General features: G+C 51.7%; 91 protein-coding genes, 1 tRNA gene and 1 riboswitch. Of the genes, 60 read left to right on the top strand and 32 right to left on the bottom strand.

Features of this window, described 5'->3' with window-relative positions; all coding sequences use genetic code 11:
* The first annotated feature begins 113 nt into the window (after positions 1 to 113).
* The 3 genes from EKM96_RS06230 (at position 114) to EKM96_RS06220 (ending at position 3,156) form a co-directional block, all read left to right on the top strand.
* Positions 114 to 1,574: a DUF5776 domain-containing protein gene (locus EKM96_RS06230; protein WP_125641289.1), complete on the top strand. Its 1,461-nt coding sequence runs from the start codon at positions 114 to 116 to the stop codon at positions 1,572 to 1,574.
* 112 nt (positions 1,575 to 1,686) lie between these two features.
* Positions 1,687 to 2,754, top strand: coding sequence for a YdcF family protein (locus EKM96_RS06225; RefSeq protein ID WP_125641286.1), 1,068 nt, complete (start codon positions 1,687 to 1,689; stop codon positions 2,752 to 2,754).
* Positions 2,755 to 2,925: 171 nt separating this feature from the next.
* Entirely contained in the window at positions 2,926 to 3,156 is a 231-nt protein-coding gene (locus EKM96_RS06220; RefSeq protein ID WP_125641283.1) for a hypothetical protein, read from the top strand.
* 229 nt (positions 3,157 to 3,385) lie between these two features.
* Here EKM96_RS06220 and EKM96_RS06215 read toward each other — a convergent pair whose 3' ends face one another.
* The 3 genes from EKM96_RS06215 to EKM96_RS06205 all read right to left on the bottom strand — a co-directional run bounded on the left by EKM96_RS06215 (position 3,386) and on the right by EKM96_RS06205 (position 6,624).
* Entirely contained in the window at positions 3,386 to 4,237 is an 852-nt protein-coding gene (locus tag EKM96_RS06215) for an exosome complex component (RefSeq protein ID WP_125641280.1), read from the bottom strand.
* Between the two features lie 82 nt (positions 4,238 to 4,319).
* On the bottom strand, positions 4,320 to 4,739 hold the full coding sequence (locus EKM96_RS06210; protein ID WP_125641277.1) for a helix-turn-helix domain-containing protein: 420 nt from the start codon (positions 4,737 to 4,739) through the stop codon (positions 4,320 to 4,322).
* A gap of 76 nt (positions 4,740 to 4,815) precedes the next feature.
* Positions 4,816 to 6,624 (bottom strand): M3 family oligoendopeptidase, encoded by a 1,809-nt coding sequence (locus EKM96_RS06205; protein ID WP_125641274.1) that lies wholly within the window; start codon positions 6,622 to 6,624, stop codon positions 4,816 to 4,818.
* Between the two features lie 120 nt (positions 6,625 to 6,744).
* Between EKM96_RS06205 and EKM96_RS06200 the strand changes: the two genes are divergently transcribed.
* Together EKM96_RS06200 and rny are read left to right on the top strand one after the other, a co-directional pair.
* A complete protein-coding gene (locus EKM96_RS06200) occupies positions 6,745 to 7,698 on the top strand; it encodes an alpha/beta hydrolase (RefSeq protein ID WP_125641271.1) in 954 nt (317 codons plus the stop codon).
* Positions 7,699 to 7,824: 126 nt separating this feature from the next.
* Positions 7,825 to 9,429 carry a ribonuclease Y gene (gene rny / locus EKM96_RS06195; RefSeq protein ID WP_125641268.1) on the top strand — a complete coding sequence of 535 codons (1,605 nt, stop codon included), beginning with the start codon at positions 7,825 to 7,827 and terminating at the stop codon, positions 9,427 to 9,429.
* 246 nt (positions 9,430 to 9,675) lie between these two features.
* Here the strand turns inward: rny and EKM96_RS06190 are convergent, their stop codons facing one another.
* Positions 9,676 to 11,250, bottom strand: coding sequence for a bifunctional metallophosphatase/5'-nucleotidase (locus EKM96_RS06190; protein WP_125641266.1), 1,575 nt, complete (start codon positions 11,248 to 11,250; stop codon positions 9,676 to 9,678).
* Between the two features lie 371 nt (positions 11,251 to 11,621).
* Complete coding sequence (locus tag EKM96_RS06185; protein WP_125641263.1) at positions 11,622 to 13,700, bottom strand: cation:proton antiporter; 2,079 nt, start codon at positions 13,698 to 13,700, stop codon at positions 11,622 to 11,624.
* A 541-nt stretch (positions 13,701 to 14,241) separates the two neighbouring features.
* Here EKM96_RS06185 and spx point away from each other — a divergent pair.
* A complete protein-coding gene (spx, locus tag EKM96_RS06180; protein WP_125641260.1) occupies positions 14,242 to 14,640 on the top strand; it encodes a transcriptional regulator Spx in 399 nt (132 codons plus the stop codon).
* A 323-nt stretch (positions 14,641 to 14,963) separates the two neighbouring features.
* Here the strand turns inward: spx and EKM96_RS06175 are convergent, their stop codons facing one another.
* A complete protein-coding gene (locus EKM96_RS06175) occupies positions 14,964 to 15,248 on the bottom strand; it encodes an ATP cone domain-containing protein (protein WP_125641257.1) in 285 nt (94 codons plus the stop codon).
* 843 nt (positions 15,249 to 16,091) lie between these two features.
* A complete protein-coding gene (locus tag EKM96_RS06170; RefSeq protein WP_125641255.1) occupies positions 16,092 to 17,027 on the bottom strand; it encodes a ketopantoate reductase family protein in 936 nt (311 codons plus the stop codon).
* Between the two features lie 174 nt (positions 17,028 to 17,201).
* On the opposite strand from EKM96_RS06170, the gene EKM96_RS06165 reads away from it, so the two are divergent.
* Positions 17,202 to 19,169, top strand: a complete 1,968-nt coding sequence (locus EKM96_RS06165) for a S9 family peptidase (RefSeq protein ID WP_125641252.1) — start codon at positions 17,202 to 17,204, stop codon at positions 19,167 to 19,169.
* A 466-nt stretch (positions 19,170 to 19,635) separates the two neighbouring features.
* Here EKM96_RS06165 and EKM96_RS06160 read toward each other — a convergent pair whose 3' ends face one another.
* Positions 19,636 to 20,112: a C40 family peptidase gene (locus EKM96_RS06160; protein WP_125641249.1), complete on the bottom strand. Its 477-nt coding sequence runs from the start codon at positions 20,110 to 20,112 to the stop codon at positions 19,636 to 19,638.
* Positions 20,113 to 20,271: 159 nt separating this feature from the next.
* The gene (locus EKM96_RS06155) at positions 20,272 to 21,228 is read right to left on the bottom strand and encodes a linear amide C-N hydrolase (protein WP_125641246.1); all 957 of its coding nucleotides are present in this window, start codon (positions 21,226 to 21,228) and stop codon (positions 20,272 to 20,274) included.
* Positions 21,229 to 21,384: 156 nt separating this feature from the next.
* On the opposite strand from EKM96_RS06155, the gene EKM96_RS06150 reads away from it, so the two are divergent.
* Positions 21,385 to 22,011 (top strand): LVIS_2131 family protein, encoded by a 627-nt coding sequence (locus tag EKM96_RS06150; RefSeq protein ID WP_125641243.1) that lies wholly within the window; start codon positions 21,385 to 21,387, stop codon positions 22,009 to 22,011.
* A gap of 315 nt (positions 22,012 to 22,326) precedes the next feature.
* On the opposite strand, the gene EKM96_RS06145 is transcribed toward EKM96_RS06150, so the two are convergent.
* The 3 genes from EKM96_RS06145 to EKM96_RS06135 all read right to left on the bottom strand — a co-directional run bounded on the left by EKM96_RS06145 (position 22,327) and on the right by EKM96_RS06135 (position 24,224).
* Complete coding sequence (locus EKM96_RS06145; protein ID WP_125641240.1) at positions 22,327 to 22,881, bottom strand: M15 family metallopeptidase; 555 nt, start codon at positions 22,879 to 22,881, stop codon at positions 22,327 to 22,329.
* 209 nt (positions 22,882 to 23,090) lie between these two features.
* A complete protein-coding gene (locus EKM96_RS06140) occupies positions 23,091 to 23,738 on the bottom strand; it encodes an NAD(P)H-hydrate epimerase (RefSeq protein WP_125641237.1) in 648 nt (215 codons plus the stop codon).
* Positions 23,739 to 23,768: 30 nt separating this feature from the next.
* Positions 23,769 to 24,224 carry a MarR family winged helix-turn-helix transcriptional regulator gene (locus EKM96_RS06135; RefSeq protein WP_125641235.1) on the bottom strand — a complete coding sequence of 152 codons (456 nt, stop codon included), beginning with the start codon at positions 24,222 to 24,224 and terminating at the stop codon, positions 23,769 to 23,771.
* A 136-nt stretch (positions 24,225 to 24,360) separates the two neighbouring features.
* Here EKM96_RS06135 and EKM96_RS06130 point away from each other — a divergent pair, with 136 nt between their 5' ends.
* From EKM96_RS06130 to EKM96_RS06120, 3 genes are all read left to right on the top strand, one after another.
* Positions 24,361 to 24,687 (top strand): peptidase dimerization domain-containing protein, encoded by a 327-nt coding sequence (locus EKM96_RS06130; protein ID WP_125641233.1) that lies wholly within the window; start codon positions 24,361 to 24,363, stop codon positions 24,685 to 24,687.
* 45 nt (positions 24,688 to 24,732) lie between these two features.
* Positions 24,733 to 24,804 (top strand) — tRNA-Arg (locus tag EKM96_RS06125).
* A gap of 325 nt (positions 24,805 to 25,129) precedes the next feature.
* Positions 25,130 to 25,816 (top strand): class I SAM-dependent methyltransferase, encoded by a 687-nt coding sequence (locus EKM96_RS06120; protein ID WP_125641231.1) that lies wholly within the window; start codon positions 25,130 to 25,132, stop codon positions 25,814 to 25,816.
* A gap of 99 nt (positions 25,817 to 25,915) precedes the next feature.
* Here the strand turns inward: EKM96_RS06120 and EKM96_RS06115 are convergent, their stop codons facing one another.
* Together EKM96_RS06115 and EKM96_RS06110 are read right to left on the bottom strand one after the other, a co-directional pair.
* Positions 25,916 to 27,094 (bottom strand): GGDEF domain-containing protein, encoded by a 1,179-nt coding sequence (locus EKM96_RS06115; protein ID WP_125641228.1) that lies wholly within the window; start codon positions 27,092 to 27,094, stop codon positions 25,916 to 25,918.
* 250 nt (positions 27,095 to 27,344) lie between these two features.
* A complete protein-coding gene (locus EKM96_RS06110) occupies positions 27,345 to 28,379 on the bottom strand; it encodes a DUF5776 domain-containing protein (protein WP_125641225.1) in 1,035 nt (344 codons plus the stop codon).
* Between the two features lie 190 nt (positions 28,380 to 28,569).
* Between EKM96_RS06110 and EKM96_RS06105 the strand changes: the two genes are divergently transcribed.
* Both EKM96_RS06105 and EKM96_RS06100 read left to right on the top strand, forming a co-directional pair.
* Positions 28,570 to 28,881 carry a helix-turn-helix domain-containing protein gene (locus EKM96_RS06105; RefSeq protein WP_125641222.1) on the top strand — a complete coding sequence of 104 codons (312 nt, stop codon included), beginning with the start codon at positions 28,570 to 28,572 and terminating at the stop codon, positions 28,879 to 28,881.
* A 240-nt stretch (positions 28,882 to 29,121) separates the two neighbouring features.
* Entirely contained in the window at positions 29,122 to 30,489 is a 1,368-nt protein-coding gene (locus EKM96_RS06100) for an MFS transporter (RefSeq protein ID WP_125641219.1), read from the top strand.
* A gap of 46 nt (positions 30,490 to 30,535) precedes the next feature.
* On the opposite strand, the gene EKM96_RS06095 is transcribed toward EKM96_RS06100, so the two are convergent.
* Positions 30,536 to 31,621 carry a family 20 glycosylhydrolase gene (locus EKM96_RS06095; protein ID WP_225417647.1) on the bottom strand — a complete coding sequence of 362 codons (1,086 nt, stop codon included), beginning with the start codon at positions 31,619 to 31,621 and terminating at the stop codon, positions 30,536 to 30,538.
* 336 nt (positions 31,622 to 31,957) lie between these two features.
* Between EKM96_RS06095 and EKM96_RS10680 the strand changes: the two genes are divergently transcribed.
* The 8 genes from EKM96_RS10680 (at position 31,958) to EKM96_RS06050 (ending at position 43,296) form a co-directional block, all read left to right on the top strand.
* Positions 31,958 to 34,024 (top strand): MucBP domain-containing protein, encoded by a 2,067-nt coding sequence (locus tag EKM96_RS10680; RefSeq protein WP_125641215.1) that lies wholly within the window; start codon positions 31,958 to 31,960, stop codon positions 34,022 to 34,024.
* A 225-nt stretch (positions 34,025 to 34,249) separates the two neighbouring features.
* Complete coding sequence (locus tag EKM96_RS06080; RefSeq protein ID WP_125641212.1) at positions 34,250 to 35,188, top strand: restriction endonuclease; 939 nt, start codon at positions 34,250 to 34,252, stop codon at positions 35,186 to 35,188.
* A gap of 673 nt (positions 35,189 to 35,861) precedes the next feature.
* The gene (gene brnQ, locus EKM96_RS06075) at positions 35,862 to 37,241 is read left to right on the top strand and encodes a branched-chain amino acid transport system II carrier protein (RefSeq protein ID WP_125641209.1); all 1,380 of its coding nucleotides are present in this window, start codon (positions 35,862 to 35,864) and stop codon (positions 37,239 to 37,241) included.
* A gap of 359 nt (positions 37,242 to 37,600) precedes the next feature.
* Positions 37,601 to 38,983: a branched-chain amino acid transport system II carrier protein gene (brnQ, locus tag EKM96_RS06070; RefSeq protein WP_125641307.1), complete on the top strand. Its 1,383-nt coding sequence runs from the start codon at positions 37,601 to 37,603 to the stop codon at positions 38,981 to 38,983.
* Positions 38,984 to 39,055: 72 nt separating this feature from the next.
* Positions 39,056 to 40,375, top strand: coding sequence for a replication-associated recombination protein A (locus EKM96_RS06065; RefSeq protein WP_125641206.1), 1,320 nt, complete (start codon positions 39,056 to 39,058; stop codon positions 40,373 to 40,375).
* Between the two features lie 127 nt (positions 40,376 to 40,502).
* Positions 40,503 to 40,931, top strand: coding sequence for an arsenate reductase (thioredoxin) (gene arsC / locus EKM96_RS06060; RefSeq protein WP_125641203.1), 429 nt, complete (start codon positions 40,503 to 40,505; stop codon positions 40,929 to 40,931).
* A 27-nt stretch (positions 40,932 to 40,958) separates the two neighbouring features.
* The gene (locus tag EKM96_RS06055) at positions 40,959 to 41,801 is read left to right on the top strand and encodes an aldo/keto reductase (RefSeq protein WP_125641201.1); all 843 of its coding nucleotides are present in this window, start codon (positions 40,959 to 40,961) and stop codon (positions 41,799 to 41,801) included.
* A gap of 301 nt (positions 41,802 to 42,102) precedes the next feature.
* A complete protein-coding gene (locus tag EKM96_RS06050; protein ID WP_125641198.1) occupies positions 42,103 to 43,296 on the top strand; it encodes an ROK family protein in 1,194 nt (397 codons plus the stop codon).
* Between the two features lie 59 nt (positions 43,297 to 43,355).
* On the opposite strand, the gene EKM96_RS06045 is transcribed toward EKM96_RS06050, so the two are convergent.
* Entirely contained in the window at positions 43,356 to 43,700 is a 345-nt protein-coding gene (locus EKM96_RS06045; protein ID WP_164510982.1) for a hypothetical protein, read from the bottom strand.
* Positions 43,701 to 44,127: 427 nt separating this feature from the next.
* Between EKM96_RS06045 and xylA the strand changes: the two genes are divergently transcribed.
* From xylA to EKM96_RS06025, 4 genes are all read left to right on the top strand, one after another.
* Positions 44,128 to 45,477, top strand: coding sequence for a xylose isomerase (xylA, locus tag EKM96_RS06040; RefSeq protein WP_125641192.1), 1,350 nt, complete (start codon positions 44,128 to 44,130; stop codon positions 45,475 to 45,477).
* Positions 45,478 to 45,908: 431 nt separating this feature from the next.
* Complete coding sequence (gene xylB, locus EKM96_RS06035; protein ID WP_125641188.1) at positions 45,909 to 47,417, top strand: xylulokinase; 1,509 nt, start codon at positions 45,909 to 45,911, stop codon at positions 47,415 to 47,417.
* 228 nt (positions 47,418 to 47,645) lie between these two features.
* The gene (locus tag EKM96_RS06030) at positions 47,646 to 49,019 is read left to right on the top strand and encodes a sugar porter family MFS transporter (RefSeq protein WP_125641185.1); all 1,374 of its coding nucleotides are present in this window, start codon (positions 47,646 to 47,648) and stop codon (positions 49,017 to 49,019) included.
* A gap of 185 nt (positions 49,020 to 49,204) precedes the next feature.
* On the top strand, positions 49,205 to 50,581 hold the full coding sequence (locus tag EKM96_RS06025) for a sugar porter family MFS transporter (RefSeq protein WP_125641181.1): 1,377 nt from the start codon (positions 49,205 to 49,207) through the stop codon (positions 50,579 to 50,581).
* A 10-nt stretch (positions 50,582 to 50,591) separates the two neighbouring features.
* Here the strand turns inward: EKM96_RS06025 and EKM96_RS10560 are convergent, their stop codons facing one another.
* The gene (locus EKM96_RS10560) at positions 50,592 to 50,741 is read right to left on the bottom strand and encodes a hypothetical protein (protein WP_164510981.1); all 150 of its coding nucleotides are present in this window, start codon (positions 50,739 to 50,741) and stop codon (positions 50,592 to 50,594) included.
* Between the two features lie 1,072 nt (positions 50,742 to 51,813).
* On the opposite strand from EKM96_RS10560, the gene EKM96_RS06020 reads away from it, so the two are divergent.
* Complete coding sequence (locus tag EKM96_RS06020) at positions 51,814 to 52,188, top strand: iron chaperone (RefSeq protein WP_318531040.1); 375 nt, start codon at positions 51,814 to 51,816, stop codon at positions 52,186 to 52,188.
* Between the two features lie 24 nt (positions 52,189 to 52,212).
* On the top strand, positions 52,213 to 54,777 hold the full coding sequence (locus EKM96_RS06015) for a YfhO family protein (RefSeq protein WP_125641178.1): 2,565 nt from the start codon (positions 52,213 to 52,215) through the stop codon (positions 54,775 to 54,777).
* A gap of 61 nt (positions 54,778 to 54,838) precedes the next feature.
* Here EKM96_RS06015 and EKM96_RS06010 read toward each other — a convergent pair whose 3' ends face one another.
* Positions 54,839 to 55,357, bottom strand: coding sequence for a universal stress protein (locus tag EKM96_RS06010; RefSeq protein WP_164510980.1), 519 nt, complete (start codon positions 55,355 to 55,357; stop codon positions 54,839 to 54,841).
* A 24-nt stretch (positions 55,358 to 55,381) separates the two neighbouring features.
* Positions 55,382 to 55,891, bottom strand: coding sequence for a YbhB/YbcL family Raf kinase inhibitor-like protein (locus EKM96_RS06005; protein ID WP_125641173.1), 510 nt, complete (start codon positions 55,889 to 55,891; stop codon positions 55,382 to 55,384).
* Positions 55,892 to 56,084: 193 nt separating this feature from the next.
* Here EKM96_RS06005 and EKM96_RS06000 point away from each other — a divergent pair, with 193 nt between their 5' ends.
* Together EKM96_RS06000 and EKM96_RS05995 are read left to right on the top strand one after the other, a co-directional pair.
* A complete protein-coding gene (locus EKM96_RS06000; protein WP_125641170.1) occupies positions 56,085 to 57,239 on the top strand; it encodes an ArgE/DapE family deacylase in 1,155 nt (384 codons plus the stop codon).
* A 1,046-nt stretch (positions 57,240 to 58,285) separates the two neighbouring features.
* Positions 58,286 to 59,065: a potassium channel family protein gene (locus EKM96_RS05995; RefSeq protein WP_382336246.1), complete on the top strand. Its 780-nt coding sequence runs from the start codon at positions 58,286 to 58,288 to the stop codon at positions 59,063 to 59,065.
* An 18-nt stretch (positions 59,066 to 59,083) separates the two neighbouring features.
* On the opposite strand, the gene EKM96_RS05990 is transcribed toward EKM96_RS05995, so the two are convergent.
* Positions 59,084 to 59,689 (bottom strand): BatA domain-containing protein, encoded by a 606-nt coding sequence (locus EKM96_RS05990; RefSeq protein WP_125641301.1) that lies wholly within the window; start codon positions 59,687 to 59,689, stop codon positions 59,084 to 59,086.
* Positions 59,690 to 59,896: 207 nt separating this feature from the next.
* Between EKM96_RS05990 and EKM96_RS05985 the strand changes: the two genes are divergently transcribed.
* A complete protein-coding gene (locus EKM96_RS05985; RefSeq protein WP_125641164.1) occupies positions 59,897 to 60,760 on the top strand; it encodes an aldo/keto reductase in 864 nt (287 codons plus the stop codon).
* On the opposite strand, the gene EKM96_RS05980 is transcribed toward EKM96_RS05985, so the two are convergent.
* Complete coding sequence (locus EKM96_RS05980) at positions 60,761 to 61,150, bottom strand: hypothetical protein (RefSeq protein ID WP_125641161.1); 390 nt, start codon at positions 61,148 to 61,150, stop codon at positions 60,761 to 60,763.
* A gap of 509 nt (positions 61,151 to 61,659) precedes the next feature.
* On the opposite strand from EKM96_RS05980, the gene nhaC reads away from it, so the two are divergent.
* The 9 genes from nhaC to EKM96_RS05935 all read left to right on the top strand — a co-directional run bounded on the left by nhaC (position 61,660) and on the right by EKM96_RS05935 (position 70,072).
* Positions 61,660 to 63,105, top strand: a complete 1,446-nt coding sequence (nhaC, locus tag EKM96_RS05975; RefSeq protein WP_125641158.1) for a Na+/H+ antiporter NhaC — start codon at positions 61,660 to 61,662, stop codon at positions 63,103 to 63,105.
* 318 nt (positions 63,106 to 63,423) lie between these two features.
* Complete coding sequence (locus EKM96_RS05970) at positions 63,424 to 65,001, top strand: Nramp family divalent metal transporter (protein ID WP_125641156.1); 1,578 nt, start codon at positions 63,424 to 63,426, stop codon at positions 64,999 to 65,001.
* A 12-nt stretch (positions 65,002 to 65,013) separates the two neighbouring features.
* Positions 65,014 to 65,445, top strand: coding sequence for a universal stress protein (locus EKM96_RS05965; RefSeq protein ID WP_125641153.1), 432 nt, complete (start codon positions 65,014 to 65,016; stop codon positions 65,443 to 65,445).
* A 193-nt stretch (positions 65,446 to 65,638) separates the two neighbouring features.
* On the top strand, positions 65,639 to 67,219 hold the full coding sequence (locus EKM96_RS05960; RefSeq protein ID WP_125641150.1) for an Nramp family divalent metal transporter: 1,581 nt from the start codon (positions 65,639 to 65,641) through the stop codon (positions 67,217 to 67,219).
* A 2-nt stretch (positions 67,220 to 67,221) separates the two neighbouring features.
* Positions 67,222 to 67,653, top strand: coding sequence for a universal stress protein (locus EKM96_RS05955; protein ID WP_125641148.1), 432 nt, complete (start codon positions 67,222 to 67,224; stop codon positions 67,651 to 67,653).
* Positions 67,654 to 68,060: 407 nt separating this feature from the next.
* On the top strand, positions 68,061 to 68,528 hold the full coding sequence (locus EKM96_RS05950; RefSeq protein WP_125641145.1) for a hypothetical protein: 468 nt from the start codon (positions 68,061 to 68,063) through the stop codon (positions 68,526 to 68,528).
* Between the two features lie 18 nt (positions 68,529 to 68,546).
* The gene (locus tag EKM96_RS05945) at positions 68,547 to 68,966 is read left to right on the top strand and encodes a hypothetical protein (protein WP_125641142.1); all 420 of its coding nucleotides are present in this window, start codon (positions 68,547 to 68,549) and stop codon (positions 68,964 to 68,966) included.
* Positions 68,967 to 69,138: 172 nt separating this feature from the next.
* Positions 69,139 to 69,597 carry a hypothetical protein gene (locus EKM96_RS05940; RefSeq protein ID WP_125641139.1) on the top strand — a complete coding sequence of 153 codons (459 nt, stop codon included), beginning with the start codon at positions 69,139 to 69,141 and terminating at the stop codon, positions 69,595 to 69,597.
* Positions 69,598 to 69,631: 34 nt separating this feature from the next.
* On the top strand, positions 69,632 to 70,072 hold the full coding sequence (locus tag EKM96_RS05935; RefSeq protein WP_125641136.1) for a hypothetical protein: 441 nt from the start codon (positions 69,632 to 69,634) through the stop codon (positions 70,070 to 70,072).
* A gap of 83 nt (positions 70,073 to 70,155) precedes the next feature.
* On the opposite strand, the gene EKM96_RS05930 is transcribed toward EKM96_RS05935, so the two are convergent.
* A complete protein-coding gene (locus EKM96_RS05930) occupies positions 70,156 to 71,142 on the bottom strand; it encodes a GMP reductase (RefSeq protein WP_125641133.1) in 987 nt (328 codons plus the stop codon).
* Between the two features lie 24 nt (positions 71,143 to 71,166).
* Positions 71,167 to 72,453 (bottom strand): adenylosuccinate synthase, encoded by a 1,287-nt coding sequence (locus EKM96_RS05925; RefSeq protein ID WP_125641130.1) that lies wholly within the window; start codon positions 72,451 to 72,453, stop codon positions 71,167 to 71,169.
* A 271-nt stretch (positions 72,454 to 72,724) separates the two neighbouring features.
* On the opposite strand from EKM96_RS05925, the gene purB reads away from it, so the two are divergent.
* On the top strand, positions 72,725 to 74,026 hold the full coding sequence (gene purB / locus EKM96_RS05920; protein WP_125641127.1) for an adenylosuccinate lyase: 1,302 nt from the start codon (positions 72,725 to 72,727) through the stop codon (positions 74,024 to 74,026).
* A gap of 744 nt (positions 74,027 to 74,770) precedes the next feature.
* On the opposite strand, the gene EKM96_RS05915 is transcribed toward purB, so the two are convergent.
* Both EKM96_RS05915 and EKM96_RS05910 read right to left on the bottom strand, forming a co-directional pair.
* The gene (locus EKM96_RS05915; protein WP_125641124.1) at positions 74,771 to 75,703 is read right to left on the bottom strand and encodes an alpha/beta hydrolase; all 933 of its coding nucleotides are present in this window, start codon (positions 75,701 to 75,703) and stop codon (positions 74,771 to 74,773) included.
* A 74-nt stretch (positions 75,704 to 75,777) separates the two neighbouring features.
* Complete coding sequence (locus EKM96_RS05910; RefSeq protein ID WP_125641121.1) at positions 75,778 to 76,572, bottom strand: tyrosine-protein phosphatase; 795 nt, start codon at positions 76,570 to 76,572, stop codon at positions 75,778 to 75,780.
* Between the two features lie 186 nt (positions 76,573 to 76,758).
* Between EKM96_RS05910 and EKM96_RS05905 the strand changes: the two genes are divergently transcribed.
* Positions 76,759 to 77,679 (top strand): alpha/beta hydrolase fold domain-containing protein, encoded by a 921-nt coding sequence (locus EKM96_RS05905; RefSeq protein ID WP_225417643.1) that lies wholly within the window; start codon positions 76,759 to 76,761, stop codon positions 77,677 to 77,679.
* 238 nt (positions 77,680 to 77,917) lie between these two features.
* On the opposite strand, the gene EKM96_RS05900 is transcribed toward EKM96_RS05905, so the two are convergent.
* Positions 77,918 to 78,574, bottom strand: a complete 657-nt coding sequence (locus EKM96_RS05900) for a hypothetical protein (protein WP_125641118.1) — start codon at positions 78,572 to 78,574, stop codon at positions 77,918 to 77,920.
* A 77-nt stretch (positions 78,575 to 78,651) separates the two neighbouring features.
* Complete coding sequence (locus EKM96_RS05895; RefSeq protein WP_125641116.1) at positions 78,652 to 79,377, bottom strand: gamma-glutamyl-gamma-aminobutyrate hydrolase family protein; 726 nt, start codon at positions 79,375 to 79,377, stop codon at positions 78,652 to 78,654.
* Between the two features lie 147 nt (positions 79,378 to 79,524).
* Between EKM96_RS05895 and EKM96_RS05890 the strand changes: the two genes are divergently transcribed.
* The 3 genes from EKM96_RS05890 (at position 79,525) to glpK (ending at position 82,143) form a co-directional block, all read left to right on the top strand.
* Positions 79,525 to 79,770, top strand: a complete 246-nt coding sequence (locus EKM96_RS05890; RefSeq protein WP_125641295.1) for a DUF3110 domain-containing protein — start codon at positions 79,525 to 79,527, stop codon at positions 79,768 to 79,770.
* A gap of 72 nt (positions 79,771 to 79,842) precedes the next feature.
* Positions 79,843 to 80,490, top strand: coding sequence for an endonuclease III domain-containing protein (locus EKM96_RS05885; RefSeq protein ID WP_225417641.1), 648 nt, complete (start codon positions 79,843 to 79,845; stop codon positions 80,488 to 80,490).
* Positions 80,491 to 80,625: 135 nt separating this feature from the next.
* On the top strand, positions 80,626 to 82,143 hold the full coding sequence (glpK, locus tag EKM96_RS05880) for a glycerol kinase GlpK (protein WP_125641113.1): 1,518 nt from the start codon (positions 80,626 to 80,628) through the stop codon (positions 82,141 to 82,143).
* 99 nt (positions 82,144 to 82,242) lie between these two features.
* Here the strand turns inward: glpK and EKM96_RS05875 are convergent, their stop codons facing one another.
* On the bottom strand, positions 82,243 to 83,100 hold the full coding sequence (locus tag EKM96_RS05875; protein WP_125641110.1) for a DUF368 domain-containing protein: 858 nt from the start codon (positions 83,098 to 83,100) through the stop codon (positions 82,243 to 82,245).
* Between the two features lie 205 nt (positions 83,101 to 83,305).
* Between EKM96_RS05875 and EKM96_RS05870 the strand changes: the two genes are divergently transcribed.
* On the top strand, positions 83,306 to 84,049 hold the full coding sequence (locus tag EKM96_RS05870) for an SDR family oxidoreductase (RefSeq protein ID WP_125641107.1): 744 nt from the start codon (positions 83,306 to 83,308) through the stop codon (positions 84,047 to 84,049).
* A gap of 399 nt (positions 84,050 to 84,448) precedes the next feature.
* On the opposite strand, the gene EKM96_RS05865 is transcribed toward EKM96_RS05870, so the two are convergent.
* Both EKM96_RS05865 and rlmD read right to left on the bottom strand, forming a co-directional pair.
* Positions 84,449 to 84,889, bottom strand: coding sequence for a DUF2628 domain-containing protein (locus tag EKM96_RS05865; RefSeq protein WP_125641104.1), 441 nt, complete (start codon positions 84,887 to 84,889; stop codon positions 84,449 to 84,451).
* A gap of 81 nt (positions 84,890 to 84,970) precedes the next feature.
* Entirely contained in the window at positions 84,971 to 86,446 is a 1,476-nt protein-coding gene (rlmD, locus tag EKM96_RS05860; RefSeq protein WP_125641101.1) for a 23S rRNA (uracil(1939)-C(5))-methyltransferase RlmD, read from the bottom strand.
* A gap of 199 nt (positions 86,447 to 86,645) precedes the next feature.
* Between rlmD and EKM96_RS05855 the strand changes: the two genes are divergently transcribed.
* The 11 genes from EKM96_RS05855 (at position 86,646) to EKM96_RS05805 (ending at position 98,289) form a co-directional block, all read left to right on the top strand.
* The gene (locus EKM96_RS05855; protein ID WP_125641098.1) at positions 86,646 to 87,299 is read left to right on the top strand and encodes an ABC transporter ATP-binding protein; all 654 of its coding nucleotides are present in this window, start codon (positions 86,646 to 86,648) and stop codon (positions 87,297 to 87,299) included.
* The gene (locus EKM96_RS05850) at positions 87,296 to 88,054 is read left to right on the top strand and encodes an ABC transporter permease (protein ID WP_125641095.1); all 759 of its coding nucleotides are present in this window, start codon (positions 87,296 to 87,298) and stop codon (positions 88,052 to 88,054) included. Before EKM96_RS05855 ends, EKM96_RS05850 begins: the two co-directional genes overlap by 4 nt.
* Before the next feature lie 729 nt (positions 88,055 to 88,783).
* Positions 88,784 to 89,620 (top strand): oxidoreductase, encoded by an 837-nt coding sequence (locus EKM96_RS05845; RefSeq protein ID WP_125641092.1) that lies wholly within the window; start codon positions 88,784 to 88,786, stop codon positions 89,618 to 89,620.
* Between the two features lie 48 nt (positions 89,621 to 89,668).
* Positions 89,669 to 89,775, top strand: a riboswitch (TPP riboswitch).
* 593 nt (positions 89,776 to 90,368) lie between these two features.
* On the top strand, positions 90,369 to 91,157 hold the full coding sequence (gene thiM / locus EKM96_RS05840; protein ID WP_125641089.1) for a hydroxyethylthiazole kinase: 789 nt from the start codon (positions 90,369 to 90,371) through the stop codon (positions 91,155 to 91,157).
* Positions 91,158 to 91,185: 28 nt separating this feature from the next.
* A complete protein-coding gene (gene thiD, locus EKM96_RS05835) occupies positions 91,186 to 92,001 on the top strand; it encodes a bifunctional hydroxymethylpyrimidine kinase/phosphomethylpyrimidine kinase (RefSeq protein ID WP_125641086.1) in 816 nt (271 codons plus the stop codon).
* On the top strand, positions 92,001 to 92,657 hold the full coding sequence (thiE, locus tag EKM96_RS05830; RefSeq protein WP_125641084.1) for a thiamine phosphate synthase: 657 nt from the start codon (positions 92,001 to 92,003) through the stop codon (positions 92,655 to 92,657). The genes thiD and thiE overlap by 1 nt, the downstream gene beginning before the upstream one ends.
* A 75-nt stretch (positions 92,658 to 92,732) precedes the next feature.
* On the top strand, positions 92,733 to 94,658 hold the full coding sequence (locus EKM96_RS05825) for an ABC transporter ATP-binding protein/permease (protein ID WP_125641082.1): 1,926 nt from the start codon (positions 92,733 to 92,735) through the stop codon (positions 94,656 to 94,658).
* Positions 94,659 to 95,471: 813 nt separating this feature from the next.
* Positions 95,472 to 96,776, top strand: coding sequence for a Y-family DNA polymerase (locus EKM96_RS05820; protein ID WP_191987347.1), 1,305 nt, complete (start codon positions 95,472 to 95,474; stop codon positions 96,774 to 96,776).
* Positions 96,769 to 97,077: a hypothetical protein gene (locus EKM96_RS05815; RefSeq protein WP_125641075.1), complete on the top strand. Its 309-nt coding sequence runs from the start codon at positions 96,769 to 96,771 to the stop codon at positions 97,075 to 97,077. The genes EKM96_RS05820 and EKM96_RS05815 overlap by 8 nt, the downstream gene beginning before the upstream one ends.
* 14 nt (positions 97,078 to 97,091) lie before the next feature.
* A complete protein-coding gene (locus tag EKM96_RS05810) occupies positions 97,092 to 97,472 on the top strand; it encodes a hypothetical protein (RefSeq protein ID WP_125641072.1) in 381 nt (126 codons plus the stop codon).
* A gap of 430 nt (positions 97,473 to 97,902) precedes the next feature.
* Positions 97,903 to 98,289, top strand: a complete 387-nt coding sequence (locus EKM96_RS05805) for a hypothetical protein (RefSeq protein ID WP_125641069.1) — start codon at positions 97,903 to 97,905, stop codon at positions 98,287 to 98,289.
* A 502-nt stretch (positions 98,290 to 98,791) separates the two neighbouring features.
* On the opposite strand, the gene EKM96_RS05800 is transcribed toward EKM96_RS05805, so the two are convergent.
* Positions 98,792 to 99,889 (bottom strand): hypothetical protein, encoded by a 1,098-nt coding sequence (locus tag EKM96_RS05800; RefSeq protein ID WP_125641066.1) that lies wholly within the window; start codon positions 99,887 to 99,889, stop codon positions 98,792 to 98,794.
* Positions 99,890 to 100,216: 327 nt separating this feature from the next.
* Here EKM96_RS05800 and EKM96_RS05795 point away from each other — a divergent pair, with 327 nt between their 5' ends.
* The 3 genes from EKM96_RS05795 to EKM96_RS05785 all read left to right on the top strand — a co-directional run bounded on the left by EKM96_RS05795 (position 100,217) and on the right by EKM96_RS05785 (position 101,332).
* Positions 100,217 to 100,777 carry a sigma-70 family RNA polymerase sigma factor gene (locus tag EKM96_RS05795; RefSeq protein ID WP_125641064.1) on the top strand — a complete coding sequence of 187 codons (561 nt, stop codon included), beginning with the start codon at positions 100,217 to 100,219 and terminating at the stop codon, positions 100,775 to 100,777.
* A 100-nt stretch (positions 100,778 to 100,877) separates the two neighbouring features.
* Positions 100,878 to 101,075, top strand: a complete 198-nt coding sequence (locus EKM96_RS05790) for a hypothetical protein (RefSeq protein WP_125641061.1) — start codon at positions 100,878 to 100,880, stop codon at positions 101,073 to 101,075.
* A gap of 35 nt (positions 101,076 to 101,110) precedes the next feature.
* A complete protein-coding gene (locus tag EKM96_RS05785) occupies positions 101,111 to 101,332 on the top strand; it encodes a DUF2922 domain-containing protein (protein WP_061775781.1) in 222 nt (73 codons plus the stop codon).
* Positions 101,333 to 101,873: 541 nt separating this feature from the next.
* Here EKM96_RS05785 and EKM96_RS05780 read toward each other — a convergent pair.
* The gene (locus tag EKM96_RS05780; RefSeq protein WP_125641058.1) at positions 101,874 to 102,788 is read right to left on the bottom strand and encodes a LysR family transcriptional regulator; all 915 of its coding nucleotides are present in this window, start codon (positions 102,786 to 102,788) and stop codon (positions 101,874 to 101,876) included.
* 160 nt (positions 102,789 to 102,948) lie between these two features.
* On the opposite strand from EKM96_RS05780, the gene EKM96_RS05775 reads away from it, so the two are divergent.
* On the top strand, positions 102,949 to 104,163 hold the full coding sequence (locus EKM96_RS05775) for an aminotransferase-like domain-containing protein (RefSeq protein WP_125641055.1): 1,215 nt from the start codon (positions 102,949 to 102,951) through the stop codon (positions 104,161 to 104,163).
* Positions 104,164 to 104,250: the final 87 nt, after the last annotated feature.

Below are 104,250 nucleotides of genomic sequence, written 5' to 3'. Positions count from 1 at the left end.
ACAGGATATCTGTTCTTGATGTTTTTTATTGTCCAAAAAATTTTGAGACAGTGGCTAACTTGATTCTAAAATGCGCGAAAAGATTATTACATTTATTCGTAAGCGCTTTATTTATGGCAACGCTGGGACTGGTTGTCGGGATGACGCCGATTACTGGGAAGTCCATCGCGGTGGCTCGTGCAGCGGAGACGGATGTGACGGTGCCGACAGTTCTTAGGTCAACGATAAGCACGGCTCCTACTGGTATCTCGGACCCGTTTGACGTGACTTATAACGATCAAACCACGGTTGGTGATGTCCTAGATGCCTTGAGTAAAACGAAGGGCGTTGACCGTAATACGGTATTATTGGAATTCTACGGTGAAAGTTATGTCGTGAATAAGTTATGGACGCTGTCACAATTTATGTCTTATTATGCCCAAGTAATGGGTCTGTCCGATTCTCAAGTTTCGGAATTTACAGCGACTTTTGGTTCTGATCCGTTTAAGCTCAAGGGACAGGCGATCGATGAGCAAGCTACCCAAAAGTTATTTGACCAAAAAGTGACTTATGATGGATCAACCTCACCGTTTGAAGTCGATCTTAACGTTCCCCTGACGAAGGCCGATATTAGCATGAAGATCACCTACAAGATGGCGGATGGCAGCAACTTACCAGCTTCGGTTACCGACAATGCGGATTCATCCGATGGTGCCACGGCCACCAGAGTGGTCACGGGTTACGATGGCCAGGTCTTTAACGATAAGCATCATTTCCTGATTCCTGAAATTTCGGGTTACACGGCTAACCCGACCGGTATCACCTTCGACAGTAGTAAGGTGGGCGCCGATGGCAATCAAGACGTGACTATTACGTATTCGAAACCGACAACGGCGACCTCGAGTCCTAACAAGCCTACGAAGTCAACCAAACCAACATCAAGGGTTGCGTTTAAGGTTTATGCTAAGCGGGGTCTCAACCGGTACCGCAACGCGGACTTTAAGCGGAGCGAACGCGTTCAAGGCTACGCCAAGAAGGCCAAAGCCTACGCACCAATCTTCTCCGTTGTAAAGACCGTGACATCCAAGGCCGGCAATCAACGCTATGAATTGGCGGATGGAACCTACATCACGGCGAATGCGGATTACGTGGGGAAACTTTATTGGTCCGGGCATTACAATAAGCTATTTGTGACAAATCCTAAGGGGACCAACGTTTATAGCAGCACCACGTTTACCAACAAGGTTCGTCATTTGAAGCAAGGGGCCGCGGTTGCGGTGACCAAGGTGGTTAAGCAGGGCCTGACTACACGTTATGAATTGGCGGATGGGACCTACATCACCGGCAACAAGCAGTGGGTGTCCCCAACCAAGCCAACGATGGTCACCAAGGTTAAGGCCACGACCAAGATCAATCGGTATCAAACGGTTAATCTGAAGAAACGGATTAAGAGCTACAAAAAAGGTAGCACGATCACCGTCAAGGGGTGGGATTATTCGCACGGCGATCGTCCCGATCTCAGTGGCACCAAGCGTTATCGGGTAGCCGGTGGCTACATCACCGCTAATCCTAGGCTGGTTCATTCTGTTAAATAGGGTCATCCGGGCAGTGAAAAATTCACTGCCCTTTTTCTGTCCTGGCGTCATCAAACCACGGTAGTTATGCTATTCTAAAAGTATCGAGTCTGTCTCATTAGGGGGAAGTTATTTGCAAGCGGGTGGATTTGGGATTGAGCCCATCGTCTTTTGGGGGTGGTTGCTCCCGTTAGGTTTTGGGCTCATCTTTTTTATTAGTTATCGCATCGAAAAACGGCGGTTAGGCAATGGGATTTGGTTCTCACTATTCTTCTATTCCTTTCTGACCATGGCGGCCATCACCATCTTGGCGACCAATAATCGCTGGCTGATTGTGATTAGCCTGGCGATATTTGTGTTATTTTTAATCGTGATTGGGGTCGTGTTCACGCTTCAAGCGTTTCTGCTCTTGTGGAACGCTTGGATTGTCTGGAAACGGGAGAGCCATACGATTGCCAACATGCTGACGTTGTTTCTAGGAATCGCGATCCTGGTGGCGCCATTCGTGGTGCGGCTGACATCGTTATACCTGCCAGTTCCGGTAGCGACAGCGATTAATCTCTTCCCATCGATGGTGATCTTCTACGTCCTCTTCTGGTTTTACAACTATCTGACAATGTTGTTTATTTATCAATTTAATCATCCGCGATATAAGCAAGATTATTTAATCGTGCTGGGGGCTGGGTTACTAAATGGCAATGAGGTTTCGCCGTTGTTGGGCCAGCGGATTGACCGGGCCATGCGGTTCTACGACAAGCAACTGGCCAAAACAGGTCGCGCGCCGGTCATCATCTTCTCTGGTGGCCAAGGTGGCGACGAAACGGTGCCGGAGGGCGTGGCCATGCGGCAGTATGCCCTGGATAGGGGCTTACCCGCCGACCATGCGATTGCGGAGGAGCGTTCGCGAACGACCTTCGAAAACATGGTCTTCTCGCAACAGATTATCACGGCTCGTGGTGACGAGAATCCCCGGATTACTTTCGTGACGAATGGCTATCACACCTTCCGGGCGGGGATGATTGCGAAGCGGGCTGGCGTGAAGGCCGATGGCATCGGCGCGCGAACGGCCAAGTTCTTCTTGCCTAACGCGATCCTGCGGGAATATATCGCCGTCTTTGTGGGCAACAAGCGTTGGCACCTAGTGGCCATCGTGGCGATGTTATTCTTAACATTATTGCTGGTTTGGGCAGAGTATCATTAAAATAAGATCAAAAAAACTGCGTCACCATTTTAGATTGGTGACGCAGCTTTTATGTATAATCGCATGTAAGTTAACAGATAAAGACTAATTGAGTGTCAGATCGACTACTAGCGATCGACTAGCGCGATGAAATATTGACCACGCTGGCGATGATCCATGGTGATCGGAACGATGCCAACAATTGCGATCATGGTTGCCAGTTTAGAGCCGAAGGCGGCTAGGGATGACGCGGTGTCGATGTTCTTAGCTGGTGATCTAGGCCAGCTTAGAACATGGGTCATGGTGGAAACGGGCGGTTCTGAGCGCGGTTTCACCATGCCCTTGAAGACCCGCGAATCTCAGCGGGGCTTCAAGGGTTGCCCCACAGCGTCGTCCCTGGCCGCCGTAGGCGGACCTAAGTAAGAATCCAAAGACCAACAAAAAAGAAAGCTCAGTCGTCCCGATGGGCCTGATGGCTAGCATAGGCGGCGTAAGCTAGCGCCACGATGAGGGCCAACCCAATGCCGTAAAATAAGATATTTCCCAAATCAATCATGGTGATTCCTCCCCGTGTTAATTAACCTTTCACATCATAACAAAGGGTCACCACGGGTGTAAACGATCTTAGGCGAGTTTGGTAAAAACGCTAAGTTTACTTGACCAGATAGACCTGATCGCGCACGAGATCAATTGGAGTGAAGTGCCGGTTTAACTGGTGAACGGTTGGATTGTCGAGCAGCTCGGCATGCTGCCAGAAGGCGGCTGAATCCGTGGCCCCGTCCTTTTCACCAATCACGACAAAATCCACGTCCGCGGCAGAGGCGCGGATGGCCTGAAGCAGCTCCCAATCCACGGGAACGCCATCCGGCGACCAGGACATGACCACGACGCCAACGTCGTTTTGGTATTTCTCAAATGCCTCGAGTGCGGTAAGTGGTTCGATAGGGGTCAGGGTGTGACGGCCGGTTTCATTTTCGGCCGTCCAGCTCTGACTATCCGTGGCATAGACGGTCTTGCCGGCATCCCGTAAGCCCTTGGAAATATAACCGTTACCAGCCATGACCTCTAGGACCGACCGGTCGCCGACAAATTCTGCCAGGTCGTTGACGACCGGTTCCGAGGTGTAGGCCCACATGCCGTAATGATTTTCGAGGTAGTCCCTGAAGGACCGCAGATCGTGGTCCAACTGTGGCAGGAGATCCGTCAGGTGATTCCAGAGTTGATCGCCGGTGGGATCGCCAGCCGGGTAGGTGGCGTTGATGTGCTGGAAGATGACGTCTTGGGTATCGTCTGGGAGCTGTAGTAGTGGCAACTGTTGGGGTAACTTGCCGGTACTTAGAATTCGGTCAGCCAGGATAATATTACTGAGTAGGGCCTTGATGGCAGAATATTCGCCGAAGTCGCGATAGTAGGCCTTGATCCGGCTGAGGTAGTCTTGCTGGGCCAAGGGTGTCGGCTGATGCCGGACCTGTTTCTTTAAGCGTCGTAGTTTTTTGGGATTCATCGTTGTGGGTCCTTTCGAGCAGATTGGCAAAATAAAACGGTCGGCCGATTAGCAGTTATGCTGACCAGCCGACCGTTAAGCGTTAATGGTCGTCCAAATGGAGATCCAATTCTTCTTGCTGGTTTGGTTCCTGATCGATGAAGCGGTTTTCCTTACCATGCAGATAGCCATCGATCAATTGGTAAATTTCGTAACGGTCCCGGCCACTGAGGAGTTCACGATTGAAGCTCAGTTGCTTGCCGGACAGGAATAGCCGGCCGAGATCATATTCGTCACGTTCGGCCTTCCCGGTGAGGTAGTCCATGGTGACGTCGAAGTATTCCGCGAGCTTGCGGACTTCGAGGAAGGAAGGCGTCCGAATACCGCGTTCCCAGTTACCAATTTGTGACGCTGTGTTGGGATGATCGTCCTCCCCAAGAGCCTTTTTATTCAGCGCCATGGCTAGTTGTTCCAATGTAATATGTTGGCCGCGCCGTAAGGCCCGTAGTCGTTCTGAAAACATACACTCACCCGTTTCTTCCGTTGATTTGTCTACCAATAGTATACCACTCTGCGTTGCTTTTAACTGAAACTAGTGACTATTTCACTAGTGAATCAGTCAGACGCATGAATTCTCTAATATCTTGTTTGATGAGTTTCACCCCGGCTAACCAGAAGTCAGGTTGGGTGAGATCGACGCCCAGATGCTTGGCGGCCAGGTCCTCGGTGGACATGTTGGCGGTATCTCTGAGTAAAGCGATGTAGTCGTCCTCAAAGTTCTCGGTCTGTTGCGCCTTAGCGTAAATCCCCAGGCTGAACAGGTAGCCAAAGACGTAAGGGAAGTTATAGAAGGCCGGTTCGTCGATGTAGAAATGCAGCTTGCTGGCCCATAAATGAGGGGAATAGGTCGACAGGTCGTGACCAAAGGCTTCCTTCTGGGCATTCAGCATGAGTTCGTTCAGCTCGGCTGGGGTGACCAACTTTTGTTGGCGCAGTTGGTAGAAGCGGGTTTCAAAGAGGTAGCGCGCCCGGATATTTAAGAACATCGCGAGGGGGTTGTCCATCTTGGCATTGAGTAAGGTAATCTTCTCGGCATCGGTCTTTGCGGCCTGTAGGTTGGCATCCGCCACGATCAGTTCGCCAAAGGTTGAGGCAGTTTCGGCCACGTTCATGGCATAGTCTTGCCGTAAGATTGGCAGGTCATGGATCACGCTGGAATGAAAGGCGTGGCCCAACTCGTGGGCGATGGTGGAAACGTCGTTGGGTGATCCGGTGAAGGTCATGAAGATCCGGGATTCATTGGTCTCCGGGGCACTTTCCATCCAGCCACCGGGGGCCTTGCCTGGTCGATCTTCCGCTTCAATCCAGTGATGGTCGAAGGCGTGCTTAGCCAGTGCGGCCATCTTTGGTGAGAATTCGCCGTAGTGTTGGATGATGAAGTCCGCGGCCTCGTCGAAGGTAAATTGGTGTGGTGTACTCCCGGGGAGATTTAGCGGGGCCTCGACGTCTTCCCAACCGGCGTGCTTTTTGCCCAGGAGGGACGCCTTGCGGTCAAGGTAATCGAGTAGCATGGCCTTGTTATCATCGACTACCCGCCAGATTGTCTTCAGGGTGGTGGCACTCAGGCGGTTCTCCTTGAGCGGTTCCTTCAGAAAGTCGGTGGTTCCATGGGCGGCGTATTCGGTTAAGCGGAAACCGGCCAAGTGGTTCAAGGTGTCGGCAAAGAGTTGTTCCTTATCCGTCCAGGCCTTTTCCCAGGCGGGCAGCAGGGCCGACCGATAAGTCGGGTCCGCGTTACCCAGGAGATTGTTATCGGCCTGTCCAGCCGAGAGGGTGATGGGTTGGCCTTCCGCATCGTGGAACGGGACCTGTACCGTGGCAACCAGGGAATCGTAGTGACTACTCCAGGCGGCCTTGCCATCGAGATTGAGTCGATTGATGAGGGCTTCGGTCTTGTCGTCTAGTAACGTCTTGCCCGCGTCCCGCATTTCCTCTAGATTAAAGGCAATGGGCGCCAGCTTAGGATGGGCCAACATTTCCGCAAAGTTGGCGTCCGGGACCTGAACCAGGACCTTCTTGAGCTTGCCAACCACGTTGTCGGCCTGGGTGGCCAATGTTTGATAGTGGGCCTCAACCGGGGCCACATCGGCATTGTGGATGTCGGCGGAGCCAACGCCAGTAATGAAGAGTCCCGCCTGACCCAGGCCGGCTTCGATGGCCTGTAACTGATCGATTAACTTGATAAATTGCTGATAGTTAGGGGCGTCACTGGCGGCGTCCCAGCGGTCGAGCAGATCGCCCAGGGTTGCCGTGGCGGTCTGAATCGATGCTAATTTAGTCTTCAGCTGGTCGGAATTGATCCCACCAGCGAAGAGCGAATCGAGATCCCAGTTTAATGAATATTTCATGGATGAGCCCTCCTAGCCGTTAGTTGGCTTTATTATAGCAAACTTCATATCGATTGCGCTGGCGGCAAGAACTTCGTATACTTACCCTTGTGAGTGTCACGATTAAGGGAGGATAACATCTTGAGTAAGCGATTGAAACGGTGGCTAATCGCCATTTTAGTCCTGGTGGTTCTAGTGTCCACGGGACTGTTTGGGGCCAGTCTGTACTTTTATAATATGACGGTTGCCAGCGGTAAGAAGAGTTTTGTGGGACCGGTCACGAAGTTAAAGAAGACGGACCCACTCTACCAACAAAAGAAGTGGTATCAAACGGTGCCGAAGCAGCATTGGACGGAAACGGCGGCCGGCACCAACTTGAAGTTAGTGGCCGACTACATTCCTGCTGCCAAGACGACCAAACGGACGGTGGTCTTGGTTCATGGGTTTGGTTCCGACAAGGAGGCCATGGGGGGTTACGTGGCCATGTTCCACCAAATGGGTTATAACACGTTGATCCCCGACACCCGGGGCCAAGGGGCCAGTCAGGGGAAGGTCATCAGCTATGGTTATTATGAAAGCAAGGACTATTTGAAGTGGGTTAACCAGGTGATCGCTAAACAGGGTCAGCAGTCGCAGGTTGTCTTATTTGGGGTGTCCATGGGGGGCGCCACAACCATGATGACCAGTGGTCTGCAGACGCCACCGCAGCTTAAGGCCTACATCGAAGACTGTGGTTATACCAACGCCGAAGCCGAGATTACCTACCAGGCTAAGCAAATGTATAACCTGCCATACTGGCCACTGGTCCCCTTGACCAGTTCGGTGGCGAAGGCCAAGGCCGGCTTCCACTTTAAGGATGCCAATGCCGTGGCGGCCGTGAAGAAGAATCATAAGCCGATGCTCTTCATTCACGGGGGCGCCGATACCTTCGTGCCAACGCGGATGGTTCACCAAGTCTACGCGGCCGATGCGGGTCCCAAGCAATTGTTAATTGTTCCGGGGGCCAAGCACGCGGCGGCCTTGTCACATGATCCCCAGTTGTATACCCGCACGGTTAAGGCCTTTCTGGCCAAATATATGCCGGCTGGCGATTAAAAACGGCAGTTAGTAAATCACGGCGAGTTTAGTTGGGTTGTGGGGGGAAATAGCGTATAATTAGCAAGAAGAGTGACCAACCCACCCGCTAATTTGTCGGGATTGAAGACTAAGGAGTACAGCATATTGTTAAGCATAGGACTAATTATTGGAGCCTTGCTGATTGGGCTGGTCCTCGGCTACCTGGTGCGTCGGCATCAGCACCGTCAAGAACTGTTGGCGGTACAAGAACAGGCGCGAAAGATTATTGCCCAGGCAACCGCAGAGACCAAGCAACGTGTGCAGAAAATACACGCCGATAGTCGTCAAGAGACTTTGGCCTATCAGCAATCAGTCAAGGATGAATTGACCGAACAGAAAACAGATATTTCGGCGCGCGAACAGCGTCGGTTACAACGTGAAAAATTGATGGATCAGATGGCGATTCGGCTAGATGATCAAACAGAAATGTTAGACGAACGGAGCCAGGCTAACCGAGATCAACGGCAGTCCGTGCACCTGTTGCAGGACCGAGCCGAGGAACTCAGTGACCAGCGGGAAACCACCCTGGCCGACCAGGCGGGGCTGACCGCGCAGGACGCCCAAGAACAGGTGATTCAACACGCTAACCTCTCACTGAAGCGGGACCGCGACATCGAGATCAAGGCGTTGAATGATAATGCCGAGGCCAATGCCGAACGTTGGGCCAAGGACGTGGTGCTTTCCGCCACGGAAAGTGGTCCGCAAGACTTGCCAAAGGAACATTTGGAACACAGCGTGACCGTGCCTAACGGTGAGATACGCAGTAAGATTATCGGTCGTGAAGGCCAACACATCCGCTTGCTGGAGACGTTGACCGGGACGGATCTAATCTTTGTGCCGGATGACAACTCGACGCTGTTCATCAGTACGCATGATCCGATTCGCCGGGAGATTGCCCGGGTCGCCCTGACTAATCTCGTGGCGAGCCGCCGCATTTCGGCCAATCAGATCGAAACTCAGGTGGAGAATGCGCTGCGGGATGTTAACCACAGTCTCTGGGAGACCGGTGAACAAACCGTGAGTCTCTTACATGTGGGTTGGATGCATCCCGACCTGATGAAGCTCATCGGCCGACTCAAGTACCGGACCAGTTATGGTCAAAATGTGCTTTTGCATTCCATCGAAGTGGCTCAATTAACCGGTGCCATGGCAGCACGGCTTGGGTATAACACCCGCCTGGCTCGCCGGGCCGGTTTACTCCATGACTTGGGGAAAGCCATCGACCATGAAGTCGAAGGCACCCACGTGGAAATCGGAACCGAATTTGCCCAGAAGTATGGCGAAGATCCGATTGTGATTAACGCGATCGCCGCCCATCATGGGGATGTCGAGAAGACCACGCCGCTGTCCGACTTAGTGGCCGCCGCCGATGCCATTTCTGGTGCCCGTCCAGGTGCTCGGAGTGAATCAGTGGAAGACTACATCAGTCGGCTTCGTGCCTTGGAACAAATTGCGAACGAGCAGACTGGGGTAGCCGAAAGCTACGCCATTCAGGCCGGTCGGGAACTCCGGATCGTGGTTAAGCCACGGGAGTTGGACGACCAGGCCGCAGCCAAGTTAACGCAGGAAGTGGCTCAACAGATCGAGGATAAGTTAACGTATCCTGGGAAGATCAAGGTAACCACCATTCGGCAGTCAACCGCTGTGGAATACGTTGGCGACGAGAAGAAGAAACACAAGAAGAAAAAGAAAAAGGCGGCCAATGCTTAGTTGGCCCATAAAAAATCCTCTAGGACGTTAAGTCGTCCTAGGGGATTTTTTGTTAAGTATTAGATTATTTAATTGATGGTGGCGTTGTGTGGCAGCGCGCCGTTTGTTCGCTAACCTTTATCAATTGCCGAAACGTGCTCCGCCAGGCAACCAGCTCCGCTTAACCCCGTCACCCGTAAAATCCAGGTTCGGGATTTTTCGCGTGACGACGTTAATGCTCACTGGTTAAGCGCCTGGCTGCGCACTCTATCTTTTTTCATTAACGACCCTAAAGTTATGGTTCGCCACGGCCTGAATGACCGGGTGTTCTTGCAGGTAGTCCGCGATGATTTCACTCATCGCCCCTTGACCCTCCGCAATAATCTTGTCGGCACTGAACATGGAGAAGTGGCCGCCGCCGACCGCCCGGTATTGATTCAAGACGATCTTGAGTGGTTGGTCTGGCGTGACCGGTTTGCCATGATACGTGAGCCTCTCGACGCGCTGCCCAAACGGTTGGGCAATGTTTAACTGATAGTCGATGCCCTCATACATGTCATAGTTGTATTGGCGCCGCTTCGGGTGAACGAAGGCGGGGTTAACCGCAATTTCGCCGTCGATAATCTTGAAGTACCGCGCGCTAACCTCGATGGCGGCCTTCAGGTCGGCTCCAGTAATTTCCAGGAGTGAGAGACCATTCGGATAGACGTAGTTGGTCATGATGTTCCGCATGGTAATGGGATTTTCGAAGCCCCGGGCCTCGTCGCTGAAGAGGGCGGTGGCGGAGATGTCCGCGCCCATGGTGGCCATCTGAACCTGTTGAATAAATTCTATGTACGGCGTTTCTTCCATGCGGGCCTTAAAGGGATCGCTAAAGGTCATATCGCCTTCGATTCGGCCTAACGGTTGGTCGAGCCAGTGGCTAACGGCCTGATTCAGGTCGGCGGCCGCATCCAGAACCTTGGGATCCAGTGGCGCGTGACTGGTTGGGACGAGCTCGGTCTCGTGATGCGTAACCGTCACGTGACCATCGGCATCGCGGTCGAGGTCCAAGACGATCTTGCCGATCGCTTGTCCTCGGAAACCCGGTTGCGTGGTGGGCGTGTCAAAGACGTCGGTTGCCAGTTGGCGGTGTTGATGGCCGGTGACCAAGGCATCGATCCCCGGAATGGCCTCCAACATGTGGTAGGCTTCATTTTCGCCGACATGGATGTCATTAGGCTTGCCGGTGGTTAGGTCGCGTTCAAAGCCCCCGTGGTAACAGACCACGACCACGTCGGCCTGTTCACGAAGAATCGGCACGTACTTTTGGGCTGCGACAAAGGCCGATTCAAATTGCAGGCCATCAATATTGGTGGCCTTTTCCCATTTATAGACGGCTTGCGTGGTGAGGCCGAGGACCCCAATCTTGATGCCATCTTTTTCGATAATCTTGTAAGGCTGACCGTACTCAGGTTTGCCAGTATGGTCGAGAATGTTCGCGCAGAGGATCGGCCGCTTGGCCTCCCGAATGGCCGCCTGTAGGTAAGCCTGACCATAATTAAATTCATGATTGCCTAGGATTCCACAGTCATAATCGATTTGATTATAGATGGACATGAGGGCCTGCGGGTTGCGGTCGGGTTGTACCCGGGCCACATAATAGGCCAGGGGCGATCCCTCGAGGAAGTCCCCGTTTTCAACCGTCAGGACGGTGCCATCAACTTTTGCGGCGGCTTGCTCCTGTGCGAGGACGGTGGCAGCCCGTGCAAGGCCAAAGCCTTGGTGGCTACCCTTCTTGACGTAGTTCGTCGGGAAAACGTAACCGTGAGTATCACTGGTAGATAAAATTGTTAACTTCATTTGGTGTCACCCTCCAATTACGACGTCTGGCACTTCCCGGCGTCAAGACGTTCAGATCAAAGCTGTTAAAGAAATTATAAGCTAGTTTGTCATGGCTGTAAATTTATGACGGCAAAAAATACCGCGAATCGTCGACTTTTTTGCCCAATATGGCCGAGAGCACAAAAAACGGCGACCAGACCTTGATAGTCTGCGTCGTCGCGGAAGATAAAACGTCTAGTACGTTTGGAGTTGGGGACCTTGAATAGCGGTTCCCTTATTTTTACTTTGGAGGAGTAAAATTGGTAACTTATTCGTTTATTCATTCGTAAGTTATGCCTTTAACTATATCAGGAAATTGTGAAGAAAATGTGACGGTGACCGCGAAAATTTTAGTCGGCATCGGCAATTTCTTGCATGTACAGCATCTGATCGGTCGAGACCTGTTGGTAAAGTTCCTCGGCCATGGCAGCGGAAACGCGGTTGGCACTCCGTTGCTCCCGGATGTAGGTGTACTCGTACTGGAAGGCCTGAATAAACATTTCGTTTTGGGCCTCACTGGTTGTGTCATTGGCATTCGACCGGCGATGGCGCGCGTTGTAGTAATTACGAACCGAGTTCACCTCGGCCTGATTGTCCACGCTGGCCGTCTCCGTTAGGAAGGCCATAACATTTTCGTAGACGGTGTCTTCAATCTTTAAATAGGCCTCCCGTCGTTCCTGGTCGACGGCCCGATTACGTTGCCGCTTGCGGGGCAACTGCTGTTTTTCGAGTTCCAGGCGGCGTTCTTGTGCGGCCCGTTGTTCGGGAGTGAAGTCGTGAGTGGCCAGCCACTCCTGTTGTTTACGGATGCGGGCCTTTCGCCGAAAGCGACGGTTAAAGCCATGGCTAAGTCGGTGGCTCACGAAACGAAGCCAGAGGTTGAGATTGACGAACGGATTGTGGCTACTCAATTGTGATCTGAAGACCAAGATACGGACGTAACGAGCGGCAAAGGCTTGTGTAATCACGCCATCGTCGGCCATCTGTTGAACTGTCTGCGTTTCAATCCTGGTGGCATGGTTGAGGAGGGCCTCGACCTTACGCCGGTCTGGTCGTTCGTTAGTCGCCTGGCTATTGAGAATTTCGATGACCGTTTGCGTGGCGGCAGCGGAGTCTGGATTCTCCTGAGCCAGTCGACTGGTGGCATAGTCCACGAGGGCCTTGCGCTCCTGGATCACGTCATCGGGATCGACGGGCAAAGTCTTATTGGGCAGGATAAATGGCAGAACGATGGTGGGGACCAGCAAACTTAAGATGATGACGACTGCCGCAATAAAGATCATGGTATTACGGAAGGGGAAGCTGGCACCATGGTAGGTCAAGGGCAGTGAGAAGGCCATGGCCAAGGTAATGGTTCCGTGAACTCCCGACAAGGCCCCGATGAGGGCATGCTGCCGTCGATCGGATTTGTCTGAATGGATCAGCGCCCAGTCGAAGCGAATCCAGAGGTACCGCAAAGCAAACATGACCACGTAGAGGATAACGGCCAGGGCAATAAAGGTCGTGAGTGACTTTGTGTGGTCTTGCTGAATATTTACCCATACTGTGGGTAGGGAGACCCCGAGGAGGACGAAAACGAACCCGTTGAGGATGTTGGTCAAGATCGTCCAGGTTGATCGGGAGACCAGTTGCAGTTGGGTACTTGAGAGCCGCAATTGGTTGGTTGATACACTGTAGACTAAACCGGCGGCAACCACGGCCAGAATTCCGGAGAGTCCGGCGTGTTCGGCGGCCAGGTAGATGAAGAAGGGCACCAGCACATCGTAGGGAACGATGACGCTGGCGGAATCCTTCCCCGTTTGTACCAGGTAGACGCGGGCCCAGACGGCGATGGCGCCCAGGACAAGGCCGATGAGCAGGCCACCGAAAAACACGATTAGAAAGTGCTTAATCCCGGAACCCAGGGAGAATTCGCCGGTGGTAAAGGCGGTGAGGGCCAGGCTAAAGGCCACCAAGCCGGAAGCATCGTTGAATAGGGATTCTCGCTCCAGCATGCCCATGACCCGCTCTGGTACCGCGATGTTGGTGGTGATGGACGAGACGGCCACGGCATCCGTTGGGGTGACGATAGCCGCCAGGGCAAAGGCCAGCGCCAGGGGTAAACCGGCCAGGATCGTCTGGCTGACGTAGCCCATTAGGACAACGGTGAGGATGGCCAGGGCCACCGCCATCGAGAGAATTGACCCGAAGTTCTTACGGATATCGCGGGCGTTGGCATTCTGCCCATCGTAAAACATGAGTGGGGCAATAATAATGAGCATGAAAATTTCAGGTTCTAGGACAAAGTGATGGTACAACGGAACTAAAGAGAGAATTGCTCCGGCGGCTATTTGATAGAATGCCTGCGGGATGGCGGGGAAATACGGGTAAACCGTATTGGCGACAATGGTCGCCAGCACCAAGAGCAGGACGGCATAAAAGATTTCCAACACAGACCCCTCCAAATCATAATTGCTGGCCCTAATTTTACGCTACCCATCACAAAAAAGGAAAATGATTTTTGGGATTAACGGTTTTTAGTGATTTTAACCATTTGAGTTGGTTTGAGTAGCCAAATTCGGGCGGGTGAAAGCGTTTACTGTGGATAATAATACACTTCATATGAATATACATGCAAATCGGCGAAAAAGACACGCGCGGATTGCCTAAATGATAACTTTGTTAATTTATCGGCGGATAATTTCGTGAATTTAAAAACTTTGTGACAAGGCTTTCAATTGATAATGGGGCGATCAGCATGGGTTATCACAAGTGAAAGTGGTTTTACAAAGATGGTTGAATTTCCCAACTAACCCCTTTAAAATGGTCGCGCCTTCTTTAGAAAGTTTCCAAAAAGGGTTGATTATTCATCCAATTGTGATAACATATAAGTTGGTTCTACTAGATAGTTCAGTGAAATGTTTCGGGGGGACCAAAGGTAGTCGATTGTTTTCTATCGTTACTCAATCCAACGATAAGGAAGTGCTGATTATGATTAATTTGTACATTGCTCCAAGTAGCGCATCCAGTCGGAAGGCACGTGCCTGGCTGAAGGGACATGACATTGCATTCAAGGAACGCAATATCAAGTCCAAGCCGTTAAATGCTACAGAAGTTAAACAAATTCTGCGTTTAACGGAAAATGGCAGTGAAGATATCATCTCCACACGGTCAAATATCTTTAAACAACTACACGTTGATTTAGATAGTTTATCGGTTAGCCAATTAGTGGATTTAGTTGTGAAATACCCTGACTTAATCAAGCGTCCAATCATCTTTGATGATAAGCGGTTGGAAGTCGGCTATAACGAAGAAGAAATTCGCCGGTTCTTACCCCGTGAGGTACGGACAGCCGAATTACATCATTTAGAATCTCAATTAAGTTCTTAAGTCGAATCGATCAGTTCTCGGGGGAGTGCTGGTCGGTTTTTTATTGACAAATTTATAATCACCCGCATGGTCGCCACGCTGATTAAGGTCAGTGTGACGGCCTTTTTTGTTGGTCGCTGACTGGCGGCCGCCTTCAGAGTCTGATGGCCTCTGAGAGGTCGTCAGGCAATCGATTTGCGTCCGATTGAACTCGGTTACCTGTGATTGTTAGAATGGCTGAGGGGAGCATTTTAGGCCAATTCAGTTCGGAGGACGGCTGTTTGGGAGATTAAAAATCAGGCCAACAAAAAACGCTCAGGACAGACGATCCTGGGCGTGCGGTTTTAAGCTTGTTGTTTGCGGTAACTTTGGGCCATTTGGTCGTAGCCGAGTTGCGCCAAGGTTTGGGTTATGGTGTCTTCAATGGTGGCGGTGGCCACGACATCGAAACCGGCTAGTTGGGCAACGATCAGACTTTCAACCCGGTGGACAACGGTTGGATCGTTGGTGAGGGCGGTGAGGTCCGTGTGAATCTTGTGGGGATCAAACGGTGCGTGATCTCCAGCTAAATTTTCCACGGTGAGACCGCCCGGATGCATGGTGGTCTGTGATCTTCTTAAAACGTCCATCGTCTCTAGCCCTCCTAGGTGTTTACCCGCTACCAGGTCATGCTAATCTGGCAGGGGTCAAAATTGAGTATAGGTCTATGTTACGATGAATTTCAGAAAAACACAACTAGATATAGTGGGAATATCGTATCAATTTCTACATATTGTAGCAATACCACGGAGCGTGGTGCTCTATTTTCTCTGTGGCTGTCTTCTGATCTCTCCGATCGGGTTCGGCTTTTCGTTTGATTGGGCCGCCTACGGCCGGCAGACGCCGTCCCATGAGGCAGACCTGAAGCCGGAAGGGCGGTCTTCAGGGCAACTTTGACCCTCACAAAAGTCGTGAGTCTCAAAGATTGGCCAGTCGCCTAAGCTGGGAAGTCCCCCCAGCTAACGCGACCGACACGGGACTCTGTCTGCCGGCCTTCGGCTGAATCTGCAAAAAATACCACAACCCCGTTCAATCAAAGAGATTGATCGAACAGGGTCGTGGTTTAAGGCGTTTCCAGTTTAATGTTGAAGTAGGATTTGCAGAAAAATAGTCTTAACTGGTCGTCCAATTGTGACAACGTCTGGTTAAACTAGCCAGGTATCAACTCGTGGCTTCTTGCTTAACGATTAACTATCGGGTAGTTATTGACAGGTTAATTGTCTAGCTGAATCTAAGCCAAAGGGGGTTAGGGGCGGAGTCCTGTGAAGGTGGTGTTAGTCGGTGGTTTTCCGGCTTACAGCACGGGCCGACCTGCGAGCTGCACGGGTTGAGTGTAGCTTGCAGGCGAGCCTGGAGACCGACCTTTGGCTCCGGGCGGGCCCCATAGGACGCGGCCCCTAACCGCCGTCGGCGGTTGAAAAGAAATCTAAAAATTAATCCTTGGCAGTAACCAAAGCTTCTTGACTGTGAATCAGTTGGGCCAGGATGGCATTGTGGGGAACTGGGACACCAAGCTTCTTGCCGAGACGGGCCACGTAGCCATTCAGGAAGTCGACTTCGGTGGGACGGTGATTCGCCATGTCTTGATGCATGGATGGATAGTGGCCACCGTTGGTTTCGGGTGAGAATTGAGCGGCGATGAGGGTCGTGACGTCACTGGCGCTAAAGGTGATCTTAGCGGCATCGGCCACGGCCTGGAATTCATCCAGCACCGCATCGTTGAGGTCCCGCCAATTTGGCAGGGCGCCAAACTCACCGATATTGCAGTTGAGCAGGGTACAGTAGGTATTTAGGACACTGTTCAAACCGGCCTTTTTCCAAATGGCCGCCATGACATCATCGGCAGGGCTGGCATTCATACCAGCGGCGTTCAATGTTGAAATAATGTCATCGAGGTTAGGGAAGTTAGCGGGATCAACGGCCTGCAGTGAGATGCTGCCAGTTCCCGTGACCTTGATGTGACCGGGCCCGACCAAGCCAGAAGACCAGACCGTGGTGCCGACGACGATTTGTGACCGCGGCACGTGTTTTTCGATGGTCTCGACGTTACCAATCCCGTTGGCCAGGGTGAGGACGGCCGGGTGGTTGGCGAGCACGGCGTGAAGGTCGGTTAACATTTGGTCCATTTGCATGGTCTTGGTAAAGAGGATCACTAAGTCAAAGGTGGTCGTGACGTCCTTGGGCGCCAACGCCGTCATTGGATAGGCTTGATCCTTGCCATCATCGCTGGTGACCATTAAGCCATTGGCGTTGATAGCCGCAACGTGATCCGCCCAGTTATCAATCAAGGTGACGTCGTTGCCAGCCGCCTGTAATTTCACACCGAATCGGCTACCCATGGCGCCGGCACCGGCAATTGCAATTTTCATGAAGAATCCCTCCTAATGGTGTTGTCTATCGCCAGTGTAGCAGATTTTATGATTTAGTGGGTTATTAACTGACGGGATTGTGAATTGACAGTGCCCATGGAGGGGCTTAACATTAGGCTTACTGAGATTAGAGAATAATGAGAGAACCAATTGAAGAGAAGGAGTGAGCTACGTATGTCACAGGGAGTCAGTGCCGAGGATTTATTCAAGTTAAAGGCGTTATCACAGCCGGTGGCCGCTAATGACCATATTTATTACGTTGAAAATGGGGTCGATCAGGTCAGTAATGGCTACACCGCCACGATTAAGGCGGTCGATGCCCTAGGTGCCGTGCAAACCATTGGGACCAATGGGACGTTGAATCTGCAACCGGCCACTGTGGGCGATGACGTCTATTACACCGCTACGGTCGGTCAGGCCAAGCCGCAATTGTATCGCGTTAGTAAGGGTCAGGAACCAGAATGCCTGACTAAGAATGCCAATGAGGCGGTGAACACCGTGATTGCGGCCGCTTCCGGTCAGACTGTTTACTTTAAGACCACGGAGACGGCGGAACAGCCTAAGTTGCCAAGCCCGCAAGACTTTCCCGCCACGCGTCATGTGACCCGCCTGATCAATAAGGCGGATGGCTATGGGTGGTTGCCACAGGATGTGACCTACCGGTTGCGGCGTTTCACACCGGCGACGGGAATGGTTGAGCAACTCTTTGCCCAAGGTTATGACTTCGATCTGACCTCGGTGAGCGCCGATGGTCAGGCCGTCACCTACATTAGTGACGAGCAACCCTTGAATGACCGGAATTTTAATCGCGCCGTGAATTATCTGGATGTGACCACTGGGGAGACGGTTTCTCTGACCGGTAGCCTGAAGCAGGGCCGCTTCACCGATGCCACGATTTCCCCGGATGGGCGGCACGTGGCCCTGGTTGGTGATGATGGGGCGTTCGGCCGCCATACCGTGGCCGACCTCTTCATGGCCGATACCATCAGTGGCGACCTCGAACGGTTGACCGGCGATCTGGATGCCGATCTGGTCCCAGACTTCGCGGGTGACTTCGAGCAGCATGCCAGTGGCAAATTGGTGCGGTGGTTGGATGCCAACCACTACGTCTTCACCGCCGCCTATCATGGGCGTAGTCAACTTTACTCGGGTCAAATTAATGGCCAGCCCAAGTTGCTTAACGACGATGCCCGGCAAATCATCGACTTCGCCGTGATGGATGCCCAAACGTTAGCCCTGGTGGTATCTTATCAGGACCTGCCGAGCGAATTGGTCCGCTTTAGCTTAACGGTCGGTGCTGAGGAGCCATTGGTTAATCCGAATGCCGCCTACGAAAGCACTCACGAGTACGCCCATCCCCATCGGTTCGACTTCCAGGCCACCGATGGCCAACAGTTGGAAGGATGGTATCTGCCAGCCCGGACGACGGCACCGAAACAACCCGTATTGTTGTATGTCCATGGGGGCCCACACGCCAACTACGGCGAAACGTTCTTCTACGAATTTCAGGTTCATGCTAGTCGAGGCTTCGGGGTCGTCTTCTTCAATCCGCGGGGCTCAACCAGCTACGGGCAAGCCTTCGAGAACAACGTGATTGGCCACTATGGCGCGGATGATTATCAAGATGTGATCACCGGCCTCGATGCAGCCTTGGCTAAATATCCACGGCTCGATGCGACCCGTCAGTACATTGCCGGGGGCTCGTATGGTGGGTTCATGACACTCTGGGCGATTGGTCACACCACGCGGTTTGCGGCGGCAATTGCCCAACGGCCCGTGACCAACTGGATCAGCCTCTTTGGGACCAGTGACATCGGCTTTTATTTCGAACCGGAAGAGTTGGACGCCGATCTCTTCTCCAAGGAAGGCCTGGCTTCCTACTGGCAACAGTCACCACTGGCCTATGCCGAGCAGGTGACGACGCCTGTGCGGTTGTTACACGGCGAGTGGGACATGCGTTGTCCAATTGGTCAATCCGAAGAATACTTCACGGCCATCAAACGCAACGGTGTGGAGGCGGACTTCATTCGCTATCCGCAAAGCTTCCATGGCGTGTCGCGAGATGGCCTGCCAAGTCTGCGGGTTCAGCGGATCGATGACATGACGGCATGGTTTGTGGCCCATCCATCGGCCCGTAATTAAATTGAAAAAATTAAGGTCGTTAGCCTGAGAGAAATCAGGCTAACGACCTTTTTTGAGGTGGAAACTGTCGAATGACTTATTCCGAGTAGAGACCACGTTTAAATTAAAGATGAGTTACTTAGAGAATCGGACAAAATTGGCGCTGACCAACTTTGGGCGATTCATTTTTTGTAGCCGGTCATTTAGGGGGATATCAGCCGAGAGGGCGGGCAGGGGGTGGCTCAGCCATGAAATTTCTCTTGGTCGAGAGGCTTTCTCGAGTTAGAGAAAGGCCGGCCTTTGAGACGTGGTTTGCGGCTCAAAGCGGTGCCCATGGCGTTCCAGCCACCCCAGGCCCAACCGGCAGGCGGCAATGAACGGCTAATATCACCAGTTTTGTAGATCCAAAAAACCTCCGTCGTGACGTAACGACGGAGGCCCAGTTTATTTCATTTATGAAGGTTGTGGAACTGGATTTGTAACTTAATTATTTAACGTTACCAACGCGGGCGTAACCAACAGCGTGCCACCAAGGAGCGTGAACCTTTTCAGTCACAACACCACGGTTTTGGGAGTCGATCATCTTACCACCACCAACGTATAAACCAACGTGGGAGATAGAATGCTTGGAACCACCGAAGAAGACGAGGTCACCCTTCTTGATGTTCTTGTAAGTCACGTGCTTGTACTTGTTGTATTGCGCTTGGGCAGTCCGTGGAATCTTCTTGGAAGCACCCTTCTTGTAAACGTAGCTCGTAAAGCCAGAGCAGTCGAAGCGGGAAGGACCAGTTGCGCCCCAACCGTAAGGCTTACCTAATTGCTTCTTGGCAACCTTGTGGATTTTGCTGTAAGACATCTCTGATGATGCAGAAGCATCAGTAGGCTGGGTAATTGCGAAACCGGCAATGGCAAAGGCCACCGTGGCCATAATCGTTAATGCGATGTTAACAAGCGTCTTCTTCATAAATGTAAACAAACTCCTTATTTTTTAAAATTATTTTTTGTATTTGCATGTCTGTGTTTCATATCAACGTGTTTAATACTATCAGGGAGTTGTTACAGTAATGTCTCAAACGAATATCAATCGGATTAAAGGTCACGTTAAGCTTTGCAACATTCATGGTTAATTGGCGGAATAGGCGTGCGGGAAGTGCCGGTGGGCCGCCATTTCTGGCGTCATGATAATATGTTGCAAACGGTGAGTTGTCCGGGGAATAAAGTGGTAAATTAAGCGGTCTAAATCGATAATTGATCGGTAATGGGTGTAATTATGGTTGGTTTGTCCCCGTCTTTTGGGGTCATAGGGCAGGCTGACTTCGTCTAACCAGCGGAAAATTTGGCTGATTTGGCGTTCATCATTGACGGCGATTGGTGACCCCCATTTCTGCAGGGCCATGTGAATGAATCGTCGCGTAGGCACCGGTCCGGTTGGCAATGACTGGCCACTCGCTAGATAATCTTTGGCGGCCGTCACCGTTTCCGCGGTAAAGTCCGGGCCGGAAACGGCTAGGAAGTCATTCAAATTTTGTAAATGGGTGGCCAGGACCGGGGTATTCGTCAGCACACCGGCCGGATCGGGCTGCGCCACCAGCGGACCTCCCGTGGGTTCGATGACCAGTGTTTGCCCCGTCCGGTCACTGAGAATCCAGTGGAAGGGGTAGACGTAACGATCGCTCCCCCAGCGGCGATCCACCAAGGTCACGTTGGGGAGGTCGGCCACAATTTCTGCCAGAGTGGCATGTTCACCCAACGCCCAGTTGATGAAGTCCTGGGGCGTGAGGTTGGTTTGACCGGGTAGGGGATCGGGCGCATAGTCGACGACACCGGGCAGATAAAGCTCGGCACAGCTTATGCCGGTCTCGTTAACCCCATCGGCTAGCAAATAAGCGGCGAGGTCGGTGGCCCGACGACCGCCACCCAGAATGGCGTAACGCGTGGTCCGGGGTTCTGCCAAGGCCGTTTGCCAGTGATAGTCCCGTGGTAAGAACACGGGCCGCCAGGGGGTGGTGGTTGGGAAATCCATGGTTCTGGCAAAAAAATGGTGGGCAGATCCGGAGGTATAGGTTAGACTAGTACACACAGGGAATTCCTCCTTATATAGAACGGTAAATATTAGTCTAAGTATAACGTAAATCCACTGGGGCGGTTGCTTGTATTCCCGGCGTGAATCTCGTAAGCTATTAGAGGAAGTTAACACCCGAATAGCGGCTTATTTGTGGAAGGGAATTGGGAAATCATGAAATCAACTTGGAACTTAGTGGGGATGGGCATCTGGCTACTGATCCTGGTGGGACTAGTCTTGATGGTGCACGACATGCGTGTCCGGCGGCTTCGCTTAATTGTGAAGGAGCATCGCAGTTTCTCCTGGCACAACTTCACCATCTCCACCGTTGAACTCGTCGTTTGGTTATTGGTCTTTGGCGGCATGAGTGCCACCACCTTTTTCCAAGACGTGAACCATTTAGGCACCCGAGTGACGGAGACCACGCGGTACGAACCCTTGGTCATCAACACGGGTAGTGGCAATGGCGCCGCCTACTATGTGACGGTCAACAATAGTAATGGGAAGAAACCGGTGCAGACCTATACTTACCTCACTGAAGGTGAGAAGTATCAGGTTAGCAGCACGGATGCCACGGTGTCCGCTGGCAAGAAGGCCATCAACCTGCCTGCATCGGCCTATGACTGGGATAAGAGCAAGGTTAAGAAGTATGACCAGCGCCACCAAAAGGCGTGGGTCGGCGTCATCGAGACGACGTACAAGAAGTCCTTCGTCAACGGTATTGGCCTGCACGCGGGTCGCTTAGCCAACCGGTTCACGTTGATTCGGATTCCGGACCATTCCTTTATGGTAGAAAAGTAAAAAAAATCAAATAACACTACGAAAATAGGTGATCACAGTCCTTGCAAAAGGCTGGTGATCACCTATTTTTTAGCAGTTTAAAGAAACATTGTTGTTATCAAATATAAAAATAACGAACGACTACTGTCGGCGTATGCGGAGCCGAGAGGGCGGTCCGGTGGGGGCTCAGTGGTGTCGTTTGCCTTAGCCGCGGGCTTGGCGACTTAGGCAAAGGCCGGTCTACGAGACTGACGGTTTTGGTCAGGCTTGTAGTCGAGCCCACCACGTTCCAGCCCCCACCGGGCCAACCGGCAAGGCGGCAATGAACGCCCAAAGCTAGTAGTCGTTGGGGTTGGCCAGGGCGGGTTGATAGTCGTCCATTTGGTTATCGCGGAAGTCCCACCACTCGTTGACGTAGCCGTCGAAGCCTGCCTCGGTCATGGCCTGCGTCAAAATCTGATAGGTCCGTTCCTGTTCAGCCGTTCGTGGCGCGTTGCGGTGAGCGGCCTTGGTGAAGTCGTCGAAGCCCGTTTGCATCGGAATTTCATGGCCATCGCGGTCACAGAGCGTGACGTCAAAGGTGACTCCCTTTTGGTGAGAGAAGTTTGGATTCGGTTCGGCAACAAAGGTCGGGTCCGGATAGACCTCGAAGAGTCGTTCTTGGGCCGTTACCGGTCGGTAGGCGTCCCAAACCTTGAGGCGGTAACCCTGTGGTTTGAGCAGGGCGTTGGCGGCCGCGAGTTTCTTGGCGGTTCCGGTGCGGGCAATGGCGGTCTGAAAATCGTAGACCACTTGATGGGTGAAATTATTCGTGGTGGCGTAGCGCAGGTCGACCATGATGCTGGGATCCAGCGCTTGAACGTTGGTAAAACCAGTTTCTAGTTGTGACATGAGGCACCTCCCATTAAATTAGGTTCAGTATACCGGGTTCGCTGGGAAATTGCTGGGTATTTGGCCAACAAAAAACGACCAACCCGCAACTGGTTGGTCGTGAAATGCCAGGAAACACGAAGGCTAACTCGCCTTTCGTAGTTCCTATTCTACGCGGGCTAATCCCTGGCAAGGTAATTAGCCGTTTGGTTGGTTGAGTCAGTTATCGATTAACGGGCATGTTCGACACGATCTTGGGCGTAAATTCCAATGTCCGCGACGTGAACCGTGCCGCTGTGGTGCTTTCCCGTGGTGGTCAACAGGCCAATCTTGTTGTAAGCCATGGTGACCGTGGTGTCGGCGACGACCGCTACCCCCATGACGTTCCCGGTATCGGCATTGATTCCGGAAGGCACATCGATAGAAACGGTCTTGGCATCGGCCGCGTTAATCGCGTTGATGGCGTCCGCAAATTTGCCGGTGATGTCGCGGCTCAGGCCGACCCCAAAGATGGCGTCGATGATCAGCGTCGCGTTGACCACGTCGTTCAAGTCGGTGGTTAGCGGGATGCCGTAGTAATCCGCGATCTTCAATTGTTGGGTCGTTTGTGAGGTGGCCTTCGCGGGGTCGCCTAACAGGTAGATGGCCACGTCGATGCCACGAATCTTGAGTAACCGCGCAACGGCAATCCCATCGCCACCATTGTTACCGGTGGCGGCCACCACGACAACGCGGGTGATATCGAAATCGTCATTTAAAATGTTGTTGAAGGTCGCAAGGGCGGCCCGTTCCATCAGGACCATGGCAGGGATGCCAACGATGTTGATGGTGTGTGCGTCGAAGCGTTGGGCTTCGGCGATAGTAATTGCTTTACTCATGTAAATTCCTCCTCGATACGGTTAGACTGACTAATGGCTATCGGATTGGTTGTCGCCCTTTAAGACGCTAGCTGAGAGTAATTGTAATTGATGGGTAATCCCAGAATAATCGAAGTCGCTCGTGGTTGGCGTGACCTTCTCCCACCAGTCGTGTAAGACATCGATCGCCTGGTGAACCAGTTGGTCACCGTCGGCGGTCAGATTGAGGCGTCGGTTACGTCGGTCGTCGGGATCGGTTTCCTTCTCCAATAGTGACAGTTTGACTAGGTGTTGCACCATTCGGGCCATGAGGCCCTCGTCAACGGCCATGGTCCACGCCGCCTTCCGTTGGTTCAACTGGCTGGATTCTGAGATGAGGACTAGCAAATAAAATTCGGTGATATTGACAGGCATCGCATCGGCTTCAAGAATCTGGTTCATTGCCCGCTGAAATTGCCGGTGGAGGATGGCCAGATTCGTTGTAAAGTCTAGTATTGAGTCTTCCATGAGCCACCTCCTAAGTCGTTATAAATTTACTTATCACCAGTTTACACCAGATCCCGGACAAGGATAATGCTTTAACTCTTTTCTTTGGCCGGAAGTGCTAGAATAGTAACCAAACTAATTTATAGGAGGGATTCGTGTGTTTATTCAGGTACCTGCGGACATGGATGAGGTCCAGCTGCGTCAACTCCAGCTCAAGCAACATGGCGAAGCGGTCACGGAGAGTGTGATTATTAACCAGGCGGTGCTCGATATTTTCCAAAATTTCCTCGACCAGATTGAGGACGGGCACTACGATACCGCCGCTTGGAAGGGTAACGACCTGGTGGTCACAGACATCGATGGTGTGCAAACGGCCACGGTTAGCCCAGCCGGCGCCAGCTTCGAGGCCGACTTCCGGGATAATGCCGACCAGACGGAGCAGCGCCTAGAACAGGAAGCCATTCAGGCCGCCGGAGGCCGTTAAAAGATTTGGCCATTGACGGATTTTGTACTAAACTATAGGTGTTGTGCGCCCTTAGTGTAATGGATAGCACATGAGATTTCGGTCCTCATGATCCGAGTTCGACTCTCGGGGGGCGCATTCTTTTTTGAAAAGGTGAATAGAATCGTTGAGTTGACGCCATTTAAAAGTGGCGTCTTTTCTTTTGGGGGCACTTTTACTATTAATGGGTTCTTCCTTAACAAACTTAGGGACGGTCGCTTACTGACTTAGGCACTGTGGAATACTGAAAACTGCTGACAGGCAAGACATTAGGAAATCTATTTTTAGAACACACCTGAAGAGGTGCGACCTTTCAAAGATTTAGCGGATTATGAGTTGTAATTGAATGTGTGGTTCGTTATAGTTTGTTATCTAGGCAGCGGTCGCGACGATGTTAGCGACTGAATATTCGGAGGGGTGTTTTATGAAAAAGGGGATTGACGCACCGTTGGTACCAATAATGTTTCTAGTGGTTGGTATTGTCGGATTGGTTATGGCAATTATTTCCAAGGACTGGACTAATTATGTTTTTCCAATCATCTTTTTATTATTCGGTGGATTGTACTTGCACACGTCGCTTCTTGGAAAATACAAAATCATTGAACGAGTCGTGAGAAAGATGGATCTGCCCAGGGATGCACAAGTCTTAGATTTAGGTACGGGGCATGGTGCATTCTTGTTAGAAGTTGCCCAGCGATTAACGAGTCCTGGTAAGATTATTGGTCTAGACATCTGGAATCAGGGCGATCAATCAGGAAACGCCATTGAAGCAACCCAAAGAAACATTGAACAACTGGGAGTCAGTGATGTTAGCGAGCTAGTGACAGGAAACATGGTTAAACTACCTTTTGAAAATAATGTTTTTGATAGTGTTGTCGCTAGCCTTTCAATTCATAACGTCAAGCCTAAGTCTAGCCGTGAGAAGGCCATTGATGAGGCCTATAGAGTGTTGAAGCCGGGCGGCCAATTGGTGGTTTTAGATATAGAGCATGTTCGGGAGTACCAAAGTAGATTAGTGAAGTTAGGGGCTAGCGCGATTCAGGTAAAGCATGCGGGGATAAACGGTATGTATGCAGCACTTAGCACTAGGATATTAACGGCAAAAAAGTAGTTCAACGGTTAAAGGGATGTCATGCTAAGTCATAAATTCTTCTAAAAAATACAGCACCCACTATGTATCTGGTGGGCGCTGTATTTGAGTTTGTCTAACTTATGATTGCCCATTCTGATCCTCAACTGTAATCCGGTTACGACCCCCCTGTTTGGATAGATAGAGGTAGTGGTCAACGCGTTTGAACCAACTGTCAAAGTTCAGATCGGTTGGTTGTAAGGCTGAAATGCCCACGGAGACCGTCACCGTTAGTTTCTGGTTGTCGAGGTGGACAGGGTGTTGCTTCAAGGTTTCTTGGATAGCCATGATGGCCCGTTCCGCATCGGCCGGTGAGGTGTCTTCAAAGATGATGACAAATTCCTCACCACCATAGCGGAATAGTTCGCCGTAGGGTGTTTGGCGTACCAGCTCCTGGTTAAAGTGTTGGGCCACGTGTTTGAGGACGATATCGCCAGCCAGGTGGCCGTATTCATCGTTGAAGTTTTTAAAGTGATCAATGTCAAACATGGCCATGGTAATGGGCTTAGTGGGATGATGGCGGTAAACACCAAAGACCCCAACCGTCGTGGTGTCAAAGTTGGCCCGGTTACGAACACCGGTCAGTTCATCGTAATTTGCGGCCTGGCTCAAGCGGGAAAGGTGCTTGATGACCTGATTGATCCGCTTCACGAAGAACCGAATGATCCACATGTACAGGATGAAGATGACCAGGACGTTGACCATGTAGAACAGGTGATAGGGCCGCACCGACCAGATAATCAGGCACCAAGTTAAGCCGTATAACAGTTGTAAAAGTAAGAAGCGCCATTCCGAGTCTAACGCTAGCGTTTGGTGGCGGCTGATATAGATAATGACGCCAAACAAGATGACCGTCATGATGGCAAATAGCCACCACCATTGGGGACTGGCGCCTAACCGCAAGGAAGCCCCGTAGAAGATCAGTGGCATCGCCAGGTTGACCAAGGTTACGGCGAGAGTCTGCATGGCGTACAGGCTAAATAACAGCACCATTAACTGGGCAATGGCATAGCCCCAGCTTAGAACGCTCCCACCGTTTAGGACGAGGAAGGTTTGTCTTAAGACCACGACCCCACCCACCACAATGACGGCTTCAAGCAAATCGACGATGATGGTGTAGGGACGGAAAAGCCTAACGGTGCGTTGGGCCAAAACGTAGGTCATCATCATCATGAGTGTGATGAGGCCAACGGTAATGAGGGCCATAATGACTGATTTAATGTTAAAAATATCTTGGAAAAAATTTTCAAATAGATTCATAGAATCACCCGATCGTTATGATGGTCTAAGCTCAGGTTAAGCATACCATAAATGGGGGTAACGATTTCGCTGATTAACAAATAAATTGTTAAAATAACGGTGAGGGGTGGACCCGTGATTATTCCTTGTATGACGACTATTGTAAAAAGTGGCTAAATAAAGTGACCCCCCAAGGTGGACCGTTTGGCCAACCTTGGGGGGTCACGATGATTAAGCTGACTTAAGACTTTCAAATTAAAGTCAGGAATTATTAATTGAAAGGCCGTTTGATACCGGCAACGTTTGACCGTTGACCGTTCTTGATGTTAGCGACCATGATACGAGGTGGCCAGCTTTCTATGACCTTGCCCTTACCTAAGTAAATGGCTACGTGCCAGATCGTGTGGGTGCCGGGTTGGTAATAGAAGACCAAGTCGCCACGTTGTTTGTGGGCATATGACACGCGGTGAAGCTTCTTAGCGGCCCATAGGTTGCGGGAATTCCACTCGTTACCGGGATAAGCGTGGTGAATGGAACTGGTTGGTAATGGGTTAATACCACCGGCGTACAGGGCTTGCATCACGAGGCCGGAACAGTCGGTCCCGTATTTAGGACTGGATGAGGAACCAACCAGGTAAGGATTGCCCTTGTACTTATAGGCCTGATGGATCATGGCATTAATATGTGCGGTGCGTCCTTGCCAAGCATGGGCACCAAGTGGAGCGATGTAACTGTCGATCCCGGTCCAAGCGGCTTTAGAGTAGCCCATCTTGAGCCAGGTTGTCTTGTTAACATTACCGGTTGCCTTTAGATGATGTTTACGTTGGAAGGCCTTGACGGCATTATAAGTTGCTTGATTGTACTTGTTATAACCGTTGGATGTGTGCATCCGTTTCATTATGTACCAGGTCTTGATGCCTTCGTAGTTACGCTTGACGGTGTAGCCTACGGTGCCATGAGGTTTAATTTGATGATATTGAACCTGATAATATTTGTGGGAATTTTGGTAGCCAGCCGTTTTGGCAACAAAAGCCTTATTCGCCGTGATGTATTTGTGGCTGCTGGTCTTGAGCATGGGTGCATGACCATCAGATGTCACCACGCCCGTGATCTTAGCAAAGTTATGGGCCTTAAGGGTTTTAGACTTGCTGGTTTTCTGGGCATTGTTGTACATTGTTACAGCATGCTTAGTCTTGATAATGCCGGGATTAGCGCTGTAATAACTGGCAGCATGCGCGGTGGTTGTGCCAGCCATGCCTAAGGTTAGGACTGCTGACAAGGTCAACCACAAAATAGAATGCTTCATAATTACTCCTCCTTAAATAGTTAAACGCACGTATCATTCATTCGAAAAAATAAACGATGACTAAAATTAGTATACAATAAAAAGGGTTTATTTTCCTTGTTATTTAAAATAATAGGTTTTTAAAGCTCTGTTAAGAGCAAAATAATTCTATTATGGTTGGCTTTGATTCCATGATAGGAGATAGTCAACCATGCAAATTTCAATAAGTAAACTAGTAAATCAAAAGCGACTGGCCCAGGGCTTGACCATTGAACAGCTAGCCGAACGAGCTGGCGTTTCTATCAGTCTAATATCACGGATTGAACGCGGTGAAATTGACAATATTAGTCTTAACAAATTACAGGCGATTGCGGATGCGCTAAATCTTAGAATGGGTGAATTCTTCGGGGATGAGCACTTGTCGGGCATCCATACATTGGACCTGCTTAATTACTTACGGGCGCTACCCGAGAATAAACGGGAGGCCGTTGCGGAAAGTATCCTGCGTATCTTAAAGTTATAGGCCGGGTTCGATCATAAGTTGGCGGCCAATTTCCACAGAGCACAAAAACAACCGACGCTGGTTAGCGTTGGTTGTTTTTGTGCTGGAGTATACGCTGAACGTAAGGTAGTATGACTATTTGGTAATTTTCAGAGTGTTGCCCGCGTTCTATGCTTGAATCATTCACTCAAAGGAATTGAGAAAATTCAAACGGCCGCTATTTACACGGACCGTCATCCAAGCATAGATAAGGGGTTCAGAATGACAAAAAGTACAGAAAAATTTGGATTCGTCCTACCGATAGTCTTGTTGAGTTACTTCATGATTCTATTGGATAACTCGATTGTCTTTACGAGTACGGTGAAGATCGCCGCGGATCTTCACTTGGGGTCGCAGATGCTCGCGTGGGTCAGTAGTGCCTATACCCTAACCTTCGGGGGATTCCAATTGTTCGGCGGCCGGATTGGGGATGTCTATGGTCGTAAGCGGGTCTTTCTGATCGGGTTATTAATCTTTTCTTTTGGGTCGCTGATGGTGGGGTTGTCGACAACGGCTACCATGATTATCTCCATGCGGGCCCTCCAAGGGGTGGGGTCGGCGATTCTGGCGCCCACGACTCTGGCCCTTCTGTTAGACAATTACCATGGCGCGATGCGGGCGCGGGCCATTGCGGCCTACGGCACCACAGCCGGAATTGGTGCCAGCTTTGGGATGGTCCTGGGTGGCGTCATTACCAGCGCCTTTTCCTGGCGATATGGTTTTTTCTTAAATGTTCCGGTTGGGTTGTTAATGTTTGTCATGACCATTCGGTTTGTTAAGGATGGCGGGACACCGCGGACTACCCGCCTGGACGTTGAGGGAACCTGCTTATCGGTATTGGGGTTGTCGGGCTTGGTCTATAGTGTTGATGGGATAGCTCACCAAATATCGGCGCTGATCATGGCGATCGTTGCGTTAGGATTATTCATTTATGCTGAACGGCGGGTTAAGAGCCCAATCATGCCGTTGCGGCTGTTCGCCGATCGACAACGTAACAGTGCCTATGTTGCCCGATTCTTTTTTATCGGGGCGGCCTTCGCCTACTTCTTTGTGACGACCCAGGCCCTACAAAAACTCTATGGGTTCACACCATTAATGACGGGCTTAGCCTTTTTGCCGGCGACGATTCCACAATTCTTTAGTGCCCTACAAGTTTCTAGGCTGTCCAGCAAGATCGGTAATGCACGATTGATCGTCATTGCCGACTTTCTCGTGGCACTGGGGATCCTGTTGACAGTCGTCTTGGGGCTGAACCGGGGCTACTGGGTAGCCATTGCTATCCCGATGGTGATCTTCGGCATTGGTCAGGGCCTCGTGCTCAGTCCATTAACGGCGGAGGGCGTTGCCAATACCGATCCCGAAATTGCCGGCGCGGCCTCCGGGGTGGTCAACACCGTCCATCAGTTTGGGCAATCAATTGGGATTGCCATCGTCGTTGCACTGACCAGTCGGGTCCACGATTATTCGAGAGATTATCGTGACCAGTTGCTGATCATCACGGTTATTGCTGGTCTGAGCATCATTGCCGCCTTTGTTTTAATGGGCAGCACGAGCCGTCAGGAGGCTCGTTCAGTATCGGCGAAGCAGTAGGATTAAAAACAGCGACGCCGTCTTTTTTTGACGGAGCCGCTGCTTTTTATTTTGGTATCGTTAATCGCTGAATAAAGCCGATGATCTGTTTCGTTGAAATATGTTTTGAATCGTGGCCCCAGAGGCAGACGAGCGTGCCATTGGTTTTGACGCCGCGTTCCAGGGTACGGTTCTGATTCTGACCGTGCTTGTCGATCTCGTTGAAGAGGTTGGGGCGGTACCGGTTTTTTAAGTAGTTAATGAAGTAATCGTCGTGGCGCTGGTTGCCGATGTATTTCAATTGGTAGTAAGCGGCATAACTATTGGTGTTCACAATTTTCCGTTTAGCCTTGACCAGGTTGGGGACCGAGGCCCGTTTGGCCTTGCGATCCTGTAACGACCGGGTCTCCGAATGATTACCGGACTGGGACCAGTAGTTCACGACAATATTTTTGTTGAGGCGGAGCAATTCGCGTTTCAGGATCGAGTCATTCCAAATCACCGTTGCATAGCCGCGTTGGTTTTGATAGCGGTTCAGATCGTTGATGAAAGTCGTTAGCGTGTGGTAAGCGGCCGTGTTGCCGGGCACCTCGTCCGCACCGAGAATAAAGTCGTGGGTGCGTTGATGTCTGAAGGTGCTGTCGAGTTCGCGATAGATGGCTTTGACCACAACATTGGTTTGTTTACGCGTATAGTTGAGGGTTTCCCTATCCAGCTTAACGGCCCGGTAAGTCTTGGGGCGCGCCTTCTTGAGTTGCCGCAGGATGGCGCCGGCGTGTGAAGGCACATCGACATCGGGTACCAGTTGAACGTGCCGCGCATTGGCATAGGTGACCAGGCGTCTGAGGGCCGCTGGCGAGAGCACGGTTTTACTGGCACGATTGCCTAAATATTTTGATTGGAAACTGAGATGCTCATTGTCGCTGAGGTGGAGGGCCAGGTAGTTGATGCGCCGGCCGGCCGCCGCGCGAATGACCTGTTTGAGGTCGGGTTCCGTCATGGGATGGCGGCCGAGATCGATCAGGAGGCCTTGTCGCCGATTGATCTGTGAACTGGGTGTGGCTGCGTTTGCTGTGGATGTTGGCAAGCCAACGGTTAATAGACCGATGCCGATTAGCAAAACCATCCAGAACCGGGTGTGATGTTCCAACATAAGGACGCCTCCAATTTTTGCCGTTAAGTGACCGGTCTCATCATAACGTGGTTTCCCAGTTTAGACCAGAAAAACAGGCAGCGACAATCATTTATGGAAGGCTAGTCGTGATTAATTGGATCGATGGGATAATCTATCGGACCATTGGTATCGATGATCAATCAATGCTCAAATAAATCATCGGTTAGGCACAATATAAAATGTTAATAACCTATAGAAATTAAAAACGAACTTCGATATACTGAAATCAGCTCATAACAGATGAGCAATCATAATTTTTCTGTGGTAATCAGTGGCGTCCAGCAACCATTACCACGGGTTCAGGAGGATTTTGACATGCATTGGGGAGCAGAAGTCAGTCGCTATCGAGCAACACGACACATAAAAAGCTGGATGGTTGCCGCGGTTATTTTAACGGAAATTGGCGGGCAACTCATCACACCGGTGGCCGCCCTAGCGGCGACTCCGGCAACCGTCGAGCAGACGCCGGTAGAATCGGAATCAGGCCGATCAGGAGAGGGGCGCTTGGGGAGCTCAGCTGTGTCGGATGGATCGCGTGAAGAGAATCGCCGTGAACCAAGGCCAGCAGCGGAAGTAACCGAGTCCGCGACGGCCGAGTCAGAGGCTGTCGCTACGAGTGAAGCAGCGACCGTAGAAGCCGTGGACACGCCTAGGAAACCAGACGAACCTAAGAAACCAGCCACGCCGGCCGCAACTAAGCCGCGCCAACCCCGTGAGGACGACAAGCGGTCCACTGAGTCGATTGATCAGTGGATGCCGAATAAGCGGCTCCAACGGGCCATCTTTTATCAATTGACCCATCTCATTCCAGTACCGGATGACGACAAGACTTGGCATTCAGTCGCCGATATTACGAAGGCTGATATGAAGCGGTTAAAAGAATTATTCGTCGGTTATTACGGCGGCGAGAATGGTGAGTCGACCTACAATCCGGGCGGTGAAGACTATCTTCTTGATGGACTGGAATACGCCACAAATTTGGAAACGCTCATGATGGGCGGTGGGGGTACGGATGCAGCCCCTTACCATAACTTCGGTAATATTAAGAACGTTTCGCCGCTAAGGAATCTGACGCAATTAAAAACGTTATGGCTGAGTAATAACCAAATCAGTGATGTGACGCCATTGGCGGGGCTCACCAACCTCACGGAGCTGCAACTCCATGATAACTTCATCGCGGATTTTTCAAGCCTGAAGAATATTCCGGCCGGGGTCAGTGAGAATCAGACGTATCAGTACATATTTCCAGATCCCATCAAGGTTAACTCGTGGACGCATGCGGCTCACTTGACGGTTCCGATTCATTTACAAAACGGCGATCTGGTCACGGGTGTTGAACAGCACCTAGTGGATACGTATTTGATTCACCACTATGTGGGGGGTGCCTTGAGCGACGGCGGTGAGGGTGTGACCTTCTGGTACACCCAGGGTGGTGACGTCACTGAGGACGGCAAAGGAGGACTCGACTTCACGAATATTACCGATCAGGCCCTGTTTCCCGAGGGGGGCGATCAGGCCGGCAACTATTATTTCTTAGTTGCGAAGTACGTGAAAGATGGCTATTTCTTCTGGATTATTCAAAGATACGATATCGGCGATGCCGCCGAGCCGGTCACGGTAAAGTATCAGGATGAACAGGGCCACGAACTAGCGGCCAGTCAAATCTTGCAGGGGGATATCGGCGATGCCTATCAGGCGCCGGCCGCTACTGTCCCGGGTTACGAGCTGACGAAGACTCCTGGTAACGCCCAGGGGACGTTTGGCGAAGAAGCGATCACGGTGACCTATGTTTATCGGAAACCGGTCATTGTACCGCCGGTCACTCCGCCAACGCCCAGTCCGACCCCTAATCCACAACCGACCCCGAATCCCACGCCGGCCCCGGGGCCGACGCCAACCCCAACCCCACCGGTCATTAAACAGGGCCGCGTGATAGTACATTACCAGACCGCTGCGGGAATTGCCGTTCATGGCGATACCAGTGTTACGGGTCAGGTGGGGAATGCTTATGAGACACGGCCCCTGCCGCTGACTGGCTATCATCTGGTCGGCCAGCCAACGAATGCCACCGGAATTTTTGGCGAGCAGCCGGCGGACGTGACCTATACGTATGCGCCTAATGCGGTGACTGGCGGGCAAGGTGATGGGACCGAACCGACCAAACCAGTCGTGCCAGCCGGAAACGGGACGGCGACGGGAAACGGTTCGGCCGCAACGTTGCCGATTCATACTGGGAGTGCGTTTGCCACGGCGACTAAGCCTGAGAACCGGCCTGTGGCCCTGCCAGCGACGAATGAACAGACGACCCCGATTCGTTGGTTGGGATGGCTAGTCTTGGTTGCCGGCCTTGGTGGCTGGTGGTTTAAGCGTCATCGACAATAGTCGGGCTGGCCGTGTTGATTGGGAGCTTGGGGACGTTGGTATACCGGAAACGGAACTAAATAGTTTTGAACATGAAAAGGTGACGAGAATGTATTTCGTCACCTTTTTTACTGCGATTGGCGTGGTATAATTCAAGTATTAACACTGGTTTTGCTGATTTATTTTCAGCATTAGACAGAATTATTATGGTTCTGGCTGAGTACCCTCAAGGAGGAAGCTGTTGAGATGAATTATCGGGATTTGAAAATTGGCAAGCACGGTTTACCGACCTGGGATGCCTTGGCACCAATTGTTTTGCGCTTCACAGAAAGACAAGGGGAATGGCAGGGTAAGAAACTCAAGATTGCGGTTGCCGATGATTTGGAATTGCCCGCCGACTTGCGGTTACTCATGTACTCAAGGACCAGTAGCATTAATATTATTGAAGATCGTGTAGGTTGGACAATTAGTGAATTGAGTACCGCAGGAATATTGGATCGGACTCGTCGTGGGTATTATCAGGTTACGGAGTTGGGTCGAAAGTTACTTGATGGACCAGATGAAATTAATCGAAAATTGATTCATGCACAACCGCTATATGTTCAACATCTCGCAGAACTCAAAGAACGACAGGGTCGAAAATTGAGTGTCGGGTCGGATGTTTCGGAAGAGCTCCCGGCTTCTGAAATGTTATCGCAACAGGTAGAAGCCTATAACGATGAAGTCGCGACTAGTCTCTTACAGAAGATTATGGAGTCAGAGCCGGAGTTTTTTGAAGAATTAGTGGTTAAATTGTTAGTTGCGATGGGTTACAAGGGGCCAAATGGCTCGGCATGGGTGACGCAACAATCCAATGATGGCGGTATAGACGGTGTGATTAACCAAGATGCACTAGGGACCAGTACTGTTTATGTTCAGGCTAAAAGATATAACAAAGACAGCAAAGTTTTACGACCGGCGATTGATTCCTTTTATGGGGCACTATCTCGGAATCATGCCGATCGAGGGGTCTTTATTACCACTTCGGGGTTTTCAGCCGCGGCTGTCGAAACGGCCCGAGAATTTTCAATTGTTCTGGTCGATGGGATTCAGCTGACTGACCTCATGCTTCAGTACCGAGTGGGCGTTCAAGTGAAGAAGAATCTAGAGTTGTTTGAGATTGATAAAGACTTTTTTGAAGACTAAATTTGAATGATATAAAAATTATGGCTAATTCTTTAATTTTCTCATTGCATTTTAATCATCATTGTCCTATACTACGTAACAATACTTAAAAACGTTGAGGAAAAAAGTAGCGAGCGCAGCGATGCCCAGTGAGTCACGTCTAGTGAAAAGTGACCGTCAAGCGTAAGTGAAAATCATTTCCGAGTTCGATGCTGAATCAGTAGGCTATCGTGGTTGCCACCATTACCTGGCTAGCGGATGTTGGTCCGTGATGAGTGTGGTGGCTACGGCGACCACAAAAAGGTGGTACCGTTCTACTCGTAGAGCCCTTTTCCCATAGTGGGAAGAGGGCTCTTTTTGACGTTTTAGGGTAATAAAGATGGTGAAGGAGTCGACACAAAAGTAGTTAAGCAACAGAGACCCAGTAAGTATTCAGGTGACAACTGAGTAGTTGAAATGCTGGATCTTAGCCAGAGGCGGTTAGGGTGAAGTCCTGTGACGGTGGTGTTAAGGCGGTGAATTGCCGGCTTTACACCACGGGCCGTCGGTCAGACCTGCGGTCCTGGCGGGGCTGACCAACGAGTTCGAAGACCGCTTTATGGCTTCGGACGGGCCCCATAGGACGTAACCCTAACCGCCGTCGGCGGTCAATATCGTACCCAATCGAAACAAAAAACGAGTGGAGGAATGAACAATGGAAGAAGCAGTAGTGACACCAAAGAAAAGTTTTCGGCAATTATTAGTGGTGAGCTCCCTGATTTTTGGGATGTTCTTCGGTTCAGGGAACCTAATCTTCCCCGTTCATTTAGGGCAAATGGCCGGCCATAACTGGTTCATGGCGGCATTAGGGTTCGCAGTTTCGGGGTCCCTGTTTCCACTCCTCGCCATCCTAGCAGTGGTGGTGACCAAGAGCGATGGCCTGTTCGATCTCGCCAAGCCAGTGGGTCGGCACTATGCGGCGGTCTTCCTGGTCTTAGTTCATTTGACTATCGGGCCCTTCTTCGGGACGCCCCGGACGGCCGCAACGGCGTATGAAATGGCCGTACAACCGTTCCTACCTAAGCGGTTCACGACCGTTGGCATGCTGGTCTTCACGGGTCTGTTCTTCGGAGCGGCTTACGTCCTTGCAACCCATCAGAGTAATCTCTTGAAGGTTGTCGGCAAGTATTTAAATGCCTTCTTCCTGGGCATGTTGGCCATCCTGTTCGTTGTGGCCTTCTTCAATCCCATGGGCAGTCTCCAACATACGCCAACCGTGGCCTACCAAACCAACGCCACGATCAGTGGTCTCCTGGAAGGCTACAACACGGTTGATGCCGTAGCCCTATTGGCCTTGAGTGTGACGTTTGTGCACGCGGTTCGCGGCCTGGGTTACCGTGATCGGGCCTTGACTAAGTTAACCGCTCAAGCCGGAACGTTAAGCATCGTTTTAGAAATCGCCATCTACTTCGGCTTAGTTCTACTAGGGGCCTTCAGCATGAGTCAGCTCAAGCTCTCCGCCAATGGTGGGGTAGCATTGTCCGCCATCGTCGGTCATTATTTCAGTAACTTTGAGACCCTATTCCTGGGTGTCCTGGTGACGCTGGGGGTCTTCACCACGGCGCTGGGGCTGGTAACGTCCTTCGCCCAAGACTTCCACAAGTTGTTTCCTAAGGTCAGCTATCTCTTCTGGCTGCGACTGACGACGTTTGTTTCATTCGTGGTGGCCAATGCGGGCTTGGATACCATCATCGCTTGGTCGTTACCCGTCCTGATGTTGTTATACCCACTATCACTGGCCTTAATCCTGGTTTCCTTGACGGTTGCCAAGCGGCCTTACGCCGGTTTAGTTTACAAGTTCACCATCGCTTTTACGGTCTTACCAGCGGTACTCGACATGCTGAACGCAGCGCCCGCAGTCGTGACCAACTTGGCGCCAGTTCACGCAGCCTTGGCATTCTACCATGGGGTCGTGCCGTTTGCCAGTCTTGGTTTGGGCTGGATGGTGCCAACCCTGGTTGGGTTCGTGGTTAGCCTGGTTTGGGGGCATTTCCGGTGGGCTAGTCAGGCAACCATGGTGGATAGTGACCAATAGGATTTCTCATTTAATTTTAATTTACCCATTGACTTTTAATAATCGAGGCTATATGATACTCAACAATACTTATAAAACGTTGAAGAAAGTAGTAGCGGATTCATTGGTGCTTAGGGAGTCACGGTTAGTGCAAAGTGACCACCAAGGGTTCGTGAAGGTTAATTCCGAGTTCGGCAGTTGCTAAGGCTGTCGTGGTGGCCACCATTATTTGGCTAGCGGATGTTAGTCCGTGATGAGTGTGGTGGCTTGCCATCACAAAAAGGTGGTACCGTTCTACTTGTAGAGCCCTTTTCCCATTCGTGGGAAGAGGGCTCTTTTGACGTTTACGGGTAAAAATTAGTGATATGGAGGAATTGATGATGAAAGAATTAAATGCAGCACCGAAAAAAAGTTGGGGTCAATTACTAGTCGTCAGTTCCTTAATCTTCGGCATGTTCTTCGGTTCCGGCAACCTGATTTTTCCCGTTCACCTGGGACAGATGGCCGGGTCAAATTGGTTCCTGGCCGCATTGGGCTTTGCGATCTCGGGGTCGCTGTTTCCGTTACTGGCGATTCTGGCCGTGGTTGTGACCAAGAGTGATGGCCTCTTAGACCTTGCTCGTCCCGTTGGCAAGCATGCCGCCGCCATCTTCCTCATTCTGGTTCACCTGACCATCGGTCCCTTCTTCGCCACGCCCCGGACCGCTGCCACCGCCTATGAAATGGCCGTTCAGCCGTTTATCCCTAAGCATTGGTCCACACTGGGCATGTTGCTCTTTACCGGCCTGTTCTTTGCGGTCACCTACCTGGCCGCCACTCATCAACAACATCTGCTAAAGATTGTTGGGAAATACCTTAACGTGGGGTTCTTGACACTGCTGGCCATCGTCTTCATCGTGGCCTTCCTGAAACCAATGGGGAACTTGTCGCAGGCGCCGACCGCCACTTACCAGGCTAACGCCACGATTGGTGGCCTCCTGGAAGGCTACAACACTTTGGACGCCGTGGCCTTACTGGCGCTGAGCGTCACCCTGATTCACGCCATTCGCGGCCTGGGTTATGAGGGGCGTGAGCTGACCAAGTTAACCGCAAAGGCCGGGATTATCAGTATTTCGTTAGAGGTGCTCATCTACTTTGGCCTAGTTTTACTCGGCGCCCTGAGCATGAGTCAATTAAAGTTATCCGCGAACGGTGGCACGGCCTTATCCCAAATTGTCGGGCATTACTTCAGCAGCGTCGGCACACTTTTACTAGGCGCCCTGGTGACACTCGGCGTGCTGACCACCGCGATTGGTCTGGTTTCCTCATTTGCCCAAGACTTCCATAAGCTGTTTCCCAAGGTCAGTTACCGGGCCTGGCTACGGGTCACCACGATCCTGTCCTTCCTGGTTGCGAATGCCGGGCTGGACACCATCATCACCTGGTCGCTACCCGTGCTGATGCTGATGTACCCATTGGCCCTGGCGCTGATTGGGCTATCGTTAACGGTTTCGAAACGCCCATACGCCGGGACCATCTACAAGGTCACGATGGCGTTCACCATTATTCCAGCCGTTCTCGACATGCTCAACAGTGCACCGGCCATGATTAGCCAATTCACGCCGATTCATACCGCGTTGGGTATCTATCATCAATATTTACCCTTTGCGAGCCTCGGTCTGGGCTGGTTGGTGCCGACGCTTATTGGCTTTGGCATCGGCTTCGCCTGGGGCGCCTTCCACGATGCGAGTCAGGCGGCCAGTCTACCCGAAAGAGACCGCTAAGCCGCTTAAGGGTTGGGACTGTTGTTCATCTGCGAAACGGGTTATCATGGTCCTAAAAGGGTGGTGGGACTCGTGCAACAAGAATCGTTATTTTCGAATAACCGGCAGAACACGCCGTTGGCTAGTCGGGTGCGGCCCCAGACGCTGGACCAATTCGTGGGGCAGACCCACCTATTGGGTGCGGGAAAGATTCTCCGTGAACTGATTGAAAATGATCAGGTGTCGTCGATGATTTTCTGGGGACCGCCCGGTGTCGGCAAGACCACGCTAGCCGAGATCATTGCCCGGCAGACGCAGGCCAAGTTCCTGAGTTTTAGTGCCGTGGACAGCAGTATTCGAAAGATTAAAGACATTATGAAACAGGCCGAGGGCGATCGCGAGATTGGTGAACAGACGATTGTTTTCGTGGATGAAATCCACCGGTTCAACAAGGCCCAACAGGATGCCTTCCTGCCGTACGTGGAGCGTGGCAGCATCATTCTGATTGGGGCGACTACGGAAAATCCATCATTTGAGGTGAATTCCGCCTTGCTGTCGCGCTGTAAGGTCTTCGTTTTGAAGGCGCTCGAGACGGCCGATATTGAAGAACTCTTGGATAATGCCATCAAGAATCCCGCTGGGTTTGACGTGACTGTCAAGATTGGTTCCGAGGAGCGGCATGCCATCGCCGAATTTGCCAATGGCGATGCCCGGATGGCCCTGAACACCTTGGAAATGGCCGTTCTCAATGGGGATAAGCAGGACGATCAGGTCACGGTTACCATGGATGACCTGAAGCAGCTGATCAGCCAGAAGTTTGTCCTCTACGACAAGACGGGGGAGGAACACTACAATATTATTTCCGCCCTGCACAAGTCGATGCGTAATTCGGACGTTAACGCCGCCATCTATTGGCTGACGCGGATGCTGGCAGGCGGGGAAGATCCCTTGTACATTGCTCGTCGACTGGTTCGCTTTGCCAGTGAAGACATTGGTTTGGCGGATACGAATGCCCTCAACGTGGCGATCAATGTCTTTCAGGCCTGCCAATTTCTAGGGATGCCGGAATGTGACGTGCACCTGGTCGAGGCCGTAAGCTACCTGTCTTTGGCGCCGAAGTCGAACGCCATCTACAAGGCCAGCCTCGAGGCCAAGCGCGATGTGCAGACGACGCGTGACGAACCGGTTCCGTTGCAGATTCGCAACGCGACGACTAAACTCATGAAGGACTTAGGGTACGGGGCCGACTATCAATATGCTCACGATACCAAGGATAAATTAACGGAAATGGATACCATGCCACCGATGCTGAAGGGCCATGAGTATTACCATCCCACGGACCAGGGTCGCGAGCCGCGGTTCAAGGCGCGTATCGACTACATCAAGCAGTGGCATCAGGAACATCGTGACTAATTATGACGTAAACGAGTGGCCGGAGTTATTCCGGCCTTTTTGCTGGAAAAATCGAATTTGACCTGCATCGTCGGCTAAAGACTGGTAAGCTGGAGATAATAATTCTTATATAATGGAAGGTGTTCTTATGGCCCAACTATATTTCCTCTGTACCGGTAACTCGTGTCGCAGTCAAATGGCTGAAGGCTTCGCCCGTAAGTTTGCACCCGCAGACTGGCAAGTTGCCAGTGCTGGCATCGAAACCCACGGTCTCAATCCGCGGGCGGTTGCCGTCATGCAGGAGGTTGGTATCGACATCTCGCAGCAGACATCCAAGCTCATCGATGCGGATTACCTGATGGCAAGCGATGTTGTCGTGACGCTGTGTGGGGATGCACGTGACCGTTGTCCCGTCACGCCACCCAGTGTGGCCAAGTTGCATTGGGCGCTCCCGGACCCGGCGCAAGCGACCGGGGATGACGAGGCGATCATGGCCGTCTTTCGGCAGGTGCGGGATGAGATTGAAGCCCATGTGCGGCAGTTGATCGCGGCCTGGCCTGAGGATACCGCCGACTAAGAATGACGATTTAAGGGGGAACGCCCAATGTTAACAGTCAAACTTAATAATGGGGTCGAGATGCCCCAAATGGGTCTCGGGGTCTTTCGAATCTGGGATCTGGCAAAAACCAAAGAGACGGTTCTAGCCGGCCTCAAGGATGGTTACCGGTTAATCGATACGGCTGCGTCCTATCAGAATGAGCCGGCCGTTGGCGAGGCCATCAAGGAAAGTGGGATTCCCCGCGAAGAAATCTTTGTCACCTCGAAACTCTGGGTTCAGGATATGACTTACGAAGGTGCCAAGCGGGGGTTTCAGGACTCACTGGATCGCCTCGGCCTCGATTACCTGGACCTCTATCTGATTCATCTGCCGATTGGCGATGTCTATGGTGCCTGGCGGGCGTTGGAGGAGCTCTACCATGCTGGCAAGATTCGGGCCATCGGCGTGGCCAACTTCGATCCACCGTTATTGGCGGCGTTCACGGCCTTTAACGAAGTGACGCCGGCAGTCGATCAGATTCAATTGAACGTCTTCCGGCAACGGACGGCGACGGTGGACTATCTGCGTAATAATAAGATTCAGGCGGAGGCCTGGGGACCGTTGGCGCAGGGTCGGCACGATGTCTTCCATAACCCCGTGTTAGAGAAGATTGCCGCCAAGTATCGGCGAACCACCGCGCAGGTAATGTTGCGGTGGTTGATGCAACGCGGGATTGTCGTGATTCCGAAAACGGTTCATGAACAACGACTGCTGGATAACAAGCTCGCCTTTGACTTCGAGTTGTTGCCGAGTGACATGACGGCCATCACCGACCTGGAACGCAACGACAAGGAGCGGCGGACGGCGGCCGATGTTAAACGCATCTTAGAATTGAAGGTCCATGATTAAATTGGCGGAACGCTCGGCTGCGGTCGAGCGTTTTTTTCGGTCAAAAATTTTTGCGCTGAATTCGAAATTTTACCGGGATCGACGGGAATTCAGGTAAATTAGGTAAAACGGTTGATTTATTGCGGGCTCGGGGTGATACTTGAGTTGGTTGGTTCATCGAACCAGGCAACGTCTCTGAGAACGCTTACAACACAATGAGACTAAAGTTGTTGCTATTAGCTTAGTTAGTTGGTATTATCAAAATACTAACTGAATGAAATGGGCGGGCCAGGGGCTTGTCAATCCACGAGGAGGAAATCAAATGGTTCGCCGGAGTATGAATCGCAATCAATTACATGATCAAAATTTGAAATTTGTCCTGCAACAAATCTTTAATAATCACCCCACATCGCGGATTGAGATTTCACATCAGCTGAATCTCAACAAGTCCACGGTGTCATCGCTATACAACACCTTAATGTCGGCGGGTTATTTGACGGAACTCGGACTAGGTGAGGCCTCAACGGCGGGTGGCCGTAAGCCAACGCTGGTCGAGATCAGCCAGGACTATGGCTACACGCTGACCTTTGACCTGGGCTATCGGCACCTACACGCCCTGGTGACCCGGCTTAATGGTCGCGTGTCCAAGTACGACCGTATTGATACCAAGGGTAAGACGATTCATGAGATGGTTGACCGCATCAATGAGTACATCGGTCAGATTCAGAAGCAAGATACCACCAGCAACGGTCTGTTGGGCATCTGCTTCTCCGTGCACGGGATCGTCTTGAATAACCAGGTAAAGACCTCACCATTTATCGACATGGATGGCGTCGACCTGGAGAAAATCTTCTCGATGGCCTACCAGGTGCCAGTTGTCTTGGAAAACGAGGCCAATCTGTCCGCGATCTATGAACGCGACTTCAACGGGGCCCATGGCCTGAACAGCACCGTGACCATCAGTATTCACCGGGGGATCGGGGCCGGGATTATCCTGCACCGCGACCTCTTCCGGGGGGAACATGGGGATGCCGGTGAAATCGGGCGTTCCGTGGCCAGTATCGCCATGGATGCCAACGGTGATCCGCGACCCATGCACGCCGAGGACATTAGCTCGGAAGATGCCATCATTCAAAAGGTTGAGGAACAAAAGGGCCTGAAGAACCTGGATCGCGATGCCATTGTCCGGCTCTATCGCGAGGAAGATCCCGAGACCCTGGTCATTCTGAAGGCTTTCTCAACGGCCATTGGCGGCCTCATCTACAATACGATGAAGACACTCGATCCCGACGCGTTCTTCCTGAACTCGCCGCTGATTGAGGAAATCCCGGATCTGTTGAAGCAGATTCGTGGCGTTTACCAAACACTGGCCAATGATAACGTGACCATCGACGTGACGCAGAATGCCCGACTGGCAACGGTCTTGGGCGGGTGTTCGCTGATCACGCATCGCGTCCTCGGCTTGGATAATTATGAATTAAACTTTGAACGACCAACCACCGAACCGGTGGGTTAGGCCAAATGAAAAGCGTGTCCCGGGGAGTGAAATCCTGGGACACGCTTTTTTGAGTTGGGTTATTTAAAATTCTTATGCTGATTATCTCGTTCCAACAGGTCGAGGATGAAGAGGGCCAGTAGGGGCAAGGCCAGGCCAACTAACGGTATGTTTGATCGTTCGGGTGTGACCGCCACAGAGGGGGTCGCCTTGTGAGCAGCCAGCGGGATAATCGATGCCTTCGGCCGGGGACTCTTGGTGAGGGGTTGCGTCACCGTGGTGGGTTCCACGGGCGTGGTCGAGTCGGCCAACGCCGCGGGACTCCCACTGGCTAAAATTGTCATGGCCACCAGGCCACTAACCAACCATGGCCAACAATTCTGCTTCATAAGCTGACGAACAAGCGAAGATTGACGCATCCACATAGTTATCCTCCTCAATCGATATGGGCATGACCACTTAGCATTCCTCATTGATTCTTTAAAAATATTATAGTGGATGAACATAAAGGAATAGGTCGTCAAAATGTAAAGTTTACGTTCAGAAATGGTTAAGCAAACGTGTCGGAATAAACATCTAATTTATGAATCCGTTTCCCAGAATAATATTTTCTTTCTATATATAAGTGAATGGATTTACCTAATTCAAGTTTGACCCGCCGCCGTGGATTCTGTGGTATTCTCCAGATGGTTGAACATAGTTGGTTTAACTTTTTTACTAATTCCGGAAGTAACCGCTATCAAATTTTTGAAAAATCTTGACGAAAACGCTTGCATTAACTTCTAAGCTCTGTATAATAAGTTTTGTAAGTTGGTTGTCGCAACGAACTAACCAGGAGGTTTTTATAAAATTATGACTGAAGAATACTGGAAAGGCATCGACAAGATTCAATACGTCGGCCATCAAGATAAGAAGTCTGGCTTAGGTTTCCAATACTACAATCCTGAAGAAGTGATTGCAGGTAAGAAAATGAAAGATTGGTTACGGTTCTCCGTAGCTTACTGGCACACTTTTGATCAACGTTTAGTTGACCCATTCGGTGACGGGACCGCTCAACGTCCTTACGACCACTACACAGATCCAATGGACTTGGCTTTAGCCAAGGTGGATGCTGCCTTCGAATTTTACAACAAATTAGGGGTAGACTACCTTTGCTTCCATGACCGTGACTTAGCACCTGAAGGGGACACTTTACGTGAAACCAACGCTAACCTGGATAAAGTTGTCGACAAGATCGTTGACTACCAAAAGACTTCTGGCATGAAGGTTCTTTGGAACACGTCAAACATGTTCTCAAACCCTCGGTTCGTTGAAGGGGCTGCAACCTCGCCATACGCTGACGTCTTTGCTTACAGTGCCGCTCAATTGAAGCACAGTTTGGAAATTGGTAAGCGTGTCGGTTCTGAAAACTATGTCTTCTGGGGTGGCCGTGAAGGTTACGAATCACTCTGGAACACGAACATGAAGCAGGAACAAGAACACGCTGCTAAGATGTTCCATTTGGCTAAGGATTACGCTAACGAAATCGGCTTCGATGCTCAGATGATGTTAGAACCAAAGCCTAAGGAACCAACGACCCACCAGTACGACTTTGATGCCGCAACCACGATCGCCTTCATGAAGGAATACGATCTGGACAAAGACTTCAAGTTGAACTTGGAAGGTAACCACGCCAACTTAGCTGGCCATACTTACCAACACGAAATCCGCGTTGCCCGTGAAGCCGGTTTACTGGGTTCATTGGATGCCAACGAGGGTGACAAGTTAATCGGTTGGGACATCGACGAATACCCATCAAACTTATACGAAACCACTGCTGCAATGTACGAAGTTATCGAAAACGGTAGCATCGGCCCTCGCGGTGGGTTAAACTTTGATGCTAAGCCTCGTCGGACTTCATTTGCCCCAGAAGACCTCTTCTACGGCCATATCGTTGGTATGGACAGCTTTGCTGCCGGCCTGCGTGTTGCAGCTGCTATGAAGGCTGATGGCTTCTTGGACAACTTGAAGGCTGACCGTTACAGCTCATACAAGTCTGGCATCGGTGCCGACATCGAAGCTGGTAAGGCTAGTTTCAAGCAGATGGAAGACTACTCCTTGGACAAGACGCAAGCTGATCTGGTTAAGGCAACGCATTCAGACCACCTTGAACAAGTTAAGGACACGCTCAACCACTACATCATCGAGACCCTTAGCAAATAATTTAAAATAACTGACAAGAAATTGGCGGACGAACGGTGTGTTCGTCCGCCATTTTTGTCTTTCGACCAATGCCGCCTTGCCGGTTGCCAGTTAGGGGGCTGGAACGTGGTGGGCCGACTTTGAGCCCCAAGCCCGGTCTCAAAGCTCGACCTTTGCCTAACCCGAGTAAAGTCGCTCGGCTAAGGCAAACGACACCACTGAGCCCCCTATCTGGCGCCCTCACGGCTCATACTAGCCGACTGCGGTTTGATTGGGCTAGTTAGTGTGGAATAGGATGTTAAGTGATTAGCCGAGAGGGCGACCTGAGGGAGGCTCAGCCATGGCGTTCCAGCCTCCAGCAGGCCAACCGGCAGGCGGACAGCTTGCGCTGTCTGAGATTTAAAACCAAAACAAAAAACTAAAACCAAACGATAAACTAGGAGGAATGACCGATGGGAAAGTATGTACTCGGTGTTGACCTGGGGACCAGTGCCGTTAAGGTATCGGCCTTAGACCATAGTGGGCAGATTGTTGCTCAGGAAAGTTTTGACTACGATTTGATTCAGAAACAGCCGGGGTATAACGAACAGAACCCCGAAGACTGGGTCTCTGGCACGACGGTGGCGATTGTTCGCTTGATCTTGAATGACCACCTGGCCGCCGATGATATCGAGGGGCTGAGTTTCTCTGGCCAAATGCATGGGCTGGTTCTGTTGGATGAGAACAAGAAGGTCTTACGGCCATCGATTCTCTGGAACGATACCCGGAGCACGCCTCAACGTGAGGAGATCGAGGCCAAACTGGGCGATGAGTTCGTCGATATTACCCGGAATCAGCCGCTCGAAGGCTTTACGCTGACCAAATTACTGTGGGTTAAGGAAAACGAACCCGACATCTGGGCTAAGGCCAAGTACTTTGTGCTACCTAAGGATTACGTGCGCTACCGCATGACCGGTAACCTGGCCATGGATTACTCCGATGCGACCGGGACGGTGCTGTTAGATGTGGCCAAGGGCGAATGGAGCCAACGGATTTGTGACGTCTTCGATATTCCAATGAGCATGTGCCCACCCCTGATTAAGTCGATCGATTTTGCCGGGACGGTAACGGCCGCCTACGCCGAATTCTCTGGCTTGAACATGGACACCAAGGTCTTCGGTGGCGCCGCCGACAACGCCGCCGGGGCCGTTGGTGCGGGCATCTTACACCCGAACATGGTGCTTTCCAGCATCGGGACCTCCGGAGTTGTCCTGAAGTATGAAGACAACGCCGACGTGAACTATCACGGGGTCCTGCAGTTTGAAGACCATGCCATTCCTGACAAATACTACTCCATGGGTGTGACGTTGGCCGCTGGGTATTCTTTGAGCTGGTTCAAGAAGACCTTTGCCCCAGTTGATGATTTCACGGAGTTTGTGGCGAGTGCCGCTAAATCGACGGTCGGGGCCAATGGCCTGCTGTACACGCCTTATATCGTGGGTGAACGGGCACCTTACGCCGATGCCGACATTCGGGGAAGCTTTACCGGGATCGATGGCACGCATCAGCGTTACGACTTCGTCCGGGCCGTCTTAGAGGGGATCGTCTTCTCCTTCCGCGACCTCTTCGACATCTATGAGGAAAATGGGGGCGATTTCGATACGGTCGTTTCCATCGGTGGTGGGGCCAAGAGTCCCCTCTGGCTTCAGATTCAGGCCGACATCTTCAACCGCAAAGTGGTCAGCCTAGAAAACGAACAGGGTCCTGGTATGGGGGCAGCGATGATTGCCGCCGTCGGCCTGGGCTGGTTCGATTCGCTCCAAGACTGTGCCGAAACCTTTGTCCATTTTGGTAAGGCCTACGAGCCAAATCCAGACAACGCGGCTAAGTATGAAAAAATGCATCAAATCTATAAGCAGGTATACCAACAAACCAAGGGGATTAGCGAACAACTCCTTGATTACCGTAAGGCCGAGCTATAAAAATATTTTAATAAAGTTTGCAGAAAGTCTGGCGTTTGCCGGGCTTTTTTTATTTTTAAAAGAAAACGCTTCCAAAATAGATTTGGACGTGGTATTATATCCTCATGGTTGGTTGAGCAAATCAACCAACACGTGATTAAACCAACTTACATTAAGCAATTCAGCGTTTACTTACACATACTCTGTCACTTTATTTCTACGGCGTAGGCCGCATAAGGAGCGAAAAATATGCGAAAAGTTTCAACCGGATTTGTTTACTTTTTCGGGGCATTAGGTGGCTTACTCTTCGGTTACGATACCGGGGTCATCTCAGGTGCCATTCTGTTTATCCAGAAGCAAATGCACTTGGGCCCTTGGCAACAAGGTTGGGTTGTTAGTGCCGTCTTGTTAGGTGCCATCTTAGGGGCCGCCATTATTGGGCCATCGTCTGACCGTTACGGTCGGCGGAAACTCTTATTGCTATCAGCCATTATTTTCTTCGTTGGGGCCTTGGGCTCCGGGCTGGCACCTGAGTTTTGGACACTGATTATTTCACGGGTCGTCCTCGGGATGGCCGTTGGGGCCGCCTCAGCGCTGATTCCAACGTACTTGGCAGAATTGTCACCCGCCGACAAGCGGGGCACTGTCTCCAGTCTGTTCCAACTGATGGTTATGACGGGGATTCTGTTAGCCTACATCACCAACTACGCTTGGGCCGACATCTTCCACGGCTGGCGTTTGATGTTAGGATTTGCCGCCGTTCCCGCCGCATTACTGTTCTTCGGGGGATTAATCTTACCCGAAAGCCCACGGTTCTTGGTAAAGAGTGGTCGGGTCGACGATGCTCGCCAAGTCCTGGATACCATGAATAAGCATGATACGAAAGCCGTTAATGCCGAATTAACCCAGATTCAAGAACAAGCTAAGATGCAGAGTGGTGGCTGGACCGAACTCTTTGGTAAGATGGTTCGTCCTTCACTGGTTATCGGGATTGGCTTAGCCATTTTCCAACAAGTCATGGGTTGTAACACGGTGCTCTACTACGCGCCAACCATCTTCACCGACGTTGGTTTCGGGGTCAACGCGGCCCTGTTAGCCCACATTGGGATTGGGATTTTCAACGTGATTGTGACAGCCATTGCCGTGGCTATCATGGATAAGATTGACCGGAAGAAGATGTTAAACATCGGGGCCGTTGGGATGGGGATTTCCCTGTTCGTCATGAGCCTTGGGATGAAGTTCTCCGGCGGTTCACACGTTGCGGCCATCATCTCCGTGATTGCCTTAACCATCTACATTGCGTTCTTCTCCGCAACTTGGGGTCCCGTCATGTGGGTCATGATTGGGGAAGTCTTCCCATTGAACATCCGTGGGTTAGGGAACTCCTTTGCCAGTGTGATCAACTGGACAGCCAACATGGTGGTTTCCTTAACCTTCCCAGCACTGTTGAACTTCTTCGGTACCGGTAGCCTGTTCATCGGTTACGGTGTCCTCTGTTTCGCCTCCATCTGGTTCGTTCAGAAGAAGGTCTTCGAAACACGGAACCGTTCACTGGAAGAAATCGAAGCAACGCTGCGGGAAAAGGCCGGCGAAACGGCCACAGACCTGAATACAGCTGAATAATCAAACAACTTAGAATACACCGCCGGTCATGGCGGTGTTTTTTTGTGGAAAACGCTTCCAAAAAATAAATGTAAGTGCTATCATAATAAGCATAGTTGGTTGAAGCAATCAACTAACTAAAGAAACGCCAACTTACAGTGAACCAAAATCTACGGCGATGAACCGTCAAAGGAAGTAAAAAGACTATGCATAAAGTTTCAACCGGATTCGTTTACTTCTTCGGCGCCCTTGGAGGACTTCTCTTTGGGTATGATACCGGGGTAATCTCAGGAGCCATTTTGTTTATTCAGAAGCAAATGCACTTGGGCTCTTGGGAACAAGGCTGGGTCGTTAGTGCCGTACTGCTGGGTGCCATCTTGGGTGCCGCTATTATCGGGCCATCGTCTGACCGTTATGGTCGGCGGAAGCTTCTACTTCTCTCTGCTATTATTTTCTTTATTGGTGCTTTGGGGTCGGCGTTTTCGCCAGAGTTCTGGACACTAATTCTTTCACGGGTTATCTTGGGTACCGCCGTTGGTGCCGCTTCCGCCTTAATCCCAACGTACTTGGCCGAACTCGCACCCGCCGATAAGCGGGGGACGGTTTCCAGCCTGTTCCAACTGATGGTTATGACCGGGATCTTGTTGGCCTACGTTACCAACTTGTCGTTCTCCGGTATTTACACCGGCTGGCGCTGGATGTTAGGCTTCGCTGCGGTTCCTGCCGCCTTGTTGTTCCTGGGTGGGTTAATCCTCCCAGAAAGCCCACGGTTCTTAGCTAAGAGTGGCCACATGGACCAGGCGCGTGAAGTGCTTGAAACCATGAACAAACATGATGAAGTTGCCGTAAACAAAGAAATTACTGAAATTGAAGCATCCGCTAAAATCGTCAGTGGTGGCTGGAATGAATTATTCAGTAAGATGGTTCATCCATCATTAGTTATTGGGGTTGGCCTTGCCATCTTCCAACAAGTTATGGGTTGTAACACGGTGCTCTACTACGCGCCAACCATCTTTACCGACGTTGGCTTCGGGGTGCACGCTGCCTTGTTAGCTCACATCGGCATTGGGGTCTTCAACGTGGTGGTTACCGCCATTGCCGTCGCCATCATGGACAAGTTTGACCGGAAAAAGATGTTAAACATTGGGGCCGTCGGCATGGGGATTTCCCTGTTTGTCATGAGTCTCGGCATGAAGTTCTCCGGTGGGTCTCACGTGGCCGCAATTATTTCCGTGCTGGCCTTGACCATCTACATCGCGTTCTTCTCCGCAACCTGGGGTCCCGTGATGTGGGTGATGATTGGGGAAGTCTTCCCACTCAACATTCGGGGTCTAGGGAACTCGTTTGCCAGTGTGATTAACTGGACGGCAAACATGATTGTTTCCTTAACCTTCCCATACCTGTTGGATTACTTCGGTACTGGTAGTCTGTTCATCGGTTACGGGGTGCTTTGTTTCGCTTCTATCTGGTTCGTCCAAAAGAAGGTTTTCGAAACTCGTGGCCGTTCTTTGGAAGATATCGAAGCAACGTTACGGACTAAGGCCGGCGAAGATGCTGATGACCTAGTCGTTACCGAAAAATAAAATTAGTGATTTATCGAGGCTGTTCCTGTGAGGACGGTCTTTTTGTTTGGCTAGCGTTGGTCACGGCTTGGGCGGCCGCCGCAATGCTTGGTGACCCAAAGCCTACTAGCAGCAGTGACATCCAGACGTAGCTATACAGTCGATCAGACATTGGTCGCATGATGATGCCTCCTCTTTATGGTCAACTGTACCGAGTTTATGTGGCCATTCGATATCGTTTGTGTAAAGGTTTGGTTTTGGGTTGGTTGGAGTTGGTCAGCCTACGGCTGGCAGGTGCTCCGTCCCATGAGGCAGACCTGAAGCCTGAAAGGCGGTCTTCAGGGCGCCAGATAGCCTCAAAAACCGAGTCTATCTGGACGGCCAGTCTTCTAAGCTCGGCAGGCCCGGCCAACCTAAGAAGACCACCACGGGACTCCGCACCTGCCTTCCTTCGGCCTCTGATCCAGCACTAAATCAGCCTACGACTGGTAACCTCTGCGTTCCATGGGGCAGACCTGAAGCCTGAGAGGCGGTCTTCAGGGCGTCAGGTAGCCTCAAAGTTCGAGTCTACCTGGCGGCCAGTCTTCTAAGCCTGACAGACCCAGCCAGCCTAAGAAGACGGTCACGGAACTTCGGGCTTACCAGTCTCCGGCTTCCATCTGGCATGAGACAGTGATGAGTTCTATGGCTTTGGTTGTGGCCGAACTCGTCTAAGGAGGTCGGCCTTTTTGTGGCTTCGAGCGTGACAATAGGCTGTAGCGGGGCGTTTATATTTAAAATTAAAATAATGAGTTGTGATCAATGTTGGAATCGATGTGGCCTGAGCCTCACTTCGCGGGTTGCATAGCTATAGAGACAATTTGGATAAACGTTATTGATGTGAATCAAAGTATCGTGACCGTTGATTCTGATTGGTCTTGACTCTCACTTGTCTTGATTCTCACCAATCTAAGCCGTGAGGGCGGGCCTACAAGTACTCAGCTGTGAAATTTATCTTGGCAGAGGGAACTTCTCGGCCTAGATAAAGACCGAGCTAGGAGACTTGTGGGTTTCAAGGCTCCTAGTCGTGTCTACAGCGTTCCAGCGCTTGTAGGGCCAACCGGTAAGGCGCCAAGGAATGCCGTCGGCATTCAACTGCCAAAAGAAAAACCTTAAGGGCTGAATAAGTTCCACAACTGGGAAGGATTTCGCCACTATTTCAGGGAGTGAATGGTACAATTAGAGACATATCAAAACTATTGCGAGGTGGCAGCATGATTGCCGATTTTGAAAAATTTATTGATCAGGTTGAAGACCCAGAACACCAACAGCGGGTACGCGACGTGTTGGAATGGGTTCAGACCACCTTTCCACAGTTAGAACAACGTTACGCCTGGAACCAACCAATGTTTACGGACCACGGAACCTTTATCATTGGGTTTAGCGTGGCGAAGCCGCATATGGCCTTTGCACCAGAGGGGACGGTCATGGAAGCTTTCGACGCTGACATTCGGGCGGCACATTATAATCCAGGGAAAAAGTTTGGCCGAATCAAGTGGAGCCAACCTGTCGACTATGAGTTATTGAAACGAATCATTGAATTTAATATTGCCGATAAGGCTGACTGCACGACGTTCTGGCGAAAATAGGGGAATTTTCAAGGGGAGAGAGCCATGCGACAGCAAGAAATACGGCGCCATCATTGGCGATATCCCGTCGGAGCGGGATTAATCGCGCTCGTGATGGTCGCCGGCTTGTTTGCCATTCGGGGAATCACACCGTTTGGTGATCATAATTTATTAATTGGGGACTTAGGGGTTCAATATATCCCCTTCTTTACAGACTTTGTGCGCCTGGTTCGGGACCACGGCGCCAGTTTATTTAACTTTCATCAGGCACTCGGCGGTAGCTGGTTGCCGATCATTTCGTATTACCTCATGAGTCCATTCAATGTCTTATTGTTTTTGGTCCACAGTGCCCAAATCCCGGTGATGGTAGCCGTGATGATCATGCTTAAGATCGCCACGATGGCCGGAACCATGACGGTGTATCTGCAGAGCCACTGGCAGTTCCATCGGGCCTTTGTCATGGTCTTTGGACTCGCCTATGCCTTCTGTGGCTTCGTCACCGTGAACTTCTTTAATGTGATGTGGTTGGATGCCCTCATGTGGTTGCCACTGGTCGCCTGGGGACTCGACAACTTTGTGGCGACTCGGCGTGGTGGGGCCTATTTTGCCTGGCTTTTCGTGGCCGTTTTGACCGACTATTATTTGGGATACATGACCTGCCTGTTTGTGGTGGGGTACTTCGTCTACCTGATGATGGGAACCCGGCTGAGCGGCCAGACGCTACGCGAGTGGTGGGCCCAAGAACGTGGCTTGATAGGTCGCTTCGTGGTGACGTCACTGCTAAGCGTTGGCAGCACGTTGGCGCTACTATTACCAACGATCCTGAACATGTTAACGACGGCTAAGGCCCATCCCGGGTCGGCGGCCTTTTCACTATTTCCCACCTTTGGACTGGAATTCTTTCGGCAATTCAGCCTGGGAACCACGGACTTTTCCCAACGAATCGACCATGCGCCGGCACTGTATGTTTCCTCGCTGGTGATTTTATTGGCCATGGCCTACTTTGGCCTCAAGTCGGTGACGCGGTGGGATAAGGTCCGCGCCAGCTTGCTACTGCTATTTCTCTTTCTTGGCATGTGGTTACGCGGCTTCAATACGGTTTGGCATATGCTGGCGATGCCGGCCGGCTATCCATTCCGAAATAGCTTCTTCTTCAGCTTCGTGCTGATTATGTTAGCGGCCGGTGCCTGGCAAAATGACGTGCGCCAACTCACCGCTGCCTGGCGGTGGGGACTGCCACTCTTGCTCGCCGGACTCATGATCGGCGGGACTTGGCTGATTGCGCCGATGCAGACATGGACGCAGTCGGCCTACTATGCCAGCCTGGAACCGGTTGGCCGGCGGGTCTTGCTCGTCAGCGTGGGGTTGCTGTTGTTAACGACCATCCTGTTGTGGGAGGGCCCCAGATTCCGCGGCCTATTGGCGTTCATCGTGGTGGGGGAATTGGTGGCCAACTTTGGCCTAGCCCTAAATGGCATTGATTTTGGTCGTCAGCACACCTATGCACAGGCCGTGACGATGGCGACGAAACGACTCGCGCCCTTGACCGAGCGCCAATCGTTATCGCGAATTCGCAATGAGGCACCTACCGTGGCGGCTGGGTTTACCGGTCACTATAATCCGTATAACGACAGCATTTGGTTGGGGTACAACGGGACCGGGGCCTACAGCTCGACGATGACGGCGGCCACGGTCACCATGTCACGGCAACTGGGCCTGTTCTCGCGGAATGTCCGCCGAGTCAGCACCGCTGGGTTGTCGCCGGTGTCGGAGATGCTATTTGGCATTCGCGATAAGGTCACGCCGACCGGAACGATCGAACCCGTGGCCAGTTACAGCGGCATGGGTTTTGCGGTGCCGGATAAACTGACACGGCTACGCTTTGGCGCGGATGCCATCGCCAATCAAGAGGCCACGCTTCAAGCCCTGCGGCCGCGTCGTCAACCGTATTTCCATGACACCAAGTCGGTCGAGATTAAGACCTGGGATAACTGGCGGTCGGTGGGCCAATTGGCCGTCTTCAAGTATCATCATCGCTGGTCGATGGTGGCCCAGGCAACGGGGCGGCTTTATTTATTTGATCGGGATGGTGCCAGCAAGTATTCTTCTATGTTGGTCAATGGCCATCGCGTTCATCCGGAATACTTTGCGGATGGTCGGCCAGTGTTATTAGACCTCGGAACTTTTCGTAAGGGTCAAATGGTGACCGTGACCTTCGCCAGCTGGAATGAAAGTGTGCGGGATATTCATCTGGCGACGCTGCCGGCCGCTGGGATGGTAGCCGTGCATCGTCAGGCCCAGGCGACCTCGCTCAAGTTAACCCAGCGGCGGCATGCATTGCCGACAACGTATCAGGGACAGATGGTCAATCAGTCCGGCAATCGTTGGGCCTTCTTGAGCCTGCCGACGGAAAAGGGCTGGCGGATTAACGTGAATGGCCAACGAGTCGCGACCAAGACCGTGCTAACCGGTCTGACGGCCGTGCCGATCCGTTCCGGGATCAACGACATTCAGGTGCAGTACCAGGTGCCAGGGGGCCGATTGGGCGTCATTCTGGCGCTGATCAGTTTCCTGAGTTATCTTGATCTGTGGCATTTTCGCCGCTTATAAACGATGAAATTAAAAATGGTGTCAGCATCACGTGAAATCACGCGGTGCTGGCACCATTTTGTTATTCGGTTAATTTCGGTTGATCCTGGTTCTTGGCCAATATTTGTTTGGTATTAATCGGTTGACCGTCTTCAGTGGTTCGCACCACGAAGACGTCGATATCGGCCATCCGACTGACGTAAGCGGTCACGGATCCTTCAACCATACGGGCAACGGCACTCATCCCGGTCGCCCCGAGGACGATAAAGTCGTTGTCATGGTCGCGAACGAACTCGTGGGCAATCACGGTCTTGGGATTCCCGAACCGCACGTGAATATCGAAGTCCTTGAACCCGGTGGCGGCGGACGTGGTCTCGACCAGTGAGGTCAGGTAGTCCGTGGCATCCGTGGCCAATTCGTGAATCACGTTGCCGGGCATTGAACCACTGGCGTAGAAACCGTAGTGATTGATCCGTAAGACACTGAGCAGGTCGATATGTGCACCACTCTGTTGGGCGACGGTGACGGCCTTCTTAAGAGCCAGCTCCGCTTGAACGGAACCGTCCACGGGCACTAAGAGTCGCTGATATTTCTGTTCCATAATTAACCTTCTTTGTCTGGGAGTTTAGACGCGGCCCTTTAGAGTCAGAGTGGCTTGGTCTAAGACATGCCCGTTGATTTGGTGACGGAGGTCATTGAGCCAGAATCCGTCGGCTAAGGCGAGCTGAGTGTCCAACGCGTAGACGACCAGTTCGTAGTCGTGGTCTTCGTTGGGTGGGAAGGGTCCCGTATAGTTTTGGGTGATGGCGGGGTCGGTGTTGCCAACCAGGTGGCCACCGTTACTGTTACGGCCATGGGTGTGGGGAAGCGCATTGGTCCGGGACACGTCGGCCGGAATCTCGCGGGTGTCGCCAGGGAAATTGGCGGCGACCCAGTGAATCCAAGGAAAACCACTGACTGGCACGGCGTCAAAGTCGATCACGTAGAGCGCGAGGCTCTGGGTGTCGGCGGGAACGTCACTGAGGCTAATTGGAAAAGATTGGACGGGTTGCCCCTTATAAACGGCGGCCCCCGTTGCGTGCTTGCTGTATTCGTCTGCTAAATAACCCTGTACAGTTGGGACTTCAAGTCGCATGTAAACCCTCCTAACGATCTAGTACTAGCCTCATTATACCGCATCCCCTTCACGACCCCCTAATATTCATTAATAATGTATAAAAATACGTATAAAGAGAATAAATGTAATATATTTCCATAAAATGGTTGATTTTCGGTCATAGAGGCGTATGCTTAAAAACAATTAGTTCAGTTCAGAAAGGATGACCCATATGACACCACAAGCCAAAATTAGTATTCTCCAGCATTTAATTCAGATACCTTCCGTTAACGATCACGAGACGGACGTGGCGGACTACATCGCCAGTCTCTTTGCACCGTATCCAGAGGCCAAGGTTGAGAAGGTCCCGTTCGCTAAGAACCGCGACAATCTCGTGGTGACGATTGGTAATCCCGATGGGCCGCAAATCGGACTCTGTGGCCATATGGACGTCGTGGACGCTGGGGATGCCAGCGCCTGGAGTCATGATCCCTTTGCCGGTGACGTTGTCGGCGACCAGCTATTTGGCCGGGGTGCTTCGGATATGAAGAGTGGTCTCGGGGCCATCGTCATTACCATGTTGGAGTTCCTGGAACAGGGGACGCCATTGAAAGGGAGTATTCGGCTCCTAGCTACCGTTGGTGAGGAAACCGGCGAGTATGGTGCCGCCAAGCTCACTGATGAAGGCTACGCTGACCATTTGGCAGGCCTGGTGATTGCCGAACCCAGCGGCCTGGATAATGCGGTCTACACGGCTCGTGGGGTGATTGACTACAAGATTATCTCGACGGGGAAGGCCAGCCACAGTGCCCAGCCTGAGAAGGGTGTCAACGCCATCGATAACTTGATGAAATTTTATAACGCGGTTGGTCCTATCATGGCCAAGCACGACCAGACCGACCCGGTCTTGGGCAGCCTGTTACATAACGTGGACTTGATCTCCGGTGGGGAGCAGATTAATTCAATTCCAGCTCATGCCGAATTAATGGCCAACATGCGGACGATTCCAGCCTATCCTAACCAGGTCATCTACGACGAGTTAGAGGCGTTAGTGGCGAAGCTAAATGCGGAACCTGACGTGCAGTTGGAACTGAGTTATAGCTATCCAGAAGAAGCCATTCCGGGTGATCCGGACGCCCCACTGGTCCAATTGGCCAAGCAGATTAGCGACGACATCTGCGGGCACGACACCAAGATTGTGGGTTCCGGTGGTGCGAACGATGGCGCCGAATTCTTGCGGGCCAAGGCCGACTTTACCAGTATCGAAATTGGTCCCGGCAGCAACACCTCGCATCAGGTGGACGAATATATTTCCATCAAAGAGTATCTTCAAGCGGTCGAGGTTTACAAGGCCCTGGTCCCAGCATTCTTTGATTCTTTAGACTAATGGGTTGTGTGTTGTTGGTCGCCTACGGCGGCCAGGGCGGCAGCCAGCCGTGGGGACGCTTCAGCCTGGGAAGCGGGCTTCCGACTCGACTTGAAGCCACGAAAGACCCGTGTCTCCAAGGTCGCCCGTGGAGTAAACTAGCCCAAAACGCTAGTCAACACCACTTTCACTGGCTGACTACCTCCCTGACCTTCTTCGGCTAACAGTAGTGTTCTGTCATCTCGATGGGGTGTTCTGGATGCCGATGGTTGTGGTACTGTTTTTGTTTTTAGACTGGATAATGGTCGCCTACGGCGGCCAGGGCGGCAGCCAGCCGTGGGGACGCTTCAGCCTGAGGAGCGGGCTTCCGACTCGACTTGAGGCCACGAAAGACTCGTGTCTCCAAGGTCGCCCGTGGTGTAAACTAGCGAAAAATGCTAGTCAACACTACCTTCACTGGCTGACTACCTCCCTGACCTTCTTCGGCTAACAGAAGTGCTCTGTCAGCTCAATTGGATTAAGTGATAAGTGAACAAATAGCGGCCTGTCGATCCATCTGGATCGGCAGGCCGCTTTCGCGTGGAATATTTATATCATTGATTGATTAGGTTGGTTTCCTGATAACGGCAGATGGCAGATGTTTTAGTATCTGTGGCCAGTTAGACTGATGTCAGGCAATGTTGGGTTTCGCCGATCTAAGCCGTGAGGGCGGTCGGTAGGTGGCTCAGCCATGAAATTATTCTTAGCTTGGGTGATCTTCCCAAGGTTAGAATAAGACCGGCCTTTGAGACCGCTCTTTGGCTCAAAGCTGTGTCCATGGCGTTCCGGCCACCTACCGGCCAACCGGTAAGGCGCCCAGAACGACCGCAGGTCGTTCCAACATCTTCGTGACCTTGCGGTCCCGATTTTAGCTAAGATTAAGCAATGAAGCCCTGCAATCATTGGGGCGCAAAATATTAAGATTCTGGATAGAATGGGGTCAAACTGTTAAAAAACGTTAACGGAAGCTGGTATTTTTAATAAAACAGCTTATATTTAAAAGTAATTAGCTAGAGGGGGAAGGGGAAATCATGGCCAGGCATCGAGTAAAGAAGTCCTTGATTGCTTATCATGTGATCGTCACTGTCCTGACGTTTTGGTCAGTCGGTAACGTGTTACTAATGCTTCTGAAATTCGGGGACTATCACGTGGAAGCCAGGATTAACAATGGGTTGCTGATCGCGTTTGCCCTGGATTATTTGTGGCGCTTGATTCATGCGCACGACCGAAAGATATTCTTGATTCAATCGACCTTTGATCTCTTGGGGATTATTCCCATGCATCCCGTCTTTGCCTTCTTTCGACTCGGACGGTTGGTGCGGTTGATTCGGTTTCACCATCTCTTTTGGAAGATGCGGATCGCCGGCAAGTGGACGCGAATCTATCACCGGTTTATCTATAAGACGGGTTTTATTTACCTGTTCTCAATTAGTGTCGCCATAATTGTTTTGAGTGCCTTTCTGTTTTCTATTTCGGAGAAACAGACGTTGGGTAACTCCCTGTGGTGGGCCATCACGACGGCGACCACCGTTGGGTATGGGGATGAAACCCCGCATACCGCCTTCGGGAAAATCGTGGCGAGCTTCCTAATGGTCGGTGGGATCGGTTTTATTGGTTTGTTAACCAGTACGATTACCGGGTTCATTACCAAACGAGCCGCCCAATCCTCGGCGGCCGAAGAAAGCCAAGAGAAGGATGAACTCCCCATCTTAATGGCTAAGATCGATACGTTGACGGGGAAGGTCGACGACCTACAAACCAAGTTGGATGCCTTGGAAAAACCAGATAACAAAAAAACGAAGTCCTAGAAGGACTTCGTTCATTGACTAGTGAACAAACTGTAAATTGTAATTCCCTTGACCATCGGAAGTGATGGTGTAGGTGGTATAACCGGCCTGCAGCCATGAATTCTTCGACGCTTGTGCCCAGTTTTGCGCATCGGCAACGGAAGAGAACGTGTGGGTCGTTGAGAATTGATCGTCGTCCGAATCCTTCTTCTTCGAGGAACTCGAGGCGGAAGCAGAGGACTTAGTCGTCGCCTGATCGAGGAGCTTTTGTTCCCGCGATTGGACGGCGCTATTTGATTCGGCATTAATGATGTTCTGCAACTTCTGTTTCTGCGTTACCGTAATGCCATTATCGTTGTATTGCTCGTATTTATCTTGAAAACTCTCATAGGCGGATTGCTCCGAGGCCGATGAGTTTTTGGCGGCAACAGATGAGCTGTTGCTGGAAGAAGCCGCTGTGTTTGAAGCGGCATTGTTATGATGGTTGATGGCTAAAACCAGCAGGACCGCGATAGCCAGGGTTAAGAGCGTCAAAATCCAAGGCCACCAGCGCCGCGGCTTTTTAGGCCGTTGGCGGGTCGCTTGATCGTTGCCCTGATTGAAGTTATACCGTTGTACGCGTGATTTTGGTTCTTGGTTGTTCAACTGAAAAACCTCCATGTCCAGAAACGGTGTGAAAAAACAAGCTTGCCGCTAAGACGACAAACTACCACACCCTCCATAATACCGCAAAACCCCTATGGAAGACAATGATCGCCCCGATTTTCATAAATTTCAACACTTTCAATTCACGAAAAACGCCAGTCTATTGTATGATGGAAAGGGATTAAAGTTTGAAAGGTGGTTTTTATTTTGCATAATGATATTCCAGAATTACCGTTAAATAACGGCAATCAGATTCCACAATTGGGCCTGGGTGTGTTCCAAGTTGATAACGCTGCGGACACCAAGGATTCCATCAAGTGGGCGCTGGCTGCTGGTTACCGCCACATCGATACCGCTGCCTACTATGGCAATGAACAGTGGGTGGGTGAAGCCATTCGCGAGAGCGACGTTAAGCGTGAGGATGTCTTCGTAACGTCCAAGCTCTGGAACAGTGTCCGGGGCTACGACGAGACCAAGCAAGCCTTCCAAGACTCCTTAGACCGCTTAGGTTTCGACTATCTCGATATGTTCCTCATTCACTGGCCAGCGCCCGGCTACCTGGAAAGCTGGCGCGCCATGGAAGACCTGTACAAGGCCGGCAAGATTAAGAATATTGGGGTCTCCAACTTCAATCAGAAACAGATGGACGATATCCTGGAAAACGGCACGGTGAAGCCCGTCGTTGACCAAATCGAAACGCACCCCTACCTCCAACAAGACGAGATGCATGCCTACCTTGAAAGCAAGGGGATTCTGCATGAAGCCTGGAGCCCACTGGGTGGCGGGAGCAACAATGCCCTGACCAATCCCGTGATCAGCGAATTGGCTGCGGCCCACGACGTTAGTGCGGCCCAAATCATCTTACGCTGGCACGTTCAACGCGAAGAAATCGTGATTCCAAAGTCGATTCACGAGGCCCGCGTTCAACAAAACCGCGACATCTTTGCCTTTGGCTTGGATGAGGATGAAATGAAGGCCATTGCCGCCCTCGACGCCGGCAAACGGGTGGGTCCTGACCCAGACGATGCCGCCTGGTTAAAGCAATCCCAAAGTTACTCGGGTCGTAAATAATTAGTTAAATGGTGGGATATTCGCCTGTTGGGCCCGGTCAACCAAGGTTTCCGTGAGTTGGTTGGTCACGCTAATGGGAATCCCGATGAAGGGACTCAAGAGGTTCGGCCGATCAGGGTCGGGCACGTCTTGGGTGTCCTTCAGATTTGGAACGAGTGAAGCTAGGTCTGCCTTGTGCAGGTCTAGCTTTTTTGCGTAGTAGATGACTTCTCGGTAACTGACGTTCTTGAAGTAGAAGTAGTAGCAGAGTCCGGCGACCGCCACGACCCAGAAGATCGTCCATTGAAGACCGATGCGAGCTGGGTTTAAGAAGCCGATCGCGATTGCCGCCAGGACAAAGACCACGTAGATGGCGACGCTGATGGCCGCCCAGCGATGTTTAGTCGTCAAGCCTGGCACCTCATTTCTTAGTTAGGATGTTCCTAGTGTACGGGGTTCCACGACGGGTTTCAAGCCGTCACTGATAAAATGTCGAAATTATTTGTGGCGGCGTCAGACCGCGGTGGCCAAGTCATTAAGGGCGATCACAGTGGCTAGTTGAAAAATAATATTTAGATTAGAGGTTGACGACCTTTTCTCATCATGCTATTATCAAAGGCAATCGAATAACGAACGCTAATTTCCATTACCAAGTAGCGTGTCATCTGTGCGTAAGAGAGTCGGTGGTTGCTGCGAACCGATCAGGATGATTACGACGAAATACAGTGGAATGTCCTGGTACGCCAGGCGGAAAAAGACTAGATCCGTTACCTTCTAGAGAGTGGAATTACTGGGTCTAGAACCAGTGATTCAAGTTGGGTGGTACCACGGTTGAGTCTAATCGTCCCTGTTGCATAGTTGCAGCGGGGACGATTTTTTTATTACATAAATTAGCAGAGATTATAAGAGGAGCGATTAGAATGAAAGAACAATCAGAGAAAAAGAATTGGCGGCCGGTTAAGTTTGGCGAAGCCCTAGCTATTTTGTTAATCATGTTGTTGGTCATGGGAACCGGCGTTATCAAGTTTGGTCTTTCCCCAACCACACCCGTGTTATTGGTCATCGCCTTGGTTATTCTGTGGTCCAAGATTCGCGGGGCCGACTGGGATACCATTCACGACGGCATCATCGACGGGATTAAGACCGGGATTATTCCCATCTTTATCTTCCTGTTAATCGGGGCCCTCATCAGTGTCTGGATTGCCGCGGGGATTATTCCTTCCATGATGGTCTTCGGGTTCCACCTGATTTCCGCTCAATGGTTCGTACCGTCCGTCTTCCTGGTTTGTGCCATTATCGGGACGTCCATCGGGAGTGCCTTCACCATCATCTCCACGATTGGGATTGCCCTCTTCGGGATGGGGACCACGATGGGCTTCAACCCAGCCTTAGTTGCTGGGGCCATCATCTCCGGGGCCATCTTCGGTGATAAGACCTCACCACTTTCCGACTCGACCAACCTGGCCTCTGCCATCGCCGAATCCGAGTTATTTGCCCACATCAAGAACCTCATGTGGTCCACGATTCCCGCATTCTTCGTTTCTTTAATCCTGTACTTCTTCTTAGGGACTGGCGCTTCCGATGCCAATGCCTTAACTAAAATCAACTCGACGGTTGCCACGTTAAACAGCCACTTCACCATTACTTGGTGGGCCGCCTTACCAATCGTCCTCATGTTCGTCTGTGCCTGGCGGAAGGTCCCAGCCATCGCGACGTTGTTGTTAAACGTTGGGTTGGGGATTGTCATGATTTTTATTGAAAAGCCCTCAACAGCCTTGAGTAGTGTTGCCACCATGATCGAATCCGGTTTCGTTTCCAAGACCGGCAATGCCAGTGTCGATGCCCTGTTAACCCGTGGTGGGATTAGTGCCATGATGTCCACCGTTTCCTTAATCATCCTGACCCTGACCTTAGGGGGCCTGCTGATGAAGTTCAACATCATCCAAACGGCCATGGTACCCTTGGCCAAGCGCCTTCACAGTAATGGGTCCGTTGTGACCGCCGCCATCCTCGCCGGGATTGGGGTAAACGTCTTCGTTGGTGAACAATACCTCTCCGTTATCTTACCTGGGAAAGCCTTCAAGCAAACCTTTAACGACCGGGGCTTAGATAACTTAGCCTTGAGCCGGGTCCTTGAAGATGGTGGGACCGTCATCAACTACTTGGTTCCATGGGGCGTTGCGGCCGTCTTCGCTGCCAACACCTTGGGTGTCTCCACGTTGTCTTACCTACCATTCTGTTTCTTCAGCCTGCTGTCCCCAATCTTCTCCATCCTCAGTGGCTTCACTGGAGTTGGGTTGAAGCGGATGCCAGCTGCCGATGACCAAAGTGCGACCGCTGCCACGATGGCCGCCGACGGCCGGTAGATTGACTAGCAATAAATAAATATTTGAAACAATTTCAAGCCCGGTTCGACCAGTTGAAAGCTAGTCGGACCGGGCTTTTTTGCTGATCTAAAAGTTAACACTTATTCTGATAAAAGTTATTCATGCCTAAAAAAGTGTTTACCTAACTTGAAAGTTGCGTTACCCTGATAGGTGTTGGAAGACGTTTGGTTCTTCCACAACCGCCGCAACGGTTAACCCATCAGGGATCGGTTGATCGCAGGGCCATTCGTGATTTATTTAAGGAGGAACCATCCGTAACAGAAACGATATCTGAGAAAAAAGGGAGGGCTTTTTACCATGAGTGATTCGGTAAAGAAGCATAAGTTAATCGAGTACGCTAACGGCCCATCGTTGGGAGAAATCAACGGGACCGTTAAAGTACCAAAAAATATGGGATTTTGGAAAACATTGTTCGCCTACTCTGGGCCTGGTGCCTTAGTCGCAGTGGGGTACATGGATCCCGGTAACTGGTCAACATCCATTACCGGTGGGCAAAATTTCCAGTACCTACTGATGTCTGTTATCTTGATCTCAAGTTTGATTGCGATGTTGTTGCAATACATGGCGGCTAAACTTGGTATCGTGAGTCAGATGGATTTGGCCCAAGCTATTCGGGCCCGGACCAGTAAGACGCTCGGTGTGATTCTCTGGATCCTAACGGAATTTGCCATTATGGCGACCGACATCGCCGAAGTTATTGGGGCAGCGATTGCCCTGTACCTATTATTCAATATTCCGCTAATCATTGCGGTTTTCATTACGGTATTTGATGTCTTGCTATTATTGTTATTGACCAAGATTGGTTTCCGTAAGATTGAAGCCATCGTGGTTTGCCTGATCCTGGTTATTCTGTTTGTCTTCGTCTATCAAGTGGCGCTGTCAAATCCCGACTGGGGTGGCGTTATCCGGGGCTTGGTCCCAACGGGCAAGACCTTCTCCAGCAGTATTAAGGTTGGCGGCATGACCCCAATGAGTGGGGCCTTAGGGATTATTGGGGCGACGGTTATGCCCCATAACCTCTACCTACACTCCGCCATTTCACAAACGCGGGCCATTGACCACAACGATGAAGAAGACATCGCGCGGACGGTGAAGTTTGCCGGCCTGGATTCTAACATCCAATTGACGTTTGCCTTCTTCGTTAACGCCTTACTCCTCATCATGGGGGTAGCCGTCTTCAAGACGGGGGCCGTTAAGGATCCTTCTTTCTTCGGTCTGTTCCATGCGTTGTCAGATACGGCAACCATGAGTAACGGCTTACTAAGCAGTGTGGCGCGCACCGGGATTCTGTCTACATTGTTTGCCGTGGCCTTGTTGGCATCAGGACAAAACTCCACGATTACCGGGACCTTAACCGGTCAAGTCATCATGGAAGGTTTCGTCCACATGCGGATGCCCCTCTGGTTACGGCGGTTGGTCACCCGGTTGATTTCCGTGGTGCCCGTCCTCATCTGTGTCATGATGACCAGCGGCAAGAGTGCCGTTGACGAACACGTGGCGCTAAACGATTTGATGAACAACTCCCAAGTCTTCCTGGCCTTCGCCTTACCATTCTCGATGCTGCCATTGTTAATGATGACGGATAGTCGGGCTGAAATGGGTGATCGATTCAAGAACTCGTTGTGGCTGAAGATTCTGGGGTGGATTTCGGTTGTCGGCCTGACGGTCCTCAACATGGAAAGCCTGCCCGATGCGATTAAGGGCTTCTTCGGGGATGGCATCACGCCAGCTCAGGCTGACCTGTCTAACTGGATTGCCTATGCCTTGATTGTCGCCGTGCTGGCCTTATTGGTTTGGACGTGTGTGGAACTTCACCACGGGAATCAACGGTTGGCTAAGGAACAAGCTGCTAAGCAGGCAGCACTCACGGAATAGGGGGAATCAACCATGGCAACAACTTTCAAACGAATCTTAGTTGGGGTCGATGACTCGGCGGATGCCTTGTTAGCCTTCGACTATGCCATTCATCAAGCAATCAAGGACGACGCGGAATTAATCATTGTCTCGGTCTTGGAAAACGATGAAATGAACATCTACCAAGCCCTAAGTAGCGATTATATTCATGGGGAACGCGGTGACCTGGAACAACACGTCCAAAAGTATCGGCAACAAGCGGTCGATGCCGGCGTGGCCAACGTTCGCGCAATGATTGCCGAAGGGGAACCAGGGGAAACCATTGTGAAGGATGTCATTCCTCACGTGGAACCAGATTTACTCGTCATTGGGTCGTTGGCCAAGAAGGGTGTCAGTCGCCACTTCGGTAGCCAAGCCGCCTACATGGCCAAGTACGCGCCTATTTCAGTGATGGTCGTTCGGTAGGGGTCTGAAAATTAAATGAGTTATCGTAGCCGGGTTCAGCGTGAAATGCGTTGAGACCGGCTTTTGTGTCCCCCTGGAAAATCTTAAGGATCGCCTGATTAAGAATGATTGGGCAAAAGTTCCCAGGTCGTTCAGTCATGAGCGTAGACTAACGGCATGGCCGGAAAAACGGTCAGAAGGGGGCGTGGATCACATGGATAAGGGGAAAGAAAAGAAACACAAGTTGATTCAGTATGCCAATGGCCGATCCTTGGCAGAAATTAATGGGACGGTGAAGGTGCCCAAGGATCTCGGTTTTTGGAAAACGTTGTTTGCCTACTCCGGACCAGGCGCGTTGATTGCGGTGGGGTATATGGATCCGGGGAATTGGTCAACTTCGATAACAGGTGGCCAAAACTTCCAGTACCTATTGATGTCTGTTATCTTAATGTCAAGTTTGATCGCGATGCTGCTACAATACATGGCGGCTAAACTTGGCATCGTGAGTCAGATGGACTTGGCTCAAGCCATTCGGGCAAGAACGAGCAAGGCACTGGGAATTGTGTTGTGGATCCTAACGGAGTTTGCCATCATGGCCACCGACATTGCCGAAGTCATTGGGGCGGCGATCGCGCTGTACCTGTTGTTCGACATTCCACTGGTCATCGCCGTGTTCATTACGGTCTTTGACGTCCTGTTACTCTTGTTGCTGACCAAGGTTGGCTTTCGAAAAATCGAGGCCTTGGTTGTTTGTCTCATCATGGTCATTCTCTTTGTTTTCGTGTACCAAGTTGCCCTGTCGAATCCGGACTGGGGTGGCGTCGTTAAGGGCCTGATCCCTACGGCGGCGACCTTCTCGACCGGTAAACGGGTCGGTGGGATGACGGCACTGGATGGCTCCCTAGGGATTATTGGGGCGACCGTCATGCCCCATAACCTCTATCTGCATTCGGCCATTTCGCAAACGCGGTCGGTTGATCACAATGACGAGGACGACGTGGCCCGCACCGTGAAGTTTGCTGGCCTGGATTCCAACATCCAGTTGACCTTTGCCTTCTTCGTCAATGCGCTGTTGTTAATCATGGGGGTGGCCGTCTTCAAGACCGGCGCCGTTAAGGACCCTTCCTTCTTCGGGTTGTTTCACGCGCTGTCGGATACCACGACCATGAGTAATGGCGTTCTGAGTAGCGTGGCGCGGACGGGGATTCTTTCCACGCTGTTTGCCGTGGCCCTGCTGGCCTCCGGGCAAAATTCAACGATTACCGGGACCCTGTCCGGGCAAGTCATCATGGAAGGTTTCGTTCACATGCGGATGCCGTTATGGCTGCGGCGCCTGGTAACCCGGCTCCTGTCCGTCATTCCCGTATTAATCTGTGTGATGTTGACGAGTGGGAAGAGTGCGGTGGACGAACACGTGGCCTTGAATGATTTGATGAATAATTCGCAGGTTTTCCTGGCCTTTGCCCTGCCGTTCTCGATGTTGCCGCTGCTCATGATGACCGATAGTAAGGTTGAAATGGGCGACCGCTTCAAGAATTCATGGTGGCTCAAGATTCTGGGGTGGTTCTCCGTGATTAGCCTGACGGCATTGAACATGGAAGGCATGCCGGGCCAGGTCGAAGGTTTCTTTGGGGATAGCCTTACCGGCGGTCAAAAGGCCTTGGCCGATGGGATCGCCTATGGCTTAATTGCAATTGTGCTGGCGCTCTTAACCTGGACCGTGGTGGAATTACATCATGGGAATAAGGCTTATGCGGCGGCACAAACGGCGAAAAATGAACAACGGGAGGAATAGGTATGGCCACAACTTTTAAACGGATTTTGGTAGGGGTCGATGATTCGGCGGACGCGCTCTTAGCTTTTGACTACGCGATTCATCAGGCCAAGCGCGATCACGCGGAGTTGGTGATTGTCTCCGTTTTGGAAAATGACGACATGAATGTTTATCAGGCACTAGACCGGGACTTCGTCCATGGGGAATACACTGACCTGGAAGACCACGTCAAGAAGTATCAGAAGCAGGCGGAAGCCGCCGGCGTGGAAGATGTTCGCATGATGATTGCGGAGGGGGAACCTGGCGAAACCATCGTGAAGGAAGTTATTCCAGATGTGAAGCCGGACATCTTGATTGTCGGCTCCCTGGCCAAGAAGGGCGTCCGTCGGCACTTCGGTAGCCAGGCCGCCTACATGGCCAAGTACGCCCCGATCTCGGTGATGGTGGTGCGGTAGTGGGTTTGGTTTAAAGATCTAGGTCAAAGTCTTAGACGACATTACCTGTGCCGTCCTGCGGGTGCCCTTGGGCCGGAACGCGGTGGGCATGACTTAGAGCCAAAGAGCGGTCTCTAAGGTCAGCCTTTGCCTAAGTCGAGCAACCCACTCGCCTAAGCCAAACGACACCACTGGGCCCAGGCACCCTCCGGACTCGTCGTGGTTGCTCAAGCTAATCTAGATTATAAAACACCCGTCAATGATTGGATTGGCGGGTGTTTTAGCGCTTCTGATCTTTATTCTTTAATCGTTCGGGACTTAGATCACGGTCGACCGTGGATAATTAAGCAGCTTGATGGTCGATTTCTTGCCCGATTCCCGAGGGTTCGCGGTATACTGAAGATAATTCAGGGTGGGAGGAAATTCAGATGAAGTTGGTTAAGTTGTTAGCGGTCGCCGTGGTCACACTAGGAGTTGCCGGTGGGGCCGTCGTTCCGGCAACCGCCAGTACCACAACCGTTCCCAAGGCCTTGCGGGGAACCTATTATACCTATCAGGGCCATCATAAGTGGGTCTCCTTAAAGGTGGCAGCGCACAAGGTGACGCTGCATTATCCCGGTTCGAAGTCGGAGGTGCTGACGCCGAATGCGAAGAACAAGGCTAAACGGTTGTCCTATAAGAAGAAGGGCAAGTATTTTACCTTTAACTCGAAAATCACCTTTGCGGAACAGAGTTCTTTTCCCAAGGACGGCATGAAGCTAACCTCGCGTAAGATTGGCAAGAAACACTACCAGGTGATTCGGGGCTATTCGAACCGTTACCAATACGACTTCATTAAGGGTAAAAAGGTGAACAATGCCTATAACCATCTGGTTAAGGGAGCCTATTTAAGTTAGAAATAGAGGGCGAGTCACATGCAAATTTTACGAATGGTCACCGTTGCTGGGGTGGCCTTAAGTCTGATTGGTGGGACCGGTGTAACGGCGGCCGCCAGTTCGACGACGGTGCCCAAGTCAATCCGTGGGACCTATTACAGTTATGGTCATCTCGATGCCAAAATGATAATCTCTGCGCATAAGGTGACGTTGAAACTGAAGGGGACAAAACCCTTCGTCCTGACGTCTAAGGCGAAGCATCCGGCTAAACGCATTCGCTATAAAAAGACTGGCAAATATTTCAAGCTTGCTAAGGGGAAATATTTTCCCAGTGATAAGTTGCGTCTCGTCAAAGTAACCGTCGATGGTAAAAAATACCAGGCCCTACGGAATTATACGGGTAAATATGAATGGAATTATATCAAGGGGACCAAGCTAAGCTGGGGACTTTTGAATTAGTGACGGTCGATAGCGGCCTGTCTCGGCGTTTGCTGGGGCAGGCTTTTTGTGACCGATCAAGGCTATCTGCTTTTGGTGGATAATAATTTACCCATTTCATAATTAAATTACTAGTTTCATTTTGGCAAAATCGCAGTATACTTAAAATAATTCAGGTAAGGAGGAGATTCATGTGAAACTTGTTAAGTTATTGGCGGTTGCCACGGTGTCATTAGGGGTAGTCGGGGCTTCGGTTGTCCCAGCATCTGCTAGCGCGACGACGGTTCCCAAGAAATTACGCGGTACATATTATGCCTACCAAGGCTACAATTCATGGGATAAATTAAAGATTTCTAAGCACTCGGCCTACATTAAGATTGGTTCGGACAAGGCGTTCAAGCTGACCACTAAGGCCAAGAGCAAGGCTCATCGGTTATCCTATAAGAACTTTAAGTCGATGAATCGGTTCTACTTAAACTCCAAGATTAAGGTGTTGGCCGACAGTCCATTCCCAGCCGGGGGGATGCAATTAGCCTCTCGTAAGATTGGCAAGAAGCACTACAAGGTTATTCGCGGTTACCAAAGCGGTACTAAGTGGGACTTTATTAAGGGCAAGAAGGTTAAGCACATTTACCGGACTTACTTAAACTAGTTGATTTGATCATTTAGATTAGGAGGAGAGTCATTTGAAGTTAATGAAGTTGTTGGCAGTTTCTGCCGTTTCATTAGGTGTTGTCGGCGCCACGGTTGTTCCAGCAGCCGCTAGTGCAACGACCACGCCAAAGTCGATTCGTGGGAATTTTTATTCTTATCAAGGCCATCATAAGTGGACGAAGCTGAGTATTTCGGCTCATAAGGCTTCGATCAAGTATCCTGGGTATAGCGCTTTTAAACTCACCCCTAAGGCTAAGAGCAAAGCTCATCGTTTGTCCTATAAGAAATATGGTAGCGCCTTTGTCTTAAACTCAAAGATTAGTGTCGCCGCCGACAGCCCATTCCCAGAAGGCGGGATGAAACTGACTTCCCGCAAGATTGGGAAGAAGCATTACAAAGTTATTCGTGGGTACCAAATGGGATCTCAAACGGATTACATAAAAGGCAAAAAAATTGCTCATTTTTACGACTAAATAAATTAGGAAAGGCGCTGGCCACTCGGTCAGCGCCTTTTTTGCGAAAAAAACACCCACCAAATTGGCGGGTGTCGATGATTCTAATAGTTATCACCGTTCATGATGGAGCTTTTCACGATAACGTAGTCCACGGTCCGAATGTCCAAGAGGTTTCGGCCACCGGCGTAGGAGATTGAGGATTGGAGATCTTCTTGCATGGCGTGCAGTGTTTGAGAAATGTCGCCGCGGTAAGGAACCAACATCTGTTTGCCTTCCACGTTACGGTAGGCCCCTTTTTGTTTTTCAGAGGCGGAACCCCAGTATTGCTTGAATTTTCGACCGTCAATGGTCAACAGGTTACCAGGTGACTGTTCGTGGCCGGCTAACATTGAGCCAACCATGACCATGCTGGCACCGAAACGGATGGACTTGGCAATGTCACCGTTGTAGCGAATCCCACCGTCGGCGATGATTGGCTTACGAGCAGCCTTGGCGCAGAGCCGGAGGGCAGCGAGTTGCCAACCACCGGTACCGAAACCGGTCTTCAGCTTGGTAATACAAGCCTTACCGGGGCCAATGCCGACCTTGGTGGCGTCGGCACCCGCGTTTTCTAATTCACGGACGGCTTCCGGCGTACCGACGTTACCGGCGATGACGAAGCTGGTAGGCAGTTTCTCTTTGATGTGATGAATCATCCGGATCACGGCGTCACTGTGACCATGGGCGATATCGATGGTGATATAGTCCGGGGTCAGGTTGGCCGCAGCTAATTCATCGATGAAGGCGTGTTCGTCTTCCTTCACGCCAACACTGATGGAGGCAAACAAGGACTGCGCTTGCATCCGTTCGATAAAGCCGCGGCGATCGGCGGGTTGGAATCGGTGCATCACATAGAAGTAGTCATTTTGAGCCAGCCAAACGGCCAGGGGTTCATTGATGACGGTTTCCATGTTGGCCGGAACCACCGGAATCTTAAAGCGGTGGGGACCAAATTCGATGCTGGTGTCAGCTTCACTCCGGCTATCGATAATGCATTTGTTGGGAATGAGTTGGATATCTTCATAGTCAAATACTTCAGCTGGATGCAATGTTCGTCACTCCTTGATTGTAGGTTAAGCGTTCCAGACGTTTTCTAAAATGTTGGTTTGTTCCCGGTCGGGACCGACAGACAGGGTGGCAATGTCGACGCCAACCAGTTCGGCCAGTCGCTTCACGTAGTTTTGCGCGTTAACGGGAAGTTCGGCAACGGATTGGCAATGGGTAATGTCTTCCGTCCAGCCAGGGAATTCTTCGTAGATTGGTTGACAGTTTTCCAGATCAACCAGGCTAGCAGGGTAATGGTAGATGGTCTCACCGTTCAGTTCGTAGGCCTTGCAGATCTTGATGGTCTTCAGGCCGGTCAGGACGTCTAAACAGTTTAATGATAGGTTGGTCAAGCCGGAAACGCGCTTGGCATGGCGCAGAACAACACTGTCGAACCAGCCGATTCGGCGAGGCCGCTTGGTAACCGTCCCGTATTCATGGCCGGTTTCACGGATGGTGTCGCCGATTTCATCGAAGAGTTCGGTTGGGAATGGGCCGTCACCGACACGTGACGTGTAGGCCTTGCAGACCCCAACCACGTGGTCGATCTTAGTTGGGCCAACACCAGAACCAATGGTTACCCCACCGGCGACTGGGTTTGAGGAGGTGACGAATGGATAAGTCCCATGGTCGATGTCGAGCATGACCCCTTGGGCCCCTTCAAAGAGGACGTTCTTGCCAGCATCCAGGGCATCGTTGATGACAACTGATGTGTCGGTAACGTAGCCCTTTAACTGTTGACCCAAGTCATAGTAGGTCTCAAAGATATCATCAAAGTCCAAAGGTTCTTCATCGTAAAGCTTGGTTAACACGTTGTTCTTCTCAATTAAGTTCTGGCGTAACTTGTCGGCGAACACATCGTGGTCCAACAGGTCGGCTACCCGAATCCCAATTCGTTCGGCCTTGTCCATGTAAGCGGGGCCGATTCCTTTGTTGGTGGTCCCAATCTTGTTTTCCTTCATCTTTTCTTGGGCCTGGTCCAATAGGATATGGTAAGGCAGGATAACGTGGGCCCGGTTAGAAATCCGAAGATTGTCGGTGGCCACGCCGTTTTCGTGGAGATAAGCCAGTTCCTGAATTAATGATTGGGGGTTTAAGACCACGCCGTTACCAATCACGCTAATCTTGTCGGCGTAAAAAATTCCTGAAGGAATCAACCGTAATTTGAAGGTTTGATCATTGAAGACGATGGTATGACCGGCGTTGTCGCCTCCTTGGTAGCGAGCAATGACGTCAGCCTGTTCACTTAGAAAATCCGTGATCTTTCCTTTACCCTCATCGCCCCATTGACTACCAACTACAACTATTGAAGACATAACAACACCTCATCGTTTTATTTTACTGAGCCGAACGCCCAGCAAGATTTAGTGTATCAAGTTCGGAATTGAAAATCAAGGAATATACGAACGATTTTAGAAAGATTCAGTATAAAAGTTCTTATAATTGTGGGTAGAAACCAATTAGCAGTTGAACTTAAGGACTTTTATGGTATAAAAATGGGATGTTCTATGATATGATAATTACCGAAGGAAAGAACGAAAATCAAATTAATGTTCGTGTTTTAATGCAATATTGAGGAGGAATTTGATGTTAGAACGTTATACGCGTCCCGAGATGGGTCAGATTTGGTCATTAAAAAACCAATATGCATCCTGGTTAGCCGTGGAGGTGGCGATTGATGAGGCTTGGGCCAAGTTAGGCGAGGTACCTGCCGAAGACGCCGCGAAGATTCGGGCCAATGCCACCTTTGATGTTGACCGGATTGCCGAGATTGAGGCCGTGACCCATCACGATATTGTGGCGTTCACGCGTAACGTTTCCGAATCATTGGGCGCCGAACGAAAATGGATTCACTTCGGTGTGACGAGTACGGACGTTGTTGACACGGCTCAGGGATACCGGTTAAAGCAGGCCAATACGGTCTTGCGGACGGACATTGTGACCCTGATTGCGACCTTGAAGAAGCTAGCCCTTCAATATAAGGAGACCGTCATGATTGGTCGGACCCACGGGGTCCAGGCCGAGCCCACGACCTTTGGCCTGAAGATCGCTCGGTGGTATGCCGAAATGCAACGGAACCTGGACCGATTCGATCGGGCCGCCAAAGGGGTGGAGACCGGTAAAATTAGTGGGGCAGTCGGGACCTTTGCCAATGTGCCACCTGAGGTCGAGGCGTTTGTCTGTGACCAACTGGAGATTAGCGCCCAACCAATTGCTAGTCAGGTGCTGCCGCGAGACCTGCATGCGGACTACATTGCCACGATGGCCTTGATTGCCACGAGTATTGAGGAGTTTGCCACGGAAATTCGGAGCCTCCAGCGTTCCGAAATCCATGAGGTTGAGGAACATTTTAACCCCGGACAAAAGGGTTCCTCGGCAATGCCCCACAAGCGCAACCCGATTGGCTCCGAGAATGTGACCGGGTTGGCCCGGGTCATTCGTGGGACGGTGGTGACGGCTTATGAAAACGTCAGTCTGTGGCATGAACGAGACATCTCCCATTCTTCTGCCGAGCGGATGATTCTACCGGAAACGACCACCTTACTGGACTACTCGCTTCACCGATTCAATCGAATTTTAAGTCAATTGGATGTTTTCCCAGAAACGATGAAGGCTAACATGGGTCGGACCTATGGGTTAATTTACAGTCAACGACTATTATTGAAGTTGATTGAAAGTGGGCTGAGTCGTGAGGCAGCCTATGACCTGGTACAACCCTTGACGGCACAGGCTTGGGACCAGCAAATTCAATTCCGGCCATTGGTCGAGGCTAATGCTGAAATTACGGCGCGGTTGACGCCGGAGCAGATCGACGATGCCTTCGATTACCATTACCATCTTCGTCGCGTTGACTATATCTTCAACCGGCTTGGTTTGACGGAAGACTAGTTTAGAACGGATCATCGGTATTGGCCGCAGGAACCCTCCAGCAGATTTTGGGCTGGAACGCCATGGGCTCAGCTTTGAGCCCAAAGGTCGGTCTCAAAGGCTGGCCTTTCTCTAACCCCAGCAGATCACTGGGCTAAGAGAAATTTCATGGCTGAGCCCCATCTGCTTCCGGGTTCCTGCTACGATAGCTCGTCCCACCTAGTCTTAGTTAAAGGCCCGTAGTCGGCGGTGACGGGTACATTCGCGTTAAGCTGCCATAGGATAATAGATCTGAACAAAGCAATAGCGACCGTCACAAGGGTTAACTCCGTTGTGACGGTCGCTATTTTTGTGGGTTCGCTAAATTATTTGGAATCAATTTCAAGTCGTGTCCACCACGTTCCGGCCCTTCCCTGGCCAACTGGCAGGTTGGCAATGAACGAAAGAAGAATCAGAACAAGAAAATCGCGGCAGCCTTGGTAAGGGGCTGCCGCGGTTTTATTCATGAGGAGTGAGCCACTAGGGGGAGTGACTCATTTTGAGGGGGTGGATAGGCTTGAGGGGTCCTATCCAGGGATTGCGATTCTCTGGGGAGGAGAATCTTAAAAAAAGGGATTGGAAGTAGATTTTGACTAGTAATAGCTATTGGCTAATTACTATGATGATAACTATACCCCCAGTTTGTGAATAGAAAAGGGGGCATTCCGTGACGACTTTTTGATTAATTTATAAAGGAAATCTAAATTGTGAAGATTTCGTCCGGAATTACTTAAAGTAGGTCGTCAAGAACTCTTCAACGTGTTCCTGGTAGCGTTTTGGATTAATCCAAAAACTTTCGGCATGTGAAGCATTCTTCACAATCCATAATTGTTTTGGTGCATGCGTGGCGGCATAGTTCTCGTAGGCCATGCCCACGGGAACGTAAACGTCCTTGTCACCGTGGATAAACAGGATTGGCCGCTTATTCTTGGCCAACTGTTCGGTAGCGGAAACATCACCCAGGTAGTAGCCCAGTCGGCGCTTGGAAATCGTGCTGACGAGTGGCTCCAATGGGTATTTTGGCAGGTGGAACTGGCGCTTCAACAGGTAGGTCAATTCGGCCTCGATGCTGGAGTAGCCACAGTCGGCGATGATCGCCTTAACCTGCTTGGGCAGGCTCTCGCCGGAGAGCATTTCCATCGTGGCGCCCCCCATGCTAACGCCAAACATCAGGATCTTGACGTCTTGTGACGACCGTTCGATGACCTGGCGAATCCATTCTTGATAGTCCAAGCGATCTAACCAGCCAAAACTAATGTATTTGCCGGCACTCTCGCCATGGCCACGGTCATCGGGTAGGAGGACATTAAAGCCAAGTTGGTGATACATCTGGGCAAAGTTAGCCATGGTTTCACCGTTTCCCTTGTAACCATGGGAGATGATGACGGTCTGTTGGCTAGGCGTTTCCGCTGGAATATATTCCGCGACCATCCGGTTATTGGGATCGTGTTCGTGCAGGAACCATTTTTCCTTCTTAACCTTTTTATACCAGTCGACATAGGCATAGTAGGCATCGGCATACTTCTGTTTGTCGGCAGAAGTTTCTGGCACGTAGTTGACGCGCTTGAAGGCAAAGTTGAACAGTCGCTCACTGGCAATGAGGGAAGTGGCCGCAAGTCCCGCTAAGGGAAGGGCCCAAGTCAGTGTTGATTTCTTCATAAAAACATCAAGTCCTTTCGTCGTGAATGAGGTAAAAAACCAGACTATCCTTGGCGGCTAGTCTGGCATGGAAGTTAATCCAAATAGAGTTGCTTTAATGTTTGTAGGTCGCCCCGGGAGAGTCCCAGAACGTCGTGTAAATAGTCGAGCGTGCCACCATATTGCGTATTAATCAGTCGCATCGCTGTATCGAAATAGTCATCATTAACGGTATAGAGTGCCCGAATATTGGTCACGAAGGCCGCCGATTCACCGCGAGCCGCCGCAGCGGTTGTGGTTTCGTTGATGTGGTCGGCCGACGTCTGATTGGTCATCAGATAGTCGTGACGAATGGTCTGGGGATCAACGCCCAAGGCACTCAGCACGAAGAAGGCCGCCATCCCGGTCCGGTCCTTACCGGCGGTACAGTGGAACAGGACGGATTGACCGTCGCCCTCGTTTCGGAGGAGTTCCGCTAGAAAGTCGTGGTAGGCCTGTTGCGCAGAAGGCAATGTCACCATCTGTTCATAGACGTCAAGCATGTGGCGATAGCCGGCCTGGTCATCTGCCGAGAAGCGTTCCTCCAGTTGAACCTGTGATGCCGAGGCATCGGTCTCGTCATCCGCTGGGAAAACGGGGGTGAACTGGTAGGTGACGCCAGCGGGAACCTTGTCGGGCGCCTGCTTTTGTTCATCGCGAGAACGAAAGTCGACATCGGTTTTGACACCGTAGTCGGTTAAATGCTGCAGGTCTGACGAGGTGAGGTTGGCGAGTCCGGCCGTCCGCAACAGCTTGTGCCACTTCACGGTGTGACCATCGACGGTTGCATAGCCACCAAGTTCTCTAAAGTTGACACCGCCCTGTACGTCTAATATCCGGTCGTTAGCCATTGACTCAGCCATCCTTTCGTTATTCGGGTCGTTAAGCCACTTAATTAGGTGGTTAACTAGTAAATCCCCGATAGTTTCTCATCCCTCTTATTCTAACGGTTTTGGGAATTTTTGCCTAGTAATTGATTCTTGGGAAGCCTTTTTCGAGGAAACGCTGTATACTGGCTGTATGAGTGCAGAGAGTTGATGAAGGCAAAAGATAGGGTGATCGTCGTGAGTTTGCAAGGGAAATGGTTACTTTTTAAAACCCGGCATAGCCAGCTGAAACAGCAGATGCAACAGGCTTTTTCTCAACCGAGCCGAAAAAATCGGGCAGTCGTGCCCGCAAAATTCCCTGATAATATGGTGACCAAAGAACGAGAAATCTTCGATGGCCGCATTTTAACCGTGGATTCGGGCGCGCCGTTAACCCAGCACGTCCTATTGTTTCACGGTGGTGCCTACACCTTACAGGGAACCAAGCGTCACCGGGATCTGATGGTGAATCTAGTCGATCAGGCCAATCTGCGGGTCTCCTACCTCGACTATCCATTAGTTCCGGAGGCCACTGTTAACGAAACGGTCATCTTCGCCATGAACGCCTACGATTACCTGCGGGCGCAGTATCCGGACGACCAGTTTTTCTTAATGGGTGATTCGGCCGGCGGGGGATTGGCATTGACCCTCCTCCAACAGCTGAAGGAACACCAAGAACCACTGCCTGCCGGGACCATCCTGATTTCACCGTGGACGGATCTCAGCATGATGAATCCAGACCTGAAGAATGGGGCCAAGACCGACCCCTTCCTGACGTTGGCCACGATGAAACGCATTGGGTTTCAATACGCCGGGGATCATCCGGTGACGGACCCATTGGTCAGCCCACTCTACGGTAACTTCGAGGGGTTAGGCCCCATTCAGTTGTACTATGGTACCAATGAATTATTGGCGGCCGATGACAAACGGCTCTTACAGCACCTGAATGGTGCGGTTGGAACCGAGGTTCAATCATTTGAAATGAAATCGATGCTTCATGACTACATTCTCTGGGAGAAATTGCCAGAGACTAAACGAACCTTGCGGCAAATCCGGCAATTCATTTTGACCGGCGCAGTCGACGAGGTTTAATACGATTAAGGACCAAGTTGCCGATGGCACTGGTCTTTTTTTATTAAGGGGGGCGTGTTGATGAAACGATTGGGGAAATTTCTCGCAGGGATCATTGAATGGTTCACCATCACCTCGATCTTTGAACTCATGGTGGCGATGGTTCTTGACGGTTACTCGTGGCTTAAGGGGCGACGGTAAAATGGCGGCAATCAAAAACGGCCGAGGATGATGTTCGTCATTCTCGGCCGTTATTTAGTTAAACGTCAACATGATGTTTTAATTGGGGGAAGACATGGAAGTCGGCCCAGGCCATGACAATGCCTTGCGTGATCAATGCCCAAACGGTCCCAAAGCCGATGGCGTGAAGCTCACCGGTAAAGTACCAGGATAAAATAATAATGGTCAACGGTGGAATGTAGCTGGCCCATTGGGCGATGACGGCCGATCCGTGAAGGAACTTAAAGCGGAGAATGTAGGCCAGGTCATCGTTGGGATGCATGATGATGTTGCAACGTTGGTAGATCGACACGGCAAAAGCCACACCGAAGAGGCCAATGATGTCGACGATGACCCGTCCCGTCAGGTTGAGGCGGCCGACGCCAATCCAGTTCCAGAAGTACCCGATCCACTCGACCAGGTAACTAAATGGCACGATGTAGAGTAGATTTGAAACGAAACGCCGGCGGTCGAAGGTCCCCAGTAGGACTTGGTTCAGGATGGTAATGACGATCCCGTAGCCGAAGAGGGTCGTTCCCAAGGGCACGTTAATCCAGTTAGACAGGTTCACGGATGACCCGGTCCAAACGGCACTCCCAAGGTTGGTTGAAATCGTGAGGGCGTTAGCGGCGGAGTTCAGAAAAATCGAGAATGCTAAAAAGCGCATTCGCTGTCCAAAGTCCTGCATTTTTGCCACGTGATTTCACCTCGTTAAATTTAGTCTAGTTTCTAGTTTAATGGAACCGGTCTCACAATGAAAGGTCTTTCTGAAAATTAAGCCCGGTCGGCGGCGCGTTTGATCAGGTTGGTGAAAATGCCCATCGCCGTTTGGTCGTGCTTGAACAGGTTTTCGGGATGCCACTGGACGGCCAGAACCTGGTCGCTCGCGGTGGATTCCACGGCCTCGACCACTTGGTCATCGGCCCGGGCCGTGACGGTTAGGTCCGGGGCGATCGTCTTGGCAGCCTGATGATGTCGGGAATTAACCAAGAGTCGTTTACCGGTAATCTCGGCGAGGTGGCTCCCCGGTGTTACCGTGGCGTGATGGGTGACCTGATTACCAAACGCGGCCTGGCTGTGTTTGATCTTGGCGTTGGGGTCCTCGGTGAGATCCTGATACAATGTTCCACCAAGCGTGACGTTAATCAGTTGGAGCCCCCGGCAGATTCCCAGCACGGCCTTGTTATTGTCGATGGCCGCGTGTAAGAGGGCCATCTCAAAGAGGTCCCGCTTGCGATCGGTCTTGCCCAACAGAACGTGGGGCTCCTCCTGGTAGAAAGTTGGATCGACATCGGCACCACCAAGAAAGGCCACGCCATCGAAGAGCGACAGATAGTCGGGCACCAGATCGGGATCGACGGTTGGTAGAATCACGGGGATGCCCCCGGCGGCAACGATGGCCTCGACCACTGGTCGGGGGGCAAACGCCGCGTTTCGTTCGTTAATAATATTGGTGGCTTCGCCGAGGGTATCGGCGGGTAAAGCAATTCGTTGACGCATGGCGTCGCTTCCTTTCAAGCATTGAATGGACTAAGTATAACCATGGCCTAGTAAATTTGTCACCCCTTGGCTGACGAAATAGTTCACAAACAGAGGGATTAACTCTATAGTAGAGTAGTAGAATAAAATTTAAGCGAGGTAAACATGATGACAGAACGACAGTTGATTCAAGAGATTTTGAATAGTGAAGCGGTAGTGTACAGCTTTGAAAACGTCGATGAGGATTCAAAGGAATACACGCTTTTATTGACACGCCAAGACAAAGACGTACGGCCAGTGGAAGAGATTAACGATGAAATCAAGGCGTACTTCCAAGATGCCGGCTTTGACTATCAAGAAGAACTAAACCCTGCAGGCGACGGTGATATTCGTTTGGTTATCAAGCGAAACTAAGTTGCGAACAGTGAAAGTGGTCAGCCACGACTCTTGTGGCTGATCATTTTTTATTTTGAAGGAGGAACCCCTGTGAACGTGCAAGAACTTTATCAAATCATGGCTAAGGCGATGGGACCTCAGCCCTGGTTGCGTCCCGGAACACCCTGGGCCGAGACTCCCGTAGAGATTATGTTGGGGGCTATTCTGGTTCAAAACACCAACTGGCGTAATGTTGAACCATCCTTACTGAATTTAAAACGCGTGACCGGGTTCGATCCCGCTAAGCTTCGGCAGCTTGGAGAAGACGAGTTGCTCGACTTGATTCGAACCAGTGGGTTCTATCACCGCAAGGGCGCGGCAGTCCGGGCGCTGGCCGAATGGCTTGGCGCTAATGGGGATGACCTGGACGCCCTGCGGCAACGCGATGGTGTCAGTCTCCGGGCCGACCTTCTGGCCATTACGGGGATCGGCAACGAAACGGCCGATTATATCCTGATGTACACGTTGGATCACGGGGCCTTCATGGTCGACACCTATGCTCGCCGGTTGTTTGGCTGGCTGGGGGCGACCATGCCCAAGACTTACCCGGCCTTTCAGAAGAAGGTCGTGGCCCAACTAGACTTTGAATTGACTGATTATCAAGAATTTCATGCCTTGATTGATGAATTCGGTAAGAAGGTTAAGACGCGGGCAGACTTTGAGGACTCTTTTTTGGCGGGCAAAAGCCTGACCGTTTAATCCTTAAGAAAGTCACAAGCCACGGCAATCATTGAGACAAAATCTGGCGTTCTTCACAAGGGTCATGCTATGATGAACGCAGTGAATTTGTAACCGCTTCCCTAGCGAAGCAGGGATTTGGAGGGAGTTAGACTTATGGCACTCAAGGAACCAGAAAAATACATATTAGCCATTGACCAAGGGACATCGAGCACGCGGGCATTAATCTTTGACCACACTGGTCGCAAGGTCATTGAAGGATACAAGGAAGTTCCACAATACTATCCACACGCGGGTTGGGTCGAGTCGGATGCTAATGAGATCTGGAATAGTGTGCTGTCCGTCATCGCCAGTGCCCTGATCGACGCCTCGATTCATCCGGAAAACATTGAAGCGATCGGGATCAGTAGCCAACGGGAAACCACGATTGTGTGGGACAAGGTGACCGGCGATCCCATCTATCCAGCCATTGGGTGGCAAAGTAAGCAAACGACCAAGTTGGCCAAGGGCCTGATTACGGCGGGGCATGCGGACGCCATTCGTGATAAGACCGGGCTGGTCGTCGATGCCTACTTCAGTGCCACCAAGGTTCGCTGGATTTTAGACCAGGTTCCCGGTGCTCAGGAACGGGCCGAAAAGGGTGACTTACTCTTCGGAACGGTGGACAGTTGGCTTACCTGGAAGCTTTCCGGTGGGAAGGTCCACGTGACCGATTACAGTAACGCCAGTCGGACCATGCTTTTCAATATTCATGACCTGAAATGGGACGCCGACATCTTGAGTTGGTTAAACATTCCCGCCGCAATGTTACCCGAGGTTAAATCGAGTTCGGAAGTCTATGGCGTGACGCAAAACTTCCAGTTTTATGGGGTAGAAGTGCCAATTGCCGGGATTGTCGGTGACCAATCGGCCGCCCTGTTGGGTCAACTGGCCTTGAAGCCCGGGACCGTCAAAAACACTTACGGTGACGGGGCCTTCGTCATGATGAACACGGGGAATGAACCGCAGACATCAAACAATAATTTGTTAACAACGATTGCCTATGGCTTAAATGATGAGATTACCTACGCACTTGAAGGGTCCATCCTGGTGGCCGGAACGGCGCTGGCCTGGCTTCACGAAAGTATGCAGATCATCAGTAACGTTCCCGAATCCCGGCAAGCCGCGATGGCCTCGACCAACGAGGATGAGGTCTACGTGGTGCCCGCCTTTAACGGGTTGGGTGCGCCATACTGGGATGCCGATGCCAAGGGTGCCGTTTTTGGCCTAACGCGGGGGACGAATCGTAATGACTTCGTGAAGGCGACGCTTCAATCGATTGCCTACCAGACGAAGGATGTTCTGCACACCATGACCCAGGATACCGGGATTGATATCACGACCCTGATGGCCGATGGTGGCGCATCGCGGAATCGTTATCTGATGCAGTTCCAATCCGACATCTTGGATATTCCGGTTCTACGGGCATCCGATGAAGAAACGACCGCTATGGGTGCCGCCATCGTTGCCGGACTCGCGGTGGGATTCTGGCAAAGTATCGATGAGGTTAAGGAGATCCGGACCGCTGGACGCCTCTTTGAGCCTGACATGGAATCGGATCGGCGGGAACGGCTATACGCCGGTTGGAAACAGGCCGTGAACGCGACGCGGGCCTTTAAACCTGAACAAGACTAGCCGACTGCTTAGCCGGTATAAAAATAGTTCCGCAAAAACTTTTCTGGTTTTTGCGGAACTTTTTATTTTCTTTTGCGGAGTTGACGATAAGCGCCGCAGTTATTTGTATTTTTCTTCCAGCCGACTCATCCAGTATCCCAGCGCAATCCCAACAATGAGGGCAATCGCGCTCCAGATGAAGGTCATCCAGTTGGCGCCGGCGTACGAAATACTTTCGGCGGCGTGGCTGTTCGGTATCAAAATCAAGACGGTACTAGCCGTCACAATGCCTAGAATGAAATGGTAGACGCGCGAGTGGAAGCGGTGAATCAGATAGTCCATTCCCTTGGAGAAGATGGCCATGGCCAGGCAACCACCAATCGCGATTGGTAGGTAAACGCCCAATAGATCGAGATTCTTGAAGCCGGTTAGCATGGGGGTAAAGAGTCCCAGGATTAAAAGCAGGTTGGAGGGACTGAGTCCGGGTACCAGGACCCCGAGGGCAATCAGGGCACCGGCGACCGTGAAGCCAATGAAATTAGCCGGCAAGGGACCAAAGAGATCACTCATAAAGTAGAGGAGTCCGGCGCTGATCACGAAGGTCGCGCCGAACCAGACCACATCCGCGGTATCGCGGGGGGTCTTTGAACTGGCAGTCTGCATGAGTGCCGGTAGCGTGCCAATAATGGCGCCGGCAAAGCCCCACAGAACGATGACCTGGGCGTGTGCCAACAGGTATTCCAGGGGGGCCGACAGGAGGGCAATCCCGACGATACCGCCGAGGCCGACGGGGACGAAATATAAAAAGTCTTGTTTGAAGTTTTGGCGGAAGTGCGCCATGAAGCCGAGTAGGCGTTCGTAAATGCCAAGAATGGCGGCCAAAACGCCGCCAGAGACGCCGGGTAGTATGAAGCCCAGGGCGATAATGATGCCTTTAAAGAAGCGTTTCACCGGGCTGTCGGGTCGAGTTGTTTGCATCCAATTCTCCTTTGTAGTCGGTTTGATTAGCCCCAAGATACCAGAAAAAATTGGCCGCCACAATTCAAACAGGGTGAATCACACGTTAACTTAAGAAAGTTCGGGAAAATCGTCAAAATAAAAAAGTTTAACCATGAGTCTTGATTTCGAGTCGCTCGAACCTCATATACTAATCGACATCAAGACATAAAGGAGCGATTAAGTTATGACAGTTAAAGATAAAGTTGTTGTGATCACGGGGGCCTCCTCTGGAATTGGGGCCGCTACCGCCAAGTTAATTGCCAGAAATGGCGCCAAGGTGGTTCTGGGTGCCCGGCGGGAAGACCGATTGGCCGCACTAGCCGATGAGATCAAGGCGGCCGGTGGCCGGGCCGCCTACCAGGTGACCGATGTCCGGGATGCCGCAGAGGTTCAAGGCTTAGTTGACCTCGCCAAGTCTACGTTTGGTGGGATTGATGTGATCTTCAATAATGCCGGGATCATGCCGAGTTCCCCAATTAGCGCGCTGCACGTTAAGGAATGGAACGACATGATTGATATTAACCTGAAGGGGGTCTTGAACGGCGTGGCCGCCGTCATGCCCGACTTCACCCGGCAAAAGCACGGCCAAATTGTGACGACCTCATCCGTTGCTGGGATCAAGAGTTTCCCGGGTGCCGGGGTGTACGGAGCCACGAAATTTGCCGTTCGGAACCTGATGGAAGTTATCCGGACCGAAAGTGCCCAAGAGGGAACCAACATTCGGACGGCCACGCTATACCCGGCGGCCATCAACACGGAATTGTTGCACACCATCACGGATACCGATGCCAAGGCGGGGATGGACCAACTGTACGATGCCGTTGGCATTACGCCGGATGCTATCGCTCGCGTGGTGAACTTCGCGATTGACCAACCGGAAGACGTGAACGTTAACGAGTTCACGATCTACCCCACGAAGCAAGCCTAGATCGATGGACAGTCACCGGTGACGGCCGTCAGGAAACGGTTTGTCCAAACTGGCCGTCACGAGACTGGTAATCGAATCGCTTAAAACAGCCGCCCCATTCATTTGAACGGGGCGGCTGTTTTGGCGCTAAGGACACTATAAAAAGGGCAGCCTCAGATGAGACTGCCGCAAGATAGTGTGTTGATCGTCAGTAGCTTCCCGACCTCATCCGGCGTGGGTCATGAGTCCACACTTGCTACTAGACGAGATCGAGGTAGGACAATCCTAAGTTTACTGACGACCAGGCTTAATCATACCAAACTCGTTTGGGATAGGCCACACTAAGGTTTAAAGGACATACCGATTAGCCCAGAAAAAAAGCCAACCACCGGCATAGCCCATGGTTGGTGATTCTTCAGTTTACTTTGGTTGCGTCCAGTAGTGGGCGTGTTCCAGCAGGTCTCGTGACCGTTCATCGGCCGGCATGAAGCCCAGCTTGAACAGGTGCTTGAAGTACATCATGTTATAGATGCTGCCCCACAGGATGCTTTGAGCGAGCGGCACAATCAGTGAGGTGTAATTGGCCAACTGATTGGCGGGTACCAACATGATAATAATCATCGAGGCGGAGATTTCTAGCAATAAGATGCAGAGCAGATTATACCAGTCTGCCCGGAAAATCGTTGGAAATGGGGGAAAGAGGAACATGGTCCACGAGAACCCCACTTTGGCGATCCGCATGTTACCCGTCTCAGGATTGACGACGGTGGCATAATTTGGCGGTAGTGGCAGTCCTTGCGGGCCGTTACCATTTTGATTGTTTTGATCATCGTCGTTAAAGCCCTTGAAAGGATCTTGCATGTCATTGCCAACTTTCTTAATAATTCATTGCGATATTCGTTATTAAAAGTCTAACACGAAAAGCGGTTAGTGCCTATTAATCTATTGACGACGGCTGAGTTTCACGACGGCTTCACAACGGGCCGTCTGTGGCATCATATCGACGGATTGGATGTAGTCCACCCGGTAGTCCTCGGCCAACGTGACCAGATCCTTGGCCAACGTTGACGGGTTGCAGGACACGTAGACGAACTTCGCTGGCCGGATAGCCAGGATGGTGTCCATCAAGGTTTCGTCCAGGCCGGTGCGGGGTGGATCGACCACGATGGCATCGGGATGGAAGCCGGCCATGACCCACTTAGGCAGGAGGTCTTCGGCACTGCCTAATTCGTAGTGGGCGTTGGTGATACCGTTGGCTTCCGCGTTAGCGTTGGCGTCGTCGACGGCTTCGGGGATGGTTTCCATCCCCCGAACCTCTTCGGCGGTGTCGGCGAGGGATAAGCCAATCGTTCCGATACCGGCGTAGGCATCGACAACCGTTTCGCCCGGTTGAAGATCCAGGGCCTTCTTCGTTTCGTCGTAGAGGACTTCCACTTGGTAGGGGTTTAATTGGAGAAAGGCCCGGGCGGAGAGCTTGAATGACAGGTCGCCCAGCTTTTCGGTAATCGTTTCTGACCCGGCCAAATGACGGGTTTCATCGCCCCAAATGAGCGACGTCTCGCCCGGATTGATGTTTTGCATGACGGACGTTACTTGGGGTAACTCGTCGGCAATCCGGGTTAACAGGTCGCGCTTGCGTGGGAGCTTCTGCGAGTTGGTGATGAAGACCAATTGCACGTCGTCGGTGTGAGCGGCGGCCCGCACGACCAGTGTCTTCACGATACCGGAGTGTGCCTCTTCATCGTAAATGGGAATCTCGAGGTCCTGTAACATCCCAACCACGGCGCGCATGACCGTCATGACGGCGGGCATCTGGACGGAACAGGTTGGCAGGTCAACCAGGTCATGGCTGCGTTCGGCGTAGAGGCCGGCCTCTACCTGGCCCTCGGCATTCTTGCGAACCTGGAATTGGGCCTTGTTACGGTAGCCGTAAGGATCGTCCATGCCCAGTGTTGGCCGCAGGTCGTAGTGTTGGTAGCCATAAGGCTTGTAGCGTTCGAGCGATTGGGTCACAACGTCACGCTTGAATTTTAACTGTTCAGGGTAGTCTAAATGTTCCAGTTCGAAGCCACCAACCTCATCGGCGTAGCTATCGCGGGGTTCGACCCGGTGGGGACTGGTCTTACGAATCCGGTGAATCTTGGCACGCAGGAAGCGTTTGGCCACGCTGGTGACCTCGGCAACCACTTCTTCGCCGGTCAAGGCGCCGGGAATGAAGACGGCCATTCGTTTGTAATAGCCGATTCCTTCGCCGTTAATCCCCATGCGTTTGATGGTCAGTGGGAACCGTTGGCCCTCTTCGACCGTGACACTAGGCGTCTCCTGTTGGGGGCGCCGGTGATTGTTGTAGTGGTGGTCGTTGTGATCGTGGCGATCATTCCGGAAATTCCGGTGGTTATTTGACTCAAATTTAGCCATATTTTCTCCTATTGTGTTGTCATTTGTTAAGTAACTTCATCTATTGCATACCGTTACGGTCTTGAACATTATACCAAACTTTGAGGGTGCCCGGGGCGACGGGGATTTTTTAACCAAACGGAGTGCTTTCTGTAGGGATTTGGAATCGTTTTGACTACAATAATGCCATGCGGGAAACGCTTGGGGAGGAGGAGTTCTCATGAGTCTAATTGAACTAGTCGATCTGGGGTATCACGTGGATGATACCTGTATTTTGAAGGAAATTAATCTGACGATTGACCGCCAGGAATGGGTGACCATTGCTGGGCCCTCGGGGAGTGGCAAGTCGACTCTGGTTCGAATTATCGCGTCGTTACTGAGTAAGACCAGTGGTGAACTGAATTTCGATGGTGATCCGATTGAACTCTACGATCCGATTACCTATCGGCGTCGGGTCTCGTACAGCTTTCAACAACCCACGCTCTTCGGCAACACGGTTCAGGACAATCTCCAGTTTCCATATGACATCCGGCAAATGCCCTTTGACCGTGACCGGGCGATCCGGGGACTAGAATACGTGGGGTTAGCGGCTGCCGATCTTGCCAAGCCGGTGGTGGATCTGTCCGGTGGGCAGCGACAACGGGTGGCCCTCTTACGAAACGTGATGATTTATCCGGAAGTCTTGATTCTAGACGAGGTGACCGCCGGATTAGATGAGGAAAATAAAGCCTTCGTTTGGTCGATGATCCGGCACTTTAATGAGGACGATGGCCTGACGATTATTGCGATTACCCATGATCAAGCAGAGATTGCGGCGGCTTCGCGGCTGATAACGTTAACCGCGGGGAAAATCGACGCGGGAGGTGCCCAATGAATCTAGCGGTGAATAATCAATCATTAATGTTGGCGCTAGGGCTCGTGTTGATTGCCCTGGCGATTGGCTGGAAGGAAAAGTTGGGTATCGATAAGGACATGATCATCGGCGTTATCCGGGCGGTCATCCAACTCTTTGTGGTGGGGTATTTATTGAAGTCGGTCTTCAAGGTCGACAACATTTGGCTCACGTTGACGTTGATTCTCATAATTATTTTTAACGCGGGGTACAATGCCAAGCAACGTAGCAATGGTATTCCCGATGCCCTACCGATTTCCATCGGGGCCATCCTGATCAGTACGGCCGTCACGCTGGGTGTCCTGATGTTGGCGGGCGCTATCAAATTCATTCCGGCGCAAATGATTCCGATCTCCGGGATGATTGCCTCGAATTCCATGGTGGCCATTGGCCTGTGCTACCGAAATTTGAACGCCCAGTTCCGCCAAGAACGGCAGGCGGTGTTGGAAAAGTTGGCGCTGGGTGCGGACCTGAAGGATGCCTCCAAGGATATCCTGCGGGACAGTATCAAGACGGGGATGCAGCCGACGATCGATGGCGCCAAGACCGTCGGCATCGTCAGTCTGCCGGGGATGATGTCCGGGTTAATCTTCGCCGGCGTCGATCCCGTTCGGGCGATTAAATACCAAGTCATGGTGACCTTCATGTTGTTGTCCGCCACCAGTATTGGTTCCGTGCTCGCCTGTTACTGGGCCTACAAGCGGTTCTACAATGACCAAAAGCAACTGTTGATCTAGATTTTGACCTTTGGATTTGGTGGCCGTAGGCCACCCTTGTCGCCTTGCCGGTTGGCCAGAGTGATGCTGGAACGCCATGGGCACGGCTTTGAGCCAAAGAGCGGTCTCAAAGGCCGGCCTTTCTCTAAGTCGGGAAGGTCACCCGCCTAAGAGAAATTTCATGGCTGAGCATCTATCTGGCCGCCCTCACGGCTTAGGTAGGCTTAGTGCTTGAACTACAGAGAAGTCTAAACGGTCGCCACGAGTTGGAACTAGTTGTCATACCTGCTGGTTCCAACTCGTGACGACCGTTTTAATTTGATTGGGAATTGTTTGATGGGGTGTAGATCAAGAAGTGACCTACCCAGACGTCTCAATTGAAAAACGACGGGGTGGCCACCGAAGCTCTAGATAAGCCGTCATCAGTTTAGCTAATGGATGAGTCAACGATGAGTATGCAGCCAGGAGTCAGCCCGGGCCCAGCCGTGGAACTGCCTTAGCGGAGGGGATTTCTCCGGTTAGGCAGAACTGACCGTTGCGACCGTTCTTTGGCTCAAAGTCATGTTCACCGCGTTCCGGCCCATCAGGGCTGACCCCTGGCGAGACAGAACCCACAACTTTTTGTGATTTATCGTGTTAATTAGTAGACGTGGCGCCCAATAAGTTTTAGCATCATTATTATATGAAGGTAAGCGATTTCATCCACGGCCGATTAATGCTCGGTCTAATTATCTAGGAGGTAATGGACTTATGACACAACGAAAAGTTGCATTGGTAACTGGGGCTTCATCAGGAATTGGGAACGCGATTGCCCGGAGCTTACATCGTAACGGCGTGACCGTTTATGCTGGCGCCCGGCGGGTTGACAGGATGAATGATCTGGATGACCTGGGGATTACCACGGTTCGCCTAGACATTACGGACGCCGACAGCGTACGGACGGTCGTTGACCGGATCACGAATGAACAAGGTCGGATTGACATCCTGGTGAACAACGCTGGCTACGGCCTGATGGGGGCCTTAGAAGATGTGCCATTGGCAGACGCCAAGAACCAATTTGACGTTAACTTATTTGGCGCCGCCGACCTCATCAAGACGGTCTTACCATTGATGCGGCAACAACACAGTGGCCGGGTCATTAACATTACCTCCGTTGATGGCAAGATTGCCCAACCCCTGGCTAGTTGGTATGTGGCTTCCAAGTTTGCCTTGGAAGGATTATCCGACGCGCTCCGGCTAGAACTGAAGCCACTAGGCATTGACGTGGCCGTTATCGAACCCGGGGCCATTCAATCCGAATGGGCCGGGATTGCGGCCGATCACCTGAAGGAATTATCCGCCGATGGTCCTTACAGTCCATCCGCCGACAAGGCCGCGGCCATTCTCAAAGGCGTTGAAAAGTTTGCCAGCGAACCCAAGGTCATTGCGCGTCTAGTTGATCGAGCAGCCTTATCACGGCGGCCAAAGACGCGTTACCATGGGGGATCGGGTAGCCAAGTGCTCTACATTCACCGGTTCTTGCCGGACAAGGTGATTGACCGGATGTGGGTTTCAATTGGTAAAGCTGCCGAACGAGTTACCCAATAATCTAAGAAGCGTTGTTGTCACGAGCGAAAGCTGGTAGGCTAGAAGTAACCAAAACACTAGGGGTGTCCATTCGTGGGCTGAGATGTTGATTTAACAGCGATCCCTTAGAACCTGTCAAGTTCAAACTTGCGAAGGGAACGTGTCGTGGCACCCATAACGGGCCACCGGTTCACACTTTCGTGAGCTGGCGGTCCGTTTTATTTTGTCTGGATCTTCGGTGGTCTGGTTTGGGTGGCCGACGGCCACCCTGGGCCGCCTTGCCGGTTGGTCCTGGAGACGCTGGAACGTGGTGGACACGATTTTAAGCCACGAAGAATCTGTGTCTTAAAGGTCGGTCTTTACCTAACCCGAGAAAATCACTCGGCTAAGTTAAACGACACCACTGAGCATCTCCAGGACCGCCCTCTCGGCTTACCTAGTAGTGGAAGGGTTACAAGGATGGAAATTGACCCTCGTCAGAGTGAAGTTGGTTAGGGTGACTCAGTTGCCATCATGGTAATTGCTATGATTGTTCGTCTGTCAGGTAATCGAGACTTGGGGGTCAGTGTTAGCCGAGAGGGCGGTCAGATAGATGCTCAGCCATGAAATTTCTCTTAGTTGGGCGGGATTCCCGGCTTAGAGAAAGGTCGGCCTTTGAGACGTTTTTTGGCTCAAAGCCGTGCCCATGGCGTTCTAGCATCTAGCTGGCCAACCGGAAGGCGGCCTTCGGCCACCAAAAGAGTAAGGAAAATTATAAGGGGGCAACATCATGAAGTTATCACTGTTGAATGAGTTACGTGTCCAGAACCCAATTGTCTTTAACATTTCCAACTTCGTTACCGTCCAGGACGTGGCTAACGGGTTGAACGCCTTGGGGGCGTCACCCATCATGTCGGAAGAGGTTGCGGAGGCGGCGGAAATGGTAGGACTTGCCAACGCGGTCTGCCTAAACCTGGGCGCCTTTACCGAACGGCAAATCGAACAGATTCAAACGGTCGGTAAGCTGGCAAATGAGCAGCACCGGCCATTGGTGATCGATCCGGTAGCGGTGGGGGCCGTGACTTACCGGAAGCACGTGGCCAATCATTTATTAGAGACGTTCCACCCCGATGTTATCCGCGGAAATGCCGGCGAAATTGCGGCGCTGGCCGATGTGACCTGGGCCGCAAAGGGAATCGATGCCGGTTCCGGTGACGGCGACCTGGTCGCGATTGCCCAGGCCTGTGCCCAGAAACTGAGCTGTACCGTGATCCTATCCGGTCCCACCGACATCATTACCGATGGTACGCGGACGGTGAAGGTGATGAACGGCACGCCATTATTTCAGGTGCACGTGGGGTCCGGGGACATGTTGTCCAGTATCGTTGGGGCGTTTTGCGCCATCGAACCGGATGCCTTTGAGGCGGCCCAAACGGCCTGCCTGGTCTTTGCGGCCATTGGTCAACTGGTGGTGGAAGCCGATCGGAATGTCGCGGCTGGGAGTTTTATTGTCAAACTCTTGGATGCGCTCCAAACGACGACGGTGGCTGATATTGAAAGGGTCGCCGCGTTTGAATAACTAAATTTATAAGAAGGGATGATGTGACATGGCAAATGAATTTCCAGAAACGTTAACCATTGCGGGGACGGATAGTGGCGGTGGCGCCGGCGTGATGGCGGACCTGAAGACGATGCAGGAACGGGAAGTCTTTGGGACCGCCGTTGTGGTGGCGGTTACCGCCCAAAACACCTTGGGGGTTCAGGACTTCATGGCCGTGCCGCAGCATCTGATTGACGAACAATTCGCGTCGCTAGCAGCCGACTTTAACATCCGCGCCTGCAAGACCGGAATGTTGGCGGATGCTGAGCACGTGCATGATGTCGTGGTTAATTTAAAAGAAAACAACTTTGGCCCACTGACCGTTGACCCGGTCATGATTGCCAAGGGGGGCGCGGCCCTGTTGGCCGATGACGCCGTGACCACGGTGCGAGACGAGCTGGTGCCGTTGGCGGATGTGCTGACGCCAAATCTACCGGAGGCCGAGCGGCTGACGGGCTTGACGATTGAATCGTCCGATGAGATGGTGAAGGCGGCGCTGGCCCTGCAGGATCTGGGAGCGAAGAACATCGTGATCAAAGGGGGCCACGAGGCCACGCCGGATGAGGCTAGCGACTTCGTCTTGATGGCGGACGGCCGGTCATTTTGGCTCACGGCCCCGCGCATTGATACCGTGCGGACGCATGGTACCGGGGACACCTTGTCCTCATGTATCACGGCCGAACTGGCTAAGGGCCAGGATTATGAAACAGCGATTCGAATCAGTAAGGATTTTGTGACGGCGGCGATTGAAAATACGATTCCCGTCGGTCACGGCCACGGGCCCCTCAATCATTGGGCCTATGGTCAAGGAGGTGCACAATAATGTCAGTTACTTTTGAACCAGGATTACTACGAGCTTACTTTGTTGCGGGCAGTCAAGATGTGCCCGGACGCGATCTCCGTCAGGTGTTAACGGCCGCCTTGGCCGCCGGGATCACGGCCTTCCAATTTCGTGACAAGGGTGCCAGCAAGTTGAGCGGCGCCCAGCGATTGGACCTCGGCCGCGATCTGCGGGCCCAATGCCGGGCCGCCAGCGTGCCATTCATCGTGGACGACGATGTGGATTTGGCGTTGGCCCTACATGCCGATGGAATTCACGTGGGCCAGGACGACCGGCGGGTGACGGACGTCATCGACCGCGTTGCCGGGCATAATATGTTCGTTGGGCTGTCCTGCTCGACGAAGGATGAGGTCCGCGCCGCTAACCAAATTAAGGGAATTGATTACTTAGGGAGCGGTCCGATTCTGCCAACTATTTCCAAGACTGATGCCGATCCTGTGATTGGGGTCACCGGCCTGCAAATGTTGGTTGAGCGCAGTCATTTTCCAATCGTGGCCATCGGCGGGATTACCGTCGATGCCTTGCCGGCAATTGCGCAAACAGGTGCTGTTGGGGCGGCCGTGATTAGTTTGCTCACCCAGAGTGACGATGTCGATCGCGACGTTAAGGCGATTCGTAAGGCATTTATGACTAAATAACCCATTGAAAAGATTGCACAACGATTTAAAAAGGGGTATTGTTCACGGTATACTTTATTTGGAGGAGTACAGCCTATGAGTTTTTTAGAGTTAAGGGGTATTCGCAAGACGTATTACATGAACAAGACCGCCTTTCCGGTTCTGAAGGGGATTGACCTTCAATTCGACCGGGGCGAATTTGTTTCGATTTTGGGGGAATCTGGTGGTGGGAAGACCACGCTGATGAATATCATCGGTGGGTTGGACGCCCAATACGAAGGGGACGTGCTGTTGAACGGGCAGTCCGTTCGGCAGATTTCGGCGAAGGAACTCGATGCCTTTCGCCGGCAGACGATTGGTTTCGTTTTTCAAAACTTTAATTTAATCAGTCACCTCAGCATTTTGGATAACGTGCTGGTTTCCCTGCAAATGACCGGCCTCAGTCGGCATGAGCAGAAGGAACGGGCCGAAAGCCTCCTGAAAAAGGTGGGGCTGACGGAACACATGCACAAGCATCCTAACCAATTATCCGGTGGGCAGAAGCAACGGGTCGCCATCGCGCGGGCGTTGGCCTCTGATCCCGACATCATCATCGCCGACGAACCAACCGGGGCGCTGGATTCTCAGAACACCCAGGAAATCCTGGCGTTGATGGATGAAATCGCGGCGGATGGCAAGCTGGTCATCTGTGTCACCCACTCCCAAGAAGTGGCCGACCACGGGACGCGGATTGTTCACATGGAAGACGGGATCATCGACCACGATACGCGGTTGAAGGCGGCCTTTCCCGTTGGTGAACACCACGACTTACCATCGAAGCACCTGAGTTTCACGGCCATGGTTAAGATGGCGTTGAAGCACATGCGTTACAATTTGAAACGAAACTTGTTAATCATCTTCGGGGCATCCATCGGGATCTTCAGTGTGATCCTGATGTTGGGCCTTGGTCGAGGCGTTAAGGGGTATATCAACCACGAAATTTACTCCCAGATTAAGCCAACCGCCGTTCAGGTGGCCCAGAACACGGACAGTCAGGATGCCAAGAAGCTTGAGATTGGTCAGACCGACGTCAACAGGATTAAGAAATTGCCCCACGTCAAGAAGGTTGAACTCGGGTATTACGGCCAAGGCATTCAGGTCCAAAAGGACGGCACCTCGGCGACCTCGTCCATCTTCCAAACGACGACCGACCAAATGTTGGCCAAGAGCGTGAAGAAGGGGCACAAGCCAGGCACGGGCGAAGTCATTTTGTCTAAGGCCTTCGCCAAGAAATTCAACAAGCAACATCCGTACAAGCTGATTGGGCAGAAGGTGAAGGTCTCCGTCACGGGGATGAACAAGCAGCATCTGCCGGTCGTCATGACCAAGTCCCTGAAAGTTAGCGGGATTACCGATGACAGTTCGGGTCAACTTCAGACCAACCTGCAAACGGTGCGCAACATGTACAAGAGTAAGAAGCTGACCTTCCGGGCCAACTTCGCGACGGTCATGATTGATTCTTTGAAGAACGTGACGAGCGTTCAGGATAAGATCAAGGGCTTGAAGGCCGACAACGGCAAGAAGCAGTACCAGTTGACGGGGGCCGGCGCGATTGTTTCGACGCTGAACACCTACATTCAATTGGCGTTCTACGTCTTGGCAGCCATCGCGGGGATTTCCCTGTTAGTCTCGGCCATCATGATTATCGTGGTGCTGTACATCAGCGTTTCGGAACGGACCAAGGAAATCGGGATTCTGCGGGCATTGGGTGTGCGGCGTAAGGATATTCGTCACCTGTTCCTGTCGGAAGCCTTCTTCCTGGGATTGTTCTCTAGCCTGTTGGCACTGGTCTTCACGGAAATTGTGGCGGTGCTGGCCAATAACGTGGCCAGAAATGGCATTGGCTACATGATTATTGATATCACCAGCAACTACATGATCTTTGGGATTGTCGTTGCGATTGTTATCAGTCTGTTAGCGGCACTTGCGCCAGCCGGCCAAGCCTCGAAGCTGGATCCGGTGGAAGCACTGTCGTACGAGTAGACACAGAGTGTGAGGGCCAGCGGGTAACTGCTGAGCATTAACGTCGGTAGGGTGGAAATCCCGAACTTGGATTTCTGGCCTACCGGGGTTAAGCGGAGGCAGTTGCTGGCCCGAACACGTTTCGGCCAGATTAGCAGAAAGAAGAAGCCCCGCGAGGGGCACCACCTGACAATCAGAACCGAATGATACCGAAACAAGGTGGGGTTACGCGGATCCGCGTTGATCGGATCTGACCAAAAAGATCAGACCGGTCTACCTCAAATAACCAATTTAATATCAGCGTCAAGAACGCAAAGAACCCCTCACCGGATACGCATCCGGTGAGGGGTTCTTAGGCTTTAAACGGGACAAATAACCGTTTAAGTCGGAAATTATCAAGTGATAAAAGTGTTGTACTGACCACGAAACTCAGACAGTGTAACATCGTTATAATAACGGATTGTAACGAAAAAGAAGCAATCCAGACGTTGCCGCGTTTAAGTGGCGGACAGGCCCGGGTTACTTCTTAAAAAGTTGAGGAAGCTAGTTGACTAGGGCTAACTTCACAAGTTCATTCTACCACTTAGGTGCCATAAAAGCTATTAAAATATTTAGTCTCCTACTAATTGACAAGTGTAGCAATGAATTCAATATAGCGTTATTCATGACCGAAGTAGTTCAAAGTGTACGCGGCTTTTAGACCGGTTTGATAATCAGCTCATGGCGGCAAAAAATGGGATAGTTAATTCGATAAAAAATTGATTTAATTTCTCGTGTTCGCTTGCAATAACGAACAGACGTTCGTATAATAATCTCATGAATGGAAGGGAGACGGTGGCGATGGATTACTCGCGTGAACCCCACGGCTTATATTTTATGATTGATAACAAGTCGTTTTACGCTAGTGTTGAGAGCATTGAACGGGGCCTTAACCCGTTGAAGTCATGCTTGATCGTGATGTCGGAAGCGGACAATACCGGGACCGGGCTGGTGTTGGCTGCCTCGCCCACCGCCAAACGACTGTTTGGGATTAGTAATGTTTCACGACAATATGAGGTACCGCGAGATCCGCGGATTTTGGTGGTGCCGCCACGAATGAATCTCTATATTCAGAAGAACCTGGCGATTAATAAGATTTTCCGGCAGTACGTGACCGATAGCGATCTGTTTCCTTATTCAATTGACGAATCGATTCTGGATATGACCAAGTCCTGGCGCTTGTTTGGTAAGACACCGGAAGAGGTTGCCCGGCGAATTCAGCTTCACGTGCGGCGTGAACTGGGGCTGTATACCACGGTCGGCATCGGGGAGAATCCGGTTCAGGCCAAGTTAGCGTTGGATTTGCAGGCCAAGCACGATCATGACTTGATTGGCCGCTTAACGTATGAAGACTTCGGGGAACACATCTGGCCGATTACCAATTTAGAAAAGGTCTGGAGTATTGGTCATCGGACGGCGGCGCACCTCCAACGATTGGGCATTCACAGCATGGGCGATCTCGCTCACGTGAACCCGTATGAGTTGCGCCACGAAATGGGGTTAATTGGGACACAGCTCTTTGCCCTGTCCTGGGGAATCGACCGCACCAAGCTGGGAAATGTTCGGCCGCCTAAGGAAAAGAGTTGGAGTAACTCCCAAGTCTTACCACGAGACTATAAGCTACAACCTGAGATTGAGCTAGTCTTGCGAGAAATTGGCCAGCAGGTCACGTCGCGAATGCGGCATCATCATCAACAGGCCGGTTGTGTCAGCCTGTTTGTGGGCTTCGCTTGGGATGGCGAAGCCGATGATGGTCGGGGCGGGTTGCATCATACGCACCGGATTGATCCGACCGATAATGCTCACGACATTACCGCCGAATTGATTCGTTTGTTCCGGCAGTATTGGGAAGGCCAACCAGTCCGAAATATTGGCGTGGGGTTATCGCGGCTCAGTGCGAGTCAGAACTTACAGCTGGATCTCTTCCAGCAACCCGAACGACAGATTAAGAATGACCAATTTGACCGGGTGATTGATGAACTTCGCGATCGCTTCGGTAAGACCGCCGTCATTCCGGCCAGCAGCCTTCTCCGGGGAGGCACCATGCTGCGCCGGTCCGCGTTGGTTGGTGGTCATAATGGGGGGAATAGTTTTGATTGATACGCGCAAGGAGGCCCAGATTGTGGTTGAACGGTTGGACCCACTATTCACGGCGCAGTGGCACTGCCGCTACCGAATTGACGTGGTGTACAACCAGTTTGGCCACGGGTTCAATTTCTTCTTGGACATTCGGCGCAAGAATCACCGGGAACGGTCGATTCCGTTACATACGGTGAAGTCGACTGATTTAGAGATACTAGAAAATGTGATCGATCAGGTCAAACAGCAGACGGACTTAACCTTGAATTTTGTTGATTTTGGGAAGGTTCGTTGGCCCAGGAGCCAGCGCTGGATTCGTTAAGGAAGTGACGGCCCATGATTTTACATCAAGAACCCGATGACCAGGTCGCCGACCGGTTCTTTGACCGCGATTATCATGATCGCGGGATGTTGAAGTGGGGCGGCTTCTATCTGTCCGACCACACGAGTGCCCTGGCGAAAATGCACGCGGCTGAGCAGATCGAACCGACTCGGCCACAACAGGATGAGGACGCGATTAGTGACGACCTGGCCGCTGCATGGCGGTATAAGAAGGCCGTTCACCTACAGTTGAACGTTTTCAGTACCAACCAAACGATTGCCTTGGCGGATGGTTGGGTGGCCGGCGTGAATGAGGATCAGATTGTGTTGCGAGTGGCGTCCGGCCGCTACCGTCGCTTTCCCCTCAGCGCCGTCCGCAACGTCACGTTTACTTAGGGGGCTGTACTGGCGCCTGCCGGTTGGCGCTAGGACGGCTGGAACGTGGTGGACACGACTTGAAGCCTTGCCCAACCCGCAAGTCTTCAAGTTCGGTCTTTACCTAGACCGGCGAAGATCACGCCGCTCAAGGTAAACGACACCACTGAGCCATCCTAGCGCCGCCCTCTCGGCTGAGATCGATCGCTCAGCGCACACCCGAGGTTACTTTAATTATTTTGAGAATTTTCAGTACATCAATTATTCAAATTCACTTGGTTGGCACCTGCGGGACAGGGTCGACCAAGCAGATTGATTCATCCTTCATGCGTCACTTTAGGCCAGTTAGAGGTATCTCCGCAAAGCCATCCGGAGAATTTCTAACTGGCCATCTTTTTTTGCCATTATTTTCGGGACCGCGGTACACTAGGAACAAAGGGTGGCGGTTACGATGGATTTTATTGATTTGGATTCGATTGACTTACAACACACGCCGTTGGGCACGCGCGACCAGAATCCGAAGCTGCATGACTGGCAACTGGACTGGCACAAGGTGGCGGCGCTCATTCGCGACAATCACGATGTCATGGCGGTGGTTCAGGCCGGTCTCGCCGAGGATTGGCTCAACACGCAAGGCACCATTTGGGATGAGGACCGCGGCTACTATCGGTATCCTAACGACAAACGGGAGCCGGACGATACCGTCTTCTGGGCGGCCTCAACCTGGGCCACACCGGCCATTCTGGTGACCTTTCACAATGAGTTGACCAAGTCCTTCGCCTGTTACCGGGTGGGGCGTGATCCGGATTTCCACTATCTGGGTCGTAACGAGTCGTGATCCTGGTTATCTTAGAATTTAACTAGTAGACTTCTAAATTGAGAAGCCAATCCTCTCACTCCCCGTTAAATCGGCAGGTACGCCCTGAATGAGTGGGAGTTTTTTTGTGTCCAGATAGGTTGTCTGATTTGGAACTATTTTCTTTCCAGAACGTCGCAAAGGGAACGTCGAGTGGGCGTTCCCTTTGTTGGAGATTAAGTTATGGTAGTTAACTCAGACGGGATGGCGCCCGTCTCGCGGCTAGTATAACATTGTCGGTTTAATTTGATTAGTATTTCGATGATTTTTTCAAAAGTGGGGAATAACCGCTGAAACTTGGCGGTTGCTGCCCATTTTTTGTTGCCCAAATATCCCGCTAAAAAGGCCTCATCCGTGGACCACTCACGGATGAGGCCTTCTCTGGAACACTTGGATTGGTTGGTGGGGATCGGCGCCTGGAAAACGGGGATCCCCGGGGCAACTGTTGCTGAAACGTGTTCAGCCCAGCAATTGCCTCCGCACTCTAGTACTTGCTAGTCTTCAACAGCTCTGCACCCTTATTACTCATGAGGTAGCCGTTACCGTTAGAAGTGAACTGGAGTCCCTCGAACTCACGACTGCCGCTGAACTTGGACGCCTCAACCTGGCTGGCCTTCAGGTGGCCGAGCTTGGAGACGGGGATGGAGGAAATACTGCCATCGGAGACGAAGTACAGCCGGTTACGCTTGGCGTTGTAACCCATCGCCTGAGGCTTGGTGCCGGGACGGTTGCGCAGCCCTTGCATCACCAGGTGGAACTTAACGGACTTGCTGTTAATCTTCCCTTGGTAAATCTTGACCGCGCCCTTAGGGGCCCAGCCGCCATTACTGTAGGTGAAGAAGTAGGCGTTGCCCTTCTTATCAAACGTCAGGTTTGACCCCATGGCCACGGTGCTCTTCAGGGTGAAGTTAATCTTCTTGGTGGGCTTCAACGAGGAGGTCGACACCTGTTGGACGTTGGACTTCACCGCGCCGGGCTTGCCGATAAACCAGAGTTGACCGTTCTTCGGATTCATGCTCAACGATTGACCGTGACCAGTGTTGAACTTTGGGCCCACCTTGACGTTCTTCAGGATGGCCTTGTCGGTACTGGTCAGTTGCTTGGTGGCATGGTCGTAGGTGGCACGCCGCAGGGCATCCATGTGGCTGGTGCTGATGCCGTATTTACTCCGCAGGGCACCCAGGTTGTACTTCACAATCCAGCCGGTGGACCTTTGCGAACTCGTGGTAATCAGCTCGTAGAGGGTCTTGCCGTCCTTCGTGATGACCTCGCTTTGGGGATTGCCCCAGTCGGCCGACCGATTGTAGGTGACGGGCAGGAAGACGTTACTCTTGAACGTGGCTTTTTTCCCCTTGGTGCTATGTAGACTCGTGGGTGTCGTCTGGAAAATGTTGCTATAGCTGGTCTTGAAGCTGTAGCGCTTCACAAATAGGTTCTTATTGTTTACCGTCTTGTACTTCTTAACGTTGTAACTGGCTAGGGCGTTGCCCTTTTGATTGTAGGTCTTGGCCTGAGCCACGCTGGTCCCGCCAAACAGCAGGGCGGCGCCGGCAACGGCCGTTAACCAAACAGCTTTCTTCATATGTACAAATGCCTCCGATGTGGATTCTAGTATTTAACCGCTTACATAATTATTTATACCACAAATGACTCAGTCTGCGGGTGATTCTGAAAATAAATTTACCCCCTAAAAATGACAAAACGGGGGTTAAACGGGAAAAAACGGCACTTTGGCGATTTTGACCGTCTTTCCCGCGAATGGCCATTTAGGGGGTGAAGGACCGGTTTTATAGGCAAAAAACAGGGGTTAAAACGAGAAAAACGGGCGTTAGGCGTTCGCTGCTGACTCCGGTAAGGTAGGCAGTGACCATAGCGCTATGGATCATCACACTCGGAAGGATGATTTCATTTGGTCACTGATCCCACCGCCGCGTATCGCTTCTTATACGATGGCGACCACGAAACGATTCTCTATGCCGCCCTCAAACGTCTCCATCTGTCGCCCAGTCACAACGACTACGAGGACTATCTCCAGGAGGGGCGGCTGGCCTTTCCCGAAATCTACGCCACCTATCCCGGCGATCCGGAGGCCCACCCCCATCAATTCCTGGCGTATGCCCTGCAAAAGGTGGTCTGGACGCTGGCCGATCAGCTGCGGCAGGACCGGAAACAAACGGAACGCCAGCTGCCGGGGGATGTCGATCCCGTCCTCACGGAACTGCCGAACGAGGAGAACGTCCTGACGGCGATTGGCCTGGCCGATTACCGCCGTTACCTTCTGAAATTAGTGGGGGCAGCCGGTAAGACCGGCGAATGGCGCTTCCTGGTGGGCACCATGGTCGACCAGTTAACGGCGGCCGAGATTGCCCAACGCCACAACGTGAACCTAGCCACGGTGTACCGCTGGCGGCGTTCATTGACCCAGCGACTGATCGCCCATTTGACCCCACCGGAAAACTTTTTAAATTAATTTGCGGAAACATGCGAAAAAATCGGCCCGGATTTCGTTAGTAGGAGTGTAAGGGTTGGCCGACCACTTACTAAAACCGATTCACGAAGGGAGCTCCACCATGCAAACAACTTGGAAGAAGACCACGATTACGTTTCTCCTAGGCACCGACGCCGCTCACCCCGTTAAGATTGCGATGGCCAATGCCGTCGCGGACCCAACGGCCAAGCAGGTCGAGGACTTCGGTAACACCTTGTCCGGTCTGACCGGCCTGCCATTCTTAGGCGGCCTGGTTACGGTCCAAAACGCCTTAGCTTAATTGTCCGTCGCTAAGTCTCGAAAGGAAGGTTCTCTATGAAAGCATTAGAATTAACGTTTAAAGGTTCCGACACCCGGATCAAGCATTTACGATTGAAGTACGTAAACACCGACTTACAGCCCAAGGAAATTCAACACTTCATGGAAACGTTGGCCGCAACCAAGCTCTTCGCCAAGGAAGGCGTCGACTTGTACGCCGAACCCGTGAAGGCCGACCTGGTCGACACCAACACCACGACGCTGGTACCAGTCGTCTAATTACATCTGTCACTGAACGGTGACGCAACCAAAAAACGCCCGGTTCTCCAATGAGAGAGCCGGGCGTTTGGCGTTGGTTTAGTCCTTTGATCTGTAAGGCCACGATAGTGGCTGGGGTTTGGCTCAGGTGGTGGAAGCTGCCCGCCAGCCGTCGGCCCTGATGGGCTGGAACGCGGTGAACGCGATTTTGAGCCAAAGGGCGGTCTCAAAAGTCGGTTCTGCCTAACCGGAAAAGTTCCCTCCGCTAAGGCAGTGCCACGGCTGAGCCCGGGCCGACCGCTGGCTGTCAATTGGTCGAGGCCTCGGCAATCGTGTGACCGGCGACAGGAACAACGGTAAAATCCACGTACCGTCACATTCTGTCAAAATGGGATTGTTGGCGGTTGGGGATTTGCGTCACGACCTCACCGGATAATACCACGCAGCGGCATAACTAAATAAAAAAGACCGGTCATCGCCGCGGTGTCGCGGGATGGACCGGTCTTGGTCGTTTTGACTTGGTCTTAAGTTAGATGTGACAGCGCCTAATTCGCGAAGAGTCCTAAGCTTTCGCATTCGCCGTCCGTGTCAGCACCCGGTCCGGGTACTTCGTGTCCACGTAGTTCTCGATGGCCGCAATCATCTGGGCGGTCGATGGGGCCTTGGCCTGTTCGCCGTTGACCACCAGACAGATTGTCCGGAAGAATTGTTCGTCGAAGGGGTAGACGTTGACCTGGCCACTTAGCCGTTCTAACGCTAGCTCGGGCAAGATGCCCATGCCCATGCCGGCCTCGACCATCGCTAAGATGGATTGGTCGTCAATGGAGAAGCGCAGGGCGTTACTCCGAATCTCGTAGTGGTCCAGCGCCGCCTTGGTGTCCTTGTCGTAGTCGCCCCGTTGGAGAATGAAGCTTTGGCCGCGCAGGTCGACCGTGGTAATGGTCTTGCCGTTGGCGGGCTTGAATTCTTGTGGGGTGATGCAATAGATTTCGTCTTTAATGAGGGGAATCACCGTGAGCTTCTCGGCTACCGGCAAGGCGGAGAGACCGATGTCCAGCCGACCGACCTTGACCGCGGCCGTGATTTCACTGAAGCTGGCCTGTTCCAGGTCCACGCCAATCTGCGGAAAGTCCCGCTTGAATTGACGAATGATTGGGGGCAACCAGGTCAGACACACGGAGGAGAAGGCCCCCAGGCGGACGTTACCGGCGTTTAGGCCGTTGATGTTAGAGGCGGCTTGTTGGAGCCGGTCCTCGGCGTTAATGACCGCCTGAAGTAGCGGCAGGACGGATTGGCCGTCCGGGGTGAGCTCGACCCCCGTTCGATTACGGATGAAGAGGGGGAAGCCGAGTTCCTTTTCAAGTTGATTGACGGAATGACTGATCGCTGAAGGCGTCACGTTCAGTGTCTGAGCCGCGCGGTAAAAGGTATGTTCGTGAACAATGGCCTGAAAGACGCGGTAAGCAAATGGTAACAACGGAGCACCTCCTTGGTTAGGTTGAATGACTTTCCAACGGCGAACTTTTTGAACGCCGAAACAGCGAATCTCTTACTGGTATCTTATCATAAACCCCAGTAGGCAGAAAGCCTAGTCAACGGTTCGACCGGAGGGGGTCAACCAGAAAGGTGTGAGCGGTATGATGACAGATATCTTCGCAACGCGGGTTAATCCCGATCGCCCGTCAGCGTTAAGCGGCTTGTTTATAAATGACACGGATCCCAGCGCGGTGTCCTTTGCGGCCGGGAGTCCTAACGAAAGTCTCTTCCCGGTGGCGGCCATGAAGCGGGCCTTCAGCGACGCCATCGACGAAAAGGGACCGCATCTCTTTCAATATCAATCGGTTGCCGGCAATGATAGTCTGCGGGCAAAATTAGCGGCGCGGATTGGCAAATGGGGCAACGTTCACGCCACGGCGGCCAATATATTACTGACTGTCGGCGGCCAACAAGCCATCGACCTGGTGGCGAAGGCCGTCCTGAACCCCGGCGACGACATCGTGGTCGAAACGCCGGCCTACGTGGGCGCCTTAGCGGCCTTTGATATCTATGAACCCAAGTATCACGAGGTGGGCCTAGAACCCGATGGGCTGGACCTGAACGCCCTAGAAGACACCCTGAAGCGTCACCCGGGGATTAAGCTCCTCTACACGGTGCCCGACTTCCATAATCCAACTGGGATTACTATGAGTGTCACCAAGCGCGAAGCCCTGGTGAACCTCGCCAACAAATATGACTTTATTATTATAGAAGATTCGCCCTATCGAGACCTCGATTATGTGGCCTCACCATTGCCGGCCATCAAGAGTTTCGACACTCAAGGACGGGTGGTCTTCATCTCCAGCATGTCGAAGATCTTGATGCCCGAACTGCGGACCGGCTGGTTGGTGGCGGATGGTGATTTGCTTGACGCCATCTTCAAGATGCGCCAAGCCGCCGACCTGGAAGCCTGTGGCGTGATTCATGCGGCGATTGATGCTTACATGACGCGTAACGACCTAGATGCCCACGTCGATGTCTTGAAGGACCACTACAAGCGGCAATGTGCCGCCATGATTCGGGGCCTGGAAGACTACTTCCCGGACGAAGTGACCTTCACTCGGCCAACCGGAGGCTTCTTCGACTGGGTCACCCTGCCAGATGGCATCGATGCGGGCAAATTGTTGCTGAGTGACATCCAACCACACGCCCACATTAACTACGTGCCCGCCACGAACTTCTATCCTTACCGCGATGTTCACAACGGCATGCGGCTGTGCTTCAGTGGCCTCACGCCGAATGTGATTGACGATGGGATGCATCGGCTAGGGGATGCCGTGAAGGTCGCCCTGCATGATGCGGAAGCGTTGAAGTGATTTTTAGAGTGGCAAATTACAAGTTTAATCCGAACAAGCCCGGAATCTTTCAATGGCAGTCTGTTGATGATGTATTTTTAATGGTCG

Origin of the sequence: Levilactobacillus tangyuanensis (assembly GCF_003946545.1) — a bacterium.
GTDB classification, from domain to species: domain Bacteria; phylum Bacillota; class Bacilli; order Lactobacillales; family Lactobacillaceae; genus Levilactobacillus; species Levilactobacillus tangyuanensis.
This window is presented reverse-complemented; position numbering and strand designations above follow the sequence as displayed.

Bases quoted from the DNA above. Each gene is read 5' to 3' on its own strand.
- EKM96_RS06160 (WP_125641249.1), bottom strand. From the start codon at position 20,112: ATGAAGAAGACGCTTGTTAACATCGCATTAACGATTATGGCCACGGTG.
- EKM96_RS06210 (WP_125641277.1), bottom strand. From the start codon at position 4,739: ATGTTTTCAGAACGACTACGGGCCTTACGGCGCGGCCAACATATTACA.
- EKM96_RS05905 (WP_225417643.1), top strand. From the start codon at position 76,759: ATGAAGGCAAAAGATAGGGTGATCGTCGTGAGTTTGCAAGGGAAATGG.
- spx (WP_125641260.1), top strand. From the start codon at position 14,242: ATGATTAATTTGTACATTGCTCCAAGTAGCGCATCCAGTCGGAAGGCA.
- EKM96_RS05810 (WP_125641072.1), top strand. From the start codon at position 97,092: ATGATTTTACATCAAGAACCCGATGACCAGGTCGCCGACCGGTTCTTT.
- EKM96_RS06140 (WP_125641237.1), bottom strand. From the start codon at position 23,738: ATGAGTAAAGCAATTACTATCGCCGAAGCCCAACGCTTCGACGCACAC.
- EKM96_RS05955 (WP_125641148.1), top strand. From the start codon at position 67,222: ATGGCCACAACTTTTAAACGGATTTTGGTAGGGGTCGATGATTCGGCG.
- EKM96_RS06010 (WP_164510980.1), bottom strand. From the start codon at position 55,357: ATGGAACAGAAATATCAGCGACTCTTAGTGCCCGTGGACGGTTCCGTT.
- EKM96_RS06005 (WP_125641173.1), bottom strand. From the start codon at position 55,891: ATGCGACTTGAAGTCCCAACTGTACAGGGTTATTTAGCAGACGAATAC.
- brnQ (WP_125641307.1), top strand. From the start codon at position 37,601: ATGAAAGAATTAAATGCAGCACCGAAAAAAAGTTGGGGTCAATTACTA.
- xylB (WP_125641188.1), top strand. From the start codon at position 45,909: ATGGGAAAGTATGTACTCGGTGTTGACCTGGGGACCAGTGCCGTTAAG.
- EKM96_RS05970 (WP_125641156.1), top strand. From the start codon at position 63,424: ATGAGTGATTCGGTAAAGAAGCATAAGTTAATCGAGTACGCTAACGGC.
- EKM96_RS06050 (WP_125641198.1), top strand. From the start codon at position 42,103: ATGGTTCGCCGGAGTATGAATCGCAATCAATTACATGATCAAAATTTG.
- thiE (WP_125641084.1), top strand. From the start codon at position 92,001: ATGTCAGTTACTTTTGAACCAGGATTACTACGAGCTTACTTTGTTGCG.
- EKM96_RS05800 (WP_125641066.1), bottom strand. From the start codon at position 99,889: ATGAAGAAAGCTGTTTGGTTAACGGCCGTTGCCGGCGCCGCCCTGCTG.
- EKM96_RS06045 (WP_164510982.1), bottom strand. From the start codon at position 43,700: ATGTGGATGCGTCAATCTTCGCTTGTTCGTCAGCTTATGAAGCAGAAT.
- EKM96_RS10560 (WP_164510981.1), bottom strand. From the start codon at position 50,741: ATGCGACCAATGTCTGATCGACTGTATAGCTACGTCTGGATGTCACTG.
- EKM96_RS06100 (WP_125641219.1), top strand. From the start codon at position 29,122: ATGACAAAAAGTACAGAAAAATTTGGATTCGTCCTACCGATAGTCTTG.
- EKM96_RS05855 (WP_125641098.1), top strand. From the start codon at position 86,646: ATGAGTCTAATTGAACTAGTCGATCTGGGGTATCACGTGGATGATACC.
- EKM96_RS06080 (WP_125641212.1), top strand. From the start codon at position 34,250: ATGAATTATCGGGATTTGAAAATTGGCAAGCACGGTTTACCGACCTGG.
- EKM96_RS05910 (WP_125641121.1), bottom strand. From the start codon at position 76,572: ATGGCTAACGACCGGATATTAGACGTACAGGGCGGTGTCAACTTTAGA.
- EKM96_RS06120 (WP_125641231.1), top strand. From the start codon at position 25,130: ATGAAAAAGGGGATTGACGCACCGTTGGTACCAATAATGTTTCTAGTG.
- EKM96_RS10680 (WP_125641215.1), top strand. From the start codon at position 31,958: ATGCATTGGGGAGCAGAAGTCAGTCGCTATCGAGCAACACGACACATA.
- EKM96_RS06165 (WP_125641252.1), top strand. From the start codon at position 17,202: ATGTCACAGGGAGTCAGTGCCGAGGATTTATTCAAGTTAAAGGCGTTA.
- EKM96_RS06170 (WP_125641255.1), bottom strand. From the start codon at position 17,027: ATGAAAATTGCAATTGCCGGTGCCGGCGCCATGGGTAGCCGATTCGGT.
- EKM96_RS05945 (WP_125641142.1), top strand. From the start codon at position 68,547: ATGCAAATTTTACGAATGGTCACCGTTGCTGGGGTGGCCTTAAGTCTG.
- EKM96_RS06095 (WP_225417647.1), bottom strand. From the start codon at position 31,621: ATGTTGGAACATCACACCCGGTTCTGGATGGTTTTGCTAATCGGCATC.
- EKM96_RS06020 (WP_318531040.1), top strand. From the start codon at position 51,814: ATGATTGCCGATTTTGAAAAATTTATTGATCAGGTTGAAGACCCAGAA.
- EKM96_RS06220 (WP_125641283.1), top strand. From the start codon at position 2,926: ATGCCAACAATTGCGATCATGGTTGCCAGTTTAGAGCCGAAGGCGGCT.
- EKM96_RS05925 (WP_125641130.1), bottom strand. From the start codon at position 72,453: ATGTCTTCAATAGTTGTAGTTGGTAGTCAATGGGGCGATGAGGGTAAA.
- EKM96_RS06055 (WP_125641201.1), top strand. From the start codon at position 40,959: ATGTTAACAGTCAAACTTAATAATGGGGTCGAGATGCCCCAAATGGGT.
- EKM96_RS05845 (WP_125641092.1), top strand. From the start codon at position 88,784: ATGACACAACGAAAAGTTGCATTGGTAACTGGGGCTTCATCAGGAATT.
- EKM96_RS06000 (WP_125641170.1), top strand. From the start codon at position 56,085: ATGACACCACAAGCCAAAATTAGTATTCTCCAGCATTTAATTCAGATA.
- rlmD (WP_125641101.1), bottom strand. From the start codon at position 86,446: ATGGCTAAATTTGAGTCAAATAACCACCGGAATTTCCGGAATGATCGC.
- EKM96_RS06105 (WP_125641222.1), top strand. From the start codon at position 28,570: ATGCAAATTTCAATAAGTAAACTAGTAAATCAAAAGCGACTGGCCCAG.
- thiM (WP_125641089.1), top strand. From the start codon at position 90,369: ATGAAGTTATCACTGTTGAATGAGTTACGTGTCCAGAACCCAATTGTC.
- EKM96_RS05785 (WP_061775781.1), top strand. From the start codon at position 101,111: ATGAAAGCATTAGAATTAACGTTTAAAGGTTCCGACACCCGGATCAAG.
- EKM96_RS06110 (WP_125641225.1), bottom strand. From the start codon at position 28,379: ATGAAGCATTCTATTTTGTGGTTGACCTTGTCAGCAGTCCTAACCTTA.
- EKM96_RS05950 (WP_125641145.1), top strand. From the start codon at position 68,061: ATGAAGTTGGTTAAGTTGTTAGCGGTCGCCGTGGTCACACTAGGAGTT.
- EKM96_RS05790 (WP_125641061.1), top strand. From the start codon at position 100,878: ATGCAAACAACTTGGAAGAAGACCACGATTACGTTTCTCCTAGGCACC.
- EKM96_RS06115 (WP_125641228.1), bottom strand. From the start codon at position 27,094: ATGAATCTATTTGAAAATTTTTTCCAAGATATTTTTAACATTAAATCA.
- EKM96_RS05965 (WP_125641153.1), top strand. From the start codon at position 65,014: ATGGCAACAACTTTCAAACGAATCTTAGTTGGGGTCGATGACTCGGCG.
- EKM96_RS05865 (WP_125641104.1), bottom strand. From the start codon at position 84,889: ATGCAAGATCCTTTCAAGGGCTTTAACGACGATGATCAAAACAATCAA.
- EKM96_RS06150 (WP_125641243.1), top strand. From the start codon at position 21,385: ATGAAATCAACTTGGAACTTAGTGGGGATGGGCATCTGGCTACTGATC.
- EKM96_RS05850 (WP_125641095.1), top strand. From the start codon at position 87,296: ATGAATCTAGCGGTGAATAATCAATCATTAATGTTGGCGCTAGGGCTC.
- EKM96_RS05875 (WP_125641110.1), bottom strand. From the start codon at position 83,100: ATGCAAACAACTCGACCCGACAGCCCGGTGAAACGCTTCTTTAAAGGC.
- EKM96_RS06230 (WP_125641289.1), top strand. From the start codon at position 114: ATGGCAACGCTGGGACTGGTTGTCGGGATGACGCCGATTACTGGGAAG.
- EKM96_RS05915 (WP_125641124.1), bottom strand. From the start codon at position 75,703: ATGAAGAAATCAACACTGACTTGGGCCCTTCCCTTAGCGGGACTTGCG.
- EKM96_RS05960 (WP_125641150.1), top strand. From the start codon at position 65,639: ATGGATAAGGGGAAAGAAAAGAAACACAAGTTGATTCAGTATGCCAAT.
- arsC (WP_125641203.1), top strand. From the start codon at position 40,503: ATGGCCCAACTATATTTCCTCTGTACCGGTAACTCGTGTCGCAGTCAA.
- thiD (WP_125641086.1), top strand. From the start codon at position 91,186: ATGGCAAATGAATTTCCAGAAACGTTAACCATTGCGGGGACGGATAGT.
- EKM96_RS05895 (WP_125641116.1), bottom strand. From the start codon at position 79,377: ATGCGTCAACGAATTGCTTTACCCGCCGATACCCTCGGCGAAGCCACC.
- nhaC (WP_125641158.1), top strand. From the start codon at position 61,660: ATGAAAGAACAATCAGAGAAAAAGAATTGGCGGCCGGTTAAGTTTGGC.
- EKM96_RS05870 (WP_125641107.1), top strand. From the start codon at position 83,306: ATGACAGTTAAAGATAAAGTTGTTGTGATCACGGGGGCCTCCTCTGGA.
- EKM96_RS06175 (WP_125641257.1), bottom strand. From the start codon at position 15,248: ATGGACGTTTTAAGAAGATCACAGACCACCATGCATCCGGGCGGTCTC.
- EKM96_RS05890 (WP_125641295.1), top strand. From the start codon at position 79,525: ATGACAGAACGACAGTTGATTCAAGAGATTTTGAATAGTGAAGCGGTA.
- purB (WP_125641127.1), top strand. From the start codon at position 72,725: ATGTTAGAACGTTATACGCGTCCCGAGATGGGTCAGATTTGGTCATTA.
- EKM96_RS06015 (WP_125641178.1), top strand. From the start codon at position 52,213: ATGCGACAGCAAGAAATACGGCGCCATCATTGGCGATATCCCGTCGGA.
- EKM96_RS05805 (WP_125641069.1), top strand. From the start codon at position 97,903: ATGGATTTTATTGATTTGGATTCGATTGACTTACAACACACGCCGTTG.
- EKM96_RS06030 (WP_125641185.1), top strand. From the start codon at position 47,646: ATGCGAAAAGTTTCAACCGGATTTGTTTACTTTTTCGGGGCATTAGGT.
- brnQ (WP_125641209.1), top strand. From the start codon at position 35,862: ATGGAAGAAGCAGTAGTGACACCAAAGAAAAGTTTTCGGCAATTATTA.
- EKM96_RS06190 (WP_125641266.1), bottom strand. From the start codon at position 11,250: ATGAAGTTAACAATTTTATCTACCAGTGATACTCACGGTTACGTTTTC.
- EKM96_RS06025 (WP_125641181.1), top strand. From the start codon at position 49,205: ATGCATAAAGTTTCAACCGGATTCGTTTACTTCTTCGGCGCCCTTGGA.
- EKM96_RS05825 (WP_125641082.1), top strand. From the start codon at position 92,733: ATGAGTTTTTTAGAGTTAAGGGGTATTCGCAAGACGTATTACATGAAC.
- EKM96_RS06215 (WP_125641280.1), bottom strand. From the start codon at position 4,237: ATGAATCCCAAAAAACTACGACGCTTAAAGAAACAGGTCCGGCATCAG.
- EKM96_RS05775 (WP_125641055.1), top strand. From the start codon at position 102,949: ATGATGACAGATATCTTCGCAACGCGGGTTAATCCCGATCGCCCGTCA.
- glpK (WP_125641113.1), top strand. From the start codon at position 80,626: ATGGCACTCAAGGAACCAGAAAAATACATATTAGCCATTGACCAAGGG.
- EKM96_RS06205 (WP_125641274.1), bottom strand. From the start codon at position 6,624: ATGAAATATTCATTAAACTGGGATCTCGATTCGCTCTTCGCTGGTGGG.
- EKM96_RS06145 (WP_125641240.1), bottom strand. From the start codon at position 22,881: ATGTCACAACTAGAAACTGGTTTTACCAACGTTCAAGCGCTGGATCCC.
- EKM96_RS06135 (WP_125641235.1), bottom strand. From the start codon at position 24,224: ATGGAAGACTCAATACTAGACTTTACAACGAATCTGGCCATCCTCCAC.
- xylA (WP_125641192.1), top strand. From the start codon at position 44,128: ATGACTGAAGAATACTGGAAAGGCATCGACAAGATTCAATACGTCGGC.